At 64.6% G+C, this 115,343-nt stretch carries 91 protein-coding genes, 1 pseudogene and 1 riboswitch (1 of these 93 running past the window's edge); of the genes and pseudogenes, 36 read left to right on the top strand and 56 right to left on the bottom strand.

Translation table 11 applies throughout. The annotated features are described in order from the left end of the window. On the bottom strand, positions 1-2,886 hold the 5' portion of the coding sequence (locus NTCA1_RS07170) for an efflux RND transporter permease subunit (protein WP_159829657.1). 312 nt of this gene lie to the left of the window's left edge; the window shows 2,886 of its 3,198 coding nt (coding positions 1-2,886); the start codon lies at positions 2,884-2,886; its stop codon lies beyond the left edge, outside the window. 261 nt (positions 2,887-3,147) lie between these two features. Next, positions 3,148-3,930, bottom strand: a complete 783-nt coding sequence (locus tag NTCA1_RS07165) for a helix-turn-helix domain-containing protein (protein ID WP_159829655.1) — start codon at positions 3,928-3,930, stop codon at positions 3,148-3,150. A gap of 81 nt (positions 3,931-4,011) precedes the next feature. On the opposite strand from NTCA1_RS07165, the gene NTCA1_RS07160 reads away from it, so the two are divergent. Beyond that, the gene (locus NTCA1_RS07160; protein ID WP_159829653.1) at positions 4,012-4,800 is read left to right on the top strand and encodes a class I SAM-dependent methyltransferase; all 789 of its coding nucleotides are present in this window, start codon (positions 4,012-4,014) and stop codon (positions 4,798-4,800) included. Between the two features lie 3 nt (positions 4,801-4,803). On the opposite strand, the gene NTCA1_RS07155 is transcribed toward NTCA1_RS07160, so the two are convergent. After that, positions 4,804-5,886 carry an endo-1,4-beta-xylanase gene (locus tag NTCA1_RS07155; RefSeq protein WP_236549150.1) on the bottom strand — a complete coding sequence of 361 codons (1,083 nt, stop codon included), beginning with the start codon at positions 5,884-5,886 and terminating at the stop codon, positions 4,804-4,806. A gap of 232 nt (positions 5,887-6,118) precedes the next feature. On the opposite strand from NTCA1_RS07155, the gene NTCA1_RS07150 reads away from it, so the two are divergent. Continuing rightward, entirely contained in the window at positions 6,119-6,748 is a 630-nt protein-coding gene (locus NTCA1_RS07150; protein WP_086493188.1) for a LysE family translocator, read from the top strand. 6 nt (positions 6,749-6,754) lie between these two features. Here the strand turns inward: NTCA1_RS07150 and NTCA1_RS07145 are convergent, their stop codons facing one another. The 4 genes from NTCA1_RS07145 to metA form a co-directional block, all read right to left on the bottom strand. Continuing rightward, the gene (locus NTCA1_RS07145) at positions 6,755-7,642 is read right to left on the bottom strand and encodes an ROK family protein (RefSeq protein WP_159829649.1); all 888 of its coding nucleotides are present in this window, start codon (positions 7,640-7,642) and stop codon (positions 6,755-6,757) included. A 167-nt stretch (positions 7,643-7,809) separates the two neighbouring features. Then, the gene (locus NTCA1_RS07140; RefSeq protein WP_159829647.1) at positions 7,810-9,957 is read right to left on the bottom strand and encodes a methyl-accepting chemotaxis protein; all 2,148 of its coding nucleotides are present in this window, start codon (positions 9,955-9,957) and stop codon (positions 7,810-7,812) included. 22 nt (positions 9,958-9,979) lie between these two features. Further along, positions 9,980-10,684: a TorF family putative porin gene (locus tag NTCA1_RS07135; protein WP_159829645.1), complete on the bottom strand. Its 705-nt coding sequence runs from the start codon at positions 10,682-10,684 to the stop codon at positions 9,980-9,982. 151 nt (positions 10,685-10,835) lie between these two features. Beyond that, complete coding sequence (metA, locus tag NTCA1_RS07130; RefSeq protein ID WP_086493184.1) at positions 10,836-11,777, bottom strand: homoserine O-succinyltransferase; 942 nt, start codon at positions 11,775-11,777, stop codon at positions 10,836-10,838. 49 nt (positions 11,778-11,826) lie between these two features. Continuing rightward, a riboswitch (SAM-I-IV-variant riboswitch) is annotated at positions 11,827-11,934 on the bottom strand. A 341-nt stretch (positions 11,935-12,275) separates the two neighbouring features. Between metA and NTCA1_RS07125 the strand changes: the two genes are divergently transcribed. The 3 genes from NTCA1_RS07125 to NTCA1_RS07115 all read left to right on the top strand — a co-directional run bounded on the left by NTCA1_RS07125 (position 12,276) and on the right by NTCA1_RS07115 (position 15,504). Further along, positions 12,276-13,319, top strand: coding sequence for a VacJ family lipoprotein (locus NTCA1_RS07125; protein ID WP_374705167.1), 1,044 nt, complete (start codon positions 12,276-12,278; stop codon positions 13,317-13,319). 144 nt (positions 13,320-13,463) lie between these two features. Beyond that, the gene (gene nhaA, locus NTCA1_RS07120) at positions 13,464-14,669 is read left to right on the top strand and encodes a Na+/H+ antiporter NhaA (protein WP_086493182.1); all 1,206 of its coding nucleotides are present in this window, start codon (positions 13,464-13,466) and stop codon (positions 14,667-14,669) included. Between the two features lie 19 nt (positions 14,670-14,688). After that, a complete protein-coding gene (locus tag NTCA1_RS07115; protein WP_159829641.1) occupies positions 14,689-15,504 on the top strand; it encodes a universal stress protein in 816 nt (271 codons plus the stop codon). Between the two features lie 15 nt (positions 15,505-15,519). Here the strand turns inward: NTCA1_RS07115 and NTCA1_RS07110 are convergent, their stop codons facing one another. Beyond that, positions 15,520-16,824 (bottom strand): N-succinylarginine dihydrolase, encoded by a 1,305-nt coding sequence (locus NTCA1_RS07110; RefSeq protein WP_159829639.1) that lies wholly within the window; start codon positions 16,822-16,824, stop codon positions 15,520-15,522. A 145-nt stretch (positions 16,825-16,969) separates the two neighbouring features. Between NTCA1_RS07110 and msrB the strand changes: the two genes are divergently transcribed. Next, the gene (gene msrB, locus NTCA1_RS07105; protein ID WP_159829637.1) at positions 16,970-17,419 is read left to right on the top strand and encodes a peptide-methionine (R)-S-oxide reductase MsrB; all 450 of its coding nucleotides are present in this window, start codon (positions 16,970-16,972) and stop codon (positions 17,417-17,419) included. Positions 17,420-17,438: 19 nt separating this feature from the next. Here the strand turns inward: msrB and NTCA1_RS07100 are convergent, their stop codons facing one another. Then, positions 17,439-17,912 carry an Lrp/AsnC family transcriptional regulator gene (locus NTCA1_RS07100; protein ID WP_159829635.1) on the bottom strand — a complete coding sequence of 158 codons (474 nt, stop codon included), beginning with the start codon at positions 17,910-17,912 and terminating at the stop codon, positions 17,439-17,441. 146 nt (positions 17,913-18,058) lie between these two features. On the opposite strand from NTCA1_RS07100, the gene NTCA1_RS07095 reads away from it, so the two are divergent. From NTCA1_RS07095 to NTCA1_RS07080, 4 genes are all read left to right on the top strand, one after another. Then, complete coding sequence (locus NTCA1_RS07095; protein WP_159829633.1) at positions 18,059-18,805, top strand: tryptophan 2,3-dioxygenase family protein; 747 nt, start codon at positions 18,059-18,061, stop codon at positions 18,803-18,805. 3 nt (positions 18,806-18,808) lie between these two features. Continuing rightward, on the top strand, positions 18,809-19,948 hold the full coding sequence (locus NTCA1_RS07090; RefSeq protein WP_159829631.1) for an aminotransferase class V-fold PLP-dependent enzyme: 1,140 nt from the start codon (positions 18,809-18,811) through the stop codon (positions 19,946-19,948). Positions 19,949-20,087: 139 nt separating this feature from the next. Then, on the top strand, positions 20,088-21,773 hold the full coding sequence (locus tag NTCA1_RS07085; protein ID WP_159829629.1) for a M28 family metallopeptidase: 1,686 nt from the start codon (positions 20,088-20,090) through the stop codon (positions 21,771-21,773). A gap of 641 nt (positions 21,774-22,414) precedes the next feature. After that, positions 22,415-23,068, top strand: a complete 654-nt coding sequence (locus NTCA1_RS07080) for a Crp/Fnr family transcriptional regulator (RefSeq protein ID WP_086493176.1) — start codon at positions 22,415-22,417, stop codon at positions 23,066-23,068. A gap of 4 nt (positions 23,069-23,072) precedes the next feature. On the opposite strand, the gene NTCA1_RS07075 is transcribed toward NTCA1_RS07080, so the two are convergent. Genes NTCA1_RS07075 through NTCA1_RS07065 form a run of 3 tightly spaced genes read right to left on the bottom strand, consistent with a single transcriptional unit; the run spans position 23,073 to position 26,672 of the window. Continuing rightward, entirely contained in the window at positions 23,073-24,545 is a 1,473-nt protein-coding gene (locus tag NTCA1_RS07075) for a TRAFs-binding domain-containing protein (RefSeq protein WP_159829627.1), read from the bottom strand. Positions 24,546-24,572: 27 nt separating this feature from the next. Beyond that, the gene (locus tag NTCA1_RS07070) at positions 24,573-25,052 is read right to left on the bottom strand and encodes a nucleotide synthetase (RefSeq protein WP_086493174.1); all 480 of its coding nucleotides are present in this window, start codon (positions 25,050-25,052) and stop codon (positions 24,573-24,575) included. 9 nt (positions 25,053-25,061) lie between these two features. Further along, positions 25,062-26,672, bottom strand: coding sequence for a toll/interleukin-1 receptor domain-containing protein (locus tag NTCA1_RS07065; protein ID WP_236549149.1), 1,611 nt, complete (start codon positions 26,670-26,672; stop codon positions 25,062-25,064). Between the two features lie 223 nt (positions 26,673-26,895). Between NTCA1_RS07065 and NTCA1_RS07060 the strand changes: the two genes are divergently transcribed. From NTCA1_RS07060 to NTCA1_RS07045, 4 genes are all read left to right on the top strand, one after another. After that, positions 26,896-27,867, top strand: a complete 972-nt coding sequence (locus NTCA1_RS07060) for a GAF domain-containing protein (RefSeq protein WP_159829625.1) — start codon at positions 26,896-26,898, stop codon at positions 27,865-27,867. 149 nt (positions 27,868-28,016) lie between these two features. Beyond that, the gene (adh, locus tag NTCA1_RS07055) at positions 28,017-29,537 is read left to right on the top strand and encodes an aldehyde dehydrogenase (RefSeq protein ID WP_159829623.1); all 1,521 of its coding nucleotides are present in this window, start codon (positions 28,017-28,019) and stop codon (positions 29,535-29,537) included. A 95-nt stretch (positions 29,538-29,632) separates the two neighbouring features. Further along, a complete protein-coding gene (gene adhP / locus NTCA1_RS07050; RefSeq protein ID WP_159829621.1) occupies positions 29,633-30,664 on the top strand; it encodes an alcohol dehydrogenase AdhP in 1,032 nt (343 codons plus the stop codon). A gap of 78 nt (positions 30,665-30,742) precedes the next feature. Then, on the top strand, positions 30,743-31,123 hold the full coding sequence (locus NTCA1_RS07045; RefSeq protein WP_159829619.1) for a DUF779 domain-containing protein: 381 nt from the start codon (positions 30,743-30,745) through the stop codon (positions 31,121-31,123). A gap of 223 nt (positions 31,124-31,346) precedes the next feature. Here NTCA1_RS07045 and NTCA1_RS07040 read toward each other — a convergent pair whose 3' ends face one another. The 13 genes from NTCA1_RS07040 to NTCA1_RS06980 form a co-directional block, all read right to left on the bottom strand. Next, positions 31,347-34,508, bottom strand: coding sequence for a glycoside hydrolase family 2 TIM barrel-domain containing protein (locus tag NTCA1_RS07040; protein ID WP_236549148.1), 3,162 nt, complete (start codon positions 34,506-34,508; stop codon positions 31,347-31,349). A gap of 106 nt (positions 34,509-34,614) precedes the next feature. Continuing rightward, on the bottom strand, positions 34,615-35,334 hold the full coding sequence (locus tag NTCA1_RS07035; protein WP_159829615.1) for a FadR/GntR family transcriptional regulator: 720 nt from the start codon (positions 35,332-35,334) through the stop codon (positions 34,615-34,617). Then, positions 35,331-36,137 (bottom strand): AraC family transcriptional regulator, encoded by an 807-nt coding sequence (locus tag NTCA1_RS07030; RefSeq protein WP_236549147.1) that lies wholly within the window; start codon positions 36,135-36,137, stop codon positions 35,331-35,333. Before NTCA1_RS07030 ends, NTCA1_RS07035 begins: the two co-directional genes overlap by 4 nt. 56 nt (positions 36,138-36,193) lie before the next feature. Then, positions 36,194-37,504 carry an MFS transporter gene (locus NTCA1_RS07025; protein WP_159829613.1) on the bottom strand — a complete coding sequence of 437 codons (1,311 nt, stop codon included), beginning with the start codon at positions 37,502-37,504 and terminating at the stop codon, positions 36,194-36,196. 100 nt (positions 37,505-37,604) lie between these two features. Further along, positions 37,605-39,014: an FAD-binding oxidoreductase gene (locus NTCA1_RS07020; protein WP_159829611.1), complete on the bottom strand. Its 1,410-nt coding sequence runs from the start codon at positions 39,012-39,014 to the stop codon at positions 37,605-37,607. 4 nt (positions 39,015-39,018) lie between these two features. Further along, positions 39,019-41,148, bottom strand: a complete 2,130-nt coding sequence (locus NTCA1_RS07015; protein ID WP_086493165.1) for a TonB-dependent receptor — start codon at positions 41,146-41,148, stop codon at positions 39,019-39,021. Positions 41,149-41,360: 212 nt separating this feature from the next. Next, on the bottom strand, positions 41,361-42,122 hold the full coding sequence (locus tag NTCA1_RS07010; protein ID WP_086493164.1) for an SDR family NAD(P)-dependent oxidoreductase: 762 nt from the start codon (positions 42,120-42,122) through the stop codon (positions 41,361-41,363). A 10-nt stretch (positions 42,123-42,132) separates the two neighbouring features. Continuing rightward, positions 42,133-43,620, bottom strand: a complete 1,488-nt coding sequence (locus tag NTCA1_RS07005; protein ID WP_236549146.1) for a carboxylesterase/lipase family protein — start codon at positions 43,618-43,620, stop codon at positions 42,133-42,135. 149 nt (positions 43,621-43,769) lie between these two features. Continuing rightward, complete coding sequence (locus NTCA1_RS07000; RefSeq protein WP_159829607.1) at positions 43,770-44,480, bottom strand: SDR family NAD(P)-dependent oxidoreductase; 711 nt, start codon at positions 44,478-44,480, stop codon at positions 43,770-43,772. Then, positions 44,477-45,229, bottom strand: coding sequence for a peroxide stress protein YaaA (gene yaaA, locus NTCA1_RS06995; RefSeq protein ID WP_159829851.1), 753 nt, complete (start codon positions 45,227-45,229; stop codon positions 44,477-44,479). The genes NTCA1_RS07000 and yaaA overlap by 4 nt, the downstream gene beginning before the upstream one ends. A gap of 82 nt (positions 45,230-45,311) precedes the next feature. Beyond that, complete coding sequence (locus tag NTCA1_RS06990; protein ID WP_159829605.1) at positions 45,312-45,704, bottom strand: hypothetical protein; 393 nt, start codon at positions 45,702-45,704, stop codon at positions 45,312-45,314. 128 nt (positions 45,705-45,832) lie between these two features. After that, a complete protein-coding gene (map, locus tag NTCA1_RS06985) occupies positions 45,833-46,606 on the bottom strand; it encodes a type I methionyl aminopeptidase (protein WP_159829603.1) in 774 nt (257 codons plus the stop codon). Continuing rightward, entirely contained in the window at positions 46,590-46,808 is a 219-nt protein-coding gene (locus NTCA1_RS06980) for a ParD-like family protein (protein ID WP_159829601.1), read from the bottom strand. Before NTCA1_RS06980 ends, map begins: the two co-directional genes overlap by 17 nt. 189 nt (positions 46,809-46,997) lie before the next feature. On the opposite strand from NTCA1_RS06980, the gene NTCA1_RS06975 reads away from it, so the two are divergent. Next, complete coding sequence (locus NTCA1_RS06975; RefSeq protein WP_159829599.1) at positions 46,998-49,556, top strand: TonB-dependent receptor; 2,559 nt, start codon at positions 46,998-47,000, stop codon at positions 49,554-49,556. A gap of 21 nt (positions 49,557-49,577) precedes the next feature. Here NTCA1_RS06975 and NTCA1_RS06970 read toward each other — a convergent pair whose 3' ends face one another. Then, a complete protein-coding gene (locus tag NTCA1_RS06970; protein WP_086493156.1) occupies positions 49,578-50,642 on the bottom strand; it encodes a FecR domain-containing protein in 1,065 nt (354 codons plus the stop codon). After that, complete coding sequence (locus tag NTCA1_RS06965) at positions 50,639-51,085, bottom strand: RNA polymerase sigma factor (protein WP_236549145.1); 447 nt, start codon at positions 51,083-51,085, stop codon at positions 50,639-50,641. The genes NTCA1_RS06970 and NTCA1_RS06965 overlap by 4 nt, the downstream gene beginning before the upstream one ends. 251 nt (positions 51,086-51,336) lie before the next feature. On the opposite strand from NTCA1_RS06965, the gene NTCA1_RS06960 reads away from it, so the two are divergent. The 3 genes from NTCA1_RS06960 (at position 51,337) to NTCA1_RS06950 (ending at position 56,572) form a co-directional block, all read left to right on the top strand. Continuing rightward, positions 51,337-53,670 (top strand): TonB-dependent receptor, encoded by a 2,334-nt coding sequence (locus tag NTCA1_RS06960; protein ID WP_086493154.1) that lies wholly within the window; start codon positions 51,337-51,339, stop codon positions 53,668-53,670. Between the two features lie 73 nt (positions 53,671-53,743). Then, positions 53,744-55,213, top strand: coding sequence for an amidohydrolase (locus NTCA1_RS06955; RefSeq protein ID WP_159829597.1), 1,470 nt, complete (start codon positions 53,744-53,746; stop codon positions 55,211-55,213). An 84-nt stretch (positions 55,214-55,297) separates the two neighbouring features. Continuing rightward, positions 55,298-56,572 carry a dicarboxylate/amino acid:cation symporter gene (locus NTCA1_RS06950; RefSeq protein WP_159829595.1) on the top strand — a complete coding sequence of 425 codons (1,275 nt, stop codon included), beginning with the start codon at positions 55,298-55,300 and terminating at the stop codon, positions 56,570-56,572. Here the strand turns inward: NTCA1_RS06950 and NTCA1_RS06945 are convergent. After that, entirely contained in the window at positions 56,559-57,278 is a 720-nt protein-coding gene (locus NTCA1_RS06945; RefSeq protein WP_159829593.1) for a DUF899 family protein, read from the bottom strand. The genes NTCA1_RS06950 and NTCA1_RS06945 overlap by 14 nt on opposite strands. 184 nt (positions 57,279-57,462) lie before the next feature. Between NTCA1_RS06945 and NTCA1_RS06940 the strand changes: the two genes are divergently transcribed. After that, entirely contained in the window at positions 57,463-58,626 is a 1,164-nt protein-coding gene (locus NTCA1_RS06940; protein ID WP_159829591.1) for a glycerophosphodiester phosphodiesterase, read from the top strand. Between the two features lie 69 nt (positions 58,627-58,695). On the opposite strand, the gene NTCA1_RS28645 is transcribed toward NTCA1_RS06940, so the two are convergent. Continuing rightward, positions 58,696-59,007, bottom strand: coding sequence for a hypothetical protein (locus NTCA1_RS28645; RefSeq protein ID WP_236549144.1), 312 nt, complete (start codon positions 59,005-59,007; stop codon positions 58,696-58,698). Between the two features lie 181 nt (positions 59,008-59,188). Between NTCA1_RS28645 and NTCA1_RS06930 the strand changes: the two genes are divergently transcribed. Next, positions 59,189-59,590 carry a hypothetical protein gene (locus NTCA1_RS06930; RefSeq protein ID WP_159829589.1) on the top strand — a complete coding sequence of 134 codons (402 nt, stop codon included), beginning with the start codon at positions 59,189-59,191 and terminating at the stop codon, positions 59,588-59,590. On the opposite strand, the gene NTCA1_RS06925 is transcribed toward NTCA1_RS06930, so the two are convergent. From NTCA1_RS06925 to NTCA1_RS06895, 7 genes are all read right to left on the bottom strand, one after another. Beyond that, positions 59,587-60,303, bottom strand: coding sequence for a molecular chaperone (locus NTCA1_RS06925; protein ID WP_159829587.1), 717 nt, complete (start codon positions 60,301-60,303; stop codon positions 59,587-59,589). The genes NTCA1_RS06930 and NTCA1_RS06925 overlap by 4 nt on opposite strands. Continuing rightward, positions 60,300-62,780, bottom strand: coding sequence for a TcfC E-set like domain-containing protein (locus tag NTCA1_RS06920; RefSeq protein ID WP_159829585.1), 2,481 nt, complete (start codon positions 62,778-62,780; stop codon positions 60,300-60,302). The genes NTCA1_RS06925 and NTCA1_RS06920 overlap by 4 nt, the downstream gene beginning before the upstream one ends. Before the next feature lie 45 nt (positions 62,781-62,825). Further along, a complete protein-coding gene (locus tag NTCA1_RS06915; RefSeq protein WP_159829583.1) occupies positions 62,826-63,320 on the bottom strand; it encodes a hypothetical protein in 495 nt (164 codons plus the stop codon). Positions 63,321-63,408: 88 nt separating this feature from the next. Beyond that, the gene (locus NTCA1_RS06910; RefSeq protein WP_133084103.1) at positions 63,409-63,951 is read right to left on the bottom strand and encodes a hypothetical protein; all 543 of its coding nucleotides are present in this window, start codon (positions 63,949-63,951) and stop codon (positions 63,409-63,411) included. Between the two features lie 274 nt (positions 63,952-64,225). Continuing rightward, a complete protein-coding gene (locus tag NTCA1_RS06905; RefSeq protein ID WP_159829581.1) occupies positions 64,226-65,296 on the bottom strand; it encodes a phosphotransferase in 1,071 nt (356 codons plus the stop codon). Between the two features lie 178 nt (positions 65,297-65,474). Continuing rightward, a complete protein-coding gene (locus tag NTCA1_RS06900) occupies positions 65,475-68,228 on the bottom strand; it encodes a TonB-dependent receptor (RefSeq protein WP_159829579.1) in 2,754 nt (917 codons plus the stop codon). A 221-nt stretch (positions 68,229-68,449) separates the two neighbouring features. After that, positions 68,450-69,961, bottom strand: a complete 1,512-nt coding sequence (locus NTCA1_RS06895) for a family 43 glycosylhydrolase (RefSeq protein WP_236549143.1) — start codon at positions 69,959-69,961, stop codon at positions 68,450-68,452. Positions 69,962-70,397: 436 nt separating this feature from the next. Here NTCA1_RS06895 and NTCA1_RS06890 point away from each other — a divergent pair, with 436 nt between their 5' ends. From NTCA1_RS06890 to NTCA1_RS06880, 3 genes are read left to right on the top strand one after another with little or no spacing between them, the layout of a single operon-like run. Further along, on the top strand, positions 70,398-72,683 hold the full coding sequence (locus NTCA1_RS06890; protein ID WP_159829575.1) for a DPP IV N-terminal domain-containing protein: 2,286 nt from the start codon (positions 70,398-70,400) through the stop codon (positions 72,681-72,683). A 34-nt stretch (positions 72,684-72,717) separates the two neighbouring features. Next, positions 72,718-75,477 (top strand): DUF5695 domain-containing protein, encoded by a 2,760-nt coding sequence (locus NTCA1_RS06885; protein ID WP_159829573.1) that lies wholly within the window; start codon positions 72,718-72,720, stop codon positions 75,475-75,477. Between the two features lie 2 nt (positions 75,478-75,479). After that, positions 75,480-77,345: an Svx/AvrXca family virulence/avirulence protein gene (locus NTCA1_RS06880; protein WP_159829571.1), complete on the top strand. Its 1,866-nt coding sequence runs from the start codon at positions 75,480-75,482 to the stop codon at positions 77,343-77,345. Between the two features lie 48 nt (positions 77,346-77,393). Here the strand turns inward: NTCA1_RS06880 and NTCA1_RS06875 are convergent, their stop codons facing one another. Continuing rightward, on the bottom strand, positions 77,394-78,251 hold the full coding sequence (locus tag NTCA1_RS06875) for a fumarylacetoacetate hydrolase family protein (RefSeq protein WP_159829569.1): 858 nt from the start codon (positions 78,249-78,251) through the stop codon (positions 77,394-77,396). 137 nt (positions 78,252-78,388) lie between these two features. Then, positions 78,389-78,841 carry a tRNA (cytidine(34)-2'-O)-methyltransferase gene (locus NTCA1_RS06870; protein ID WP_086494021.1) on the bottom strand — a complete coding sequence of 151 codons (453 nt, stop codon included), beginning with the start codon at positions 78,839-78,841 and terminating at the stop codon, positions 78,389-78,391. A gap of 204 nt (positions 78,842-79,045) precedes the next feature. Between NTCA1_RS06870 and NTCA1_RS06865 the strand changes: the two genes are divergently transcribed. From NTCA1_RS06865 to NTCA1_RS06855, 3 genes are all read left to right on the top strand, one after another. Then, the gene (locus NTCA1_RS06865) at positions 79,046-80,104 is read left to right on the top strand and encodes an acyltransferase (RefSeq protein ID WP_159829567.1); all 1,059 of its coding nucleotides are present in this window, start codon (positions 79,046-79,048) and stop codon (positions 80,102-80,104) included. Between the two features lie 107 nt (positions 80,105-80,211). Then, positions 80,212-81,273, top strand: a complete 1,062-nt coding sequence (locus NTCA1_RS06860; protein ID WP_159829565.1) for an alpha/beta fold hydrolase — start codon at positions 80,212-80,214, stop codon at positions 81,271-81,273. Further along, a complete protein-coding gene (locus NTCA1_RS06855; protein WP_159829563.1) occupies positions 81,270-81,773 on the top strand; it encodes a cytochrome P460 family protein in 504 nt (167 codons plus the stop codon). The genes NTCA1_RS06860 and NTCA1_RS06855 overlap by 4 nt, the downstream gene beginning before the upstream one ends. A 179-nt stretch (positions 81,774-81,952) precedes the next feature. Here NTCA1_RS06855 and NTCA1_RS06850 read toward each other — a convergent pair whose 3' ends face one another. Next, the gene (locus tag NTCA1_RS06850; RefSeq protein ID WP_133084107.1) at positions 81,953-82,228 is read right to left on the bottom strand and encodes a hypothetical protein; all 276 of its coding nucleotides are present in this window, start codon (positions 82,226-82,228) and stop codon (positions 81,953-81,955) included. 140 nt (positions 82,229-82,368) lie between these two features. Between NTCA1_RS06850 and NTCA1_RS06845 the strand changes: the two genes are divergently transcribed. Next, positions 82,369-82,707: a hypothetical protein gene (locus NTCA1_RS06845; protein ID WP_159829561.1), complete on the top strand. Its 339-nt coding sequence runs from the start codon at positions 82,369-82,371 to the stop codon at positions 82,705-82,707. 64 nt (positions 82,708-82,771) lie between these two features. On the opposite strand, the gene pyrC is transcribed toward NTCA1_RS06845, so the two are convergent. Both pyrC and NTCA1_RS06835 read right to left on the bottom strand, forming a co-directional pair. Further along, a complete protein-coding gene (pyrC, locus tag NTCA1_RS06840) occupies positions 82,772-83,809 on the bottom strand; it encodes a dihydroorotase (protein WP_159829559.1) in 1,038 nt (345 codons plus the stop codon). A gap of 77 nt (positions 83,810-83,886) precedes the next feature. After that, positions 83,887-84,726, bottom strand: coding sequence for a hypothetical protein (locus tag NTCA1_RS06835; protein WP_159829557.1), 840 nt, complete (start codon positions 84,724-84,726; stop codon positions 83,887-83,889). A gap of 287 nt (positions 84,727-85,013) precedes the next feature. Between NTCA1_RS06835 and NTCA1_RS06830 the strand changes: the two genes are divergently transcribed. Then, complete coding sequence (locus NTCA1_RS06830) at positions 85,014-85,520, top strand: hypothetical protein (RefSeq protein ID WP_159829555.1); 507 nt, start codon at positions 85,014-85,016, stop codon at positions 85,518-85,520. A gap of 57 nt (positions 85,521-85,577) precedes the next feature. Here NTCA1_RS06830 and bdcA read toward each other — a convergent pair whose 3' ends face one another. Further along, positions 85,578-86,291, bottom strand: coding sequence for an SDR family oxidoreductase (gene bdcA / locus NTCA1_RS06825; RefSeq protein WP_086494012.1), 714 nt, complete (start codon positions 86,289-86,291; stop codon positions 85,578-85,580). Positions 86,292-86,411: 120 nt separating this feature from the next. Between bdcA and NTCA1_RS06820 the strand changes: the two genes are divergently transcribed. From NTCA1_RS06820 to NTCA1_RS06810, 3 genes are all read left to right on the top strand, one after another. After that, positions 86,412-87,341 (top strand): LysR family transcriptional regulator, encoded by a 930-nt coding sequence (locus NTCA1_RS06820; RefSeq protein WP_159829553.1) that lies wholly within the window; start codon positions 86,412-86,414, stop codon positions 87,339-87,341. 33 nt (positions 87,342-87,374) lie between these two features. Beyond that, positions 87,375-88,640, top strand: coding sequence for an RES family NAD+ phosphorylase (locus NTCA1_RS06815; RefSeq protein ID WP_159829551.1), 1,266 nt, complete (start codon positions 87,375-87,377; stop codon positions 88,638-88,640). 147 nt (positions 88,641-88,787) lie between these two features. Then, a complete protein-coding gene (locus NTCA1_RS06810; protein WP_159829549.1) occupies positions 88,788-90,128 on the top strand; it encodes an MFS transporter in 1,341 nt (446 codons plus the stop codon). 8 nt (positions 90,129-90,136) lie between these two features. Here the strand turns inward: NTCA1_RS06810 and NTCA1_RS06805 are convergent, their stop codons facing one another. From NTCA1_RS06805 to NTCA1_RS06795, 3 genes are all read right to left on the bottom strand, one after another. Next, complete coding sequence (locus tag NTCA1_RS06805; RefSeq protein ID WP_159829547.1) at positions 90,137-91,924, bottom strand: M14 family metallopeptidase; 1,788 nt, start codon at positions 91,922-91,924, stop codon at positions 90,137-90,139. Between the two features lie 18 nt (positions 91,925-91,942). Then, positions 91,943-94,111, bottom strand: coding sequence for a TonB-dependent siderophore receptor (locus NTCA1_RS06800; RefSeq protein WP_159829545.1), 2,169 nt, complete (start codon positions 94,109-94,111; stop codon positions 91,943-91,945). Positions 94,112-94,293: 182 nt separating this feature from the next. Beyond that, on the bottom strand, positions 94,294-95,034 hold the full coding sequence (locus tag NTCA1_RS06795) for an energy transducer TonB (protein ID WP_159829543.1): 741 nt from the start codon (positions 95,032-95,034) through the stop codon (positions 94,294-94,296). 55 nt (positions 95,035-95,089) lie between these two features. Between NTCA1_RS06795 and NTCA1_RS06790 the strand changes: the two genes are divergently transcribed. After that, entirely contained in the window at positions 95,090-95,452 is a 363-nt protein-coding gene (locus NTCA1_RS06790; protein ID WP_159829541.1) for a hypothetical protein, read from the top strand. Here NTCA1_RS06790 and NTCA1_RS06785 read toward each other — a convergent pair. Then, positions 95,439-96,539: a cytochrome-c peroxidase gene (locus NTCA1_RS06785; RefSeq protein WP_159829539.1), complete on the bottom strand. Its 1,101-nt coding sequence runs from the start codon at positions 96,537-96,539 to the stop codon at positions 95,439-95,441. The genes NTCA1_RS06790 and NTCA1_RS06785 overlap by 14 nt on opposite strands. A 7-nt stretch (positions 96,540-96,546) precedes the next feature. Further along, the gene (locus NTCA1_RS06780; RefSeq protein WP_159829537.1) at positions 96,547-99,027 is read right to left on the bottom strand and encodes a TonB-dependent siderophore receptor; all 2,481 of its coding nucleotides are present in this window, start codon (positions 99,025-99,027) and stop codon (positions 96,547-96,549) included. A 209-nt stretch (positions 99,028-99,236) separates the two neighbouring features. Between NTCA1_RS06780 and NTCA1_RS06775 the strand changes: the two genes are divergently transcribed. Further along, positions 99,237-101,084, top strand: coding sequence for a DUF885 family protein (locus NTCA1_RS06775; RefSeq protein ID WP_159829535.1), 1,848 nt, complete (start codon positions 99,237-99,239; stop codon positions 101,082-101,084). 81 nt (positions 101,085-101,165) lie between these two features. Here NTCA1_RS06775 and NTCA1_RS06770 read toward each other — a convergent pair whose 3' ends face one another. Continuing rightward, a complete protein-coding gene (locus tag NTCA1_RS06770) occupies positions 101,166-101,891 on the bottom strand; it encodes an SDR family oxidoreductase (protein ID WP_159829533.1) in 726 nt (241 codons plus the stop codon). A gap of 146 nt (positions 101,892-102,037) precedes the next feature. Here NTCA1_RS06770 and NTCA1_RS06765 point away from each other — a divergent pair, with 146 nt between their 5' ends. Continuing rightward, a complete protein-coding gene (locus NTCA1_RS06765) occupies positions 102,038-102,934 on the top strand; it encodes an AraC family transcriptional regulator (RefSeq protein WP_159829531.1) in 897 nt (298 codons plus the stop codon). A gap of 15 nt (positions 102,935-102,949) precedes the next feature. On the opposite strand, the gene NTCA1_RS06760 is transcribed toward NTCA1_RS06765, so the two are convergent. The 7 genes from NTCA1_RS06760 to NTCA1_RS06730 form a co-directional block, all read right to left on the bottom strand. Beyond that, positions 102,950-103,747, bottom strand: a complete 798-nt coding sequence (locus tag NTCA1_RS06760; RefSeq protein ID WP_236549142.1) for a hypothetical protein — start codon at positions 103,745-103,747, stop codon at positions 102,950-102,952. A gap of 194 nt (positions 103,748-103,941) precedes the next feature. Next, positions 103,942-105,495, bottom strand: a complete 1,554-nt coding sequence (locus NTCA1_RS06755) for an alkaline phosphatase (RefSeq protein WP_159829529.1) — start codon at positions 105,493-105,495, stop codon at positions 103,942-103,944. Between the two features lie 46 nt (positions 105,496-105,541). Then, positions 105,542-106,612 carry an alkaline phosphatase gene (locus NTCA1_RS06750; protein WP_159829527.1) on the bottom strand — a complete coding sequence of 357 codons (1,071 nt, stop codon included), beginning with the start codon at positions 106,610-106,612 and terminating at the stop codon, positions 105,542-105,544. 23 nt (positions 106,613-106,635) lie between these two features. Continuing rightward, positions 106,636-107,634, bottom strand: coding sequence for a nuclease (locus tag NTCA1_RS06745; RefSeq protein ID WP_086493998.1), 999 nt, complete (start codon positions 107,632-107,634; stop codon positions 106,636-106,638). A gap of 73 nt (positions 107,635-107,707) precedes the next feature. Then, positions 107,708-110,887, bottom strand: coding sequence for a TonB-dependent receptor (locus NTCA1_RS06740; protein WP_236549141.1), 3,180 nt, complete (start codon positions 110,885-110,887; stop codon positions 107,708-107,710). A gap of 92 nt (positions 110,888-110,979) precedes the next feature. Beyond that, positions 110,980-111,909 (bottom strand): FecR domain-containing protein, encoded by a 930-nt coding sequence (locus NTCA1_RS06735; protein ID WP_159829525.1) that lies wholly within the window; start codon positions 111,907-111,909, stop codon positions 110,980-110,982. A gap of 88 nt (positions 111,910-111,997) precedes the next feature. Continuing rightward, positions 111,998-112,585 (bottom strand): RNA polymerase sigma factor, encoded by a 588-nt coding sequence (locus NTCA1_RS06730; protein WP_159829523.1) that lies wholly within the window; start codon positions 112,583-112,585, stop codon positions 111,998-112,000. Positions 112,586-112,719: 134 nt separating this feature from the next. On the opposite strand from NTCA1_RS06730, the gene NTCA1_RS06725 reads away from it, so the two are divergent. Both NTCA1_RS06725 and NTCA1_RS06720 read left to right on the top strand, forming a co-directional pair. Continuing rightward, a complete protein-coding gene (locus NTCA1_RS06725) occupies positions 112,720-113,184 on the top strand; it encodes an Rrf2 family transcriptional regulator (RefSeq protein WP_159829521.1) in 465 nt (154 codons plus the stop codon). Next, a complete protein-coding gene (locus NTCA1_RS06720; RefSeq protein WP_159829519.1) occupies positions 113,174-114,067 on the top strand; it encodes an NAD(P)/FAD-dependent oxidoreductase in 894 nt (297 codons plus the stop codon). Before NTCA1_RS06725 ends, NTCA1_RS06720 begins: the two co-directional genes overlap by 11 nt. A gap of 60 nt (positions 114,068-114,127) precedes the next feature. On the opposite strand, the pseudogene NTCA1_RS06715 reads toward NTCA1_RS06720, so the two are convergent. Next, positions 114,128-115,249: pseudogene (locus NTCA1_RS06715) on the bottom strand (TonB-dependent receptor); the annotation flags it as partial. Between the last annotated feature and the right edge of the window lie 94 nt (positions 115,250-115,343).

The raw sequence follows: 115,343 nt of genomic DNA, 5'->3' as shown, positions 1-115,343 counted from the left end.
GATCGAGTTGGCGGTAGCCACGCCCATGCACATGATCGCGCCGGTCAGGGCCGGGACCGACAGTGTCGTTCCCGTCGCGAAGAGCATCCAGACGATGCCCGCCAGCGCCGCCGGCAGCGCGGTGATGATGACGAAGGGATCGAGCCAGGACTGGAAGTTGACCACGATCAGCAGGTAGATCAGCACGACCGCCGCAAGCAGGCCCCAGCCGAGGCCGGAGAAGGCGGTGTTCATCGTCTGATACTGGCCGCGAATGGTGATCGTCGAACCCTTGGGCGCTTCGGCCTTGAGTTCGTCGATCGCCTTCTGCACGTCACCCGCCACGGCGCCGAGATCGCGGCCCTGCGGGGTGCCGTAGATGTCGATGACCGGGGCGATGTTGTAGTGCGAAACGACCGGCGCGGTGGTCGAGCGGTTCAGCGTCGCCAGTGCGCCCAGCGGCTGCGGACGGGTTCCCGCGGCAGCGCCCGAGACCGGCAGGTTCGACAGCTTGCTCATGGAATCCACGGCATATTCCGGCGCCTGCGCGACCACTGCATATTGCACGCCGTTGTCGGGGTTCACGAAGAATACCGGCGCGGTCTGCGACGTGCCCGCCAGCGAGTTGCCGAGGCTGGTCGTCACGTCGCGCTCGGTCAGGCCGTACTGGCCTGCACGGGCGCGATCCACGTCGACGTCGATCTGCGGCGAATTGGCCGGCTGCTGGAGACGCATGTCGGCCAGGCCGGGGATACGGGCCATCTTGGCCATCAGCTTCTGCGCATAGACGCGCGAGGCCGCCAGGTCCTTGCCCGCGATCTGGACGTCGATCGGCGAAGGCGAACCGAAGTTCAGGATCTGGCTGGTGATGTCAGCGGGCAGGAACGAGAACTGGGTGCCGGGGAACAGGCGCGGCAATTCGCGGCGCAGCTTCTCGACATAGCCGTCGGTCGGGGCATGGCCCTTGTTCAGCGTGATCAGCATGTCGCCGTCCTGCGGACCGATAGTGCCGCTGTTGTTGTAGACGGTGTTGATCGAGCTGACCGGCAGGCCGATGTTGTCCGTGATCGAGGCCAGTTCGGACTTCGGGACGACCTTGCGCACTTCTTCGGAAATCTTCTGGAAGCGCAGCGCGGTCTCGTCGATGCGCGTACCCACCGGCACGCGAACGTGCATGGCGATCTGGCCGGAATCGACCGTCGGGAAGAAGTTGCTGCCAAGGAACGGCATCAGCCCGAACGAGACGATCACGATCGCCAGGAAGCCGAGCATGAAGCCTTTCTGCCCCTGAAGCGCGCGGCGCAGGATACCGAGGTAGCCGTCGCGCAGCTTTTCGAAACGGTTCTCGAAGCCGCGCTGGAAACGCACCAGCGGATTGCGCGATTCCGGCGTTCCCGCGTTGTGGTGGTTCTCGCCATGCGGACTGTGCGGCTTCAACAGGTACATCGCCAGCGTCGGCACCAGCGTACGCGACAGGATGAACGAGGCGATCATCGCGAAGACCACCGAAAGCGCCATTGGCACGAAGAGGTAGCCTGCAACGCCCGGCAGGAAGAACATCGGCACGAAGACGATGCAGATGCACAGCAGCGACACGAAAGCCGGGGTGACGATCTGAGCGGCGCCGTCGAGGATCGCCTCCATCACGCCCTTGCCCTGTTCGAGGTGCCAGTTGATGTTCTCGATAGTGACGGTCGCGTCGTCGACGAGGATGCCGACTGCAAGAGCAAGGCCGCCCAGCGTCATCACGTTCAGCGTCTGTCCGAACATCGCCAGCATGGCGATGGCGGCGAGCACCGCAAGCGGGATCGACAGCGCGATGATCACGGTCGAGCGCCAGGAGCCGAGGAACAGCAGGATCATCAGCGAGGTGAGCGCAGCGGCAATGGCGCCTTCGTGGATGACGCCGTTGACGGCCGCCTTCACGAAGAGCGACTGGTCGCCGACCGGCAGGATCTTGAGGCTGTCCGGCAGGGTTTCGGCGATCTTGGGCAGGGCCGACTTCACGCCGTCCACGATCGAAAGCGTTGAAGTCGCGCCGTTCTTGAGCACCGTCAGCAGGGCCGAGCGGCGGCCTTCCACGTGGACGACGTTCTGTTGCTGGGCACTGCCGTCGCGCACGAAGGCCACGTCGCGCATGTAGATCGTCGCGCCATTGACCACCCGGACCGGAAGGTTGTTCAGCGCCTCGATCGAAGCCGGGGTGTTGTTAAGACGCACCGAATACTGCGTCTCGCCGATCTTTACGAAGCCGGCCGGGTTGATCTGGTTCTGTGCCGCGATGGCATTGCCGACATCGACGGCAGAAAGGCCCTTCGACTGGAGCGCCTGCGGATCGAGGTCGATCTGCACCTGGCGCTGACGGCCGCCCGAAGGGAAGGGCATGGCCAGGCCGGGAATGGTGACCAGGCCGGTGCGGATCTGGTTCTGGCCGATATCGAAGAGCTGCTGCTCGGTCATGCCTTCGCCGGAGAGCGCGAGCTGAAGGATCGGCACCGTCGAGGCGCTGTAGTTCAGGATCAGCGGCGGCGTGATACCGGGCGGCATCTGGCGCAGCACCGTCTGCGATACCGACGTGACCTGCGCGGTGGCGGTACGGATGTCGGCGCCGGGCTGGAAATAGATCTTGACGATCCCCATGCCCTGAAACGACTGGCTCTCGATGTGCTCGATATCGTTGACGGTCGTGGTCAGCACGCGCTCGTAAGGCGTGATGATGCGATCCGTCATGTCCTGCGGGGCAAGACCCGAATAGGTCCAGGCCACGGCGATGACCGGCACCTTGATTTCGGGAAAGATGTCGACCGGCGTGCGGAAAGCCGCCAGCAAGCCGCCGATGGCGATGATGATGGCCATGACGATGAATGTCAGAGGGCGGTGCAGCGCGGTCTTGACGATACCTAGCATCGAGAACTCCATGGGCCGCCCCGCACGCAGACACGCGTACGGGACAGGCGAATTCCTCTCCGGCTCATGTTTTGGTTGGGTTTCCGCCGCTGCTACCCTCCGCTGCTTGCACAGCGGAAACGGACGGGAAATCCTGCTGGAATAGTTAAGCCCCTAACGACCCGATCCACGTTAGAAAAATGCGCTGAATGGAATACTCTCATGAATGAATTTCATGATTGTTTCTCGACGGTGACCGGCTAGCGAGCCGGATACGACGGTTCAGGCCGGTTTTTCCGGCTCCAGGAACACGACGCGGAAGTCTCCCCGCTCCACATCCGCCAGCGTGTGCTGCGTGAAATGAAGCGGTCCATCGTCCGGGTGACGGAACGAGCGGCTGCCGCCTTCGCGCGCGAGCACCGTCTGCGCATCCCACGATTCGCGAAAGTCGCGGCTCTGCGCCTGAAGCCGTTCGACTACGGCCCGCACCCGTGGGTCGGCCAGACCATGACTGTAATCACGGCGAAACTCGGCAAGCAAGCGCCCGGCCCGTTCGGCCCAGTCGGGCAGAAGCTGGCGTGCGGCAGGATGCATGAAGACATAGCGAAGCAGGTTGGGCACCGGATCGCTTTCGAACAGGCCCACGAACAACCGCCGCGCGGCCGGATTGGCGGCGCAGACCGACCAACCCGGATCGAGCGCATAGCAAGGCCAGGACATCTGCCCCACCAGAGCCGCTATCGCTGCGGGCGCGGCCTGTCCGGCACCGGCGAAAGGGTCTGCCGGGTCGTGACGCCCGGCCAGCGAGAACAGATAATCCCGTTCCGCAGTAGAAAGGCTGAGACCATCGGCCAGTCGCGCCAGCGTTTCCGCCGAGGGACGCACATTGCGCCCCTGTTCGATCCAGGACACCCAGGTCGTGCCGATAGCGGCCCGCGCAGCAAGTTCCTCCCGCCGCAGACCCGGCGTGCGGCGGCGGCGGCGATCGTGCCCTTCCGGCGTCATGCTTTCCCGCCGGGTGCGGACGAAAGCGCCCAGCAGTTTTCTCTGCTCATCGGTTTGCATGGTGTCACTTATAACAGGATAATAATGTTTATTGTAACAGGTTAATTTTTCATCGAACGGCGTTTCGCAAGGAGAAACCCCATGACTGAAGACAAGACGCCCGACGACAAGACCCAGCCAAGCCGCCACGCCCTGGCGGACGAGCAGTTCGGCTCGACAGCCGCCGCCTATGTGACCAGCACGGTCCATGCCTCGGGCGCGGACCTCGACCATATCGCCGAGCGCGCCCGCGACGCGAAGCCGCGCCATGCACTGGATCTCGGCACGGGCGGCGGCCATGCCGCCTACGCCGCCGCGCCCCGTGCCACCAGAGTGACCGCCTGCGACCTCTCCCCGCGCATGCTGGACGTGGTTGCCGCCGAGGCCGCACGGCGGGGCATCGCCAATATCGCCGTCGAGGCCGCGCCCGCCGAAGCCCTGCCCTTTGCCGACGGCAGCTTCGATTTCCTGACATGCCGTTTCTCGACCCATCACTGGCGCGCCGCCGAGGTGGGGCTGCGGGAAGCACGCCGCGTCCTGGCCGCAGGCAGCCCGGCCCTGTTCATCGACGTGATCGCTCCGGCCGATCCCGCTGCCGACACGCATCTCCAGGCTGTGGAACTGCTGCGCGACCTTTCGCATGTGCGGGACTATTCCGCCCGGCAGTGGCTGGCGATGCTGGGCGGCGCGGGGTTTTCCGTGACCCGGATGACGGCGGCCCGCCTGCGCATGGACTTTGCCGACTGGACCGGCCGGATGCGCACCTCGCCCGATCGGGCTGCGGCCATACGCGCGCTTCAGTCGGCTGCAAGCAGCGATGTGGCGGCCCATTTCGAGATCGAACCGGACGGCTCGTTCACGATCGACACCGTCCTGATCGAAGCGATCTGAACCTCAGACCCTGCGCTGAGGGGCGGCGGCGAGCGCCGAAGCGATGGCGGCGTACATCGGCTTCGGCTGCAAGCTGTCGTCGAAGGGATCGCCGCGCATGGAAAGGCCGTCCGGGCGGCGGCGCTTTTCCGGGTAACTCTTGCGGTTGAGGTTCGAATGCTTGTCCGTCAGCCCCCAGGACACGACTTGCGCGACATTGGTGAAGCTGAGGGTCAGGTCGAGGTAGCCTTTCACGAAAGCCGCCACTTCCGCGTCGCGCCGGGCGAAATCCCTTTCCTTGAGGTTGCGGTCGGCGCAGTCGAGTTCGGTGACGATGACCTGAAGGCCCATGCCTTGCACGTCCTCCAGGAACCGGCGCCAGCCCTTCTCGTCCCGCTTGCGGCCGAGCGTATTGCCAAGGTGGCTCTGCACGCCCAGCGCCTCCAGGCGAACGCCGCGCTTCAGCGACCGTTCGAGCAGCCTCAGGACGCCGTTTCGGTGCGCTGGATTGGCTTCCCAGCACATGTTGCCGTTGTAGACGCCCTGCGCATTGGGGGCATGTTCACGCATCAGCTCGAAAGCCAGATCGAAGAAATCCTCACCCAGCACGCGGGTATAGAGCGAGTTCTTCATATGGCCGTCGCGTACCTGAAGCGCCTCGTTCACGCAGTCCCACGAGCGGATGTTCGGGAAAGTGTTCGCCAGGAACGTCGCGTGCCGGTTCATCAGCGTGATGAGTTTCGCGCCGCCGTTGGCCTTGAGTTCGCTCTCCCGGTCCAGCAGCCATGCGGGCAGGCGGTCGTCCTGGTTCCAGGCAAACGTATGCCCGCGCATGAAGAACCCGTGCTCATCCGCAAAGCGGGAAATGCGAAGCGCCTTGGAGGGATCGAACTGATCGGGCTTGCGCTCCAGGTACTTCCACTTGAACTCGTTCTCGCCAGTGATGACGGAGCATTCCTCCCGCAGGAGACGCACGAGTTCGGGATCGTCGAGCTGGCTGGCCGAAACCGCCGTTCCGTAACGCAGCCCCCGGCTTCGGGCGATCGTGTCGAGCTTCATCGTCGCCGCTCCGAAAGCAACATCGGGCAGAAATGCGGAGACGGCCATGCCGGACGCCAGCGCCAACAGGCGCCTTCGCGGTATCGACCGACCGTCGCGAGGAGGAAGTTCGCCCGGCATGCCTGGCAATCTGGGACCGGGCGCCGCAGCACGCAACCCTGGATTATCCCGTGCCCTCCCCTGCTCACGGCCACGTCCACATCCACGGCCCACGACAAGACCGTTGCGGTCATGGGTACTCCGGCCTAATCGACCACCACACTTTTGCCCGAGACGACAGATGACACTCCAGACCTGGTGGCTCTACGCCTTCGCCGTATTCCTGCTTTCGGGTACGCCCGGCCCCAACATGCTGCACGTCATGGCGCGCGGCGTGGAGTTCGGGTTTCGGCGCAGCATTCCCGCCATGGCCGGTTGCATGCTTGCCATCACGCTGGTGCTGGCGGCTTCGGCAGCCGGATTGACGGCCCTGCTCAAGGCGATCCCCGGCGCTTTCGAGGTGCTGCGCTATCTCGGCGTGGCCTATCTCGTCTATCTCGGCATCAAGTCGTGGCGGGCGGAAGTCTCGCCGGTCGAGACGGCCGACGACCACCTGCCCCATCGCAGTTCCCCGGCCGCGCTGTTTCGCGGCGGGTTCACGATCGCCATCAGCAACCCGAAGCTGCTGCTCTTCGCGGCGGCCTTCTTCCCGCAGTTCATCAACCCCGGCGCGCCCAAGGTGCCGCAGTTCGGCATTCTCGTGGGCACTTTCGCCGTGATCGAGATGCTCTGGTACTGTACTTATGCGCTGGCAGGCGGCTGGCTTTCCGCCCATTTGCGTCGTCCTTCGGTGAAGCGCCTTTTCAACCGGGTCACCGGGTCGATCTTCGTCGGGTTCGGCGCGGCCCTGCTGACCTCGCGAAGCGCCTGAACCGGATCAGCCGACCGCCTGCCGCGCCAGAAGAAATGCGCCGACCAGCCCGGACGGCTCGCGGCAGGCCGGCGGAACGATCAGGCGCTCCATCGCCGCCGCGTCCCGCGCGCCCTGAATGTAGCCGCCCAGCAGGTCCGCCGTGCGGTTACGGATCAGCGGGAACAGCCGTTCCTGCTTCATCACCCCGCCGCCCAGCACGATCCGCTGCGGCGCCATCGTCAGCAGCAACGTCATGCAGAGCTGCGAGAGATAATCCACCTCGACGGCCCAGAACGGATGATCCGCAGCCAGTTCGGAGGCCGGTGCCCCCCAGGCTGCGCTGACGGCCGGTCCCGCCGCCAGCCCTTCCAGGCAATCGCCGTGGAACGGGCAAGTCCCGGCGAAACCTTCGTGCGCGGGATGGCGGCGGACGAGAATGTGCCCTGCCTCGGGATGGCCGATGCCGTGGACCGGCCTGGCCTCGCTCACCAGTCCGACGCCGATGCCGGTGCCTACGGTGACATAGGCCAGTTGCCGCATATCCGCGCCTGCCGCTTCCACTTCCGCGAGGGCGGCCGCGTTGACGTCGGTATCGATGGCCAGCGGTACGTCCAGAAAGGCGCGCACCCGGCCAAGCAGGTCCGTGCCTGCCCAGCCCGGCTTCGGCGTTGCCAGGATCCTGCCATAGTCGGGCGAGGCCGGATCGACGCCGACCGGGCCGAAGCTGGCGATGCCGATGCCGGTTATCTCGCCGAGATCACTCGCCTGCGTGAAGAATTCGGCGACCTCGGCAAACGTGCTGTCGGGATCGCGCGTAGGGATCGTCGCCGTGCGCTGCGAGCCGGTTGCGGCATCGCCCACGGCGCAAACGAACTTGGTGCCGCCGGCTTCAATCGCCCCGTGGATCGTCATGCGCTGCCCTGTCCTGCCTGCTTTCGATGCGGCGGGAAGACCGCTCCCGTGCCGCTTCATCGTCGCTTACGCCTCTGCCACCTCGCGCATGGCCCTACAAGCGATTGCGCCCGCGGATCTTGCCGATCCGCGGGCGCATCACGTAAAAGCGAACAGGAAGGGCGCGGTTACGCGACCGACGAAAGCCGGAGAGCCCGCGCCTGCCCGCCAGTATCGAAGCGCGCAGCCTGGTCGTTGAGCGAGCCTGCCTCGGTCGTCAGGTTGCGGGCGGCGGCGGACGTTTCCTCCACCATCGCCGCGTTCTGCTGGGTCGAATGGTCCATCGTCGAGACCGCCACGCTGATCTGGGTGATCGCGGTGGACTGGGCCTGATTGTCCTCGGCCATGCGCCCCAGCAGGGAATGGACTTCACCGACGCCTTCCGAAATGCTCTCGAAAGCACCGTCCACCCGCTGGACCGCATCGACGGCCGTGACGATGTCGGTCTGCGTCACCGTAAGCTGGTCGCGGGCGCGCTTGGCTTCCTCCTCGGCCCGCATCGCCAGCGCCGAAACCAGATCGGCCACGACTGCGAAGCCGCGCCCGGCGTCACCTGCCCTGCCCGCCTCGACGGCGGCATTCATGGCGAGAACCCGGGTCTGGAAGGCGATCTTGTCTACGCCCTCGATCACCTGATCGATGCCCCGCGCGCTCTGGCTCACGCGGTCCATCGCGGCGACGGCTTCTCCAGCAACGGCGCGGCCGCCCGAGACGGTCGAGAGCGCCTCGTCCGCCCGGCGCACGGTCTGGGTCGAGGCCGTGGCCGAAGCCTTGAGGCGCTGGTCGATCTGGACGAGCGCCGCTGACGTCTCTTCGAGGCTGGCAGCATTGGCTTCGGTGCGGCGGGCGAGGTCCTCGGAAGCCTGGGCGATTTCCGCAGAACCGGTCTGGATGCCGCCGGCGCTGCTGGCGACGGCGCCGATCATGCGGCGCAGCTCGGCCAGCGCGGCGTTGAAGTTGTCCTTGAGCGCAGCGTAACCGGCCGGGAAGGCGACGGTGATCTCGCGGGTGAGGTCGCCCTGGCGCAGGGCATCCAGCCCTTCGCCTACCGCGCTGGTGACGACTTTCTGCTCCTCTGCGGCGCGGTGGTCAGCCTCGGCGCGGTCGGCCGCAGCCTTGCGGAACACATCCGCGGCGCGGGCCAGGGTGCCGATCTCATCCTCGCGGTGCAGTTCGGGGATGGTGCAATCGTCACCCTTGGCGAGGCGATCGACCGCGCTGCTCAGCTTCGCCATCGGCCTGCCGATGATGCCGCCCGCAGCATAGAACAGCGTGGCGAGAACGGCGGCAACGATCACCAGACCGCCGAGCACCAGCTGCCAGGCGATGCTGCGCGAGGGTTCTGCGATGGTCGCTTCGGGAACGTCGAGCACGAGTGCCCAAGTGGTATTCAGACCCTGAAGCGCGATGGGGCGAATGACACGGCGCGTGGCCACGCCGTCGACGTCGAGATCGGACAGCACGCGGGTCTGGCCGCTCGTAAGCGCTGCCTTCACCTCATCGAGGCCGGGATCGTCGTAAGTCTTGCCAAGCTGCGCCGGATCGGGATTGGCCACCCAGGTCGCAGCGGAAGAGAGCAGCATGACGCGGCCTGTGCCGAAGGGCTTCAGCTTCGACAGGCGCTCGGACAGGCTGCCGAGTTCCATGTCGACACCCGCAACGCCGATCACGCGGCCGCCGGAGCGCACCGGCTGGGTGATCGAGGTCATCAGCACGGTCGTCCCGTTCACATCGTAGGCATAAGGATCGACGATCGCGCCTTCGCCGCTGTCGAACGCCCTGCGATAATAGGGCTGTTCGTAAGCACTGCTTTCGTTGTTGGGCGACTGGGTCAGCACGCCGTTGCTTTTGACCCAGTAGGGGCTGAAATTGCCGTTGCCGCTGGAGCCGGGCTGACCGCCCTTGCCTGCATCGGTGCCGTCCCACTGGTTCGGCGCGATCATGGTCCAGGCGCCGAGCGCGACCTTGGACTTGAGCAGGTCGGTCTTAAGCACATTCGTCGCCAGGCCGCGATCGCGCGTGCCGCCGGAATGCATGTTGCCCAGCGTCGAGGCCAGCGTGGTGGCCGTCGCCTCGAACGTGGCGATGTCCATCTTCACCTGATTGCCCTCGGCATCGGCCTGGGCAATTGCCGACTGGTCGGACAGTTCGCCCACCGCCGATCCGGTTTCAAGGACAACGGCGGTGAAGCCCAGCAGGAGCAGCAGCGCGATCGCCAGGCCGGCAACCGTCATCAGCTTGCCCGCTATGTGCATGCGACTGAACAAGTCTCTCATTTTCCAGCTCCAGGAGGTATTTTCAGAAGGCCGCGGTCAGCGAGAACAGCGCGGCGGCATCGGCATTGGAGGTGCCGAGATCGGTATCGACATAGGAAAGCCCGAGCGTGATCGGGCCAAGCGCGGCATCGGCGCCCACCGACCAGTCGTAGTAGCCGCCGGGCCGGGGGCTGATCGCGCCCTTGCTGCGGCCGCCATGCGCCCGCAGGATCAGCGGCGTGCCCGGAACCGGGGCTGCCGTCTCGCCGAAGAGGTAGAGGTGGTCGCCGCCGAGCGCGGCCTGGCTCCAGCTGTAGCCGGAACCCACCGTGGCGCTGAAAGGGCCGAAATCGCGGGTCAGCCGCGAGGTGGTCTCGAAATATTCGATCTTCCCCGAACCTTCGCCGCCGGGATAGCTATAGTAGGCCAGGGCGACGTCGAGCCGCGTCCGGGCCGCGAGCGCGCCGCTCCAGCCACTGTAGAAATCAACTTCGGTGGGGCCGTAACGGTCGCCCATGTCGAGCGAAGAGGTCCAGGTCCCGACGTAGATCCCGCTCTTGTGCGAGAGATTGACGGTCGCCTGGACTGCCGGATCCTTGCCGGTCAGCGAGATGCCGCGAAAACGGTAGTCGCTGATGAGGGTTGCCGCACCGGAAACGGTGAAGTCCGGGGCATTTTCGGCTGCATGGACGGAAACGGGCAGGAGAAACAGCGCCAGGGCCAGCCCGGCGGACGAAGCGAAATACATGGAAGTCCTGTTATGGGACGATAGGGGGCAGTGCCATTATAGGACGGTGCCACCCGCAACGGCCGGAGCGCATGCCGCTCCGCCGTCGATCCGCTTACAGAAACTTACAAATCTTTCATATCAATGGGAAATAATTCGGCCCCTGATCAAATCAGGCAGGTTCCAGATCGGTTGGATCGGCTTCATGCGGGATGGCGCCGATCTCGGCCGGATCGAAGGGAACGGTCTGATAGATCTCGTTGATCCAGTTCGAGAAGAACAGGTGTCCATGGCTGCGCCAGGAATTGACCGGCACCTCGGCAGGATCGTCGTTGGGGTAGTAGTTTGCCGGGACCAGGCCGCGATCACGATGATACTCGTTGGCCAGCGTGTCCCCGTCATATTCCAGGTGATTGAACATGAGCACGGCCCGGTCGGCCGGGTCATGCAGCAGGCAGAGACCGGTCTCCTCGCTGTCCGCCAGGACGCGCAACCCGTGGCCCTCGGGCAGGTCGGCCTCGCGCACTTGCGTCCAGCGCGAGACGGGAACCGCGAAGCGATCGGATATGCCGCGCAGGAACGGAGAGTTCGGCGCGCGGTTGCGGTGGGGGAAGACGCCGAAAGCCTTGGCGGGCAGTTCGTGCTTGGGAACGCCGTGGAAATGATGGAGGAAGGCCTGCGCCGCCCAGCAGATCGTCAGGCAACTGTGAACGTGCGTGCGGGTCCAGTCGAAGATCCGGCGCAGTTCGGGCCAGTAGCGCACGTCCTCGAAAGCGAGCCGCTCGACCGGGGCGCCGGTGACGATGAAGCCGTCGAAACGCTCGTGCTCGACATCCCGCCAGGGGCGATAGAAAGCCTCGAGGTGCTCGGCCGAAGTGTTGCGCGCCACATGGTCGCTGATCCGCACCAGGGTAAGCTCGATCTGGAGCGGCGTAGCACCCAGCAGCCGGGCCAGCTGCGTTTCCGTGCTCACCTTGTCCGGCATGAGATTGAGCAGGCCGATCCGCAAGGGCCTGATATCCTGCCGCACGGCATCGCTTTCGCGCATGACGGCCACGCCTTCGGTTTCCAGGATGGAACGGGCGGGAAGGTCGTCAGGGATCTTGATCGGCACGTTACGTCGGTCCTCAATTCCGGGCCTGAATTCCGGGACGACGCTGGTGGCTTGATCCGTTGGTTGCCGGGTCGGCCACATCCTCCCTGATGGGAGTGCCACCTTGCCCGGATCGGCAGGTTGGCGTTGGGCGTCGCCCCAACTCTTGATGCTGGAAAGGTGCATAGACGCTTCGGCCCGATCTTGCAACGGCTTGTCCCGACCTTGGCTGTAAAGGCCATCCATCGCGGCAGCCAAAGCCGCCGGTGCGATTGACGAATGGGGAAATCGCGCCTAGCGCCCTAAGAGAATTGCGGAAATTGCGTCCATGCGTAACCATCTTCGCGCCTGCTGCGGCAATATGCTAAGGATCACCGAATGAGTTTGCCGGCCGCTGCCGTGGCGTTGTTGATGACGGGTCCCGCGCTGCCCGAAGGCGCGGGTTACGCGGTGGAAGGCCAGATCGTCGCGACTGATGCCGATCTCCAGCCCGGCACGTTCATTCCCGTAATCATTCCCATGGCTGCGCAAGTTTCGGCGCAGTCCGGCCTTCCTGCGGGCCCGGAAGCGCCCGGAGGCGGCGTGGAACTGCCGCAAGCAGCCAATCCTGCCGATCCCGTACCGGCACAGCCCCCGGCGACACAATTGCCGGACGGCACCGCTGTCGCTCCGCCTTCGGCTCCGGCTCCGGCACCGGGCCAGCCCGAATCGGAAATCGTCGTCACCGCCCCGCAGCCGCCGCCGCCCGGCGATCCGCTGGAGCGGATCAACGTGGAATCGTTCAAGGCGGTGCAGGCGGTCGACAAGGCCGTGCTGGAACCTGTGGCGAAGGCCTATAACAAGGGCCTGCCGCGTCCGGTGCGCCAGGGGCTTCGCAATTTCTTCACGAACCTCAGCGAACCGGTGGTTTTCGTGGCCTACCTGCTTCAGCTCAAGCCGGGCAAGGCCGCCGAAACCGCAGGCCGCTTCGCGATCAACACGACGCTGGGCGTGGCCGGGCTCGTGGACGTTGCCAAGAAGAAGCCGTTCAACCTTCCCTATCGCCCCAACGGCCTTGCCAATACGCTGGGCTATTACGGCGTCGGCCCCGGTCCCTTCATGTACCTGCCGATCGTGGGACCGACGACCCTCCGCGACATCATCGGCGATTCGATCGACAGGCTTCTGCTGCCAGCCGCCGTCGGCAAGCCCTTCACCAATCCCGAAGTCGTCCTGCCGATGACGATCGTCGACCAGCTTGGCGAGCGTGCGGCCTTCGACGAGCGGATCAACAAGATCCGCGAGGAAGACCGGCCCTATGCCGCCTATCGCGAACTCTACCTGAAGCAGAGGCAGGCGGAAATCGACGCGCTGCACGGCCGTATCACGCCGGACGTCGTGCCGGTCTACGGCCCCAGCATGAAGACTTTCGACAAGAACGACCAGACCAAGTCGCCTGAAGACGGTGCGGCTCCGACCGGAAGCGATGCGCCTGTCGAAAGCCAGCCCGCTCCGGTTCAGCCTGAACCTGCGCCGACGCCGGAGCCTGTTCAGATTCAGCCGGAGCCCGTTCCGGCCAACTGAGCGTTTTTTCGAGACTTGGGTCCTGATGAAGTGGAATTATCCGGCTTGTCCGGTTAGGCTGCCCGCGATCCCACGGTGAGATACGGGCCGGGAAGGCGCGTCCCGCCCTTTCTCCTTCCGCATAAGAAAGCCTCTCTCGCAGCGATGATCCTGAAACGCCCCCGCTCCGCACTGCGTGCCTTCCTGCACAGCGAGGCGTCCGGCGGTATCCTGCTGATGATCGCGGCGGCGCTGGCGCTGATCGTTGCGAACAGCCCGCTTGCCGAGGGCTATTTCCACGCCCTTCACGTCATGATCGGTCCGATGTCGCTGGCGCATTGGATCAACGACGGGTTGATGGCGCTGTTCTTCCTGCTGGTCGGTCTGGAGATCAAGCGCGAGTTCGTGGACGGGCACTTGTCCAACTGGTCCGACCGCGCCCTTCCCGCGATCGCCGCTGCCGCGGGCATGGTCTTCCCCGCGCTGATCTACCTCGCAATCGCGGGTTCCACGCCGGGACTGGCGCGCGGCTGGGCCATCCCCGCCGCTACCGACATCGCCTTTGCCATCGGCGTCATGGCCATTCTAGGCAAGCGCGTGCCCGCCTCGCTCAAGCTGTTCCTCACGACCGTCGCCATCGTCGACGACATGGGCGCGGTTGCGGTGATCGCCCTGGCCTATACCAGCCAGATCCACGGCGCGGCCCTGCTTGCGGCGGGCGTGATCATGGGCGTGATGTTCGTGCTCAACCGTGTCGGCGTGAAACGCCTGTGGCCCTACCTCGTGCTGGCGGCAATGCTGTGGCTGGCCGTACTGCTGTCCGGCGTCCATGCGACGATCGCGGGCGTTCTTGCGGCGAGCCTGATCCCCATCCGCGTCACGCCCGGCGCGCCCGACAGCGAGGAATCGCCGCTGCACCGGCTGGAGCACGGCCTCCACGGCTGGGTCGCCTATGGCATCGTTCCCCTGTTCGGCTTCGCCAATGCCGGCGTCTCGCTGGCGGGTATCGGTATCGAGCACTTGCTGGCCCCGCTCCCCATGGGTGTTGCGGGAGGCCTGTTCCTCGGCAAGCAGGTGGGCGTCTTCCTGGCGCTCTGGCTCTGCGCGCGCCTGGGGATCGCCAAGCGGCCAAGCGGCGCGACATGGCTTCAGACTTACGGCATGTGCCTGCTCTGCGGCATCGGCTTTACCATGAGCCTGTTCGTGGGCGGCCTTGCCTTCAGCGACCCGCTCCTGATCGACGAAGTGAAGATCGGCGTGCTGGGCGGCTCGATCGTCTCCGCGCTCACGGGCTTCGCCGTGTTGCGACTGAGCGCGCAGCGCCGACCCGCAAGGCCTCCCATTATCAAGGCCGCCACTATCAAGGACTGAACCCGAAAGGAGCGTGGGCATGGCAGGACAACGCGGACCGGTACTGGTGGCCACGGATCTCAGCGCAAGAAGCGACCGCGCCGTGGACCGCGCGCTGATGCTGGGCCGGCAATGGCAGGTCGAAACATGCGTGGTCCATGCCATGCGCCCCGGCGAAACCGTTACCGACAGCGATGTGCGGGCCACCCTTTCCGGCACCCAGGACAAAGTCACCGTCCTGCTCCCGCTCGGCCCCGCCCCGGATACGATCGCGGACGTCGCGCGGGACATCGCGCCCGCACTGATCGTTACCGGCATCGCCCGCTTCAACCATGTGGGCGACTATTTCCTCGGCACGGCGGTGGACCACATCATCCGCAATGCCGCCGCGCCGGTATTGATCGTCAAACAGCGACCGCACCAACCTTACAGGCGCATGCTGGTTTCCGTGGATCTATCGGCCGACGCGCTGCGCACCCTGCGCCTGGCCGCAGAACTGTTCCCAGAAATCCCGATCGACGTGGTTCACGCCTATCATGTGCCGTTTCGCGGATGGATCGATTCCGACGGCATGCGCGAAGAACTGCGCCGCGAGGCCGAAACGAAACTGGCCAGCTTCCTCGACGACGGCGAACTGCCCGCCGAGCTTGCGGCACGAATCGTTCCACGCCTCGAACTCGGCGCACCGGACGAGGTCCTGGCCCGCAGCATCGCCGCGTTCACGCCCGATCTCGCCGTGCTGGGCAGCCGCGACCGCAGCGGTCTTGCCCAGGCCGCGTTGGGCAGCAATACCTCGGCGCTGCTGGCATGGATCGCTGCGGATACGCTCGTGATCAAGAAAGCGCGCGAGGACTGAAAGGTCGCTCCGCGCTTACAATTCGCCCGCCGCGAAACCCAATGCATCCAGCAGGGCGCCACGCGCGATCCGGCACCGCTGCCAAAGCTCGGGCTCGCCCAGATCGCCGGGCGCGATGCGCTCTGGCCATTCCCGGTCCACCACCGCCTCGATCCGGTCGCAGATCCGCTCGTCGAGCAGGAAGCGCGGATCGATAGCGCCATGGGCCTCGTCCGATACGGCGACGCGCAGGCGCAGGCAGGCAGGACCGCCGCCGTTGCGCATGGATTCGCGAACATCCACCACTTCGAGATGGCGGATCGGATTGTCTGCCGCGAGAACGTCCTGAAGCCAGCCCCAGACCGCAGGCGCCTCTCGCGCTTCCTGCGGCAGGATCAGCGCCATGTCCCCGCCCGGCAGCGTCACCAGTTGCGAGTTGAACAAGTAAGTGCGGATGGCCAGATCGAGATCGATGCGATCGGCAGGCGCCTCGACAATGGCGGCACCGGGAACGCGCTCCCGCACCAGGCCGAACACCGCCTCGCGGTCCGCGAAGGCCTGTTCGTGCGTGAACAGCACGTTTTCGTTGGCAACCGCAACGACGTCGTTGTGGAATGCGCCTGCCGCGATCGCGATCTCGCTCTGCCGGACAAGCGCATGATCCCCGCTCCCCAGCCCGTGCAGACGCGCCACTGCCGCGCTTGCCGCGCGGTGCTGCCGGGCCGGAAACGTGCCGGCGCCGCCGCCCTGCGCCGTACGCTCGCCATAGACGAAAAGCTCGAGACTGCGCTGCGCATGGCTTTGGCCGAGACGCATGAAGTTGGCCGCGCCCTCATCGCCAAGGCCGGACGGCAGCGCCGGATGGACGGCGAAATGGCGTTTGTCCGCGAAGGCAAGGCGAAGCTGGCGGAAGGTCTGGTCGTGCTCGATACTGCGATGGAGCATCGTGGAAAGATTGGCGACGGTGAAATGGCAGCGTCCGTCCGCCGTGTCTGGTCCCGGGGATACGGTCGCGGCATTGGCAGTCCACATCGAGGAAGCGGAAAAGGCATTGCGCAGCAGCGCCGGTTCCTGCTCCCAGGCGCTGCGCAGCACGGCCTGGTCTTTTCCGGCGAAACCCAGCTTGCGCAGCCAGTCCGCATTGGGCCGGTCATGCGGGAGGAACAGGCCTTGCGGCAGGCCGAGAGCCAGCATTCGCCGCATCTTGCCGATACCCTGCAAGGCCGCCGTTCGCGGCGCGGATTCGGCACCGGCATTCGATGCCGAGGCGATATTGCCCAGCGAAAGACCCGCATAGTTGTGGCTGGGACCGACCAGCCCATCGAAATTGATCTCGCGCATTGCCGCTCTGCTATCCTTCGAAGGTTTGCTGCGCAGCCATTGCTGGCCTATCCGCGGGACCGCCGCAAGCCCTCGGGGTTCGAACGCGCACCCCCTTTCAACCAGATCACGCCATCCCCATCTTCGCGCCCAAGGAGAACCACGCATGCCCAGTTACGAAAAGACCGAAGAGGCCATCGCCCGCCTGACGCCCGAGCAGTTCCACGTCACCCAGCGCAGCGGCACCGAGCGTCCGGGCAGCGGTGAGTACCTCTACAACAAGAAGCCGGGCATCTATGTCGACATCGTTTCGGGCGAGCCGCTCTTCGCTTCTTCCGACAAGTACGAATCCGGTTGCGGCTGGCCCAGCTTCACCAAGCCGATCGAAGCGGCCAATGTGAACAACCTGGTCGACCGTACCCACGGCATGATCCGCACCGAAGTGCGTTCCGCCCACGGCGACAGCCATCTCGGCCACGTCTTCGAGGACGGACCGCTCGATCGCGGCGGCCTGCGCTACTGCATCAACTCCGCCTCGCTGCGCTTCGTCGCGCGTGAGGACATGGAGGAAGAAGGCTACGGAGACTACCTCGACCAGGTCGAGGAAATCGACTGACCTAGGCCACGCCTGCACCTCATCGACCGTCCCGCTCCCGGGCCGCGTCGGTGAGGTAGGCGCGCGGCTTCACGTCGCGCATCGCCAGGGTCGTGTTGAAATGGCGCACCCCGGGCAGGCGGCGCAGACGGTTGCGCAGGAAGTCGTCGAGATCGGTCATCTCACCGGTCATGACGTGCAGCATGTAATCGAAATCGCCGACCACAGCGTGACAGGTCAGCACGGCGGCTTCCTCGGCCACCGCTTGTTCGAAGGATTCGTGACGATCGAACTCGATCGAGACATGAACAAAAGCGCTCGTCCCCAGGCCGATTGCCGCAGGTTCGATCACAGCGCGGTAGCCGGTGATGACCCCCGCTTTCTCCATGGCCTGAACCCGTTTCCAGCTCGGCGTCTTGGACAGACCCGCCATGTCGCCCAGCCCCGCGAAGCTGAGCCGCGCATCGCGCTCCAGCGCCGCGAGAATGCGCCTGTCGGCCGCGTCGAGTGCCATGCCCTTCCTCATCGAAACGTTCGTTCCCTGATTTAGCATATCAAGCACCAAACGTTCTGCACATGGCGCCACAACTCCCGACATTGGGACCAATGTCCCGAACGCAGAGTGCTATTGTCCTCCCACAAGTTCCCCGGGGAGACAACATGGAACGCCGCAAGGTCTACGAACTGCTCGAAGCGCCCGCTGCGCTCGACTACGAAATCTACCTCCAGACTGAACGCCTGCTGACCTGCCAGAAACCGTTCGACGATCTGGCCAATGCCGACGAACTCCAGTTCCAGATCGTCCATCAGGTCGAGGAACTCTGGATGAAGCTGATGGCCTATTCGATCGTGGCGGTGGACGAACACCTTCGCGACAAGCAGGCCTTCCGGGTCATCACCCTGCTGACGCGCTGCCACCGGATCCTGCGCATGATGATCGACCAGCTCGATCTGCTGGAAACGATGTCACCCAAGGAATACCAGCAGATCCGGCTGCAACTCGGCAACGGCAGCGGCCAGGAATCGCCCGGATTCCGCGTACTTCTCCGCATCATTCCCGATCTCTGGCAGACCTTCGACGCGGCCTACGTCACCGGCGCCGGACGCACCGTGCGCGATATCTACGACCATGACTATGCCCACGACGAAGCCTATGCCGTGGCCGAAGCCCTGATCGAGCTGGACGAACTCTTCGGCAAGTTCCGCTGGCATCACCTGTTCCTGATCCACCGCTCGATCGGCATGGGTTCGGCTTCGCTCAAGGGGCGTTCGGTCGATCTGCTGCAAGCCGGCGCCAAGCATCGCTTTTTCCCGGCGCTTTGGGATGTGCGCGTGGAAATGACCGACGAATGGGGCCATGACTATGGCCGAGTCCGCGACAGCATTGCGGAAAAGGCGAGCCACTGACCGATGATCGACTTGTTCCACGTTCCCGAAAGCGGCCCCTATCTCCTGAGCCATTCGGTGGGATGCCTCCCCCGCTCGGCGCGCGCTGCGCTGGAGGAAGGCTATCTGGCGCCATGGCAGGACACCGGCGGTGCCGCCTGGGGACCGTGGCTCGACACGATCGAGCGTTTCCGCAGCGCAGTCAGCGGACTGATCGGCGCGGAGATATCGGAAATCGCACCGCAGCAGAGCGTCTCCGCCGCCCTGTTCTCGCTGCTTTCCGGCCTGCGCCCTGCAAAAGGACGCAACCGGATAGTGATGTCGGAGCAGGCCTTTCCCACCGTCGGCTATGTCGCGCAGGGTCTGGAGCGGCTGGGCTTCGAGACCGTGCTGATGCCCGCCGCGCAGTCCCCCGGCGATGCAGCCACCTGGGAACGCCACATCGATGACAGGGTAGCGGCCGTCGTCGCCATGCACGTCCATTCCAACACCGGCATCACCTCCCCCATCGCGGAAATCGCCGCCCTCGCCCGGCATCACAGCGCGCTTTCCATCGTCGATGTCGCGCAATCGGTGGGCATCCTGCCGGTCTTGCCCCGAGATTGGGGCGTGGACGCCGTGATCGGATCGAGCGTGAAATGGCTCTGCGGCGGTCCGGGCGCCGCATGGCTCTGGCTGCGCAGCGAAGTGACGGCGGCGATCGAGCCGCTCGACCTCGGCTGGTTCGGCCACGAGGATCCTTTCGAGTTCGATATCCGCAGCTTCCGCCACGCCGCCGACGCCAGCCGTTTCCAGGGCGGCAGCCCATCCATCGCCCCCTTCGCGCTGGCTGCTGCAGGGATAGAGACCCTGCGCGCGATCGGACAGGACACGGTGCTGCGTCATAACCGCACCTGCATCGCCGCCTTCGAGGAGGCGGTGAACCGCCCGATCGACATGCACGGCCGAGGCGGCACGCTCTGCCTGCTGTTCGACGATGTCGAAACGCTGCGGCAGACGCTTGCACCCGGCGATTTCCGATACGACGTGCGCGGACAATGCCTGCGCGCCTCCTTCCATGCCTGGAACACCGTGGAGGAAGCGCGGCAACTTGGGCAGGCGATCGCCGAAGCCCAATTGGACTTTCGTCTCGCGGAACAACGGGTAGTTGCCCGATCGGTTTAAAACGATTTCATATCCGCGCCTGTCGAAATCATGCAGTACACGTATCGACAAGCGAGCGGGGATCGTGATCATCGGCGCCAGCGGATCGACCGATTCAGCGCGCCTCGCAACATCCGGCCTCAGGGGCCAAGGAGTACCGATGACTTCCCCGATCACCCGTTTCCCGCGCAAATCGCTGCGCGTGCTCACCTTTGGCGCGCTGATCTCCGCATCGGCGATGGCCCTTGCCGCCGCGCCTGCACCGAAGTTCGATGTCGCCCGCGTCTCGAACGACATCAAGACGCTATCCAGCGATGCTTTCGAAGGTCGCGGCCCAGCAACGCCCGGCGAGAAGAAGACCATCGACTATATCGCCGCGCAGATGAAGGCCGCCGGTCTCCAGCCCGCCGGTGAGAAGGGCTCCTGGTTCCAGAACGTGCCGCTGCGCATGTCCAGCATCGTCGGCACCCCCACCGTGGCCATGACCATCGGCGGCACCGCGACGCCGCTTTCGCAGGGTGAGCAGATCGCGGTTCGCGCCGCGGAAACCGGCCAGTCCTCCGTCGATTTCAAGGACCTGCCGCTGGTCTTCGTCGGCTACGGCGTCAAGGCACCGGAACGCGGTTGGGACGATTTCAAGGGCGTCGATCTCAAGGGCAAGATCATGGTCGTGCTCGTCAACGATCCCGATTTCGAGGGTGGCGGCGTTGAAAACGGCGGCGGCGATTTCGGCGGCAAGCTCATGACCTATTACGGCCGCTGGACCTACAAGTACGAAGAAGCCGCGCGCCAGGGTGCTGCCGGCGTGCTGGTAGTCCACGAGAGCGAACCGGCCTCCTACGGCTGGGCGACCGTCAAGAACTCGAACACCAACACGATGTTCGACATCGTGCGCGCCGATCCCAAGGCGGCCCACACGCAGATGGAAGGCTGGATCCAGAAGGACCTTGCCGCCCAGCTGCTCAAGGCCTCGGGCGTGGATTTCGAAACCGCCAAGGCGGCTGCGCGCAAGAAGGATTTCCAGCCCATCCCGCTCAAGGCGACGATGAGCGCGAACTACGCCGTGAAGTCGGACATCATCACCTCGTACAATGTCGCAGGCCTCGTGCGCGGCTCGAAGTACCCGGACGAAACGGTGATCTATTCGGCACACTGGGATCACCTCGGCGTCGGCCTGCCCGATGCCAAGGGCGATCGCATCTACAACGGCGCGCGCGACAATGCTTCCGGGACTGCCGCCCTGCTCGAACTGGCACGCGCCTTCGCCAAGACGAAGCCCGAGCGTTCGGTGCTGTTCCTGGCGGTGACGGCCGAGGAAAAGGGCCTGCTCGGCTCCGAATACTACGCCGACAATCCGCTGCGCCCGCTGGCGACCACCGCCGGTGTCATCAACATGGATGGTCCGCTCTCGATCGAGAAGACCACCAACTTCAGCATTTCCGGCGCGGCCAAGCTGGACCTGCTGACGATGCTGACCGAGGAAGGCGGAAAGCTCGGTCGCCACTTCACGCCGGACGCGCGGCCGGAAGCGGGCAGCTTCTACCGATCGGACCATTTCCCCATGGCCAAGCGCGGCGTTCCGGCGATCTCGTTCAACCCCGGCCGCGAGCTGGTGAACGGCGGCGATGCGCGCGGCAAGGAACTGTCCGACGCCTATACGCGCGACAAGTACCACCAGCCTGCGGATGAATACGATCCCAACTGGAATACCTCCGGCTGGGACAGCGACTTCACGCTGCTCTACAGCGTCGGCAATCGCCTTGCGAACGGCCGCGATTGGCCCAACTGGTCGCAGGACAGCGAATTCCGCGCCGCTCGCGACGCCAGCGCGGCTTCACGCAAGTAAACGATCGCGGGATGCCCCGGCACCGATGCTCAGGTGCCGGGGCATCCCGTTTTCGGAGATCGGTCGACACCGTCCGAAATCGGGAAAAAGGACCAAACCGGTCGTCTTGGCAAACTGCGAAGCACAATGACGACCCGGCCCGTTTTCTTCGAAAAGAATGAATAACTTCGCGCAGGAATCCCACATTCCTGGCGAAATAAGGCCGCTGCCTTCAGCAATCGATGTCTTTCGAAATGCGGCATGTTTAACACCGCAATGACTTTATTTTCACTTGTCCCGAACCGTCCTCTACGGCAGCAAATAGTGGCGACGAAAAAAGAACCTCGCGCACTTCGACACCCGCCCTCGGGTCGCACTTCGTACGGGAGCCTGAAACGCCACACCCCCGGCATGAAGCTCCGAAAAAATGGCCCGAAGGCCAAAAAGACCTTCGGGCCAAGTAATGGGGCTGCTCTGTTACGAGCCGCCTTCGGGTCGCGCAATTTATGTACGCCACAAGAAGTCGAAGACGTGTGATTGGGATCACACCTGACAGGAATTGGCGACAGGATTTGGCACTGGCTTCTTCCCCTACCCGGCAAGAATCGGCTAAGCGGGGCTCAGTCGTGCGGTGAAGGACCGTTTCGGCTGAGGGGCAGCCATTGGATTTCGAAGCTCAGATCGAGGCAATAAGAGCGATCTTTCGATGCGATCGGCCTGCTGCCGAGGCGCTTGCGCGCGTGCTCATCCCCCAGCGCCTCTCATCGAAGGACATTCTGGCCCGGCAGGGAGAGCCTTCGCACAATTGCTGGCTCGTTATCGACGGCGCCCTCAGGGTCGAGACATATGGCCTGGAAGGGCAGCGCCAGCAGGTGGCGCAACATGGGCCGGGCGAGTTCTTCGGCGCCTATCCCGCTGCCAGCGTCCATCGCGCCGAGATCAGCGCCCTGCTAGACTGTCAGTTGCTCTGCGCCGAAGCCACGAAAATCGCCGAACTCGTCGCCGGAAATGTCCAGATCGCCGCCGGAATGGCGCGCTTGCTGGCGAGGCAGCTCGACCGCGCGCTCGATCGCATGGTAACGCGCATGACCTATAGCGCTGCCGGGCGCGTCTATGCCGAACTGATCGCGCTTGCCGACGGCCGCGACACCATTGCCCCGCCGCCGCGCGTGACCACCCTGGCCCTGGGCGCGAACACGACGCGCGAAACCGCGTCGCGCGCGATTGCCGCGCTGATCCGGCGGGGAATCATCAGCCGCGACGACGATCGCCTGACCATCCACGCGCCGCGCATGCTTGCCGAAATGATCTGCTGACAGTTCAGACTGCGGACGACGGGCAGAACAGGCCGATAGGGACATCCCCCAGGGCCGTCACGATCTCTCCCGCCGACTCGAAACGATATTCCGGGGCCAGAAGATCGAGCGCCGCGATCTGCGGCCAGGTCGCGCAGATACTGCCCTGCGGGGCCGCGCGCGCCAGAAGGATCGCCAGTTCGCCCGTCACTTCGAGGCTTTCGCCATTCGGCACGGCGCGCTGGTCGAGACCCAATTGCAATTCGGGCGAGCCGCGCAGCAAGGCAAGCGCGCAGTCCATCGCCGTCACGAGGTCGGCAAAGGCCAGAACTGTCGCGCCTTCCAGATGGCTTTCCTCCACTGCGCCGTGGTCGTAGTTCGCGGGAAGCGGACCGCAGGATGCCACGATGGCCAAGTTGGAGGCCGGGTCCAGTCCCGCCCCCCTTGCCGGAAGCGAATGGTCGAGCACCACTTCATGAACCGGCAGATGCTGCGCGCGCCATTCCTGTTCAGCCGGCCCCGGCTCGTCGATGCCCCGTGACACATGGAGAGCCGTGGCCCGTGTCGCGAGACTGCGCGCATGCCGCAAGGCCAGCCCCATGGCGACGCGCGATCCGTTCAGGATGGCAGCTTGCGAAAGGCCCGCATTGCCCTCCAGCGCTTCGACGAAATCCGCCTCGTCGAGCAGGCGGTCGAACCGCGCGCACCAACCCTCGCCATAAGGCGCAACTGATACTTCCCGGAAGCGCGAGATCGAGGTCGGCAGGACAATATGAAGCCGCATGCCCCGTGCCAGAGCCATTTCGGCCACGACGATATCGGCGCCGGCCGCCAGAGCGCCGAATACCGCTCCGGGCAGGATTTCCCCGAAGGCACTCTCGAGCCTGGCCCGCACTTCGGCCTCGTCTTCGGGAATTCCGATAATACCCTGAAAATAGAGGCTCTGCGGTGGTTGCAAGTGATCGAACAGGTCTGGCGAACGGCCCAACCGTTCCAGTATCCGACGGAACTGCCGCAGCGTTACCGCATGGTCCTCCCAAGCCTCGGGCGCGGCGCGCATCGCCTTTTCCAGCGCCTCACGGCTCTCATCCGTTTCATCGAGCAGGAGCAGCGCTTCGGCCTCGGTCGCGCCAAGCCAGTAGGCCGTTTCCTGCTCATGCTCACCGCTGCGCAAGATAGCCAGGATCCCCCGGGCGATGGCCTGCGCCTCGTCCGGCCGGTAGTTGAGAAATGCGATGGTGGCGGCATTTATCAGCGGATAGGTCGCAGGGCGGTCGCCCGCCGCCGTAAGATAGGCCGCCTGCGCCTGCTCCAGCAGTTCCGTTCGCTCTGTCCCTTCGCTGCGCAGCCCGCGATCCTTGAGCAGCCTGCCCTTGAGGCAGAGCGCTTCCGGGGCCGTGGAATCCGGCAGCCCGGACGTCTCGAACATGCGCCAGGCCCGCAGGGTGTCGCCCGCGCGCGCAATCTGCCTAATTCTGGCAAGAGCAGGAAGAGTCACGCAGGCACCCTTTGGAGAAGTTCAGCTTCAGAAACGACCTGGAGGCGGGTTCTTGATATCGGGATCGATGGTGATGCCGATCCATTTCGGTGCGCGGCGGGTGCCCTGGAGCAGATCGACATTGATATTGAACGGATGCCGGGTTCCCAGTTTGCCACCGTAATTGAACCGCGCCTGGAAACGAACAACCTTGTAGCGATCGAGTTCCTTGTCGTATTTGTCGTATTCAAGGCCGCCATAGTAGGACGAGAGCGCTTCCTTGGTGGTGATGGCGTCCCATTCCTTCGAGAAATAGAGCTGATCGCCGACCAGTTCGATCTCCACCTTGCTGTTGCAAGTGATGGGAATGTACTGCAAACTAGGATCTCCCACCACCTCGTAGCGGAGCGAGATCTTGCGCTTGACGACCTCCAGGGTAACCTGGAACTTCACGATCTCGGCATCGTCCGAAAGACCGAGATCGAATGACGGCGAGAGGCCGTACTGGGTATAGTTGAGCGTGGACATAAGTTCCCCTTAATTCTCGAACGGCGCGGCCAACCGGGTCTCCCACAGCCGCCAGTCATTGTTCTGCGGATCGGATGCGATGAGACGCGCGACATCCTGCCGCGCCTCTTCCCGCAACTGCTCCGCACGCCCCTTCTCTCCGAGACTATAGAGCAATTCCGCATTCGAATAGCGTGCCAGCATCCAGTCCTGCTGGTACGTGGCGTTCTTGGGATCCTGATTGACCAGGCGCTGGACGATCGCCGCCTGCCGGGTCCGCTCCTGAAGCGCCTCGACGTCGCGGCCCTGCACGAGCAGGGCATCGGCCATCCAGGCATGGCGGTTGGCGATGTCGGAATCCAGGCTCCGGTCATCGGGCTCCATCCCGGCGACTTTCTCCATGGTCTTCAGCGCATTGCCGCATTCGGCGAGCTGATCCACCGGGCCTTTCCGCTCGACCGCGATCGTACAGATATTGCCCTGCGCATAGCCGAGTTCCCGCCAGTAAGCCTGGTTTCCGGGGACGAGGCGGACGAGATGCTCCGCCAGCGCGCGATAGGCAATGAAACGGGGCAGCGCCTTGTCATAGCGCTTCTCCCTGAAATCGACGTAGCCAAGCCAGAATTCGCTCTGGGCATGCGCGAAAATGCGTGAGGGATCGCGCGGATCGGCGGCCAGCAGAGTGCCGGTCACGCGGTGGGCCTCGGCAAACTTGGCCACGGCGCCCTCATAGTCGCCGCGCTTGTGATCGTCCTCGCCCATGGCATGAAGGATACGGGCGCGGCGCTCCAGCGAGTCGGCGGGAAGTTCCTTCAGGTCGGGCTGATCGGCGTAGTAGTCCAGCGCCCGCTCATTGACCGATTGCAGCACATCGAGGCGACCGACGCCTTCCAGCCTCTGTCTGAGGTCCGTCAACATGAACTCGATCAATCCTTCGGCCTGCCGTCTCTGGTGCTCAGCTTCCATCTGCGCGCGCAGCGCAAAGATCAGCATCAGGGCCATGGATAGCGTAAGCAGGACCGTAAGGAGCGTGATGGCAATCACACGGCGCAACTGGCGCTGCGCATCGCGCTGGATGATCTGGTCGAGCGCGATGCCGGTCAGCCCGGCTACGATCTTCAGGCGGGCGAGCTTCGGGCCGTCGTGGTCGGCGCGAAAATCGGCAGCGATCGGTTCGTGAAGCACCCCGTTCGCATCGGGTCCGACCAGCGACACCGGAAAGCTCTCCTCCGGCTCGCCCTCCAGCAAGGCGGCGATGACCGGCCGGTCGGGATGGAAGCTGCGGAACAGCTCGATCTCGGCATCCACCCAGCGCGAGTTCCTGGCCGCCGGCGAACACAGCACCAGCAGGACATCCGACCGGGACAGCGCCTGCCGCACTTCCTGGTCGAGACTGGAGGCAGCGGCAAGTTCGGCGCGGTCCCGGAAGATCGGCGTCAGGCGGCGTGGCACGGCACCTAGCCGCGTGGTGGTGCCGACGAGGCGCGCGGGAATGCGATAGGCTTCGAGCCAGCGGTGCAGCTTGCCGGCAAAACGCTCGTCGGCATGGCTATAGCTGAGGAACGCGCGGTAGCTGCGCGTTTCCCCGATATCCTCGATGTCCTGTTCCGCCGTCATCGGCGACAAACGACCATCTGCCACGCCCCTGAACGCCTCGTCTCGACTGTGATAGCGGCGCGCGCCCGTTCCGTCGCCCCCGCAAGCCCCACCGTATTTTCCCTAACAGATGCGCTATCCAGCGCAACCTGCGAAAAGAACAGCGAATTCCGGCGCGATGCCCGCAAATTTCCCCGAGGCACACCCCTGGTCAGAGAGCGGTTTGACTTCGAAGGCCCAAGCAGTGATCCTGCATAGAGGAGATGCGATGAGTCGGAACGGCACCAGCCCAGAGCTGCGCCACATCGATGTGGTTCTCGACGCGGTACGCTCGCCCAGCAGTGCGGGCGTTTCGGCGGTGACGGCCTCGTGGTGCCGGTCGCTGCTGCACCACGGCCTGGATCCCGGAACCGGATCGAAGCGCGCCCGCGTGGATCTCACCACTCTCGGCCATCGGCGCAGCGAGCATGCCGCCCTCCTCGCCGTCGCCGGGCCGGTCATGGACCAGATGTTCCGCTCGGTCGGGAAATCGGGCTGCGGCGTGGTGCTCAGCGATCCTACCGGCATCGTGCTGGACCGGAGAGTGGGAGACGGCGACACCGCTGAATTCGACGCGGTCGGCCTTGTCGAAGGCGGTCGCTGGGGAGAGGCGGAGGAAGGCACCAACGGCATCGGTACCTGCCTTTTCGAGGATCAGCCGGTCGTCATCCACCGCGACCAGCACTTCGCCAGCCGCAATGTCGGCATCAGTTGCATGGATGCCCCGCTTCACGATCCCTTCGGGCGGCTGGCGGGCGCTCTCGACGTATCGAGCTACCGGCAGGATCACGGCGCGGCGATGGCGGAACTGGTCTCGGCCCTCGTCCGCGATGCGGCGCGGCGGATCGAGCGCGACTATTTCTGCCAGCACTTCGCCGGATCGCGCATCGTCTTCCTTGCCGACGATCCGGTCCACGGCACCGCTCTGCTCGCGACCGACCGCGACGATCTCGTCATCGGCGCCAGCCGGGGCGCGCGCACGCGCCTGCGGCTTACCGATGCCCTGCTCGCCCGGCCCCGCCCGCTCGATCAGGTGCTGGGCGCGGACTCTCCCGGCCCCTCTTTCGAGGACAGCGACCGCAGCGTGCTGCGCCAGGCGCTGGCGCAAGCGGGCGGCAATGCCAGCGAGGCCGCGCGCATTCTCGGCGTCGGCCGCGCAACGCTCTACCGCCGCATGACCAAGGCAGGGCTTTCGCGTTAGTCCTCCCCCGCCGGGGGAGGAAAACTGTCTCGCCGGTGAGACAGCAGGGTACAACCAGTCCTTGCCCCCGGCTTTCGCAATCCATTCCATTGCGCAACACTCATCCTCGACGAGACGCCATGAGGCGCCGCAAGAGAGGATAGACTTCCGTGGACGCACCTGTTCAGGACCGGGCCGCACTTAAGGCCCCCTTCGCCGCCCGCTACGACAATTTCATCGGCGGCCGCTGGGCCGCGCCGAAGGCCGGGCGCTATTTCGACAACATCTCACCGATCACCGGACAAGTGGTCGGCCAGATCGCCCGCTCGGATGCTTCCGACATCGAAGCCGCGCTGGACGCCGCCCATGCCGCCAAGGATGGCTGGGGCAAGACTCCGGTAGCCGAGCGCGCCCGCGTGCTGAACCTCATTGCCGATCGCATGGAGGAAAACCTAGAACGCCTTGCCACGGCCGAAACCTGGGACAACGGCAAGCCGATCCGCGAGACTATGGCCGCCGACGTGCCGCTCGCGATCGATCACTTCCGCTACTATGCGGGCGTGATCCGGGGCCAGGAAGGCTCGATCAGCGAGATCGACAACGATACCGTCGCCTATCACTTCCACGAACCGCTCGGGGTCGTCGGACAGATCATTCCCTGGAACTTCCCGCTGCTGATGGCGGCCTGGAAGCTCGCCCCGGCGCTGGCGGCAGGCAACTGCGTGGTGCTCAAGCCCGCCGAGCAGACCCCGGCCTCGATCATGGTCTGGGCCGAGATCGTCGGCGACCTGCTGCCCGCAGGCGTGCTCAACATCGTCAACGGCTTCGGCCTGGAAGCGGGCAAGCCGCTCGCCTCGTCCAGCCGCATCGCCAAGATCGCCTTTACCGGCGAGACGACGACCGGGCGCCTCATCATGCAATATGCCAGCGAGAACCTGATCCCGGTCACGCTGGAGCTTGGCGGCAAGTCGCCCAACATCTTCTTCGCGGACGTGGCCGAAAAGGACGATGAATTCTTCGACAAGGCGATCGAGGGCTTCGTGATGTTCGCGCTCAACCAGGGCGAAGTCTGTACTTGCCCCAGCCGCGCGCTGATCCAGGAAAGCATCTACGATCGCTTCATGGAACGCGCGCTCCAGCGCGTCGCTGCCATCGTGCAGGGCAATCCGCTCGATCCGGCCACGATGATCGGCGCGCAGGCCTCATCCGAACAGCGCGAGAAGATCCTTTCCTACTTCGACATCGGCCGCCAGGAAGGTGCCGAGATCCTGATCGGCGGCGAAGCGGCGGAACTCGAAGGCGAACTCTCGGGTGGCTATTATGTCAAGCCGACGGTGTTCAAGGGCCATAACAGGATGCGGATCTTCCAGGAGGAGATCTTCGGCCCGGTCGTTTCCGTCACCACCTTCAAGGATGCCGAAGAGGCCCTCGAAATCGCCAACGACACGCTTTACGGTCTCGGTGCCGGGGTGTGGAGCCGCGATGCCAATACCTGCTACCGCTTCGGCCGCGAGATCAAGGCCGGGCGCGTCTGGACCAATTGCTACCATGCCTATCCGGCCCATGCGGCTTTCGGCGGATACAAACAGTCCGGCATCGGGCGCGAAACCCACAAGATGATGCTCGATCATTATCAGCAAACAAAGAATATGCTCGTAAGTTACAGCCCCCGCAAGCTCGGTTTCTTCTGAGCTTGATCCCCCGGCGCGCTCCGCTACGCTCTCTCCCGAAAGCGGAGCGCGCCCCCTATTCTTGACGAATACCATTTTCCCACAGGAGTGTTGTAATGGCCAAGACCATGAAGGCTGCCGTCGTGCGTGAATTCGGAAAGCCCCTGACCATCGACGAAGTCCCGGTTCCCGAAGTGGGGCCCGGCCAGATCCAGGTGGCGATCCAGGCCTCCGGCGTCTGCCACACCGACCTTCACGCGGCGGAAGGCGACTGGCCGGTCAAGCCCAACCCGCCTTTCATTCCGGGCCATGAGGGCGTCGGCTTCGTCAGCCAGGTCGGCGCGGGCGTCAAGCATGTGAAGGAAGGCGACCGGGTGGGCGTGCCGTGGCTCTACACCGCCTGCGGCCACTGCGTGCATTGCCTGGGCGGCTGGGAAACGCTGTGCGAGGAGCAGCTAAACACCGGCTATTCGATCAACGGCGGCTTTGCGGACTATGTGATTGCCGACCCGAACTACGTCGGCCATCTCCCCGGCAATATCAGCTTCACGGAGATCGCGCCCGTGCTCTGCGCCGGGGTGACGGTCTACAAGGGGCTGAAGATGACCGACACCAAGCCCGGTGACTATGTGGCGATCAGCGGCATCGGCGGCCTCGGCCACATGGCGGTGCAATATGCCGTGGCCATGGGCCTCAACGTTGCGGCCATCGACATCGACGACACCAAGCTCGACCTCGCCCGCAGGCTGGGCGCGACGATCACCGTCAATGCCCGCAACGAGGATCCGGCCACGATCATCAAGCGCGAGACCGGCGGCGGCGTGAACGGCGTGCTGGTGACGGCGGTGAGCGAAAAGGCCTTCGAACAGGCCATCGGCGTTACCGCGCGCGGCGGCACCGTGGCGCTCAACGGCCTGCCTCCGGGCGACTTTCCGCTCAACATCTTCGGCATGGTACTGAACGGCATCACCGTGCGCGGCTCCATCGTCGGCACCAGGCTGGACTTGCAGGAATCGATCGATTTCGCAGCGCAAGGCAAGGTCAAGGCGACCGTGGAGACGGCAAGGATCGAGGATATCAACACGATCTTCGACCGCATGCACAAGGGCCAGATCGAAGGCCGCGTCGTCCTCGACATGGCAAGCTAAGAAGGGTCAACGACGTGGCACCGGTCCCCATCCTCCAGCACGAAGCCGGTGCCACGCATTTGCAGGGAGACCGCCGGGGTGTCGCATGAGGTAGAACGGGTCGCCGCCACCCCGGCGGCACTTGCCCTGATCGCGGAGCTGACCGCCGAATATGGCCCGGTCCTGTTCCATCAGTCCGGCGGCTGCTGCGACGGCTCCTCACCGATGTGCTATCCGCGCGGCGAGTTTCGCATCGGCGATGGCGATATCCTGCTCGGCGAAGTGGGCGGTGCGCCGGTTTATATCGGCCGCGCCCAGGGTGAAGCCTGGGCCCATACCCAGCTTATCCTCGACGTCGTTCCCGGCCGGGGCGGCATGTTCAGCCTCGACAACGGCCGCGAACGCCGGTTCCTGACACGCGGCCGTGTCTTCAGCGAGGACGAATTGCGGCACTTGGGAGACGCTTCGGGGATGCCCTGAAGCCCCTCTATCTGCCGCGAGGTCCCGTCGGGCCAAAACAACGTCATCCTGAACTCGTTTCAGGATCCATTGCTGGGCCTTCTCCCACGGTAGCGGAGGGGCGCGGCAATGGCGGCTTGCCAATCGGACGGCGGGGCAGGCGGCGTGATGGATCCTGAAACGAGTTCAGGATGACGAGCCTTGTAACCGGAAGGTTTGCGTTTCACCTCGCCCTTGTAAACCCTCAGCGAGCGCTCGCTGCCCCGATCGTGAAGGAATAGGTCAGCGGCTTCAATTCGATGCGATAGGGCATGTGCGCCCGGCCATCGAGGTTCCAGCCGGTATCGCCGCCCACGCCTGCCTGCGCGGCATCGATCAGCAAAGTACCCATGCCATGCGGGCGAATATCCGAACTGTGCGCCTGCGACGCCGGTTTGGTGGCGAGGTCGGCATAAGGAAAGGCCAGAGCGTTGACCGAGAGCGGCTGGGTGCCGGTCAAGCGAATGCCCGCCTTCGCCCCTGCCTTCGCGCCGGTCAGTTCGATCCAGCGCACGTCGGTCTTGTTGCCGGACTCCTGCGGGCGCGCATAGTCGTGGAACTGGTCCGCCAGCGCGCCCTGCCACTGGGCGATCAGGCCGCCGGTCTTGCGATCGGCATAAGTCTCCTGCGGCCCGCGCCCGAACCAGCGGACCTGATCGAGCATGGCGGGCGTCTCGAAGGCCAGGCCCACACGCAAGGGATCGGGCAAAGTATCGCGCAGCGGCTCGAAGCGCACCGTCACGCCCACGGTGCCGTCCGCCGCCATCGTCCAGCGGGTTTCGGTCTTCACCGAACCCACGCCCATGTCGTGGCGTACGACAATCGCATTGCCCTCGCGCGCGATGGCCTCGACCCGGCGATGTTCCGAAAAATACTGCCACATGGCATGGCTTTTCGGGATGCCCGAGCCAAGATCGTTATCCGTCGGCGAGCGCCAGAAGTTGGGCGCGCCGCCCGTCAGCAGCAGCTTGCCGCCGCGTTCGTAGCGGGTGACGAGCCCGGTCGCCTTGTCGATCTCAAGCGCCGCGTCGCCCGAAGCGAGGCGCAAGGCCGAAGCCGTTTCGCTCGGCGTCACGACGCCTGCGGGCACGGCAGCAACGACAGGCGCGGTGAGTGCGAACTGTTCCCAGCCCACGATGTGCCCGGCAGGCTGCGTCGGCACCGCGCCCGCCTTGGCGCGGGCACGCAGCACCAGGATGCGCTCTGCCGTGCCATCCTTGGCAGCCGGAACCGGCACCGAAATCGCGGCAGAAGCCCCCGCCGCCACATCCGGCACTGTCAGCGCGCCATGGGCCACATCCTTGCCGTTTTCCATCACAGTCCAGTCGAGCGTGAAGCGCGAGAGGTCGATATGGTCATGGCGATTGAGCACCCGGTATCCGCCCGCTTCATGCGTGAAGGCGATCGGGGACTGGACTTTGGCGAGTTCGTAGTATTCCGGGTCGGGCGTGCGGTCGGACTGGATCACACCGTCTCCCACTGGGCTCTCGTCGCCATGGACGCCCGGCCCCTTCGGATCGGGATCATAGTCCAGCCCCTGCCCCCAGTAGGTACGGCCGTCCCTGTCCTTCAGCAGCGTGGTCTGGTCCACCCAGTCCCAGATGAAGCCGCCCTGCAGCTTGGGGTAGCTGCGCATGGTATCCCAATAGCCCTGAAGGTCGCCAAGGCTGTTGCCCATGGCGTGGGCATATTCGCAAAGGATCAGCGGCTGCGTGAAGGCGGGATCCTTCGCGTAGTCGATCATCTTCGGCACATCGTCGTACATCGGCGCGAAGATATCGACGTAGCTGTTGGTCGGATGGCGCCAGTTGCTCATGCTCCAGCCGAGGAAATTGATCAGGCGGCTGGGATCGTTCGCGCGCACCCACTTCGCGGCAGCCTCGAAACTGGTGCCGATGCCGGTCTCGTTTCCAAGCGACCAGAAGATGATGGAAGGGTGATTGCGATCGCGCTGGACCATGCGCTCCACCCGGTCGAGATGGGCGGCCTTCCACTTGGGATCGTTGCCCAGAAGGTACTTCGGATCGTTGTCGTGCTGCTGCGACAGGCTCAGATAGCCGTGGCTTTCGATATTGGCCTCATCCATGACGTAGAGGCCATATTCGTCGGCAAGATCGTACCAGCGCGGATCGTTGGGATAGTGCGAGGTGCGCACGGCATTGACGTTGGCCGCCTTCATCAGTTCGATGTCGCGGCGCATGCTCTCTTCCGACATGACGTGGAAGGTCTTCGGATCGTGCTCGTGGCGATTGACGCCGCGGATCATGATCCGCTTGCCGTTGACGCGCACTTCGCCGCCCGCGATCTCCACCGTGCGGAAGCCGATGCGGCGGCTGGTCGCTTCCACCAGCTTGCCCTGGGCATCGAGCAGTTCGACAAGCAGGGTATAGAGCTGCGGATCTTCGGCAGACCAGGTCCGCACGGCGGGAATGCTGGCCGCCAGCGAAATCGCGCCGCCCTGCCCGCTGCTTTCTTCGCGCGTCAGGACCTCGCGCTTGCCGTCGAGCAGGGTCGCGCGCACGCGCATCGCCGCCTGCTCGCCCGCCAGATCGACCTTGAGCGCGAGCTTGCCGTCGCGATAGCCGTTTTCCAGCCCCGCATCGATCGCAAGATCGCGCATGCGCGTTGCCGGGGCCGCATAGAGCGTGATGCTGCGCTCGATGCCATTGACGCGCCAGAAATCCTGATCTTCCAGATAGCTGCCGTCCGCGAAACGATAGAGCTCGATGGCGACGCTATTGGTGCCGGCATGGGCATAGGCCGTAACGTCGAACTCGGCGGGAAGCTTGGAGTCCTCGGAATAGCCCACCCGCTGGCCATTGACCCAGATGTAATAGGCCGCCCCGGCCGCTCCCACGGTCAGGAGCAGGCGGCGGCCCGACCAGTTCGCGGGAACGGTGAAGTCCCGGCGATAGGAGCCGACTTCGTTGAGGCTGTGGTCGATCCAGGGCTGGTTGCGCGGAAACGGATAGCCGCTGCCCACGAAGACCGGGCGGCCGTGGCCTTCCGCCTGGAGGATGCCGGGCACTTTCATCGTACCCCAGCCGCTCACGTCGAAATCTGGGTTGAAGAATTCGGCCGGGCGGCTCTCGGGCGTGGGCGAAAGGTGGAATTTCCAGTCGCCATCCAGCGAGACATGATAGCGCGATTTCGTCCGATCACGGGAAAGCGCGGCGGCGCGCGTTTCGAACCCGTCGAACGTGGTATGCATCGGCTCTGCACCCTGGCGTATGACTTCAGGCTGTTCCCATTCGGCGACCGGGGCCTGGGACGGCGATTGCGACGTGGATTGCGCCTGTGCAGAACCCGTAACCAGGAAAGCCGCAGCGATCGCGCCGATCGCGCAGCTGTTCAGGAATTCTCGCAACTGTCCGCCCCTTGTAAGCTTATCCGCCATGATCGACCAAATTCAGGTCAATTTTCATATATCGTATACTTATTGAGCGGGATTGCAAGGATGGCGGACGCGGCCTTCAATCGTTGAGGAGCAAGTCTCCGATGGAAGCGTCGAAATGGGCGGTCATGGCTGCTGCCGCCGCATCGGGATCACGGTCGGCAATGGCCTTGGCAATACGGCGGTGAAGATCGAGGATCGAGGCTTTCTCCTCTTCAGTCCGGCGCGTCTCCCAAGCGCGCGGGACGGCAAACTCCATCTGCGGCTCGAAAGAGCGGACGATCTGCATGAACAGGAAATTGCCCGATGCGGCTGCGATGATCTGATGAAAGGCGGTGTCGAACGCCGTTATCCGTTCCATGTCGCCGTCCGCGCGGGCCATGGACTCCGCCAGCGCCAGGATCTGTTCGGCCTGAAGGTCGCTGCGCTTTTCGGCGGCGAGCGCGGCGATACGCACTTCCACGGTGCGGCGAACGTCCCAGACTTCCGCCACGCTGATCTGCGATGTCGCCACGGCATGATCCAGCGACGTTCCGATTACCGAGCCGTCGATGGCCCCGACACGGGGGCGGCGGCCGTTGCCCACATCGATCAGACGCAAGGCCGCAAGCGCCCCGAAAGCCTCGCGCATGACCGCGCGGCTGACACCGAGATCGGCGGCGAACTGCCCCTCTCCCGGAAGCGTGTCGCCCACCTTCAGATCGTTGGAACGGATATGGCCGCGCACCGCCTGCACCGCTTGTTCTACCAGGGAACCGCCGCTTTCCGGCGTTCTACCCTCGGGCGCGCGTATCGTCATGCTGCCATTCTTCCTGCGCGATAATGCGTCGGTGCCTGCCCGAACTTGCGGGCGAAGGCACGGGTGAAACTGGCGTTGTTGAGATAGCCGCAGCGATAGCCGATCGACGAAACCGGAAGGTCGGTCGAAAGCAGCATTTGCCCTGCCTTCCCCAAACGCTGCTCGGCAATGGCGTCCGCCACGCTACAATCGAACATTTCGCGAAAGCCGCGAGTGAGCTTGGCGCGGTTGAGCCCGGCGGCGCGTGCAATCATGTCGAGAGTGAGCTTTTCCGCCCAGCGATCCTCGATGATCCTGCGCGCCGCAAGCAGGCGGCGGGTATCCGCGCAAGACAGGACCCGCTCCGCCACGACGGGCACGAGGTCGCCGCGACCGTGCAAGCGAAGAATTTCGCAAAGAAGCTCGATGCTCTTGGCCAGGCGATACGGCGTGCGTGCCATTTCCGGCAAGTCGCAATCGCGGATGGACAGCGCGATCGTACGCAGCGCGCCGGGAAGGTGGTGCAGCGCGCCATCGTCCGGCAGCCGCGCCGCACCCAGGATGCGTTCGCAAGCCATGCGCGAAACCAGCAGCATCACGCGCTCTTCCTGTTGGTCCTCGATCGCCGCATCCAGCATCTGCCGGTCAGGCAAAGCGAGATAGCGCAGCGTAGCGGGAATGCCCGGCGCCCCGAAAGCAATCACGAAAGCGGCAGCATCCGGCGGTACTTGTAGCGTTTCGAACAACGGCAACGGCCCGCGGCCGACAAGGCTGAGCATTTCCGGCGAGACTTCTATCGCCGCCATCGGGGATTCGTTTTCCATGATCCCTCCTCTCCTGGCAGGCAGGATAACCTATCTGACAGGTCTTGCAAGAGCTGTCAGATAGGTTCCTGCATCGCGGAAAGCGGCGCCCGGCGCATTGCCTGGGCAAAGGCGATTACCGAAATCACGCCCACCCCTGTTCCGACGATCGCCAGCCCTTCGCCAAGATGCGCTTCGCCGCCCAGCAGATCGCTGACCCATGCCACGAGCGAGGGGGACACGCCGAAGCCGACCAGACCGGCCAGAGCGATGAATGCGCCAATGCACAGGCCGCGCAGTTCGTTGGGTATCAGCACGGTGAGAGCGACCGAGGTTATCAGACCGGTGATCGTTCCGCACAACATCAGAAGGCCCACGGCCGCTGCAAACAACGGGACATTCGGAGCGATCGGGAACAGCGCAGCGGGAACCCCAGCCACGGCGGCCAGGACGGCCCCGGCCAGCAATCCGCCGCGTCGTCCGGTCCGCTGCCCCAGATCTGCCGCGAATCCTCCGAGGATCGAGCCCGCCAGTCCGGCGGAAAAGATCAACGCGCCCATCCATCCCGCAAATACTTCCGGCGCCAGTCCATAACTGCGCGAAAGCACCGGAGATGCCCAGATACTGGCCGCTGCATCGGCCATGACCACACTAACCTGACCTATGAACAGAGGTATGAGAAAGCCGCGGCGGGCCCAGAGCTCTCCCACGACGATCGCGAAGGGCGCATGGATGCCTGCTTCCACTTCGCGGCGCGCGGGCTCTCGCAAGGTCAGCAGCGGCAGTATCAGGCAAAGGCTTATCACGGCGAGCAGAACATGGGTGCCGCGCCAGGGAGCCAGTCCATGCGTGAATGCCGGAGGCGCCTGGAGCAAGACGCCCAACAACCAGCCCGCCACGGCAAAGGCACCTGCCTGCCCGAGGCACTTGCCCAGCGTAACGACCAGCATCGCCCTTCCGCGCTGCTCGGGCGCACAGAGGTCGGCGGTCAGGGAAAGCGCTGCGGTAAGCGCACCCGTCGTGCCGATGCCGGCCATCATCCGCGCCAGGAACAGTACCTGCAGGCTCTGCGCGAAAGCGGTCAGCAGGGTTCCGACCGTCCATATCAGCCCCAACAGGAAGAGCAGCCGCACCCGGTTGCGGCGGTCCACCAAGATACCGATCGGTACGGAGAAAACCACCAGCGGCACGGCGGCGGACACGCCCTGAACCAGGCTAAGGGCATAATCGCTAAGGCCCATTTCCGCCTTGGCGCCTTCCTGCACCATGCTGAACGAGCCCATCATCGTGAAGCCGCTCGCCATGGCGAGCGCCAGGATGAAAAGCGCCAAGATCCGATGACGGAACGGCGCAACCGAGCGCGGTGCCGGGAGAGTAATGCTTGTCATCCATGCGATCCCGATCTGACGCCCGGTCGCTGTCCGGGTAGGGTCCCAAACGGCGGCCGGGCGGTTCCGCCCCACCCGGCGGAACGTGACAGGTGCGATCTCAGGCCGAGAACGCGAATATCTTGCCCGGATTGAAAAGGTCCTGCGGATCGAGCGCCCTCTTGATCTGACGCATCATGTCCACGGCCTCACCCAGTTCAGCCACGAGCCAGTCCTGCTTGCCCAGCCCGATGCCATGCTCGCCGGTACAGGTGCCGTCCATTGCCAGCGCTCGCTCGACCAGCCGAGCATTGATCGCCTCGACTTCCTCGATCTCCGCCGGGGCATCGGGGTCGATCGAAAAGACGACATGGAAATTGCCGTCTCCCACATGCCCGAGGATCGTGCCCGGAACACTTGCCTTCTCAAGGTCTTGCTTGGTTTCGGTGATGCACTCGGCCAGCCGACTGATCGGTACGCAGACGTCCGTAGCCCACCCGACCGCGCCCGGCCGCAGGTTGACCGCCGCATAGTAGGCTTCATGCCTGGCCTTCCAGAGCCTGGAGCGCTCCTCGGGCAGGTTGGACCAGCGAAAAGTGCTGCCACCGTTCATGTCGGCGATTTCCCGCACCGTCTCCACTTGCTCCTCGACGTAGCGGCTGGAGCCGTGGAATTCGAAGAACAGCGTGGTCTGTTCGGGATAGTCGAGTTTCGACCAGCGATTGACCGCCCGCATCTGCACGTCGTCGAGTATCTCCACCCGTGCCAGAGGTACGCCCAGCTGGATCGACTGCACCACGGTATCGACCGCGCCCTCCAGAGTTTCGAAGCTGCACACGGCCGACGAGATCGCCTCTGGAATGGCGTGAAGGCGCAAGGTAACTTCGGTGATGATACCAAGCGTGCCTTCGCTGCCGATCATGAGGCGCGTGAGATCGTATCCCGCTGCCGACTTTCGCGCTCGGCGGGAGGTACGGATCTCGCGGCCATCCGGGGTGACCACCCGCAGAGACAGGATTGCCTCGCGCATCGTGCCGTAGCGAACGGCATTGGTGCCGGATGCCCGTGTGGCTGCCATGCCGCCGATCGTCGCATTGGCGCCGGGATCTATCGGGAAAAACAGTCCCTGATCGCGCAGATGCTCGTTGAGCTGCTCGCGCCGCACGCCGGCCTGCACGGTACAGTCGAAATCCTCCGCATTCACTTCGAGGATCGCGTCCATCTGGCCGAGATCGACGGTAACGCCGCCGCGAACCGGCAGGGCGTTGCCCTCGATCGACGTTCCAGCGCCATAGGCGACGATCGGGACCCCGTCAGCGACACAGAGCTCCACCAGTTCGACGACATCCTCCGTGGAGCGGGCGAAAACCACGGCATCGGGCAGGACGGGTTCGAAATGGGATTCGCTCTGGCCATGCTGGCTGCGGATCGCTTCGCCCGTCGCCACGCGCTCGCCGAAGATTGCGCGCAGCTTTTCGAGGAAGCCCTCCGGCAGGGGCTTGCGAACGGGGTGGGAAGAAGACGCGCCCATCGGATCAGAACCGGAAGCTCGCGCGCACGCCGTAGCGCCGCAAGTCGCCGATGATGCCGAGGTCCGAGGCGGGAAGGCCTGCCAAGGCAAGGGTCGTCTGCTCGATATAGGAATCGAAGTACTTCTTGTTGAAGAGATTGTTGCCGAAGACCGCAAGCTCGATCCCATTCTCCATGCGATACGTGATCGAGCCGTTGAACAGCACGTAGCTCTTGAGGATCGTCGCGGTCGTCTGGTTCAGACTGGCTGCGGAACGGCTGCCCTTGCCGTTGACGCTGGCATTGAAGGTCAGGCTGTCTGCACCGAGCGGCACGACATAGTCGCTGGAGAGATTGAACATCCAGTCGGGCTGGAAAGTCAGCCGATCGGTCGCCAGCGTTCGGCCGGTCACCGCCGTGTACTGTGAAGAGTCGGTCAGGCGCGCATGCATATAAGTAGCGCCCCCGGAGAGCGTCCATTGCTCGACCGGCCTGTAGCTGAACTCCAGCTCTGCACCGTAGCTTTCGACATCTCCCGAATTGAGATCGACGGTAACGAGACCGCCGGTCGATGACGGGGCGATGGAGTTCAGGCCGATGTAGTCGCTGTAATCATTGTAGAAGATGTCACCCGATAGTGTGAAGCTGCGATCGGCCGAAACGTACTTGGTGCCCAGTTCATAGGTCCAGGCACTGTCGCCCTTGTACTTGCGAACGGGTGCCGTCACCGCATTGAAGCCGCCGCCGCGATAGCCCCGTGCGACCGAAGCGTAAGTCATCAATTCCGGCGTCCAATGGCGGGTTACCGAAATACGCGGCTCCACCTGGTCCGATTTCAGGCCGACACTACCAGCACCGCCTGCATTGATGGCACCACTGGCCGAGCGGTCCTCGTGGTCGTAGCGCAAGCCAAGTGCCACTTCCCAGTCCGGGTTCGGTTTCCAGAACACCGTGCCGAAGGCCGCGTACGTGTCGGCCTTTGTCCGGTTGCTGGCATTGTTGGTCAGATTGAACGGAACGATCAGCGTGGCCTGGTTGGAGCGTGTCTCCTCGCGGCTATAGAACAGGCCGAAAAGGGTGGAGAGCTGATCGCTCAAACGGGTGTCGAAACGCAGTTCCACCGTCTTGGTGCGGAGACTGTCGCTGGACGACTGGCGAACGATATTGAGCGGCCCGAAATCGCCGTCGGTATCGGGTGCGCTGCTGTTGCGGGCATCATAGGCGGCCTGAAGCGTCACGGTGGTGTCGATAGCCTCTACCGGCGTCTCCACCTTGGCATTTACGCCGCGATACTTGTAGGTCGTTGTGCCCAGCGTATTGAACTGGTTGCTGCGTGAATAATCGGTGGGCCCGGTAACGCGGGCGTAAGGGACATTCGTGCCCTTTACCCAGTCGTAATAGCCATTGACCACCAGCGTCAGGTTCTCGGACGGCGTGGCGCGGATCGTGGCGCTGACGGAGTCCGTATTGAACCTGTTCGACTTGCCGCCGATCGTCGTGTTGTTGATGAAACCGTCCTGCTGGCGGTGCGAGGCACCGACGCGAACCGCCAGCTTGTCGGTGACGATCGGGGCGGAAACCGAACCCGATACCAGCCAGGAATCGTCCGGTCCGGCATAGCTTGCCTGCCCGCGCGCTTCGAATTCGTTGCCGGGCTGACGTGTAATGACGTTGATCGCGCCGCCCAGCGTGTTCTTGCCATAGAGCGTGCCTTGCGGTCCGCGTAGCACTTCGATCCGCTCGACATCCAGCAAGGGGTTGTTGAGATAGGCCGTATTGGGACGATAGATGCCGTCCACGAAAAGCCCCACGCCGGGCTGAACCGACTGCACCAGCGTAACCCCGACGCCGCGGATCGAAACGAAGGCGCGTCCGGCGCCGTCGCTGCTGATGTTGAGCCCCGGCGTAAGCACGGCCGCCTCGCGGACCGAATTGATGTTGCGCTTTGCCAGGGTATCACCGGAAACGGCTGTCACCGCCACCGGGACATCGAGCAGGGTTTCAGTGCGCTTGCGGGCGGTGACCACGATTTCCGATGCTCCGGTGTCGGCTGCAGCGATCGGGCCTTTCGGCGTTTCGCTATCCTGCGCCAATGCCGGAGATGCGGCGAGAGCCAGCCAGGACGCTCCGACGGACAGGCAAATCCCAAGGTTCATAGATCCTCCCTCCAGCCGCCCGCCCAGGTCAGTGCCTGGCAAGTCAGCTTCAACCTATAAGACAGGTCTAACCTATCTGAAAGGTCTTTGAACAGCCGCTTCGAGTTTGCCGATCGGCGCAAAGACTTGGCCGATCGGCATGACAGGCTTTGGGCACAGGCAGTACGAAAGCGCGGCAGAACCTATAAACCGCCGTGAACAGGCAGGTCGTTTTACCAGCAGGTGTAGCCGCCGTCGGCAAGGACGATGCTTCCCGTCATCAGACTGGCGGCATCCGAGGCAAGGAAGGCCACGACCGAAGCGACTTCCTCCACTTCGCCCAGCCGGGCCATCGGCGTGGAATCGATCCAGCGCCGGTACATCGCCCCCTGCTTGTCGGCGAATTCGTTGAGCGGGGTACGAATATAGGTCGGAGCAACCGCGTTCACCCGCACGCCCCGGCTCGCCCATTCGGCGGCAAGGCTGCGGGTAAGCTGGTGAACCGCGGCCTTTGAGGCATTGTAGTAGCTCTGCGGCTGAGGCCGATTGACGATGAAGCCGCTCATCGATCCCACATTGACGATGCTGCCTCGCCCCGCATCCAGCATGTGCCGGCCGAACGCGCGGGCACACCAGAACGTGCCGTTGAGATTGACGTCGAGAACGCTGCGCCAGTGCTCGTCCGCGACCTCTTCGGCGGGCGTGTCGCTGCGGGCGATCCCGGCATTGTTCACCAGCACATCGATCGCGCCGAGTTCGTCTGCCACCTGGGATACGCGCGCGGGATCGGTGACGTCCATGATCCGGCCTTCGCAATCATGGCCCTTCTCTCGCAGCGCCGCACCGGCTGTTGCAATCGCAACCTCTGTCAGGTCGGCAATGATCACGCGCGCGCCGAACTCGGCCAGAGCCTCGGCGCAGGCCAGTCCGATGCCGCTCGCCCCGCCGGTAACGAGCGCGCGGCGACCGTGCAGTTTCAGTCGATCCAGGTACATGAAAGATCCTTCAGGGCAGGAAAGGTGCGATCGGGAAAGGCGGCTCCTGAATCGCTTCGCCTTGTTCAAGCTGAAACACGGTGCGTCGTTCGCGCGTGAACTCACCCCAAGGCAGGCTGCCGTCACGGGCGAAATCCACCCAGATGCGATGGACCCGGTCGGCCAGCGCCTGAGGCGGCGCGTCACCGCAGAGCCCCTCGGGACCGGTCACTACGTCCAGCGTGTCGAAAACGAAGGGTAGTTCCATCGCATGGGCCGCGCCGAGCCCGCCGAAAAGCGGAGAACGCCACGCGAACTCATAGACATGGGTGCGCCCGCGATGTTCCTCGGCAAAGCGGCGGGCAGGCCAGCGGAACACCAGGTCATGCGCGGCAGCCGTAAAGGCATGCCCCGGCTTCACGCCCCTCTTGCCCATGCCATACGCCTTGAGCAGCCTGCGGGCTTGCGGATGCACGCGGTGGAACACGTAGGTTGCCAGAAGCCGCCCGATCTTTTCCTTGAGCCCTGTAGGCACGAAATAGAGGTTCATCTCTTCGGCATTCGTACCGATCAGAAGGTCCACTTCGGAACCCGCACCGGTCTTGAGCGCCTCCAGCGGCTTAAGCGGCAGCACGTCATCGCCATGAACCGGCACGAAACGGCTGATCCCGAAGACCGGCTCATGCCCCTCGGCATCGCGCAGATCGAGACGCGCAGATGGCCGGCTGACATTCTCGACGCCGTCCAGCAGGGCATCTCCCGGATCGAGGCTGCGAAAGCCGGCTTCGTCGGGTGTAATCCGCAGTACCTTTGCCAGCTTGCGGACGAGCCTCTGCGCCACGTCCATGTCCCGCGTCATGGCGCCATGACCGCTCTGGACAATGGCTCGCCGGAACTTTCCTTTGGCGAGCGGGGAGGCAATCAGGTTGGCGATGGCCATGGCCCCGGCGGATTCGCCAATGACCGTGACGTTCCCGGCATCGCCGCCGAAGGCCGCGGCGTTGCAGCGCACCCATTCAAGCGCGAAGATCATGTCCCGCAGCCCGAGGTTGGTGGGAATGCCGGGGATCGGCAGGAATCCGTCCACGCCCAGCCGATAGTTGATCGCGATGAAGACCACGCCGTCGCGAGCAAAGCTGCTGCCGTCCTGCACCGGGGCATCCTTGCTGCCGACCACGAAGCCACCGCCGTGGATGAACACCATGACTGGCCGCCGCGCGCCGTCTCCGGGCGAGGCATCTGCAGGCATCACGACGTCGAGCGTCAGGTAGTCGTCGCCCCGCCGCCAGCCCCTGCCCACCAGAGCCGCCGCGTCCAGACCGGGAATGGCCCTTACCCGCTGCGGTGCGTTCGGACCGGGCTCGAGAGCATCGCGCACACCCGCCCAGGGGGCAGGATCTCGCGGTTCGGCAAATCGGGCCATGCCGACCGGTGCGGCGGCATAAGGAATGCCGCTGAACCGCACGACGTGGCCCTCCACGGCGCCCCTTATCGCTCCCGCAGTCGTTCGGACGATCACCCTCGCATCTCCACCCGTGCATCTCCCTGCCGGTTCTCGGCTTTTCAACGCAAGGATAGCCGCGCAGGGTTCACGGCCCAGCAACTAATGCTGTGCAGATCGGCGCATTTAGATTGCAGTTTGGCCTGCGCCGAAGTTCGCCGATGCGATCAGAACGGGATTTCCGTGCCTTCGTAGTCGAACAGCTTGCCGCTGTCGGTCACCTTGAGCTCTTCGATGACGTCGAGCAATTGCAGCGCCGCGCGTTCGGCATCGAACAGGCGACCGGGCTGGACATTGCCCTGAAACGGACGCGACAGTGCGGTATCGACGGTGCCCGGATGAAGCGCGACGACGATCGCACGGTCGTTGCGGCGGCGCTCCTCTATGGCAAGGTTGCGCACGAGCATATTGAGCGCCGCTTTCGAGGCGCGGTAGCCGTGCCAGCCGCCCAGCCGGTTGTCCGAGATGGACCCGACCCTTGCGGAGAGAGCCGCGAATACCGGGCTTCCCGTGCGGGGCATGAGCGGAAGGAAGTGCTTCGCCACCAGCGCCGGGCCGATCGCGTTGACCGCGTAGAGCCGGGAAAGCCAGGCCGGATCGAGATCGCGCAGCGCCTTTTCCGGGCCGAGATCCCCTTCATGGAGAAGCCCCGTGGCAACGATCACCAGTGCAGGCGCGGGGCCTTGCGCCACATGCGCCGCCGCTGCGGCGATGCTGGCCTCGTCCAGGAGGTCGAGCCGGTACGGCCCGCTGCGCGAGCGCGCGAAGCCGTGGACGATGTCGAACGCCCCTTCCTCCACCAGCGCCGCCTCGAAGGCGCCGCCGATCCCGCCCGATGCGCCGATGACGACGGCAGACGTCTTCCCCGCGCCGCTCAAGACCGTGTGAACCGCCAGCGATCGGTGTCGCTTTCCGCGGCATCGAAACGATAGCCGTCACTGTCGAAACCACGCATGGCATCGGCATCGGTGACGTGGTGCTCGCAGAGCCAGCGCGCCATCATCCCCCGCGCGCGCTTGGCATTGAAGCTCACGAACCGGGGGCCGTTCGGGCCGGGTTCGCGAAACTCCACCTCGATCACCCGCACGCCCGGCAATTTGCCCGATACGGCCGCGAAGTATTCCTGGCTGGCAAGGTTGAGCACGGTGCCCGATCCCTCTTCCTCAAGCTGGGCCAGCAGGAACTGCGCAATGCGATCGCCCCACCAGTCCGTCAGGCACTTGTGGCGCGGTGCCCAGCGCGTGCCCATCTCCAGACGATAGGGACGGATCTCGTCGAGCGGGCGAAGCAGGCCGTAGAGCCCCGAAAGCATGCGGACGTGGTCCTGCGCGAAGGCAATGCCTGCCTCGTCCATCGTATGCGCCTCGAAACCGGTATAGACGTCGCCTGCGAAGGCGAAAAGCGCCTGGCGCTGCGGAAGCGCGTCGAAATCGCGGAAACGGTCGGCATTGAGCTTCGCCAGCTTGGGCGAGATGTGCATAAGCTCCGAAAGCCGCTTCTGGGTGAGATTGGCAGCGGATCGGGCGAGGCTATGCGCTTCCTCCGCGAAATGCGGCATCGTCACGGCGAGAGGGGGCAATGCGCGCTCGAAATCGAGCGTCTTGGCGGGAGAGAGAAGAGCGATCATCACCCGCGCGGTAGCCGGGGCAGACGGGCGCGTCAAACGCCCGCCTGCCGGTGTTCATCAGCCGGCTTTAGTCAGCCTTGTGTCAACGCGGACATTTCACCGGATCGTTGCGCTTGCAGGCCGGGTTGGCGCTTTCCCATTTCGCGCGGGCTGCCTCGTAATCGCGGACCACGGTGTCATGCTGGCGCACGGCCTCATCATAGGTGGCCTGTTCGCGCTGCTGGCGCGCGGCCTCGGTGGCAACTGCCGCCTCGCGGGCGCGCAGACGGTCCTCGTTGTCCTGGACCTGTGCGCGGGCGGACTGCGCCTGCGCCTCGTTCAGGGCCTTGCGCTTCGCTTCGGCATCAGCGGCTCCCTTATCGCCCGCTTCGGCACCGCTGGGCAGCCCCATGTCGGCCACGCTCTGCGCCAGCACAGGCAGCGGCGCCAGGACCGCGGCCGTGGCGAACAGGGCAAGAGTGCGAAAGCGGTTCATCTATGGTTTCCTTCGATGGTCGTCGGGATCGCTTACCAATGGCACCGGCACATGAACCGCGCCTGCACCAAGATTGGGGAAACGGGCCAGTGCCTTCCCGGTTCCAGCAGCGCGCGCCGCAGGAAACCTCAACCCCGTGCCGCCGCCTTTTCCTCGGGCCGCAAGGTCAGCACGCGGACGCCGTTTGCGGTTACCGCCACGGTATGTTCGAACTGCGCGGAGAGCTTGCCATCAACCGTCACCACCGTCCAGCCATCGTCCTCCGTCCGCACTATTCTGCGACCCTGGTTGAGCATCGGCTCGATCGTGAAGACCATGCCCTCCTCCAGCCGCAGGCCGGTGCCGGGGCGGCCGAAGTGCAGGACTTCGGGCTTTTCGTGCATTTCACGGCCGATCCCGTGGCCACAATAGTCGCGCACCACCGAATATCCGGCACGCTTGGCATGGCGCTCGATCGCATGCCCGACATCGCCCAGCCGCGCGCCGGGACGGACGGCCTGGATGCCCTTCCACATCGCCTCGTAGGTCGTGCGGACCAGCCGCCGCGCCACCGGCGAGACTTCGCCTATCTCGTAAGTCTTGCTGGAATCGGCGATATAGCCGTTCTTCTCCAGCGTGATGTCGAAGTTGACGATATCACCGTCACCCAGCACTTCGGTGGTGGAAGGCACCCCGTGGCACACGACCTCGTTGCGTGAGCAATTGAGGACATAGCCATAACCGTACTGCCCCTTGCTGGCGGGCCGGGACTGCAATTGCTCGACGATCAGGGCCTCGACCGCGTCGTTGATCTCCATGGTCGTCCGCCCGGCAAGCGGCTGTCCGTCCAGCCAGGTGAACACCGAAGCCAGCAGACGACCGGATTCGGCCATCAGCGCGATTTCCTCAGGCGACTTGATCATGGGCACCCAGATCCTCCGGGTCGACGCCCGCCTCCTTCAACTCGCGCGCCACGATCTCTTGGAAGGTGAGCTGCGGGTTCAGTTCGCAGAGCATCCCGATCCTGATCCAGAATGCGGCCTGCGCGTTGATCGAGCGATAGGATGCCTTGCTTGCCCGCCGAAGCTGGTCGTGCAGCGCATCCTCGATGTTGACGATACCCATCAGTGCGGCCTCAATATACGAATCATATATGATCCATATTATTCCCGCACACCCACCGCAAGTGGTCAGCCCAGCGCTTTATGACATTTCGCTTTGTGACATTTCGTTGACTCCGCGCCCGTTCAGGATAGCCACGTCACGTCCATGGGCTTCGCAAGGGGGGAGCCCGGATCAACGGGAACAAGCGGGTTGCGTCGTCGCGTCGTCAGGATCATCGCTGCCACAGCCGTGCTGGCGGGCTCGGCGGTCGATGCGCGCGCGCAAGGTGTCGACGTCGCGGCCCAGCCGCTCTCGCGCGCGATCGCTGACCTGGGCAGGCAGTCCGGCGTGGAAATCCTCCTGAACGCTCCGGGATCGGAAAGCCGCAAGGCGCGCCACGTTCAGGGAGACTTCCCTCCCCGCGAGGCGCTGAGGCGGCTGGTACGCGGCATGGGCCTGACCGTCAGGCAGGTCGCTCCGCACGTCTTCGTGATCGCAGCCGCCCCCCGGCAGCCCGTAAAGCCGTTGGAGAAAGCTGCGCCGCCCCCTGCCCCGGCCCCGGACATCCTGGTGTCCGCCCGGCGCCGCCCCGAACGCGAGGAAGACGTGCCGCTCTCCGTAACCCGGCGCGACGCGGAAATGCTGGAAATAGCCGCCGTGCGCACGCTGGCCGATCTTGCCCGCGTGACGCCGGGGTTCGTGGCCACCGGTCAAACCACCAATGCCACGCCCTTGCTGGTGATGCGCGGCCAGAGACGCTCGATCAGCGACGAGAACCGCCTGCCGCTGGTGGTCTATCAGGATGAGGTGCCGCTTCCCAATCAGGCCGGGCTTGCCCCGCTCTACGACATTGCCTCGGTGGAAGTCCTGCGCGGCCCGCAAGGCACCCTGTCCGGCCGTAACACCACCAGCGGCGCCGTGCTGATCCGCACCGCCCAGCCCGCTTCGGGGGTGCCTTCCTATCTGGAGAGCGAGGTCGGCAACTACGGGCTGCTGCGCCTTGAAGGCGCGCTGGAGCTTCCGCGCCAGGGTCCGTTTTCGCTGCGGATCGCCGGTCAGCGCCTGCGCCGCGACGGCTATACGCGGATCGTCACGCGGATCGCCTCTGGCGAACGCGCCGAAAACGCCCATAGCGACGCCCTGCGCGCCGCCCTCCGGCTCGAGCCGGACGACATGCTGCGCTCGACCTTCTCGTTCGACATGCTCGATGCGGATGAGATGGGCGCCGTCTCGATCCTTTCCGGCGTCTACCCGGACGGCAGCGCCCATAGCCCGGAAAACGCGCCCTACTACGATTGCGGGGCGGCTGAGAACGGGGGCGCCTGCGACATCGACAGCTACTACGAGCTTCAGCAAAGCCTCGGCAGAAGAACCTCGCAAAGCGGCGTATTGCCCCGGTTCCAACGCCGTTTCCGCGCCTTCGGCAACCTGACCGAGTATGGCGGGGACGACCTGCTTTTCCGCAATATCCTGGGCTGGCGATCGACCGAGATTTCCTATGCGCTGGACGGCGACGGAACCCCGCTGGCGATCAACGATTCCGAGACGCGCTCCCACTTGCGGCAATGGAGCGAGGAATTTCAGGTCCAGGGCCGATCCGGCGACTTGCGCTATATCGGCGGGCTTTTCTATCTGGACAGCGCCCCGGCAGGGCCGGTCACGCAGACGGTGTCGCGCTATGTCCGGCCGGACAATCCGCCCTACCATATCGCCATGTACCAGAACTTTCGCAGCACCGCGATTTTCGGACAAGTGACGGCGCCGCTGGCCGAAAGCCTCGTCGCGGATGTCGGGCTGCGCTACACGGCGGAATGGATCGGCGGCTGCTCGCTGCGCTCGGCCTTGGTTGAACCTCTCTCCCGGCAGCAATGCGAGACGGAAGGCGGCTCCTCGGCAAAGGCGCGCTCGGGACGATTGACCTGGACGCTGGCGCTTACCCGGAAGCTCGGGGCGCACAGCCTCTATCTCACCAGTCGCCGCGCGTTCCGATCGGGCGGATACAATACCCCCACCCTCAGCGGCACGCTCAAGGCCTATCAGACCTTCCAGCCCGAGACGCTGACCGACCTCGAAATCGGTGCCAAGGGCCGCTGGGACCTGAGCACCGGGGTGGGACCGCTCACCGGATCCTACAGCGCGGCGGCCTATGTCGGGATCTACGACAAGGTGCAACGCGCCCTGTTCCCCGACGACGATTTCGACGGTGACGGCGATCGCACCACCGATCCGATCACGCTCTATGTCAACAGCGCCAGAGCACGCGTGGCCGGGTTCGACGGCGAGTTCTCGCTCGATTTCGGTCGGCGCACCCATGTCACTGCCAGCGCCTCGTGGATCGATGCGCGCTATACCCGCGTGATCGCCCCGGCCGCGCTGTCGTCGCTATTGGGCGCCGATCCGCTCAACAACCGCTTCACCTATATGCCGGGCTTCAGCGGATCGCTGTCCCTGCTGCACGAGATCGATCTTTCCGAAAGCCTCGGCAGGCTCGATCTCGCGGCGGACTACAGCCATGTCAGCAGCATGCGCTTCACCGAAAGAACGGCGGAAGCTTTCGCCCGGCAAGCGGGTTACGGCCTGCTGGGCGCCGCCGTCACCTGGCATGGCCCCGGCGCCCTGCCGATCGACATCGCGCTCTGGGGGCGCAACCTGACCGACCGCTATTACGTCAGCGGCGGCGGCACGCTCAATCCGGCCTATGGCGCCGCGACCGTGATAGCAGGCCCGCCGCGCACTTTCGGCCTTCGCCTGCGCTACAGCTTCGAATAGACCGCCCGTTAGCTCGTCCGTTCAGGGCGCGACCAGTTCGGCGCGGGTGGCGCTTTCGTTCTCGATCCGGGCGATGCCCGCCAGTTCCAGGCTCTGGAGGAAACCGCGCGTCACGCCGATGCGGAACGTGCCGCTGATCGGATGGCGGGCCAGCGACGGGCTGGCGATGACGATTTCCTGCTGGCTGTAGCGGTTGATTTCCGCCACCGCGTCTTCCAACGGGACGCGGTCGAAGCTGATCACGCCGTCGCGCCAAGCCAGCCGGCGATCGACATCGACCTTGCCGGTACGATAGGCGCCCGCTTTCCAGACGAGTTGCTGGCCCGGTTCAAGAACCGTGGACCGCGCCGGATTCCCGCCCGCTGCAGGCATGTCCACGCGGACTTGCCCGTGCGCCAGAACCACGCTGACGCTGTCGTCCGTGTCGCGCACCGCAAAGGCCGTGCCCAGCGCGGTTACCCTGACCCCGCCCGCTTCCACCACGAAAGGCTTGCGCGGGTTCTTGGCCACCTCGAAGAAGGCCTCGCCGCTGCGGATCGCGGTCCTGCGCAAGGATCCGGTCTCATCGACGGCAAGGGTCGACGCAGTGTTCGCCGTCACCGTGGAACCGTCGGTCATGCGGAACGTGACCTGCTGGCCGATCCCGGTGGAAATCACCCGGCCCTGCACTGCCGCAAGGGAAGGCCCGCCTTCTCCCCTGCCCTCTGGCCCGCTTTCATGACGCTGATAGACCACGGCCGCCGACAGTACGGCCACGGCCGCAATCGCGGCGGCCAGCGGTCGTTTCCAGCGGCCCTGGGGGCGGCGATTGGCCAGCGCACGCTCGCGGATCGCCAGGATACGCGCATCGGTGCGCATGGCGCCTGCCGCCTGCCATTCATGCTCCACCCGCGCCCAGGCCAGGCGATTGGCCTCATCGCGCGCGTGCCAACGCTCGAAATCGTCATAGTCCTGCGCGGTTGCGCGGGGCGAGCGGAACAGGCTGAAATAGGCCGCCGCCGTCGCCTCTGGAGAATCGATCTGCTCCAGCGCGCGGGCATCGAAAGGCCTGGGTTCGATAGACCGGGGTTCGATGGATCTGTTCACGGCAGGTCCCTCGCCGCCAGAAAGCGTACCGCCTTCATCAGGTGCCGTCCCACCGCGCTGGTCGAGATGCCGAGATGCCCTGCGATCGCGTCATAGGACATTTCCTCGAAGCGGTGCAGCACGAAGGCATCGCGGGTCGCTTCGGGCATTTCCTCCAGGGCGGCGACCAGCCGGTCCACGTCTTCCCGACCGCGCAGCACGCGTTCCGGCGTCAGTTCCTCCACCGGGTGGAAAGTCTCGGTCAGTTCGAGATGGGCGCCACGATGGCGCACGGAATCGCGGCGCGCGCGATCCGTAAGGACGCTGGAGGCGACCTGAAACAGATAGCCTTCGATATTGGCGATCGGATCGCTCTGCCCCCGCACATGCATGCGCACCAGCACGTCCTGCACCAGATCGTCAACATCGCCGGGCGCCGCGCGCTTCGCGATATAGCGGCGCAAGGCGGGGACATGAACCGATAGATCGGGTCCTTCCGTCCGTGGCTGGGGCGATGTCCTGCGCAGCGAGAAAATGATCCGGGTCCTTATCGTCGGATGGCGTTGTCGGGATTGCCCTCTTCTTAGCCGCCAAGGCCGGGAAACGTCACCCGGAATATTTTTTCATCGAAAGCGAATGATCCGCGATGCGCTGCGTCTTACGACTGTCGGCCTGCGATCAGGGACAGGCCGGTCAGATAAGGAAATAGAACAATATGTCCTGTCGTAGCCTTTCCGCACTGCTTCTTGCCTCTTCCTTCCTCGCCATCTCCGCGCCGGTCGCCCAAGCTCAGGAAGGCGCTGCCCGCGTTTCCGAAGATCCCGGCAGCGATATCGTCGTCACCGCCCGCCGCCGCGAGGAAAGCGCCCAGACCGTTCCCGTGTCCGTCACCGCCTTCAACGAGGAAATGCTGCGCGAGAAGGCCGTCGTCAGCACCCAGGACCTTACCTATACCACGCCGGGCCTGAACGTGGCCCCGCAAACTTCGCGCGATACGCCCAGCATCGTCATTCGCGGCCAGCGCCGCGCGACGGCGGGCGCTTCGGCGCCTTCGGTCGTCACCTACTTCGCCGACGTGCCGCTGCCCAACGAAGGCTCGATCGTACCGACTTTCGACGTCGGCTCGATCCAGGTGCTCAAGGGGCCGCAGGGCACCCTGTTCGGCCGCAACACCACCGGCGGCGCGCTGCTGCTCTACCCGACCGCGCCGGGGTACGACCTCGAAGGCTACGGCCAGATCACGCTGGGTTCTTATAACGAGACCACGTTCGAAGGCGCCGTCAACGTGCCGATCGTCAGCGAGCACATCGCCCTGCGCCTTGCCGGTCAGATCGCGCGCCGGGACGGCTATACCAAGAACCACGGCATCGGCGGCGACCTGGACGACCGCAACAACAATGCCTTCCGCGCCTCGCTGCTGATAGAGCCGGTCGAAGGCCTCAAGAACGTGACCGTGCTGGACTGGTATCGCGCCCGCGAAAACGGCACCGGCACCGTGCTCAACGGCGTCTATCCGAACCCGGCCGTTCCGGGTGGCGGCACCGCCCGCACCGCCGCCAATCGCCCCTACTTCGACTGCGGCGTCGCCGGGTGCGATATCGACATCGCCCTGTCCGAACAGCAGGCGGCAGGCGTGCGCGATATCTCGACCAGCATCGATCCCTATTCCAACCGCACCTTCTGGGGGGTGGCGAATACCACGACGCTGGACGTCGGCACCGTCACCTTCAAGAACATCTTCGGCTACCGCAGCAGCAAGGTCGACGCCGCCCGCGACATGGACGGCACGTACCTTGCCCTCTACGACGGCGTGTCCAACACCAATGTCCAGCAGTACTCGAACGAGTTCCAGGTCATGGGCAAGCTGTTTGGTGACAGGCTGGACTGGATCGTCGGCGCCTTCTACCTCAAGAGCGACCCCAGCGGCGTGAACGGTAGCGTCACCTATTCGGCGGTGACGCCGGGCAAGACCTTCACCTACAACGAGAACTACAACACTTCGACCAGCAAGGCGCTGTTCGGCCAGATCGGCTATGCCTTCGGCGGTTTCGCGGAAGGACTGCGCTTCAACGGCGGCTTCCGTTATACCTGGGACAAGTCCTCGGGCTGCTCGGTGGCGACGCTGGACAGCGCCGCGCACATCGGCCCGGACGACTGTGCGACTTCGGGCGGCAAGACCGGATCCGAAAAATCGAGCGCGCCCACCTGGACGCTTGGCCTCGACTACAAGGTGAACGAGGACGTGTTCCTCTACGTCACCAACCGCCGCGGCTACCGCTCGGCAGGCTTCAACCAGAGCGGCATGTCCCCCTATTTCGACGGGTTCGAGACGTTCAAGCCCGAGAAGGTCACCGACTATGAAGCAGGCGTGAAGTCCAGCTGGCAGGTCGGCGGCGTGAAGGGCCGCTTCAACATCGCCGCCTACACCAGCAAGTACAACAACATCCAGCGCTCGATCTTCCCCGGCGCGGACTTCGATGGCGACGGCAATTCGGCGAACGATCCCAGCAGCCTGATCATCAATGCCGCCAAGGCGACGATCAAGGGCAGCGAGTTCGACTTCTCGATCACGCCTGCCTACGGCTTCACGCTCTCGGGCTTCGGGGCCTATACGGACGCCAAGTACGACGAATACGATGCGCCGCCGGCCTTCATCCCGCTGCTCGGCAACAACCCGGTGAACAACAAGTTCTCCTACACGCCGAAGTGGACCATCGGCGGCGGCGCCCGCTATGCGCACAACCTGGGCGACTTCGCGGAACTGGTGTTCAACGCCAACTGGTTCCACAGCACCAAGGTCTGGTACGTCGAGCGTCCGCTGGACACCAACGGCATCCAGAAGGCCTACGATACCGTCAACCTCAAGCTGGACCTCAACAACATCGAAGGACGCGGCATTGACCTCGGCTTCTTCGTCCGCAACCTGTTCGACGTGACATATGCGGCGGCAGGCGGCGTGGTGACGCCTTCGGTCACGTCGACCACGCTGGTCTACAACGAGCCGCGCGTGTTCGGCGCGCAGCTGCGCGTCTCGTTCGGGAAGCGCTGAGCGGATCTCCGGCCCGCGCGGAAATACCGCCGCGCGGGCCTTTTTCGATGCGACTTTTGATGAGGATAACCTGATGAAATCCCTCGTTCGTACCGCCCTATTCCTTCTCGCCGCCAATGCCAGCGCGCCTGCTCTCGCCGGACCGCTGGCAGAAGCAGACCGTACCGCGATCATGGCCGACGTCGATCGCGGCGCCGCCGCCATGTCGCGCAATGCCCTGCAGATCTGGTCCTGGGCGGAAGTCGGCTTCCAGGAGACCAAAAGCTCCGGCCTGCTCCAGAAGGAACTCAAGTCCGCAGGCTTCCAGGTGACGCCGGGCGTCGCCGGAATGCCCACGGCCTTCGTCGCCAGTTTCAAGACCGGGGAAGGCCCGGTGATCGGCATCCTCGCCGAATTCGACGCCCTGCCCGGCCTTGCCCAGGCTGCCGAACCGGAACGCCATGCGCTGGACGGCATCGCCGGTCATGCCTGCGGCCACAACCTGTTCGGCGCTGCCTCCATCGCCGCCGCCATCGCCGCCAAGAACTGGATGGTCGCCCACGGCATCAAGGGCGAACTGCGCGTCTACGGCGCCCCTGCCGAAGAAGGCGGCTCCGGCAAGGTCTTCCTCGTCCGCTCGGGCCTGACCAAGGACGTCTCGGCCATGCTGCACTGGCACGCGGGCGACGGCTACAGCGCCATGCAGGGCCATGCCCTTGCCAATGTCAGCGCCAAGTTCCGTTTCCACGGCCTTGCCTCGCACGCGGCCGCCGCGCCCGAACGGGGCCGCTCGGCACTCGACGCGGTGGAGGCCATGGACGCCATGGTCAACATGATGCGCGAGCACGTTCCGCAGGAAACCCGCATCCACTACGTCATCACCGACGGCGGCAAGGCGCCCAATGTCGTGCCCGACACGGCCGAGGTCTACTACTACGTCCGCCACCCCGACCAGCAGCAGGTGGCCGACATCATGGAGCGCGTGAAGAAGGCCGCCGAAGGTGCCGCGCTCGGCACCGGCACCACGGTCGAGTACAACCAGATCGGCGGCACGTTCGACCTGCTGCCGAACGATACGCTGGGCCATGTCATGTACGAGAACCTCAAGCAGGTGCCGCTGCCCAGCTACACGCCGCAGGAACAGGCCTTCATCGACAAGATCAGCGCTACCCTGCCCAAGGGCGGCCGCAAGCGCGCCACGGGCGTGGAGCCCTACAGCAGCGGCGAGATCATGTCCGCCTCCACCGACGTGGGCGACGTCAGCTATACGACGCCTACCGCCGGTCTCTCGGCGGGCACCTGGGCGCCGGGAACGCCGCCGCACAGCTGGCAGGCCGTCGCCGCCAGCGGCAACAGCGTGGGCACCAAGGGCGCCGAAGTCGCCGCCAAGGCCCTGGCCCTGACCGCCGCGCAGCTGTTCCAGAGCCCCGACACCCTGGCCGCCGCCAAGGCGGAACTCGACGAACGCCGCGGCCCGGACTTCGTCTACCGTTCGCTGCTCGGCGACAAGGCCCCCTCGCTCGATTACCGCAAGCCCGCGAACGGCGCCGGCGCCAAGGACTGATACCGAACCACCCTCTGCCCGGCCCGGCGAAGCCCTGCTCCGCCGGGCCGGGTCTTTTTCGATACCCGCAAAAGTGAGAAACCTATGTCACGTCGCCTGACGACCACGATCGTCGCCGGGATGATAACCGGCGTCTGCGCCGGTTTCGCCGCCAATCGCATGGCCGGATCGGCGGAAGCGGCAAAGGAAGTGGCCGGCTACTTCCACCTGCTTGCCGACGTCTTCCTCCACCTCATCAAGATGATCATCGCGCCGCTGGTGTTTTCGACGCTCGTGGCGGGCATCGCGCATATGGGCGACAGCAAGGCGCTGGGCCGGATCGGCGGGCGTGCGATGGCATGGTTCGTGATCGCCAGCCTGATCTCGCTGACGCTGGGCCTCGTCTTCGTGAACCTCTTCGCGCCGGGCGAGGGGCTGAACCTGGTACGCTCCGGTGCGAGTGCCGGGATCGATGCCCAGGCGCTTAACTTGCGCGACTTCGTGCTGCATGTCTTCCCCACCTCGATGGTGGGGGCGATGGCGGACAATTCGGTGCTCCAGATCGTGGTGTTCTCGATCTTCATCGGCGTGGGCCTGACCGCGCTGGGCGAAGCGGGAAAGCCGGTGGTCGTGCTGGTCGAAACCATGGTCGAGCTGATGCTGAAAGTGACGGGCTACGTTATGCGCATGGCGCCGCTGGCCGTGTTCGGAGCGCTGGCCGCCGCGGTGACGACCGAGGGCCTCGGCGTGCTAAGGACCTTCGGCGCGCTGGTCGGAGAATTCTATCTGGCCCTGATCGCGTTGTGGATCCTGCTATTGGCGGCAGGCGCGCTGTTTCTGGGCAGGCGCATCTTCGCGCTGATCCGCCATGTGCGTGAGCCGGTGCTGCTGGCCTTCTCCACCGCCTCGTCCGAGGCCGCTTACCCCCGCATGCTGGAGCAGCTCGACCGCTTCGGCGTGCCGCGCCGGATCAGCAGCTTCGTCCTGCCGCTGGGCTACAGCTTCAACCTCGACGGTTCGATGATGTATGCCACTTTCGCGACGATGTTCATCGCGCAGGCCTATGGCATCGACCTGCCGCTCGGCACGCAGATCACCATCCTCCTCGTGCTCATGGTGACCAGCAAGGGCATTGCCGCGGTGCCCCGCGCCTCGCTGGTGGTGGTCGCCGCCACGCTGGCACAGTTCGACCTGCCGGTGGAAGGCGTGGCATTCGTGCTGGCCGTCGACCATTTCATGGACATGGGCCGCACCGCCACCAACGTGCTGGGCAATGCCATCGCCACCTCGGTCATTGCCCGGTGGGAGGAAAAGCGCGGCGTGCCTCGGGGCCTGCCCTGGTCAGCCCGCGACGCCACACCAGCTTTCAGCGATAGCTGAGCTTCGGGAAGAATTCCCCGCGCCCTTCGGGCAGGAGGTCAAGCATTCCCCAGACCGGGTCCAGCACATCGAGCGCGCGGTGGTGCTGGCCCGGCTCTTCGGGGGCATAGACCAGTTCGCCGCCCCAGAAATGCCGCACCCCGTCGCCATCGCGGCGAAAGACGTTGATCATCGGCTCGTCCCAGTTCTTGCCGGGTTCATAGCCCCGCTCCTCGCGCATGGCGGCCGTGACGCCGGCGGTATTGCCGAAATAGTCGCTGGTGTACGTGTTGCCCTCTGCCGAAAGGAAGCGCAGATGCGGCCAGCGCCGCTCCCGCGCCCAGGCCACGAGGCGCGATAGCGGCGAACGCGCCACGACGTAGAACGGCACGACCTGCGAGACATGCCGCGCGGCGCCGTCCAGCCCGTCAAGCAGATGCGTGCACCCCACGCAGGGTTCGTCACGCTCCGGCCCGAACATGTAGCTGTAGAGGATCAGGCTGGGCCTGCCCTCGAACAATTCCGAAAGGCGGACCTCCTCCTCGCGCTGATAGGCTCCCACGCGCCGGAACAGATAGTCTTCCTTCAGCAAGCCGCCCGGCGGCAGGGCGCGGCGCAGGGCAGCGACTTCCTCGGTCTGACGCCTGAGCGCCATTTCCGCGTCCAGCAAGGCATTGCGCGCGGCGCGATATTCGGCACTTTCATTGGGAAAACCGAGATGTTCCATGGCTTGCTCTCCTGCCCCGCAAAAGTGAACGCGCGGATCGCGAACGGGTTCTCGGGCGGAGCGGAGATCTCGGCTCGGTCTAGGCAAGTCGATGGTTTTGCGTGAGGATTGTGACCCCGTCCTGTCATGAATTGCGACTAGCCGCGCTGCGAACGATCGTCATTTCCAGTTTCCAGGAGGGATCATGACCAACCCCACCATCGCCCCCTTCCTCTCGCGGCGCGGACTGATCCGTGCCGGAGCCGGTATCGCCGCTTCCGGGGCCATGCTCGGCAATGGGCGGCCCGCGCTTTCGGCGACGAACGGCAACGAACCGCGCAAGAAGCCGCTGGTCATCGCTCACAGGGGCTGCTCGGCACTTCGCCCGGAACATACCTTGGCCGCCTATGCCAAGGCGATCGAACAAGGCGCCGACTTCATCGAGCCAGACCTCGTATCGACCAAGGACGGCGTGCTCATCGCCAGGCATGAAAACAACATCGCCGATACCACCGACGTCGCTGCCCACCCGGAGTTTGCCGATCGCCGCACGACCAAGGTGATCGACGGCGAAAAGATCACCGGCTGGTTCACCGAGGACTTCACCCTGGCCGAGATCAAGACCCTGCGCGCCGCCGAAAGGCTCGGCGCCATGCGGCCCGAAAGCAAGCGCTACGACGGGCAGTTCCAACTGCTCACGCTGGAAGAGATCGCCGACTTCGCGGCCGCCGAATCCGCCGCGCGCGGGCGCACGATCGGCCTGATCCCGGAAATCAAGCATTCCACCTACTTCGCGGGCATAGGCCTGCCGCTGGAGCAGCGGTTTCTGGACCGGGTCGCGGCCAGCCACTATCTCGCCACCGCGCCGGTGATCGTCCAGAGCTTCGAAGTCGCCAATCTCAAGTGGCTGCGCCCCCGCATCGGCGCCTATCCCCGGCTCCAGCTGCTGCAACTGACCGTGCCGATGGACATGCGCCCCGCCGACGTCGTTGCCAGCGGCGGATCGCTGACCTTCAGCCAGATGCTCACGCCTGCCGGTCTCGCGGATATGAAAGCCTATGCCGATTGGGTGGCGCCGGTGCTTCAGGCGATCATTCCCTTCGGCGATGCCACCGGCAAGTCCGGCCCGCTCGGCAAGCCCACGTCGCTGGTGCGCGACGCCCACGCGGCGGGACTGCTGGTATCGGCCTGGACGGTGCGGCCGGAGAACTATTTCCTTCCCACCGATTTTCGCGGACCGGGCGGCGATGCCGCGCGGCAGGACAAGGCCTGCATCGCATATATGCGCCGCCTGATCGCGGCGGGTGTCGATTCCTTCTTCACCGACGATCCCGGCCTCGGCCGCAGCGCGGTGGACGGCATGGCCTGAGGGCCACCGCTGGCATTCCCTGTGGACCGCTCAGAGTAGACCTCTCGGGGCGGTCCACTGGAAAGACCTTCAGTTCACGACACGGCCGTTGGATAGGGAACCCGTACCGTTCGCGGCGGGCGTCACGATCAGGGTCGGCTCCCTGCCCGGCTCCTCGTCGATCCGGCGTCCTGCCGCCGAGGCCATGATGGCGTCATGCTCGGCGAAGACCCGCTCGATCTCTGCCCGCTTGTCGAAAATCATCCTGGCGACACCGGCGGTCATGCCGCCCTCGTCCCCCACACGTCCCAGCACGGCCGCGAGATCTTCAAGCGTGGCTTTCTCCGCCGAACCGTGCAGTCCCCCCTTGGAATCGCGATACGCTATACATTCGTTTGCCAAAGCCGGTCTCCTCCGCTTCTCCATAAGAATGCGGGCCTCTCGGCAAGGTTGCAATTGGGCTATTGGAGTAAGGGAGGAGCCGATTGGAACCTTGGGGGCTGTCCGGGTTCCGATTGCGACCGCTGGGCGACCCCAAAAGGTGCGCCTTGATTTTCGGGCCGTCCCGGTGCCAAGTAGAGGCATGTTTGCTCATACGCGCGCCGTGGTGGCTGCTGCCGCCCATGCCCTCATCACCGGCAGGAAAGTGGCCGGAATCTTCGACCATTCCATCCGGCGTGACTTACGGATCGCTGCGGAAAGCCGGGGCGAGCAGTTGCAGGGATACGACGGAGAGCGTGCGGTGAAGTTCGCGGGCACGCTTCCCGAAATCTACGATGCGGGAAACCAGGCCTTCATCTCGATGCAGATCGACGGCACCAAGGCCCATGGTCACGACCGGAGCACCGCCAGCGCCTACAACCTCCAGGTGACCGACCATATCGTGCAATTGTACGATCATGCCGAAAACGCCTGGTTCACCTACGACGTCAGAGACGCGGAATCGGGCCAAGGCTACCATCGCGGCGCTGAGACGAGCGCCTAGAAGGCCTCGTTCCGCGACGCTTTTCCGGTCTGCACCTTGTATTGCACCGGCGTGGCGTATTTGATCGGGACCTTCCAGTCCGCCCCCGCATAGAGCCGCGTGGCGGGAAGTGACTGGCACCCCTTCCGGTTGGCATCGCACTGGCGCCCATCCGACATCTCGACGCTGGTGTTCGAGCCGTTGTGGAAAGTGATCGCGCCGCCGCTGCGGGTAGCCGTCACTTTCCCGGTGACGGCCGCAGGACGGGCGATGACGAGCACGTCATAGCCGATGAACACTTTCAGCGCCGTCTGCTCGGCCGACAGCGAGCCTGCCACCGGCTTTATCGCGAGCCGGTAGACCCGCTCGTCGCTCCCGCGCGGGGCGATCAGGGCCACGCGCACCAGCTTGCGCTCGCCCGGCTCCAGCACCATTTTCTGCGGGGTGACGAGCAGGCCCGTCACCGCAGGGTCCGACGAATCGACGCGGGCCTCCTGCGGCGTGCCCGGCGCCCTGATCATGGCCGGTTCCGCGACCACATATTGCCGCTCCTGCGTATCGTTGCTGACTTCGATGTCGTCGCGCGGGGGCGCATCGGCGGGCATGTCGACGATGACCTTGCTGAGGGCGATCCCGGCCCGTGCCGGAGACGCTCCCGAAACAGCGAACGCGCCGCAGATCGCGGCCACGCGCAGCACGCCGGATCGCGACCGGATGGAAGCAGGCATCTTCATGGATTCACCTCGGTTTGCGGTTGCTGGGAAGGATCGTCGGCCGATGCGATCGTCGGCTGGCACAGGAGGTCGCCCACGGCGGCATAGCCGTCGATGGGCTGGATCGCGTCGAGACCGACCTTGCAGACCGATCCGCCGCGCATCCTCACGACGAGCGTGGCGCCCCGGCTGGTCTGGATCAGGAAATTGCCCCGTTCGTCGCTCTGGGCCAGATCGCCGCCCGCGCTGATGTCCGCTTTCGCGATCGGCGCACCGCCCGGTTGCACGAGGCGGCCAAACACCGCCGTCACCGGCCGCGCATTCCAGGCTAGGCGCACGACGCTTCCGGGATAGAGTGTGACCTGCCGCGACTTCGCGTCGTAGTCGCTGAGCGAGCCGCCCCTGGCGCGGACGCGCACGTCATAGGCCCGGTAGGACGGCAGGGTCACCGTCAGATCCTCGCCGCCATTGGCCATGCCCATCGGCCGGTTGTCCACCAGCACCTCGAACGCCGCGTCGGGGATAGCGGAATCGACGTGGACAACGATCATGGCGTCGCCGTTGCGCCCCTCGTTGAAACGCAGCCCGCCCTGCCCGACCACCAGCGCCGTGTTCAGGGAGGCGCCGTACTGGAAATCGCGGCTATCGAATGGCTGCACGAAGTTGACATTGCCGCCGCCGATATCGCTGCGCGCCTGAAGCTGCGCCTGGGCGTAAGTGATGCCGTTGGCGTGCTGTACGCCGACATCGGCCTGCACTTGCGCGCCCGAAACGTCGTCGAACCGGCGCGAGACGTTGATGCCGCCCTGAAGACCGTCCTCGAAGCCCCGGCCGGGACCGAACTGCCCGGCACCGGTCGCGGTGTATGTCGTGCGGGGCCGGGTGACGATAAGGCTCAGGCCCACATAAGCCTGCGTTCCGAGGCTGGTCTTCGTGTACGTCGCGTTGAGGTCCAGCATGGCCCTGCGCCAGCGCACCACCGGCATGTAGAGCGCAGGCCCCACGGAATAGTCGCGGCTGCCTTCCTGCCGCCGATAGGTCCCCACCAGCGACAGGCGCCCCTCGCCGATGCGATAGCCGATCGCGCCGCTAAGCTGGGTATAGGCCCCCGAATAGGGCCGATATTCCAGACCGCCAGAAGCGGGAAGCACGATCTCGGTCGTCGCGAACAAGGGACCGCCGCCCGGGTTCGAAACGCGCCGCCCGTCGAGGTCGAAAGTCAGGCGCCCGGTGCCCGAGCGGGACAGGTGACCGTAAATGCCAAGGCCGCCCTTGTTCGAGACGTGGACCGAGCCATCCAGCTGCCAATCTCCCTTGAGCACAGTCGCACCGGCAGAGGCCCATTGCCGGGTATCCGTGCCGATCAGGCCCAGATTGACGGCAAGCCCCGTGCTGATCCGCCGCGCCCAGCTTCCCTGGAACAGCGGCGTGTTCGTCACGTCGCCGATGAGCCCCTGGTTGTTGCGCACGAGCGCCCCGGCATAGAGGAAGAAGCTGTCATGCCCCGCCATCGGCAGGGTGGCGCTGCGCGAAAAGAAGCGCTGTTCCTCGCGTGCGGCCCCGGCAGCGGGGATGATGCGCAGGATCACTGTGTAGGACCCATCCGGCAGCGCGGACGTATCCAATGCCTGATTGCCCGCCTCGTACATCAGCGAGGACATGATATTGCCGTTTACCAGAATATCGACCCGCGCCCTCTGTTCGAGAAAGACGATCAGCGGGCTGCCGGTAAGCTGATCCCGGTCGAGCCGGGTGCTGAACTGCGTGGAAAGGCCCATGCCCACCATCTTCACCCGGTCCAGCAGGACATTGCCCGGAATCCAGAACGCCCCGGCCCGGTAACGCAGGCCCGGCCGGTCGAGTTCTCCGGCAAGGGTGTCGGTCTGGAAGCCGGAATAACTCGCCTGCTGGAACGTGCCCCGGATCCGGCCAGTGCCGATCCCGATCAGCGCCGTATCCTGCACGAAGTATTGGGTCGGTTCACCGCGCGAGCCAGATATCGTTCCGGTCAGGAAATTGATCAGCGCCGGTGTCTCGGCAGGCGGCGGCAGGTTCTGCATGCGCACCGCCGCCTTGAGCGTGAGAAATCGCGGCGCGACGAGAATATCGACGCGGTAGCGCGCCGGATCGTACACGATCGCCACGACGTCCGGTTTGGGCCGGGGGCAGGAATCCTGCCCCTCGCCCAGACAGACCGCTTCCGGGTGGGGATCGAGATCGGGCGCCCCTAGTGCGGCCGTCAGCCGGGGCCGGTCGCTGATGTCTGGCAGGCTTTCCACCAATGCCTGCGCATCGACGAAGCGGAAATGCCCCGGTCGCACCACGGCCGCCGCCTCGCCGATACGGACGCCGCCCATGTAGACGTCCAGCACCACCTGCTGCGGCCCGGTGAGATCCTCGAAACCGGGCGGGGCGGAAACCTTGATTGGCGGCGGCGCTCCGGCCCGTCGCGGCGCCTCGGCTTTCGCCGGTTCCGCGACGCCTCCCGCCATCGCCATGCTGCCCACCGCAACGAGTAAGTATGCCCGCACCATGCCTGCCGATCAGATCGGCGCCACCATGAGCGTGAGAATTCCGGTATAGCTTCCCGCTTGCGCGGCGCTCAGATTGGCGGAAGGCAAAGTGACGATCAGGCTGGCGCTGCTGGCCAGCAATCCGCCCAGCGAACAGAGGATATTGATCGAGTTCGGGGAACTCAGCGCCTGTCCCGCCGTCAACTGCGTGCCCGTCGTCTGGTTGCCGGTGAAAGCCCATTGCACCGTATAGGCAAGCTGCTGGGCGCTATTGGCGGTATTGCCGAGCGTGAAAGCATTGCTTGCGCCCGATCCGCGTGCGGTGATCGAATATCGCCCCAGGCTGGCGTAGACACAAACGGTCTGCGAGGCGCTGCGGTTGGTCGCTACCGAGGAAATGGTGCCGAAAGAAACATCGGTAAGCTGGGTGATCTGAAACTGCTGTGCGCTTGCCGGGGCAGCCGGCAAGAGCAGGCCGGCTATCGCCAGGGCCCAGCCCGTTACCTGCCCCTTCCACGGCACCATGCATAGGTCCTTAGCTTGGTGGGCGGACCGGCCATCCGCCCCCGGAAACCCTCCGGGCTCCCGGAACGGCAGCCCCTAGAAAACGGACTTACTGCGGCGTGACCAGCAGGGTCAGAACGCCGGTATAGGCCGCATTGGCGATCATCGTGTTCTGATCGGCGGCAAGGATCGTCACGAACAGCTTGGCGGACGGGTTCGCGCCCGCCGCGCAGAGCGGTGTGACCGCGGCGCTGGTGAAGGCCGCCGAGGCGACGTTCGTGGTCAAGCCCGTACCGGTCGTGGCGGCGGTGGAATTGGCCCAGGCCACCGTATAGGGCACGGGCGCATTGGTGCCGCTGGCCAGCGTGAAGGCGCTGGCGGTGCCGCTGCCCGTTGCCCTGATCGTATAGCTCTTGCTGGAGGTATTGCTCCAGACGCAGACGTTTTCGGTCTGCTGCGCATCGGCTGAGCCCGTCAGCGCGCTGAACGTCAGGTCGGTCAGGTTGGATATCTGGACCAGCCCGGCAATGGTGGCGTTGATCGTTATCGTGCCCGTGGACGTGGCGCCCACGGAGCCCTGCGTGGCGGCCTGGGCAGGCGATACGGGAAGTACCGCAGCCAGCATGGCCATCGCCGCGAAAGAACGAAACACGCGATTTGTGTTAATCAAATTCATAGCCATCAATCCCCTCAGTGCTGATCAGTATCTGCACTTTCGCTCATGACTTCGATGCGGCCATTGAAGATTGGATTATCTGCAATAAATGCCTTCTAGGCCATAGGGATCCCGGATATATTGCATGTCAGAATGGTTCTAATTTTGCACCGATTCAGTTCCATTATCGGTTCATCATTCCCGGACCCGCGAATATCCTTATTTCAGGCCCGGAAAGGATTGCAGCCAACATGCCCGTTATGGGCAATTCCTAGCGGCAAAGCTCCATGCTCTCGACGGCTAGCGCGATCAGGCGCGGAAGGCTTGCCGCCCGCTCCCTGGCATGTGCGGAGGCCGCATTGCCCCGGATCACGCGCCCCTTGATGCCGTGGAAGATCGCTGCCAGCCGGAAGAAATTGAAGGCGATGCAGAAAGCATAATCGGCCTCCGAAATGGGCGGACGTCCGGCATGGCGGCAATAGGCGTCGCGATAGGCATACTCGTCCGGGATGCCCAGAGCCTGCAGATCCGCCCCGCCGAGTCCCGCCACGATATCGGGCGGCATGCGGAACATCATCGCGTGATAGGCGAAGTCGGCCAGCGGATGGCCCAAAGTGGACAGTTCCCAGTCCAGCACCGCCAGGATGCGCGGTTCGTGCGGGTGGAAGATCATATTGTCGCACCGGAAATCGCCATGGACGAGCCGGGTCTCGTCCCCCGCCGGGATGGCGGTGGGAAGCCATTCGATCAACCGGTCCATGCCGGGATCCCGCCCTGCGGCCTCGTCCTCCAGATATTGCTTCGACCAGCGCGCGATCTGCCGCTCGAAGTAGTTGCCGGGGCGGCCATAGTCACCGAGACCGAGCGCCTCTGGCTGAAACCTGTGGAGCGCGGCAATGGTGCGGTTCATCGCATCGAAATACGTCGCGCGCTCGTCCAGCCCGACATCGGGAAAGGTCGCATCCCAGAATATCCGCCCATCGACCATGTCCATGACATAGAACCAGCTGCCGATGACGCTTTCATCGGTGCAAAGGCCATGGACCCGGGCGACGGGAAAGTTTGCCTTGCCGAGCGCGCCCAGCACCCGTGCTTCGCGCTCCACGGCATGGGCGCCCTTCAGCACCGGTCCCGGTGGCTTGCGGCGCAGCACGTAGGAGCGCCCCGGCGTATCCAGCCGGTAGGTCGGGTTGGACTGCCCGCCCTTGAACTGCGCGACCCTGATCGGCCCTGCAAAGTCCGCGACATGGCCTTCCATCCACGCCGCCAGCCGCGCCTCGTCGAAACGATAGCCCTCGCGAACGGGGGTCGTGCCCGCGTTGGCGGATAAGTCGACGCTCATGCCTGCTCCTTCTCCCCGCGCGCCTGCAACACGGCGCGCGATCCGGGTAGTGAAGCTATCGTCCGGCACGGTCGCCGCAACTATCCCGAAACCTAGGTGGCAAGGCTCCGACTGGTAAGAAAAAGGGCGTAGCGACCGGCAGTCGCTACGCCCTCACATTTCCGAAACGGCGCGCGGATCAGAAGCGGAAGCGGACGCTTCCCTGAACCGTCCGCGCCAGGGTGCGGACACCCAGTGGCAGCAGGTTCTGGCTGCCGTGGTAGCGGAACACGTCGCTGCCCAGGATGTTCGACGCTTCCAGCGAGAGTGTCATGAACGATACCGGGGTGTAGTTGACGGCGGCATCGAGACGGTCGGTAGCGCCGTAATAGGGCGAATAGAGGGCGCGATCGTCACCCTGTCCGTCCAGCCAGAAGCCCGAGCGGTAGGACGAACGGTAGTTGTAGGCCACACGGGCGCTGAAGCTCGGCGTATCGTAGAACAGCGTTGCGTTGGCGGTCCACTTCGAGGTGTTGGGCGAGTCGAATTCGCCGGGGAAGCTTTCCTCGTCGTCATACTCCACGCGCGCCTTCAGGATGTGCGAGGCGTTGAGGCTGACGCCGAAGTTGCTGAGGACGCCCGGCAGGAAGTCGAAGAACGTCTGCACGGTACCTTCCAGGCCGATGAAGGTGCCATCGCCGGCGTTTCTTTCCTGCTCGATGTAGCCGAACGCAGCGCCGTAATCGGCAACGTTGATGCCATACGCGGCCATCTGCGCAGCAGATGCTTGTTCGCGGCTGTAGAGCAGGAAGCCGGTGGCCTTTTTATAGTAACCCGCAAAGGAGATCTGACCACCGCGTCCGAAGTAATACTCGGCGCTGACGTCAAATGCGCGCTCACGCTGCGCCTTCAGCTCCGGGTTACCGGCATAGACGATGGGCGGGTTTGCCGTAGTATTGAGCGAGAAGAATGGCCGCGTGGAGTTGAAGCTCGGGCGCTGGACGTTTGTCGTATACGAAAGTCGCAGCTGGGCCTTCGGCGTGAAGTGGATGATGGCCGATGCGCTCGGCAGGATGTCGGCGTAGTTGCCCGATCCTTCCGCTTCCTCGATGATCTGTTGGTTGCCGTTGGCCGGTGTTCCAGGGCGGTAGCCGAAACTGTGAGACGTTCCCCAAGTATTGGTGTAGCGAACGCCCACCAAACCATCGACCGGGATGGTGCCCATGTCAAAGCCGTAAGCCAATTGAGCGTAAGCGGCGAAGTTCTTCTCGTTCGAACGGAATGTCGAACCTTGATCGCTCGGCGGATCAATGCTGGCGAAGCGCTCGGCGCTGTTCGGATCGTATTGCTGGATGAAGGCCCGCACGTCGTCGATATGACTGAGAACGACCGATCCCGGGATGCGATACCACTGCGCGGACGAACCGCCGATGTCCGGCCCCACTAGCGATGCCGTGTCGTAGCCGGGGAACAAGCTGAGTGACGCGCGTTGACCGTTGATTCGGGGCAATCCGTCCCGATAGCCGTAGTAATTGCTGGTACGGCGCTGGTTGTAACGACCGCCGACCTGAAGGCTGCGGAGCAGCGAGGTGTCGCTGAGCTGAAGGGTCAGGTCCGTCTGCGCCGCGAATTCCTTGTTCTTGGAGCCGCCGAGATTGTCCTGGAAACGGTCCACGCCATAACTGGAAAGGTCGTTCACATCGACACCATTGAAGGTGATCAGGGGAGCGCCCTTGCTGTAAATGTCGGAGGCGAAGTCTACCGAGGCGGAGGTCAGTCCCTGGGGCCTCAGAATGCTTTCAACGAAGTAGTATCCTTCATTCGACCAGTTATACTGGATACCCGTATTGATCTGGAGCTTTTCGGAGTGCCAATGCGCTTCGAAGTTTGTCGTGTAGAGGTTGGTGTGGAGTGAACGGTAAAGCGAATCTATACCGGCATTGATGCCATTGGGATTGCTGATCGTCAGTGAACGGACGGTCCTGCCATCCGGCTGGAGAACGATATCGCTGTAATTGCCCGTGCCGATATAGGGCATATCCTGAACGTAGAGGCGTTCCACCGAACGCTTCTCGCGCGATCCGATGTAACCGCCTTCCAGCACGAAATCGAGCTTGTCGCTAGGCTTCCACTGGAGCACGGCATTGAGTGACGGCCGCTTCACGTTACCCTGCTCGATGCCGTATTGGGCGCGGTAGGGAATGACGATGGTATTGCCGTCCACCACAGTCTTGGTGGGCGACTCGCTGTCGATGTAGTTCTCGCGGTAGTTGGTCTTTGTCCACGACCCGTTGAGCAGGAAGCCGATCTCGCCGATACCGGTTTCGAAGCGGTCCGCGATCAGAAGGCTGCCGTAAGGACTGACTTTTTCCGACTGGTCGTCATAGGAACCGCGAAGACTGCCTGCGACGGTAAGGCCCTTCTTGAGGTCGAACGGGCGGCGCAGTTCGACGTTGACCGTGCCGGCGATGCCGCCTTCCACCTGGTCGGCCGAGCGCGTCTTGTAGACGTCCACCTGCTTCAGCAGTTCCGCAGGGATGTCCGCGAGACTCATGGATCGGCCGGAGCCGAGATTGGTGTTGTTGCCGTTGAGCGTAGTCTGCACCTGGTCCAGGCCGCGAATGGTCACGTTCTGCCCTTGGCCACGCTCGCGGTCGATTTGCACGCCGGTCACGCGGGACAGCGCCTCGGGGACATTGTTGTCGGGCAGCTTGCCGACGTCTTCCGAAACCACGGAATCGACGATCTGCTTGGAATTCTTCTTCTTGGTGGCCGCCGCTTCCACGCTGCCGCGAACGCCGGTCACGACGATGTCGACCTTGGGAGCATCGCTCTGGTCGGACAATTCAGCCGGTGCATCGCTTGCGGATTGGGCCCAGGCGGGTGCGGCAACACCGATGGCAACGATCGAAGTCAGAGCAGTCGAAAGCTTGAGGACTCTTAACGATGTCATAGAAAAAACCCCCTGTTGATCCCGCGGCGTGCCTTAATCTGCCGCCCTTACTTATATCGTATACGTCCTACGATATCGGATTCGAGTCAAGGCGATTGTGACGGTTTGGAAACATTTTTGTCTGACTAATGGCTTGCCGCGAAATTTCCGCAAAGCGCATGGGAAAAGAGCGCAGGGTTATGCCCCGCGCTCTTTTGGTTCCTTTTGGAGAAAGTCGGCGGCTAGCGGCAGGCCTCGGGTGCGGCGCCATCGCTTCGCACCGCGATCGGCGCAGCCGCGGGGACCAGCACTTCCCATTCCTGCACGGCCAGTGCGGCATGAGTCTTGCCGTCGGTCGATGCATCCAGAACAGCACGCAGACAACGGGTCGTAACCTTGCGAAACGACACGTCCTGGAAGCTATCGCTCTGCGTGCCATAGGCGCTTGCGCCCGGAACGGCCTTCCAGCCCTGCTTGCTCCAGTATTCCAGATGCCATTTCGCAGGCGGCGCCACGCCCACGCCCGCCCCGGCAGGCTGGTCGTTCCAGAACCAGATGCGCGAACCGTTGATCGTCACGGGCTTGTCCCAGCGATACTCGATCCACTGGCGCGGCGGATTGTCGGGGGACCAGCTGCCCCACATGTCCGGCGGCAGCGGCGCCTCCTTGACCACGCCGTTGTTGAGCGCCTTGATCCAGAACTGCACCGGCACTGGATCGTTGGAGGCTGTTGCCCAGGCCGAACGCGCAATATTGCGGCTGGGGGCGAGAGGCGGCTGCGGGCGCAGCGTCGGAATTACCGTGAGAATCCGGGCGGGAGAGACGCTGTCGTCCCACTCCAGCTTGTCCAGCGCCACGCTGCGGCGGAAATGCCCGCCGTCTTTCGCATCGGCGGTGTGATAGGCCAGATACCACTGCCCGTTGAACACGACGGCGCCGGGATGTGAGGTGGTGGAAGAAACCGGCTTCAGCGCCACGCCCCGGTAAGTCCACGGCCCCATCGGCGCGGGCGCCGTGCCGTAAGCGATGCAGGCATGATAGACGGCCGGCGTGCAATCCGACGTCGGCCCCGCCTTGTTGCCCGCATAGAGCATATAGTAAGTGCCCTTGCGCTTCATGATCCAGGGCGCCTCGAAGAAGCCGGTCAGCCCGGTGATCGTCCTTTCCGGCCCCTTGGGCGTGATCATGTCGCGCTCAAGCTCCATGCCGCGAAGCTGCCCGAACGTGCCCCAGTAGATATAGACCCGGCCATCCTCGTCGATCATGACGGTGGGATCGATGTTCTGGATCTTGTTGGCTTCCGGCACTTTCTGCGAGATGATCGGCCCGGCAGGATGGGCATCGCGCCAGGGGCCCAGCGGGCTGTCGGCCACGGCGACGCCGATCGCGAAGCGGTCTTCCGCGTCGCTGTTCTTCTCCAGCACCGGGGCATAGAGATAATAACGCCTCTTCCCCGAACCGTCTGCCGGTCCTTCCACGATCTGCCCGGCATAGGCACGCGCCTGCTCCGCCCATGCGAAGACGTTTTCCGGCTTGATGATCGAAGGATAGTGCGTCCACTTGCCGGACGCCGGATCGGCCGTCTTCAGCAGCTGCCATTCCGGCATGATGAAGTCGTTGACGTCGCTGGCCGCTTCATCGCGCCCGGCCAGGATCCAGAGCTGCCCATCGGCCACGAACGGGGCGGGATCGGTGGAGTAGTAGTCTCCGTCCGCCAGGATCGGGTTGCCCGGAACGGTCAGTTCGCGCGACACGGGAGCGCCGCCTTGTTGCGCCGAGGCACTTCCAGCCAAAGCGAGCGCGGCGAGTACTCCCGCATGACCGCTTCGGCCTGCCCACCATCCGCGCCTTCTGACCTGCATCTCAAAACCCCTACAGAATATCGTATACTATACTCTCTGACTTTCCCTTTCAAAGTCAATCCCCGCGCAGATCTTTTCGCGCCTCCGACAAGGTAGAGGCGCGATTGCCATGTGTTGAAAGATGATTGCGCTAACGTGCCCGGAACTCTGCCCCTCGGAAAACAGAACTGATCATATATCGTATAATTTTCTTGACCAGTAGATCACAGAGCGCCATGACAACCCGGCTTTTCCTGAAATAAACGAATAGGCTGCAGCCGTGCGTGTTTCGTTTTCTCACCTGTCGAGATCCCTCAGCCTGGCCGCACTCGCCTGGGCCTGCGCGACCATGCCAACCGCAGAGGCCCGCGACGCCAACGTGCGCGCATCGGCCGTCACGCCGAGCATCGACCAGCGCTATTCCGAAGCCGACAAATTTCTCGGCAACGGCCTGGGCGACCTGATCGACAATGCCGACATCGCGCCGCGTTTCGTGGAAGGCGGGTTGTTCTATCGTACCGGCAATCGCCTCGACCAGCGCTACCGGTTCCTCGACCTCTCTACCCGCGATACACGGCAGGTTGCCGCTACAGCAGATCTTCTCGCCTCGCTCTCGGCTGCAAAGGGATCGCCGGTCACGATCGACGAGGCCCGGATCGCCGATGTCGATTACGATCCCGCGAAAAACGAGATCCGCCTGCGCGCCTTCGACGGCGCCTTGTGGAGCATCGACGCGGCCGGCAAGGCGGTGGAAGTCGAGAAAGCCGATCACCGCGAATTCGACCTGCTGTCCCCGGACGGCAAGACGAAGATCGTGGCGCGGGCATGGAACCTCTATGCCGTGGACCTGACCTCGGGCCGAGAAGTGGCGCTGACCACCGACGGCACGCGGGAACAGCCCTATGGCCGCTCGATCCCGGAACTCTCCGACATCCTGCGCGAAGGCACCGAGGAACCGGCCATGCCGGTCTCCGGCCAATGGTCGCCCGACGGTCGCTATCTGCTCAGCTGGCGGCTCGACACGCGCGGGGTGAAGAAACTCTCGATCACCCAGCAGAACCCGGCGGACAGCCTCTATCCGCGCAGCTTCACATATACCTATCCGCTGGCGGGGGCCGAGAAGCTGCCGCAGGCAAGCCGCTTCGTGGTGGACGTGAAGGCGGCGATGAAAAGCGGCAAGCCGCGCATCGTGCCGATCCAGATGCCGTCTGAATCGATCCTCTATCCCTCGCCGCCGGACATGGGCTGGATAGACGGCAAGCCGCGCATGCTCTGGACCGAGCGTGGCTACAGGCAGCAGGCCGTCTACGTTGCCGATCCCGATACCGGCGCAGCGAAGATCGTCGCGCATGAGGCGGTGAAGCCCGTGGTGACGGTCACCTCCTCGATGATCTTCTCCTCGCCCGAACTGGGCGGCGAACTGGCGATCTCGGAACGCAGCGGCTGGGCGCAGCTCTATCTCGTCACTCCCGATGCCCCCGACGGCGGCAAGGCGCTGACCAGCGGCGCGTGGGAAGTGCTGACCGTGGACAACGTGGCGGAAGACAAGTCTTCCCTCATCGTCACCGGCGTCGGCCACGAACCGGCGCGCAATCCTTACTGGCGCGCGCTCTACCGTGTGTCCTTGAAGGGCGGTGAGCCGACCGAACTCACGCCGGAACCGCTCGACCACGATGCCAGGGTCTCGCCCGACGGCAAATGGATCGTCGACCAGATGTCCAGCCCGACGTCGCCCAACCGCGCCGTGCTGCGCGACGGACAGACCGGGCGCATCGTGATGGAACTGGCACAAGGCGACGACAGCCGCCTGATCGCCGCAGGCTATACCGCGCCCGAACCGTTCAAGGGCGTGGCGGCGGACGGCACGACGCCGATCTACGGCATGATCTACCGCCCGGCGCATTTCGATCCGAAGCGCAGCTACCCGGTGATCGACAATGTCTATACCGGCCCTACCACCACCGACGTGCCCTCCACCTGGAGCATGACCCGCCGCGTGCCGGGCAACAGCGTGGCGCAGATCGGCGCGATCGTGGTGATGATCGACGGCACCGGCACCTCGCGGCGCGGCCAGAAGTTCCGCCTGCCCGCCTTCCAGAACCTGGGCGAAGTGGGATTGGACGATCATATCGCGATGATCCGCCAGATGGCCGCCAAGTACCCCTACATGGACGTGAACCGCGTGGGCGTGTTCGGCGGATCGGCGGGCGGCTACGACACCGCGCGCTTCCTGCTGCGCCGCCCGGACTTCTTCAAGGTGGGGGTCTCCGCCTCAGGCAACCACGACCTCCGGCTCGACAAGACGTGGTGGCCCGAAGTCTCGATGGGCTATGCCGACGAGGCGACCTGGGAGCGCAATTCCAACATGTCGGTCGCGGGCCAGCTCAAGGGGCACCTGTTGCTCGTCCATGGCGACATCGACGACAACGTGCCGGTCACCGAAAGCTACCGCCTGGCCAAGGCGCTGATGGACGCGGGCCGTGATGTCGACCTCGTCATCGTGCCCAACGCCACGCACAACGTCTATCGCCCCTTCTTCTGGAAGAAGCTGCGCGACTATTTCACCCAGTATCTGCTCGGCGAGACCCCGCCGCCGCTCGGCCCGGTCAAGACGGCCGCGTCGGCAGCTAAGTAATCCTTTGTCCAGTAATCCATCGGGAGGCCCCGAAATGAAGCATATCCTGAAGCCCCTGCCGCTGGTCGTCCTGATGCTGGCCGCCCTTCCCGCCGCGCTGCCCACCGCTGCGGCTTATGCCGAGGAAGGCGAAGCCAAGAAGCCCAAGCCGGTCTATCCGCCGATCCAGAAGACCGAGATGCAGACCCCGGCCTTCGACCTGGCGCTGCGCGCGGACACGCAGACGCTCGCGCATCTTTCCCCCAAGGGCGAGACCGCCTTCGACTTCGTGCCCGCGGGACGCGAGGCGGAACGGGCAGGCGACGGCTATGTCCACATCGGCGACATTCATCTCCGCCTGAAGACCGCCGGTTCGGACTGGCAGGACTTCTCCTCGGCCCGCGCCCGCAAGCAGATCGCCGCGCTTGCCGGCGCGCCCGGCGTGCTGGCGGCGGCCGACATCACCGCGTCCATGGGTGCGGGCATGCCGCTGCGCGTCGAGCGCCGCTGGGTGAACGAGGCGGGCGTGCTCGCGCTGCGCTTCACGCTGGTCAACACCGGCAGCGCGCCGGTGGAAATCGGCGGCCTCGGCATGCCGATGGTGTTCGACAACATCATCCTCGACCGTGAACTCGATTCCGCCCATGCCGAGGCGAGCTTCGTCGATCCCTATATCGGCCGCGACGCCGGCTATCTTCAGGTCACCCGCCTCAACGGACGCGGTCCCGCGCTGCTGGTGCTCCCCGAAAAGGGCACGCCGCTGGAGGCCTATCGCCCGATCATCGAAGCCCGCGCCGCGAAGGACGGCGACATCTTCACCGATCGCAGCCCGCGCAGCCAGGTCTCGGAAGGGTTCTACGACTGGACCGTCGCCAGCAAGGGCTTCGCCGAGAAGGAATGGGCCAAGGCCGGTCAGCAGTGGAACGCACCGACCAGCATCGCGCTGGCACCCGGCGAGAGCCGCACTTTCGGCCTGCGCTTCGTGACCGCACCCAGCATCCGCGCGATCGAGGACACCCTCGTCGCCAACAAGCGACCGGTGGCCGTGGGCATCCCCGGCTATGTCGTGCCGACCGACCAGACCGCCAGCCTCTTCCTGAAGTCGGCCAGCAAGGTCGCGAAGATCGAATCCTTCCCCGCAGGGGCCTTGACCGCAACCCCCGAGAAGGCCGGAAAAGGCTGGGCACGCTACCAGGTCAAGGCCTCGGGCTGGGGGCAGGCGCGCCTCACCGTCACTTATGCGGACGGCGAAGAGCAGACCGTCAGCTATTACATCACCAAGCCGCTTGAGCAGGTCATGGCCGATATCGGCCATTTCACCACGACCGAGCAGTGGTTCGAGGGCAAGGGCGATCCGTTCCGCCGCAGCCCGGCGATCCTCTCCTACGACCGCGAGGACAACAAGATTCTCACGCAGGACGGCCGCGTCTGGGTGTCCGGCATGAGCGACGAAGGCGGTGCCGGTTCCTGGGTTGCCGCAATGATGAAGCAGCTCGACAACCCGAACCCCGAGGAAGTCGCCAAGCTGGAACGCCTCGTCAACGAGACGGTGCTCGGCACGCTCCAGGTGAAGGACGGACCGCAAGCCGGTGCCGTGAAGAAGAGCATCTTCTACTACGAGCCCAAGGAATTCCCGAACTACTACGACCCCAAGATCAACTGGAAGAACTGGACTGCCTGGTCGAAGAAGGATTCCGACGATCTCGGCCGCTCGTACAACTATCCCCACGTCGCCATCGGCCACTGGGTGCTCTACCGTCTAGCGCGCGACAACCAGGGGCTGGTCAAGCAGCACAACTGGAAGTTCTACCTCGACTGGGCCTATCGCACCACCGTGGCGATGATGCGCGACGCGCCTTACTATGCCCAGTTCGGGCAGATGGAAGGCGACGTCTTCGTCGACATTCTCAAGGACTTGAAGCGGGAAGGGATGACCGCCGAGGCGAGCGAGATGGAAGGCCTGATGAAGGCACGCGCCGATCATTGGCGCACGCTCAAGTATCCGTTCGGCAGCGAGATGGCCTGGGATTCCACCGGCCAGCCGGAAGTCTACGCCTGGATGCGCTACTTCGGCTTCCAGCCCCAGGCCGACGAGACCCGCGAGGTCATCCTCGGCTATGACCCGACGATCCCCAGCTGGGGCTACAACGGCAATGCCCGCCGCTACTGGGACTTCCTCTATGGCGGCAAAGTCTCGCGCATCGAGCGCCAGATCCACCACTACGGCTCGGCACTCAACGCAGTGCCGCTGTTCGATGCCTATCGCCAGAACCCCACCGATCTGCACCTGCTGCGCGTGGCCTATGGCGGCATGATGGGCGGCGTGACCAACATCGACCAGAAGGGCTTCGGCTCGGCCGCCTTCCACTCCTGGCCCGACATGATGAAGTGGGACGCCATCACCGGCGACTACGGCATGGGCTTCTACGGCCATGCGATCACTTCGGCCACTTACATGGTCGAGGATCCGCAGCTCGGCTGGCTGGGCTTCGGCGGCGACCTGACCACCAAGGGCGCCAAGGTCAGCATCGCACCGAAGGACGGCGCTCGCCGCCGCCTGTTCGTGGCACCCGCCGGCCTGTGGATCACGCTGGAAGCGGGGCGCATCCAGAGCGCGGACTATGACGCGAAGACCGGCAAGGTCGTGCTGACGCTCGATGCCGCCAGCGCCGCTACGCCCACCGCGCGCCTGCTCTTCGAAACCACGACGGCAGGCGGTAAGGCCTATGCCGCCGATACCGGCACGCCCGATCGCGGCGGCTATGCCGTCGCGCTGGGCAGCGCACCCACTACCGTCACGCTGAGCCCGCGCTGAGCATGAGGCACCTTCTGCAGGCATCGGTGCTGGCATTAGCCATTCCGTCGGCACCGGCGCTTGCCTCCCCGGCCACCGGCGCCACGCCGAGTGCCGCCTGCGTGGCCGGGGACTCGCCAAACGCCTGGAAAGTTGCGGCGACCGACCCGTCGGACGCCGCCAATTCCGCCCTGCCGCTGCAGATGGAAAGCGCGCATTTCGCGCTGCACTGGAAGCCGGGCACGGTCGATGCCGAAGTCGCCAGGGTAGCCTCGGCGCATCTCGAATATGTCTGGAACTATTTCCTCGGCACCTTGCGCTTTCCCGAACCGCACTGCGGATCGGCCGAGAAGTTCAAGGTCAACGCCTATGTGGGCGTGGGCTATGGCCTGACCGGCGGCACGGACCAGCTTGGCCACATGGGCATGTGGATCGATCCGGGCGCGCTCAAGGATCGCTTCGGGCTGGCCCACGAACTGACCCATGCCCTCCAGGCTGCGACCGGGCGCCTGATGGATTCGCCCTACACCGGCTGGCTGTTCGAGAGCCATGCCAACTGGATGACGGTGCAACTGCCCGAATTCCGGCAGAACACGCATTGCTCGGTCCTGCTCAAGCAGTACCCGCACCTCTATTACGGCTCCACCCGCACGCGCTATTGCAACTGGCAGTTCCTCGAATATCTCAAGGATACCCAGGGCTTCGAGGCGGTGAACGCAATCTGGCGTACCGCGCCGGGCAAGGACGATCCCGCACGCCTGACCGCCGATCCCTTCAGCGTGCTCCAGCGCAACATGGGATGGACGCAGGACCAGCTCAACGACACCTTCGGCGACTGGGCGCTGCACAATGCGAACTGGGACTACACCAACCCGGACGGCAGCGATCAGGGGGCCGTGTTCCGCAGGAACTACGGCACTTACGAACAGACCACCGACGCGAACATCCTCTCGGCCACCGTGCTCGATCCCGTGGACCTGAAGCGCCGCCGCTTTGCCGTGCCGGAGATGTGGGCGCCGCAGCGCTGGGGCTACAATGTGGTCAAGCTGCACGCCGATGCCGGGCGCAGCGAAGTGACCGTGACGTTCCGCGGCGTAGTGCAACAGGCCGCCGCCGTATCCTCGCTGCCGGGCCTTGCCGACGAGCCCGAGACGATCCCCTCCCCCGCTTCAGACTGGCGCTGGGGCGTGGTGGCCGTGGGCGCGGACGGCAGGAGCCGCTACACGCCGCTCCAGCGCGGCGCGAAAGGTGCGGCCACGATCGCGGTGCGGGCGGACGATACCGGGCTCTATCTCGTGGTCATGGCCACGCCCTCGCAGATGCAGAAGATCCGCTGGGACCAGCCCTACTATTCGATCTATCGCTACCCCTGGATGGTCCAGTTCGATGGCGCTCTGCCCGACCGCTGGCAACCGGGCGCACCGGATCCGATCCCCGGCGGGCATCGCCATGCCAACGGCGGCGGCTGGGTGGGACCGCAAGCCGATGTCGCGCCGACTGCCTGGGTCGGCCCCTACGCCCGCGTGATCTCCGGCACCGTTTCGGACAAAGCCCGGATCGAGGATCACGCCGTGGTAATGGACCGGGCGCAAGTGCGCGGCGAAGCAGTCGTTTCCGGCCTCTCCGTGCTGCGCGGCGACACCGTGCTCAAGGACAAGGCCCGCGCCGCCACCGCCATGCTCGGTATCGGCGAGTACGAGAAAGGCATCGTCCTTTCGGGAACGGCGCAAAACATCGGCGATGTGGAGCAACGCGGCGGCTCGGCCTCGCGCGGGGTATTCTACGGCTTCGTCGATCCCGGCACGGTCAAGGGTGCCGCCCACGGCGCAGACCTCGCCGCGCCGGTGCCGGAAGTCACCGCCAAAGTGCGCTACAGGTGGATCCGGTAGACCCGAAAGCGTCCGGGGAGGGCGTGAACCTTCCCCGGGTCACCTGAATTATCGCTTCAAGTCGAAGGCCACGACCTTCTGGCGCTGTTCACCCAGCCCGGTAATGCCAAGACGCATTTCGTCTCCGGGCTTGAGATAAATCGCCTGCGGCTTCTGTCCTTCGCCCACACCCGGCGGCGTGCCGGTCGTGAGGATGTCGCCCGGCTCCAGCGTGATGAAACGGCTCATGTAGGCGATGCATTCGGCAACCGGGAAAATCATCGTGCGCGTATTGCCGGTCTGCATGCGCTTGCCGTTGACGTCCAGGAACATGTCCAGCGTCTGCGGATCGGCAATCTCGTCGCGCGTCACGATCCAGGGGCCGACGGGACCGAAAGTATCGCAGCCCTTGCCCTTGTCCCACTGGCTGCCCCGTTCCTTCTGGAAAGCGCGCTCCGAAACGTCGTTGACCAGTACATAGCCGGCGACATGTCCCAGGGCCTCTTCCTGCGAAACGTAGCGGCAGGTCTTGCCGATCACCACGCCCAGTTCGACTTCCCAGTCGGCCTTGGTGGCTTCGAGCGGCAGCATGACGTCATCGTCGGGCCCATTGAGGCAGGAGATCGCCTTGGTGAAGAAGATCGGTTCCGGCGGAATGGGCAGGTTCGATTCCGCCGCGTGATCGGCATAGTTCAGCCCGATCGCCAAAAACTTGCGGGCGCCCGCGACGGGCACGCCGAAACGCTGCGGACCTTCGACAGCCGGAAGCGCGGCCACGTCGAGTGCAGCGATCCTGGCCAGTCCTTCGTCGCCGAGCTGACCGGGCGTGATGTCGTCCAGATGACCGGAAAGGTCGCGCAATGTTCCATCGGAATCGATCAGGCCGGGTTTTTCAGCTCCCACCGGGCCAAAGCGCACAAGTTTCATAATTCTCCCTTCTTTTCAAAGTCGGAAACGTCGCGGAACGGTTCGTTGCAGGCCGCGCCTGTCTTACCGTGCAGTATGGCTGCCTTGTGCCCGCGAACAAGCGCTATTGCCTGGCCCTGGGCGTGCGCCCCGGCAAGTCAGCCCGGCAGAGTGCCTGTCTGGCGCAAGGCTTCTCCCAGAGCGAGCGCCGCAGAAGTCGCGAGGTTCATCGAGCGCACGTGCGGCCGCATCGGTATGCGCACCCGCGCATCGCAGATCTCGGCCACTTCGGCGGGAACGCCCGCACTCTCCTTGCCGAACAGCAGGACATCGTCCGCCCGGTACTGGAAATCGTAAGCGGAGCCGCTGCTCTTGGTCGTGAAGAGGATCAGCCTTCGCGAACCGATCGCCGCCCGGAACGCGCCGAAATCGGCGTGGCGCTCCACGGTGACGTGATCGATGTAGTCCATCGCGGTCCGGCGCACCCTGCGGTCGTCCCATTCGAACCCCATGGGTTCGATAAGGTCCACCGTGGCCCCGAAACAGGCACCAAGACGCAAGACGGCGCCGACATTTCCAGCAATTTCCGGTTCGAATAAAGCAATACGCATAGGCCTAATTGCCGCCGGCGAACGAACCTTGCAAGCCTCCCATCCCCATGCACGAGCCGATCCTTGCTGTCTCTAACGGGGGATCATTCCGCCATTTGGAGGAGCGCGCCCTCTCCTTTGGCCGATTTCGCTCCTGCAGCAAGACACGTAAGCATGTGCAACGGATGGGCTAGCGCCTGTCCGCGATGGCAGCGCGAGGAACCGATGAAGCATTACCTGGGCTTGGACGGCTTACGCGGCGTGGCGGCCGTAGCAGTCGTCCTGTTCCATCGGCGATGGCTCGGTCCCGGAGGGCATTTCTTCGATCAGGCCCATCTTGCGGTGAACTTCTTCTTCATCCTCTCTGGCTTCGTCATCGACCATGCCTATGCCGATCGCCTGAAACAGGGCGGCATTTCCCTCGGCAGGTTCGTGACGAGCCGGATAATCCGGCTCTATCCGCTCATCATCCTTGGAACCGCGCTGGGCTTCACTTACTGGGCCGGGGAAAGCCTGCGGACGGGACAACCCGCCATGGGGACACTTTTCCTGGCGACGCTGCTTTCGGCCCTCTGCCTGCCGGCGCCTTCCTCGCTGATGGGAGAGATGTTCGCCATCGACCGTCCGCTATGGTCGCTGTTCTACGAGATCGTGGCCAACCTGATATTCGTGCTGATCCTGTTCAGGCTGCCCAGCAAAGCCGTCGCCATGCTGGCCGCCATCGGCGTAGCGGCATCGCTCATTCTGGCGCTGCGCTTCAACGTGCTCAATGTCGGTTACAAGAACGGCGATATCGGCTGGGGCATGCTCAACGTCCTGCCCTCCTTCGTGATGGGCATGGCACTCAACCGCATGCGAGGGATGTGGAACTTCAGCATGCCCTTCTGGCTGTCGTCGGTCCTTCTGGCCGCAACCTTCCTGCCGCACTCACTGGGAGCGTGGCAGGGCGTCTACGGCCTTGTGATGGTCACGACATTCTATCCGGCGCTGATCCTCTCATCGCTCGATTTCGAGGAAGGCGCGCGCAGCGCCGCGGCGGCCCGGTTCAGTGCCTTCATTTCCTACCCCCTCTACGCCCTGCATTATCCCTTGCTGTTCTGGGTGTCGAAAGTAGCGGACAAGTTCGACCTGCCCGGAAAGGTGGAGCTTCTGGCAGGGCTGCTCATCTCCGTTGCCGTGGCATGGATCGCCGGAAAGTATTACGACGAGCCTGTCCGGGAATTCCTGTCGAAAGCCTTGCGAAAGAGACCGAAGCTGAACCCCACGGTTTCCGAAGCGTCCTGAAACCATGACACGCTAGCAGCTCCTCACACCACATAACGGGCGTCGACCGTCCCTTCCGCCTAGATTGCCGGCATCACGGCACTCGAATGCGAAAAGGACGACAGCACATGGATCTTGGACAGCTTCTCGGCGACACCCGCTCGCAGCGACGCGGGTTTCTCGGCCTCGCGGCCGGGGCCGTCACCGCCGCCGCATTCTCGGCCGTGCCTTCGTTCGCGGCCTCCGGTCCGGCGAAGGGCAGCACTATCGCTGTTCCTGCCGTGTTCGGTCCCGTCAGGCAGATAGAGGCTGGTCCGCTGAACATCGGCTATGTCGAAACCGGCCCCGCCTCGGGGCCCGCCGTCATGCTGTTCCATGGCTGGCCTTACGACATCCATGCCTTCGCCCAGTCCGCCGGTATTCTTGCCGCCCAGGGCTACCGGGTCATCGTGCCGCATTTGCGCGGCCACGGAATCACGCGGTTCCGTTCCGCCGACAGCCCGCGCAACGGACAACAGGCCGCTCTGGCGGCGGACGGCATTGCGCTGATGGATGCCCTCGGCATCAAGCGAGCGGTGGTTGCAGGTTTCGACTGGGGCGCGCGTACCGTCAACATCATGGCCGCACTCTACCCGGAACGTTGCAAGGCGATGGTGTCCGTCAGCGGTTACCTGATCGGCAGCCCTGCCGCGAATGCGAAGCCCCTGCCCCCTAAGGCCGAACTCCAGTGGTGGTATCAGTTCTACTTCGCCACGGAGCGGGGCCGCGCGGGTTACGCCGCCTATACCGCCGATTTCGCGCGACAGATCTGGGAACTCGCCTCGCCGCAATGGCGCTTTGACGATGCGACGTTCCGCCGCACCGCCGCCTCGTTCGACAATCCCGACCATGTGGACATCGTCATCCACAACTATCGCTGGCGTCTGGGCCTTGCGGATGGCGAGCGCCGCTACGACGCCGACGAAGCCCGACTGGCCGCCGGTCCCGTGATAACCGTACCTACGATAACCATGGAAGGCGACGCCAACGGCGCCCCCCACCCCGACCCCGCCGCTTATGCCGCAAAGTTCAAGGGAGCCTACGCCTTTCGCCTGATCTCCGGCGGTATCGGCCATAACCTGCCGCAGGAGGCGCCCGAAGCCTTCGCGCAGGCCGTTATCGATGCTGACCGCATGGGAGCGCGCGCATGAACGCGGCCCGCCTTGCCCTGTTCGGCTGCGGCGCCGTGCTCATGGGCGCACTCGCCGCCAAGGCCAATGCCGGAAACGCGCTCCTGGCATCGCCGATCTATGGCGTAACCATTCCTGAAGGCTATCGAAGCTGGCAACTGATCGCTCCGGCCCAGGAAGCGCCGCCGCTCGACGAACTGCGCGCTACCCTGGGAAACCGTATCGCGATCCGGGCCTACGAAAAAGGAAAGCTGCCGTTTCCTGACGGTACGGTTCTGGTGAAGCTGGCGTGGAAACACACCCCTTCACCCGAGTTCGCCCCAGCCTCCATCCCGGGCGCTGCGACGACCGTGCAAGTCATGGTCAAGGATTCCAAGCGCTATGCCGCGACCGGCGGCTGGGGCTTCGGCCGGTTCGTCAACGGCAAGCCGGTTGACGAAGCCCAGCACCAGACATGCTGGTCGTGCCACCAGTCCCGTGCATCGGCGCACGATTTCGTCTTCACCCGCTACGCACCTTAGAATCTGTTTGAAAATTCGCGGAATGCGAATTTTTTGCGGCACCGGCCCACGCCCCCACCCTACCACCCAACGGTAGTATCCTGCGGGTGGTAGGGTGGGGGCGTGGGCCGGTGCCGCACAAAAATGCCCTTGTGGGCATTTTTCAAACGGGCTCTTAGCTCTTCCGGCTGCCGCTGCGGTCAGGCCTTGCCCGCAGCGTGCGCCCCTACCGCCGCGTCTATCATGACCTGCCAGGCATCATGCGCGTCGCTTGCGCCGACGACATGGCCGCGTTCGGTTTCGAGCAGTTCGTGCCCTGCCTGGCACATGACCGGCGTGGGAACGCGCAGCGCCTTGATCACCGCCAGCGCGGTCTGTTTCAGCTTTTCCCGTTGGTCGGCATCGATATGACCCCAATCGTCGCGCCCGGTTTCCGCCATGGCCAGCGCCCGGGCAGCTCTCTCGATCAGCGGCATCGCGTTCTCCCTCGCGTTTATCCGGGGGGAGCGTAACACGATGTCGGGCAGTCAAGAAGCCGGTAATGAGGATTTCGGCCGCAGTGGCAATGCGCGCTGCCTTCGTTATAGGTGCGCCGTCACTCTCTTCAGGCAGACCCATGGCCCGCAAGCATTCGAAACACGCATTCCACGACGACGAACTGCAGGACGAGGACGCCCCCGCTCCCGCCGTACCCTGCTGGCTCTGCGGGAGGCCGACCGGCAAGACCATCGTCTGGCACCATCCCGTACCCAAGAGCCGGGGCGGGCGCGATGTCGTGCCGATGCATGCGATCTGCCAGCAGACGCTGATCGTGAACTTCACGAATTCAGAGTTGCAACGCCACGGCATGGATGTGGAAGCGCTGCTCGCCAACCCCACCGTCCGCAAGTTCGTGGACTGGGTGGCAAACAAGGATCCGGATTTCACCGCGACGATCGCGAAGAAACGCCGCTGATCTTCCGGGCGATCAGGCCGGGCGCCGCGCTGTTCTAGCGCGCGGCGCCCGGCCTGATCGATTTTCAATCCGCCAGTCGCCAGCGGATCGTTTCTCCGGCGTGGAACGGCACGATATTGATCGCTCCGTCGGTGATCACTTCCGGCACCTGCACGTCTTCGCGCTTCAGGGTGACCGTGCCCTCGTTCAGGGGCAGGCCGTAGAACCGGGGGCCGTGTTCGGACGCAAAGCCTTCCAGCCGGTCCAGGACGCCTTCCTCATCGAAGACCTGGGCATAGCTTTCCAGGGCGTAAGGGGCATTGAAGATTCCCGCGCAGCCGCAGGAAGACTCCTTGCGGCCCACTTCATGCGGCGCGCTGTCGGTGCCGAGGAAGAACTTGGGCGAGCCCGAGACGGCCGCCTTGCGGACGGCAAGGCGATGCCGCTCGCGCTTGGCGACGGGCAGGCAATAGGCATGCGGGCGGATGCCGCCGTCGAAGATCGCATTGCGGTTGATGATCAGGTGCTGCGGCGTGATCGTCGCGCCGATCTGAGGGCCGCTATCCGCGACGAATTCGGCGGCATCGGCGGTGGTGATATGTTCGAGCACGATCTTGAGCGCCGGGAAATCGCGAACCAGCGGGTTCAGGATGCGCTCGATGAACACGGCCTCGCGGTCGAAGATGTCGACATCGCGGTCGGTCACTTCGCCGTGGATCAGCAGCGGCATGCCGATTCGCTGCATGGTTTCCAGCAAGCCGGTAAGCTTGCGGATATCGGTGACGCCGTGCGCGGAGTTCGTCGTCGCATGCGCGGGATAGAGCTTGCAGGCCGCGAACACGCCCTGTTCGTAGCCGCGCTCGATTTCTGCGGGATCGGCGCCGTCGGTGAGGTAGCATGTCATCAGCGGCGTGAAATCGGCGCCGGTCGGCAGGGCTGCCGAGATCCGGTCCCGGTATGCTTCCGCCGCCGCGACGGTGACGACCGGCGGCGTCAGGTTCGGCATGACGATGGCGCGCGCGAACTGACGGGCGGTATAACCGACGACCGCTTTCAGCATGTCGCCGTCGCGCAAATGCAAATGCCAGTCGTCAGGGCGGCGGATCGTGATCTGTGCTGTCATGCCCGCCGCTCTAGCCGCCTTGGAGCGAGCCGTCGAGCGTCCACTTTCGCACCCGCCGCCCCGCCGGGAAACCGCCCTCAGCCGTCCATTCGGGCGGCGAGTTCGTTGCGGACGGCCTTGGCCGCGTGCGTCTCCTCATCGCTGAGGACGAGCCGGTCGAAATTTTCGTCCAGCATGATCGGCAGCCTGGCCCGGGGATGCGCGGCGGCCAGCACGAAAGTCTCGTCCTGCACCGGATCGTAGTGCATCCAGGGGGTTTCGGACTTCTTGAAGATCGTGGTGATGCCCATCCCCTTGCGCAGGCCGGTCACCGGGAAATAGACGATGCGGTTCCCGCCGAGCTTCTTGCTGCGCATCGTGATACGCGCCCAGACCGGCTGAAGCACGGCGGGTTCGCGGAACGCCTTCAGCGTCGCGGAAAGGTGGATGAACCGCCTGCCCATCAGGATCGAAACCCAGCCGAGCAGAACGACGATCGCCAGCGAGCCGATGAAACGGTTCCAGAATTTATCGATCGCCAGCGACAGGGTGATGTTGTCGGGGTTGCCTCGTTCTGCGACCACCGTCGTTTCGTAGTCCCCTTTGTCGAGGCCGAAGAACGAGAAGTCCACGGTGCGGATCTTCGTTTCGCCATCACGCGGATAGGCGATGCCTGCCTCGCAATTCACACTCATTTTCTTCGTCTTGCACTCGGCGCTGACGAGCGATGCTTCGGGAACTTCCACCGGCGCCTGCTTGATGCGGTAGTCCGCATAGAGTCCGGGCCATACGACGACGGCCGTGCCGATCGACACCAGCCCCAGGACCACGCTGATAAACAGCATGCGGAAACGATCGGCAAATCCATGCCGCCTTACCGCGATCGCCCGGTTCGGAAGGAGTTGGCCCGGATCGGGGAGCCGAAAATCAGACTTCATCGTGATAACCTGTACTTCGATTTGGTGGGATATGAGGGTCGGCAGGCCAAAAACGTTAGCTAACCCATTGTGAGAGAAGATATTTTAACGAGAAAACGCGAGGCGAGAACATATTGCCGGTAGATGTCTGCGTCGGAACGACCCAATTGATGCACAATTGATCGCAGCAAGCCCTTGGCGTTGAAATCAAAGAAAATAATGCGCGATCGGCAAGGCGATGCGAGGCGTATCGTTTACAGGAAAAGTTTGCTGTCCCGATGGCGCAGCACCGTGATGAGGTTACGAGAATGATACGAAGCCGATCCCTTCTTTCGAAGTCGATCGCAGCGGCAGTCGCCCTGGCGGGCCTTTCCGCTCAGGCCCATGCCGCCGGCGGCGCTGCATTGGCGCAGCCCGACCAGGCCCAGGTTCAGGGCGTGGAAAAGGCGCTGGCCTCCGCGCCGACCGCCCTGAAATCGGACGTCGCCGCCGCAGCCGCGACGCTGCGTCCGTATATGATCACGCTGATGTGCGTGCAGGACGACCGGGCCACGCAGGGGCTGGTGCAGAAATTCGTCGGATCGCGCGGCACCGCCATGTTCAACGGCTGGGCCGGGGCGATGTCTCCCGGCAAGCGCATGCGCCATCACGACATGTCCGGCTGCATTTCCGTCACCCGGATCCAGAACTGGAAGCGCGTGGCGGCCAACGAATTCTCGTTCGACATCCTCTTTTCCGCCGATGACAGCGGCGAGAGCTATCTCTGGAACACCGTGGTCCACAAGGAGCCGGACGGCACCTGGCTGATCGCCTGACAGAGCTGAAAATGACGAAAGCGGCGCAGTTCACGAAGAACTGCGCCGCTTTCGCGTTCAGGCGCCGAAACCGCCGTCGATCGTCTGCATCGAACCGGTGATCATGCCCGCATGAGGCCCGGCGATATAGGCGGCATATTCCGCGATCTCCTCGGCTCTGGCATGGCGCTTGATGGCCATGAAACTGTGCATCGTCGCCGCCATCGGCCCTTCGGCGGGGTTCATGTCGCTGTCGGTCGGCCCCGGCTGTATGCTGTTGACGGTAATGCCCCGGTCGCCGAAGTCGCGGGCCAGTCCGCGCACCATGCCCTGCATGGCCGCCTTGGTGAGCGCATAGGCGGCACCGCCCGCGAAAGGCATGCGATCGGCGTTCACCGAGCCGATCACGATGATCCGGCCGTTATCGTTCATCTGCCGCGCGGCTTCGACGGCGGCGTGATAAGGCGCGCGGACATTGACGTCGATCATGCGGTCCACCTGATCGGGATCCAGCGTCAGCGGATCGCCCAGCACAAGCGTACCGGCGTTGATCACGAGGATATCGAGCTTGCCCCGCGCCGCGACGGTGGCGGTCAGCGCATCGCGGTCGGCACTGTCGGCCTGGATCGCTTCCGCGCCGGTTTCCGTCGCCAGCGCGCCGGCGCTCTCGCGCGATCCGGCGAAGGTAAAGGCCAGGTTTGCGCCCTCGGACGCAAAGCGACGGACGATCGCGGCGCCGATGCCGCGGCTGCCGCCAAGGACCAGAATATTCTTGCCAGAGAAGTCATTCATGATGTGTCTCCTGTTCTATCGGATCGGGCCGCATCGTGCCCTCTGGACTTGAAGATGCCGTGCAGGCATCGTTCGGACTAGCCGGCTTGTTCTGAACCTTGATGACGGGATATCCGAACGATGATCAAACTCGACGGGATCGTCGCTTTCGCCGCCACGGTGGACGCGGGCTCGATCAGCGCCGCCGCGCGGCGGCTCGGCCTTGCCAAGTCGGTCGTGAGCGAGCGGCTTGCCGAGTTGGAACGCGCTCTGGGCGCAACCCTGATCCAGCGTTCGACCCGCAAGCTCTCCCTCACCAACAGCGGCGAGACTTTCCTGCCGCGCGCCCAACGCATCCTGCGCGAAACGGAGGAAGCCTCCGCCGAACTGGCGGCGCAGAGCGGCAAGCTGGCGGGGCCGCTGCGCCTTTCCGCCCCGGTCGGCTTCGGCATCCTGCACCTTGGCCCGGCGCTTGCGACGTTCCTGCGCGACTACCCGCAGATCGAAGTCTCGCTGGAACTGGACGATCGCTTCGTCGATGCCGCAACCGGCGGTTTCGATGCGGTCTTGCGCCATGGTTCGATCGGCGACGGGCGCCTCATCGCCCGCCAACTGGCCAGGAGCAGGCGCCTGCTCGTCGCTTCGCCGGACTATCTGGCGCGGATGGGCACGCCCTCCTCGCTGGCACAGTTGGAAGGGCACAAGGGCATTCTCTACGCGAACCGTACCGGGGACTGGCGCTTCGTCACGCCGACCGGCTGGTCCGTGATCCGCCCCAAGGCGGCGCTGCGGGTCAACAACGGCCTGGTAATGCGCGATGCCGTGGCGGCGGGCCTCGGTATCGCCATGCTGCCCAGTTTCTTCGTGCATGAGGCGCTCACCGAGGGATCGCTGGTGGAAGTGGACATCGGCCTGGAGGCGGAAGGCGCCGAACTGTTCCTGGCCTATCCCCGCGATCACGGCGCCGCCACCAAGATCCGCGCCCTCGCTGACAGCCTGCGCAGGAGCTTCGGGGATCCACCCTATTGGGAAAACCGCCCCGCACTTCCGGCGCGCGGCGATGCGGTCTAATTACGTGCGATCACACGACCGGAAGGCCCGAACTTGAACGTCTGCCCCGACTGTTTCGCGAACAATGGCCTCAAGAGGAAGATCGTCTCGATCCGGCGGGCGGCCTCCACGGGGCCGTGCCGGTTCCATCCTTCAAAGAAGGGCGTGCCGATCGGTGCCGTCGCGCAAATCGTCGATCCCGTCTTGCGGGGCCTCTACCGAGTGGCGAGCCATGACGACACCCGTTCACTGGATGACGGAAGCCCTCTCGCCCCTGTCCTGGGCGATCTGACGCAAGCCGAAGATGACAGGATCATCGAGGCATTGGCCGGTGCTCTTGAAAGCGCAAATGACCGTGAGGCCTTCTACGGTGCAGACCGGCTTTACGCCCTCCAGCCAGACAGCTCGGGCGAGCATCTTCCCAACTGGCAGGCGTTCCAGCGCAGCCTGATGTTCACAAGCCGCTTCTTCAACCCGGATGCCGAGCAAGTCCTCAACGAGATCTTCCGGGGTGTGCAGCAGTTGCGGGACGCCGACAGGCGGGGTCCGGTCTACATGATCGAACCGGGCATGGACGATGCCCTCATCCACCGCGCACGGATCGCCAACGCACCGGAAGAGGCGCAAAGGATCAGGGCTAATCCCGCGCAGGAACTCGGCCCGCCGCCGGAGCACCTTCGCAAGGCAGGCCGTCTCAACCCCTCGGGCATTCAGGCCTTCTACGGCGCGTTCGACCTGCCGACCTGCATCGCGGAGCTTCGCCCCTCGGTGGGCGGGCGGGTCATGTCCGCGCAGTTCGCCCTGACGCGCCCGATCTGCGTGCTGGACACCACGCGTTTCGCCAACAATCCGCGCGGCGTGAACTACTTCGCGCCGGGCGCTCTGGCACGTGCCCGCCAGTGGCATTTCATGAAGACTTTCATGGCGGAGATCGCCCGGCCCGTATTCCCCGGCGACGAACATCTCCACTACCTGCCGACGCAGGCCGTTGCGGAATTCCTGAACCGCCGCTTCCAGATCTCCTTCGCGGGTGCGAAACGCGGCATTGACGCGGTGATATTCCGCTCCGCCCAGCGCCCCGAAGGCAGGAACATCGTCATCCTTGGCGATGCGGCGATCGTCGGAATGCCCGGCGGCGCGAAACCGCGCGTACCGGAAGCGGGGCATGGGCAGGACTGGCTCGATCAGGCAGCGCAGCAAGTCAGGGCGGAAAAACCGGCAGGGTTGATCGCAGTTCCCGAAACCCTGCGCTGGACCCTGATCACCGGCGCGCAATTCACCTCCGAAGAGGTTCTAGCGGACGCCCCCGACACAAACTGACGCCGCCGCCCTTTACACCCAAAACAACGCGAGTGAGAATCACTTGCAACAGACAAGGCTTGCCGCAATGGTGCTGCAACCGATTTCAGGGGGAAGTCGGACGTTCGAACATCAGGGCCGTGATGTTCTTCAGGCAGGAGCCATGCGATGGCAGTTGCAGGTGCGCAGGTGTCGACTGCAGGCGGCTTGTCCTCGCCCTCCGAATGGTCCGCCCGCGCGCTGTTCACCGTCGGCTTCCTCGGCCTGACTGCCGGTGTGCAGATGAGCGACCGCGGCCTTCAGGCGATAGTCCTTTCCGCGATCCAGGACAGCTTTGCCGTCAGCGACGCAACGGTCGGCGCCCTTCAGGGGCTGGCGGGCGTGCTCGTAGGCAGCGCGGTTGCCGTGCCGGTGGCGCGTCTGGCCGATCGCCATTCGCGCAAGCGCGTATTGCTCGGGCTCATCATGGCCTGGATCCTGCTGATGATCCTGAGCGCGCTTGCCCCGGACTTTCCGCTGTTCTTCATCGGCCGTGCGGCATCGGGCGTTACCGAGTTCGCAATGATCCCGATCGTCTATTCGCTGATCCCGGACCTCGCGCCGGAGCGCCATCGCGTTGCCGCCAATCTCGTATTCGCGGCATTGATGGCGGCAGGTTCGAGTGCCGGATACTATTTCGGCGATTCCCTCGTCACTGCTGCGCAGAGCGTCATTCCCGGCACCCTCGAACCCTGGCGGAAAGCCATGACGCTCTTGGCCTTCGCTGGCCTGCCTCTGCTCGCCCTCGGTTTTCTGGCATCCGATCCGCCGCGGCACATCGCCGCCATGAATGTCGAGACGAACGTATCCCTGGGCGCTTTCCTGCGTGAGCGCTGGCAGGCGGTAGGCCTGTTCGTCGGCGTGGCCGGAAGCCTGATGATCGCGGTCCAGGCGCTCAATCCGCTGATCGCCATGGCCCTGCAACGCCGCTTCGGCACCGGCCTGGCCGAGATCGGTCATGCGCTGGGGCTGGTCACGCTGGCCACCAGCATCGGCTGCCTGCCGGTCGCCGGGATGCTTGACCGGTTGCTCCGGCGGCGAATGGGGCTTGCCGCCCGTCCACTGATCATGGGTCTGGGCGCGGCGGCGGCCATCCCCTGCACGCTTCTGCTCATGTCCTCGGCCACGCTCGATCGCGCGCTGTCCGCCGTTGTGCTCTTCCTCTTTCTCACGTGCACGGCCAATGCGCTGGTGCCCACCATGCTTCAGGACCTGACCCCCGCGTCACTGCGCGCGCGAAGTTTTGCGATATGGAGCTTCGTGGTTTCCGTGTTCTGCGCCATCGGGCCGCTGATCGCTGGCCTGCTCTCCGACCTGATGCTGGGCGGCGCGCTGCTCAAGGCCATATCGGTCACGGCAATTCCCGCGCTGACCCTGTCGGCAGCCTGCGCGCTCCGATCCGTCCTGCGGCAGACCTCGGCTGCAGACGGCACTCCCGGCGTTCATGAGGCCGCCCACAACAGAGGCTGAGGCCCGCTTCAGAGTTCCCGCTTCACCGGATAGAGGCCGCTGAAGGGATCGCGGTAGGGCAAGCGAGCGGACAGCCAGGCAATGCGCGCCTTCGGGTCTGCGGCGAATTCCGGTTCTGCGGCAAGTTTCGCCTGGAACTCCGCGCGCAGTTCCGCGTCGTCGGTCAGCCGGGCATCGAGGATCGGCGCGATCACGAAATCCTCGGTCCCGGCCGGTGCCGACAGGACTTCGGGAAACAGACCCCAGGCGAGGAAGCTGTCCTGGCTCTCGGGCTCCAGCAAGGCTGCGGCAAGCAGGCCGAGCGGCTGATCGGAAGGGACGCGGATCGTGCCCGCGGGGATCTCCCGTTCCGCACGGACGTGCTCGAAGCGGGCCTCCAGCGGGATGCGGCCGTCATGCGCTTTCGCCAGCTTCACATCGTGCAGGCGTACTTCGTCTACCGTCAGGGTACGTGCGGCTGAAACCGTCTCGAATGCGATCCCGTGCAGGCGCAGCTTCTCGACCGCTTCGGCTTGTGCGGCCGGGATCAGCCAGGCCTTGGGCAGAGCGACCGTCTCGACCGCGTCCTGCCCGACGATCGGCATGCGCAGCGAGACCCGCCGCCCGGTCCAGCGCTGCTCCATGCGGCCGGTCGCGGCGGAGCGATAGGTATCGAAGGCGACGCCCTTGAATTTTTCCACCCAGCCGATCGGTGCCTCGGCAGGCTTCCAGCGCGTCAGCAGGCCTTGCGGGCGCGTGGCGCGGTCTGCCGCCTTGGCCTGCGCGATCTTCCCGGCATCCTGCGCGGCCAGCTTGAGCGCCGCTTCAAGCAGGACATATGTGCCCAGCACGCGCTGGCGATAGGGCTTGAGCATGTGGTTCTCGACCAGCACCGTCGGCACGGAGATGAAATCGCCATAGCCGGTCGAGTAACGTGGCCCTTCCGGGCTGTAGCGTATACCCTTTTCCGGTGCCCGCGTATCGACGGGGCTGGGATAGATCGTCGGGATGTGCCCGGCACTTTCCAGCGCTGACTGTACGGTGGGCCCGAAGCGCTGCTCCAGCCAGTCCGCCGTGGCGCGGTGGCGCGCATACTTGCCCCACCCTGCGTAAGTGTAGGTCACGTCATACTGCATGTCGAAGCCGCCGCTGACGTGGCAGTCGATGTAGAGCACCGGGTCTAGGCGGCGCAGCAGCGCCACCATCGCGCGGATTTCCGGCGTGTCCAGCTTGGAATAATCGCGGTTGAGGTTGACGTCGCGCGCATTGCCCTCGATTCCCCTGGACGCGGGGCCGCGCACGTGAAGGAAGTTCCAGGGGCTGGAATGCTCGTGCCCATCGATGTTGAGTATCGGCACGAAGACGAAATCGACCTTGTCCAGCAGGCCGTCCTTACCGCGAAGCGCGATGTCCCGCAGCAGCATGAGCCCGGCATCCTTGCCGTCTATCTCGCCGGAATGGATGCCCGCCTGAACCAGCACCACCGGCTTGTTCGCGCCGCCCTTGCTCGCCCGCACCATGAGCAGATCGCGGCCTTCGGCGGTCTTGCCGAAAGTCTCGACCGTGACCAGCGGCGAGACCTTGTCGAGCCGATCAAGCCAGGCCCGCACTTCCTCATAGCGCGGGCTCGTCTCGAAATCGGCTGCCTCGGCGGGCGTGATCCATGGATCGCCTGCCGCTGCGATCAGCTTCTCGCTCTTGCCCGACCAAGGCAAGACAGGCGGCAGCACCGCAGGCGGCGGCGGCACTGCCGCAAAGGCGGCCTTGGCAAGCAGGACCGATGCGAGAGCGGCGGCGGTCGAACCGGATTTCAGCATGAACAATTCCCGTGATCGTCAGAACTTGGCGCGCAGGCCGATCGTGCCGGTGCGCGGCGCGCCCGGCGTGACCCAGAGCGGCGAATAGCTGTTGGCGTACCAGTGCTTGTCGAACAGATTGGTGATCGATCCGAAGAGTTCCACGTTCTCGATCAGGTCCACCTTGCCGAACACCCGGAACAGCGTGTGCGCAGGCAGCATGAAATCGCTGCCGGTTTCGCCCCGGCGCTTGCCCAGGTATTGCACGCCTGCACCGATCTGTGCCTCGCGCTCGCCGAATGCAAAAGTCCTGGCGACCTGCATGTTGAGGTTGTGCTTGGGAATGTTCACCAGCGCATCGCCGGGCCGCAGCGCGAACGAGGTGTTGGGGTCCACCATCTCCGAACGCGATTCCGCATCGACATAGGCATAGCTCACCAGCACCTCGACACGGCCGGGCAGCGTCCCCGCGAGATCGAGTTCGGCGCCGCGGCTGCGCGCCTTGCCGATCGCCAGCGAGAAGCCGGGCGCATCGGGATCGGTGGCAAGAACGTTGTTCTTGGTGAGCTGGAAGGCGGACAAGGTGCCCGTGATCGCCCCGCCGAGCAGGCTCAGCTTGACGCCGGCCTCAAGGGACTCGCTCTGCTCGGGATCGAAGATATTGCCGCTGACATCCGTGCCGACATTGGCCCGGAAGCCCTGGCCATAGGCGGCATAGAGCGTCACCGGATCGCTCAGTTCATAGACTATGCCGGCCTGCGGGCTGAAGCGGCTGCGCGTGCGGCGGCTGTTCTGGCTGGTCAGGCGATTGTCGGTTTCCAGCGTCAGGTGATCGAAGCGACCGCCGATGCGCACCTGAAGCCGGTCGGTGATCTCGATCTGATCCTGCACATAGGCGCCGATGGAACGCTGGCGGTCGGTACGGTCCATCATCGCCGGGCCGATCGGCAGCGGGAAGCGGCCATAGACCGGATTGTTGATATCGATGACGTAGCCCTGCTGCTCCGAGGGGTTGGTGCTGAGGGCAGGCGGACGGAAGCGCAGGAACAGCTGCTTGTAGTCGAAGTTGTCGTAGTCCGCGCCGATCAGCACCCTGTGCCTGAAGGCGCCGGTCTCGAACTCGCCCGCAAGTTCCGCGCGGATGGCATAGTGCCGCGCATCGTAACGGCGCGAACGGCGCTGGCGCGAAAGCGAGCGGCCATCGGTATAGAGCGCCTGACGCGAGGCCACCGTCTCGGCGTCGGACGAGAATCCGGTCAGCAGGGTGTCGCGGATGCTGCCGCCCACCAGCAGGCTCCAGCGGTCGCTGAACTGATGGTCGAGGCGCAGCTGGTGCCCTTCGGCGCGGGCGACGGTATCGCCGTCCCCCGGCTCGCCCAGGAAGCGCGAGCGTGGCACGGTGTCGAAATTGCCGTCCAGCACCACGATGCCGCGATCGAACGGCACCGAGACGCGGGTCTTTTCCAGATCGTAAGTCAGGCGCGTGTCAGGCCCGAGGGCAAGACCGATCGAAGGCAGGAAACCCCAGCGGGTCTGGTGGACGTGATCGCGGAAGGTATCGCCATCCTCGGCATAGCCGATCAGGCGCACGGTCAGGCCGCCGGTCACGGCCAGATTGACGTCGGCCTCGCCGCGCACGCGGTCCCAGCTGCCGTACTGGATCGCCGCCGTGCCGAAAGTGCGGCCGAGTTCAGCCTGCTTGGTGACGAGGTTGATCGTGCCGCCCGGCTCACCGCGCCCGATCAGCGCCGCCGCGGGGCCTTTCAGCACTTCGACCCGCTCGATCCCCGCCGTATCGCGCTGCCCTCCGAAACCGCGCCCACCGTTGAAGCCGTTGACGAGATAGCCGCTCGGCATGTTCTCGTCGCCCGTAAAGCCACGGATCGCGAAAGCATCCCACAGGCCGCCCAGCGTGTTCTGCCGGACGACCGAGGCATTGAGGTCCAGCGCGTCGGCCAGGCGCTGAATGCCGTTCTGTTCGAGAACTTTCGCATCGATCTCGCTGATCGACTGCGGAATTTCCGAAACCGCGAAGTTGCCGCGATAGGCCTGGCGCACCCCGGTTACGGTGATCGCTTCGCCGCGCTCCTCTGCCGCGCCTTCCTCGCTTTCGCCAAGTGCCTCCGCGCTCGCGGGAAACGGTGCCGTTGCCAGGGCGAAAGGCAAGGTTCCGGCCAACAGCCGGCCGTTCTTGAAGATATGAAGCATGGCGACCCCCGGAAGCATCTGGACTTGTCCGGGCACCCTTACCCTTGACGGGGCGGACCTCTGTCAGGGCAATTCGGGCGAGTCAATGATATGTTGCAACATCACAATAGTTGATCGCCAAGTTCCCGGTATAGCAAATGTGATCGCGAGATCGGGCAACGTACCAGAAATATATCTGGCGATCAGCCGTTCAGCCGGTAGCTCATCGGCACCAGGAACTGGCGCTTGCCCATCGACGCCCCCCGCGGTGGCCTTGGGTAGGGAATGGCCTCGCGGATCTGCTCCAACGCCAGCCGGTCCAGCGCGATATGGCCGCTGCTGCGCACCAGTTCCGCCAGTTCGAGGCGGCCCCTTTCGTCGATCAGCAACCGCACCAGCGCCGTGCCTTCTTTTCCCTCGCGGGCAAGGCGGGCCGGATAGCCCTTGTGGCGGGCGATCCATGCAAAGACCCGGCGGGCGTAGACGTCCTCCCCTTGGGCAGTCGCAGCGGCGGAGGCGGCGCGAGGCGGAGCGGCGGTGTGTCCGTCTTGCGTACTCTCACCGATAGCACTGCCTGCCGCAGGTTCGGAGAGCGACCTGCCCGGCGCCAAGGCGACAGGCGTGACCGGGACGGGCAGGGCATTGTCGGACAGGCGCAGCAAGGTTGGCGGCGCCGGGGATAGCGGCATCTGCGGCCGGACGACCGGTGCGGCCATGGCAGCCGATGCCGAAGCCGCGACCTGTTCGCGTTTCTCGTCCCGAACCGGCTGCGTTTCCCGTGCCTGCGGTGGCGCCGAAAGATCCACCGCGCGGAATGCCACCACGGTCTCAGCCCCCGGCGTCCCGGCCGAGCGACCGGCATCGAAAACCGCCCAGGCCAGCGCCAGAACCGCCGCATGAACCGCACCAGTCAGTAGGAAAGAGAGGGAGCGAGACGAAACCATTGCGGCGCGCCTAGCTTTATTGCTATCGTATCGCAATAGCATATAAGGAATTCGGATGAGATTGCGCTGGCCGGAAATCCTGGCCCTGTCCGTCAACGGTGCCTATGCGCTGTTCAGCCTCGCAGGGGTCAGCAACCTGATCCGGCTGCATCTTTACCAGGGAAATGCGCCGGAGCCGGTACTGGTTTCCCTCTTCGCGCTCCTGACGATTTTGTGGATCGCCAATATAGCCCGCGTGCTGTGCCCGATGCGAACGAATTCGCTCCTGCAAGCCATGCTCAACGGTCTGGCGATCATTCCCGGCCTGTTCGGCCTGCTGTTCGGCTTCATCGACCCGGCCGGATGGTTCGCCGCCATCGCGATCCTGCCGCCTCCCCTCGTCTATCTCCTGGCTAGACGCCGCCTCAAAGAGTCCTGAGGAACGCCGCCAAGGCCGCCTGCTCCTCGCGCGTCAGGCCCAGCCTGGACACCAGCGGATCGGGCACGGGCGGCGGCACATCGCCCGGTCGCTTCGTCCGATCCCGTCCGCCGCCGCCATTATAGAGGGCAACGACGTTTTCCAGCGTCGGGAAGAGACCGTTGTGCATGTAAGGCGCGGTACGGCCTACGCCGAGCAGCGACGGCGTGCGAAACCTGCCGACGTCAGCGGCATCATGCGTCACTTCATAGCGCCCGAGGTCCTCGCGCGACCGGCCGTAGAAACTGATGCCGATATTGTGAAACTGCCCGTCACTCAGCAAAGGACCGTTATGACAGGCTGCACAGCCCGCCTTGGTGCGGAAGAGGTGCAGGCCTTGCAGTTCCTGGTCACTGAGAACCGAGACGCCCTGCTCCATGACCCTGCTCCAGCGCGAGCGGGGCGGGCGCAGCGTCCGTTCGAAAGCGGCAATCGCCTCGGCCGCATCGCCCTGGGTCAGGCGGCGATGCAGGCCCAATGCGCGGAAGGCGCTGCGATAGTTTTCGTCACGATTGAGCCGCCGCTCCACCAGCCGCGCCGTGCCTGCCATTTCCTTCTCGTCGAGCATGGGATGAATGGCCTGCTCTTCCAGACTGGCGGCACGACCGTCCCAGAACAGCGGCGTGATCCAGGCCGTAGTATAGAGCGACTGCGCATTGCGCCGCCCGCGCTGCCGGTCGTGGCCAAAGGCCGTGCGCAGCCCGTCCGCCATGCCCAGTTCGGGGCTGTGGCATGAAGCGCAGGCGATCTGCCCGGAACGGGAAAGCGCCGGATCATCGAACATCCGCTTGCCGATGGCGGCCAGAGCTTTCTCCCGCGCATTCGCCTCGGGGAGCCGGGGGAGCGGGCCGAACTCGGTGAAGCGAGCCCCCTCCCCCAGCCGCGGTCGCGGCCAGGATTCCGGCCCTCCCGCGTAGAGCGCCCGCAGTGCCCCTGCCTGCGTATCGCCTCCACCCCCTGCCTGCTGCGCGCGCCCGACGACACTGCCCCCGATCGCGATGATCGCCAGGGTCGTAACAAGGCGCGGCAACAGGCGATAACGCGACATCTAACGATCAGAACCGGTAGTTCAGGCCGACCCAGAAAGAGCGCCCGAACTGATAGGGATTGCTCGTAGCCGTGCTGTTCGGCGAAGGCAGGCGGTCGAACAGGTTCGCCACCCGCACGTCGGCGGTCAGCACGCCATATTGCGACCGGATCACTTCGGCCTGGGCATTGAGGTTCACATCCAGCGAACGCGGATAGTTCACATAGTCCCAGACGTCGTAGGTCGCGCCGTCGATCGTCGTCCTGGCGCCGGTTTCCTCGATGCGCCGGACCTTGTCGGTATAGCGCAAGTTGACGTTGGTGGTAATGCGGTCGCTCAGCCAGAGCGCGGTCCAGGTCATGTTCGCCATGAAGGGCACCGCCATGTCGTCGCGCTGGGTCATCGCGATGATGTCGGTATAGCTCACGACGCGGCCCTGGAAGGCGACCAGCGGATTGTCGATCACCTCTTCCACCGGCACGAAGTAATCGTCATTGGTGGTCGTGGTCTTCGAGAAGTTGGTGCTGAACGCGAAGGAGTGCTTGCCGAAACTGCGGGTCCATTCCAGCGAAAGCCCGCGATACTTGCTGTAGCCGTCATTGTTGATGACATAATTGAGGTAGGAAACCGTCCTGCCGTTCTCCAGCGTCTTGGTCAGGGTTTCCCCGGCGGAGCGAACGAATTCATCCTTGCCCTCGCGGTAGATGCCCTTGATGCGCAAGTTGCCGCCGAGGATGCCGGCAGAAAGCGCCGCGGAGAGTTCGTCCGAATAGGGCGTCTTCTTTTTCCCGTCGGAATAAGTGGCAGTCCGGCTGGTCCGGGACATGGCCCAGTCCGCTTCGGAATAGAGGCCGCCCTGATCGGCGGCACCGCGCGAGTATGTGAAGTTGTCCGGGTATTGCTCGCGCAAGGCATAGGCCAGCATGGAGCGCCCGTAATAGCGGTTCGCGCCCAGCGTCACGCTCCAGCCGTCCCACGGCAGCGCGTAAGTGGCGGAAAGACGCGGCGAGATGTTGTGATTGCCGAGGAAGCTCTCGTAATCGTAGCGCAGGCCCGCGCGCAGCGACAGGTCGCCGAGATCGGCCGTGTACTCGGCCCAGGCCGCCACGCTATCCAGGTTCACGCGGGCGCGGTAGGCCTGGTAGTATTGGTAGGTCGTCAGGGCATATTGCCCGGTCATGCAGGCCAGACCGTCCGGTTCGGCGCAGACGATGGTGGCCGCCAGATCGCGGTCGGTCGGCTGGAGGTAGGCATAGCCGTCCTCCGCGCGCCGGCGCATCGCCTCGATGCCCTGATAGTCCAGGCCCATCGCCAGTCGGCCCGGCCCCAGCGGCGCGGACCAGCGGCCGTTCAGGATGTAGTTGTTCTGCCACTGATCGAGCTTGCCGAACCCGCCGATCGTGCAGTTGGGACTGGAGCAGACATTGCCCGCTTCCGTCCAGGACGGGATGGAGTAATTGATCGGTGGAGCATCGCGCCCCGTATCGCTATGGGTGAAAGCGGCGGAGATCGACCAGTTAGTCGTCCCCGATTTCGCCAGTTCCAGCTTGCTGCTGATGCCCCCGCCATGCGTGACGATCAGGTTCTGCGTGCCGTTGGCATTGGAGGCTTCGCTGTCATAGGGCGTATAGGAAAACTGCCCGGTCAGCCGCAGATCAGCCGACAGGTCCGCCTCGGCCTTGGCGAGGAAATTGTCGCTGACGCTCGACTGGCCGTACCGGGTCGAACCATAGGCCCTGCCGCGCGTATAGACGACATCGGCGCGCGAGCGATTGTAGCCCAGCAGAAGCCCGAAATCCTGGCTGATCGGCAAGTCCACCGTCGCCCCGTAACGCCATTTCTCGAACGACGGCTTCTTCGGCATCTCGTCCTCACCGATGGCCTCGCGCGCGCCTTTCGCCATCCTGAAATGGGTCAGCGCGTCGGAGCTGTAGGATACCGTCGTCGTGAAGCCGAACTCCCGTTTCGGGGAGCGGGTCTTGATATCCAGCGCACCGCCGGTGAAGCGACCGAACTCCGCCGAGACGTTCGAATCCCGCAGCGTCACTTCACCTATCAGGTTGGTATCGAACCAGGCCGTCTGCGGGCTCGCGCCCGATAGCTCCATGGCATGAGTCGGCGCCTCGCCCTCCACGTCCACGCGGGTATTGGCGTCCACGCCGTCGATCGTGATCAGGTTCTCGTAATAGCGCCCGCCGGAGATCGAGATGTCGGCAGGGCTGATGTCCTGGATATCCTCCTCGTTCGTGGTGGTCTGGCGGCGGAACTGGACGGTGGGCATGGCCTTCAGCAGCTGGTTGGCGTCGCCCGATCCCGGCGCGCGGGCACGGATTTCCTTTTCGGTGATGCGCGTGGTGCCGCTATCCGCGCCCGTGCCCATCACATAGCTGTCATCGGCGCGCTCTCCATCGGCGACCACTTCCGGGAGTTGCTGCTCCTGGGCATGAGCCTGAACGGCAGGCACGACCATGGCCGTCGCGAAAAGCGCTCGCGCGAGTGTAATCTGCATTGTGCGACCCCTGTTTTCTTTCGGGGGCGGCCTCTAGCCATATGACCGGATTATTGCAATAGATTCGCAATAGCATTAAATTCAATCGCGCGGACATGAGCGGCAAGTCAGGCGATGGGCAACCGGGCAAAATCGTTCAAAGCGCACGCGTTGCATTTACCGGCGACCATGGCGTAGGCTCCGCCCAGCAATTCATCGCCGGAGCCTCCATGATCGACCGTCGCCGCTTCTTATCGTCCGCATCCGCAGGCGTTGCCGCCGTTTCCGCAGGCCCCGCACTGGCACGCGTCTCAGCGCCGAATGCCGGAAACGGTGCGGGCGACCCTGCCCTTGCCGCCTTCATGGACAAGTACTTCGAAAGCCAGGTTGATGCTTCGCCCGAAACCGCGACGCAACTCGGCCTGGACAAGGGCGCGCGCGCGGCCCTCAAGTCCCGCCTGACCATCCCCACGCGGGAGCAGGAAGAAAAGGACCGCGCCCGCGTACGCGCCGCGCGTGCCGAGCTAGGCGGCCTGAACCGCGCCGCGATGAACGCCCAGGACGCCATCCATTACGACACCATCGCCGCCAATCTCGATGCCGTCATCAAGACTTACGCCATTCCCTATGGCCAGGGCGGATGGCCGCAGGTCTATCGCGTCAGCCAGGGCGGCGGCGCCTATCTGAACACGGGGGACTTCCTCGACAACCAGCACACCATCGCGACGCAGGCCGATGCCGAGGCCTATGTCTCGCGCGTCAACGACTTCGCGGATGTCCTGGCGGCCGAAACCGACCGTGTGCTTGAGGATTTCGCGCTTGGCGTGATCCCGCCGGACTTCATCCTCAAGAAGACGATCGGCCTCCAGGCGGGAATGCTGGGCACTGCGGCGGGCGAATCCACGCTCGTCCAGTCGATCGTCCGACGCACCCGCGAGAAGTCGATCCCCGGCGACTGGGGCGCCCGCGTCGAGAAGCTGGTGTCTTCGCGGGTCTATCCGGCTCTGCAGCGCCAGAACGATGCCCTGAAGGCGGCACTGCCCAAGGCCGGTCACGAGGCCTCCGTCGCGCGCCTGCCGCAAGGGGCGCAGTACTACGCCAACAGCCTGAACTACATCACTACCACCCGCATGACCGCCGAGGAAATCCACCGTGTCGGACTGGAGCAGGTCGCCGACCTGACCGCGCGTTCCGATGCCCTGTTGAAATCGCAGGGCTACTCGCAAGGCACCGTGGGCGAGCGCATGGCGGCGCTGGTCGCCAACCCGGCGAACGTCTATCCCAATACGGACGAAGCCAAAGTCGAGCTGATCGCGCATCTCAACGAGCAGATGGCGGCCATGCAGGCTCTGCTGCCCAAGGCCTTCGGCCGGCTTCCGAAGTCCAGCGTGGAAATCAAGCGCGTGCCCCCGGAGATCCAGGAAGGCGCCTCGCAGGGCTACTACAACTCGCCCAGCCTCGACGGTTCGCGTCCGGGGATCTACTGGATCAACCTGACCGATACTGCCAACTGGCCGAAGTTCGGCCTGCCGACACTGACCTATCATGAGGCGATCCCGGGCCATCACCTGCAGATCGCCCTCCAGCAGGAAAGCGCCGCCGCGCCCAAGCTGATGAACCTGATATTCTTCTCCAGCTATGGCGAAGGCTGGGGCCTCTACGCCGAGCAACTGGCCGACGAGCTGGGCGCCTACGACAACGATCCGCTGGGGCGCGTCGGCTTCTACCAGAGCCTGCTCTTCCGCGCGGTGCGCCTCGTGGTAGACACCGGCATCCACTTCAAGGGCTGGAGCCGCGAGCAGGCGATCCGCTACTTCATCCAGAACACCGGCCGGGCCGAAGGCGGCGCGACCTCGGAAGTGGAACGCTATTGCAGCTGGCCGGGCCAGGCCTGCGCCTACAAGGTCGGCCACAACGAATGGGTGCGCCTGCGTGAAAAGGCCCGCAAGACGCTGGGACCCCGCTTCGACCTCCGCGGCTTCCACGACATGGCCCTTGCCGGAGGCGGCATGCCGCTGACCGTGCTCGAACGCGTCGTCGACAACTGGATTCTTGCGCACAAGGCCTCCGCGGCCTGACACGGATCGCGCCGGAGGGCGGGATGCGATCCCCTCCTCCGGCGCCCTCCTCCGGCACAATGCCGATATGCTCCTCGCAGCTTACATGTTGGCTGCGGTCGGCCGAACGATCACTTCGTTGATATCGACGCCTTCGGGCTGTTCCAGCGCATAACGGATCGCGCGGGCAATCGCGTCCGGCGTGAGCGCCTTCTGCCGCCATTCCTTGAGCGCCGTCGCCACTTGCGGATCGCTGATGTCATCGCCGAGTTCGGTTGCCGTCACACCGGGCGAAATGATGGTGGAGCGGATCTCGTCATGCTCCTGACGGAGCCCTTCGGTAATCGCCCATACCGCATATTTCGTGCCGCAGTAGACGGCGGCCGTCGGCAATACGAGATGGGCGCCCACCGAGGCGACATTGACGACATGGCCGCTTTTGCGCGCCAGGAAGCCCGGCAGCACGGCGGCGATGCCGTTGAGCACGCCGTGGATGTTCACGTCGATCATCCGCTTCCATTCGTCCCGCTTCAAGGCCGCCAGCGGCGACAAAGGCATGACCCCGGCATTGTTGACCAGCACGTCGACCCGCCCGAAGCGAGCTTCCGCAGCGGCTGCGAAAGCGTCGAAGTCCGCAGCGTCCGTCACATCCAGTTCACGCCAGGCGACATTGTCTCCCAGCTCCTCCGCCAAGGCCTTCAGGCGCTCACCCCGGCGCGCGCCGATGAACAGTCTGGCGCCCGCGCCCGCCAGTTCGCGGACGGCAGCCTCGCCGATACCGCTCGACGCACCGGTGATCAGCACGACCTTGTTTTCCATTCCCGACATGACATTTCCTTTCTTCCGATTGCCCGGTCAGAATGGCGGCAGAAGCGGCACATGCGGTAGAGCGATCGGACGAAGACTTTGCACGATCCTCCAAAACACGCGGACCTGACTTGCGTGAAAGCCCCTCGTGGTGGATGCAGGACTGCATGAGCGACATTACCGACCTCGCCAGTGCGATCGCCCGTCACGCCCCGCTATCGGGGATGATGCAGACTTCGGTGCCGCGCCTCACACTCATAAGGGCAGAGCAGCCGAGTGAGCCCTTGCCTGCGGTTTACGAAGCATCGCTTTGCCTGATCGCCCAAGGATCGAAGCGGGTTTCACTCGAAGAGCACAGCATCCTTTACGATCCTGCGCGCTACCTGCTGGTCTCGGTGGACCTCCCGCTGGTCGGGCATGTGCTGGAAGCCAGCCCGGACGCGCCTTACCTCTGCTGCAAGATCGACCTGGACCAGGCGGCCCTCGCCGATCTTGTCGCGGAACGACATGACGAAATTCCCCAGGGCGAACTGCCTGTCCTCGCCGTCTATCCCGCGGATTCGGATCTCGTCGATGCCGCGTGCAGGCTGGTGAAACTGCTGGACCGCCCCGAGAGCATCGCCACTCTGGCCCCTCTCATCGAACGCGAAATCCTCTATCGCCTGCTGACCGGCCCGCACGGCGCGCTGCTGCGGAAGATGTCCTCCTCCGACAGCCACCTGAGTCAAGTGAGCCGCGCCATCGCGGCGATCCGAAAGGGTTTTCATACCCGGTTGCGGATCGACGACATCGCGAGCGCGGCAGGCATGAGCCCGTCATCGCTCCATGCCCACTTCAAGGCGATCACGCGGATGACCCCGCTCGACTACCAGAAACAGCTCCGGTTGCAGGAAGCGCGCAGGCTGATGATGACTGCCGGAGCCAGCGCCGGAGCGGCGGGCTTCGCGGTGGGATACGACAGCCCATCGCAGTTCAGCCGCGAATATCGCCGCCTGTTCGGCGCACCGCCACGGCAGGATATCGCACGCCATAGCGCCGCGCCGGATCGCGCCATGGCGCTTTGACGCCCATCCCTTCCGTCAGCGGCACTTCGGCGAGGAACCGATATCGGCGATGTTGGCCACTCTGCCGTCGGCTACCCCCATCTGCAGGCATTGCCGGGTCTGGCGGTTGTACCAGATCGTGTAGGCGGTGTTGCCGCTCTTCAACCCGTCGACATTGGCGAAGCCCCGGCGCTGCATCTCATCGTCGGCCGACGAACCGCGCGCGCCCTCCAGGTCGCTGACATTGACCGAGGGGCTGTATCCGGCGCCCCTGCGATCATGATCGCGGTAGCTGGTTTCCCGCCCGCGCTGGCGGACGCCGGCCTCGTAACCTTGCGAATAGGCGTCGGACTTGTCGTAATTATGGTAGCTCTGCGCATAGAGCCCGTCCCGATATCCGCGCTCGTAGACGCCGTCCCGGTCATCGTCGTAATGCTTGCCGTCGTCGTGATCGTGGGACTTGTGGCTGAGCGCCAGCGCGCCCAGCAGCGCCACGGCGGCGGCGCCTGCCACGATCGCTCCGGTATTGCTTCCGCCCGAGGCTTTCTGGTTGCAGTCGGCCGGAAGCGTGCTGGTTATCGCATTGAACCGCCCGTCCATCGTCGCCACCGTGACGCAGCGTTTCGACGAACTCTTCCACCAGTTGCTCCAGGTACGATCGTCGCCCTTGGTGGAATTGATATGAACGTAGCCCCTACTCTCAAGCGCCTGCTCGCCACCGGCAGCGCGACTACCCACCAGATCGGCGAGATCCGAGGGCGCCTGTGCCATGGCCTCATGTGGCAAGGCCAGAGCGGTCGCAAGGCATAGTGCCAGAAATCCCGAGCCCTTCATCCATTACCCTCCGTCGGAAAACCGCCGCGTCGCACCCGGCATGAAAATCGAGGCTATAGAGGCCGAAATTCTGCGACATCGCCATAATGCGCAAGATCTCCGCCCGCTTACAGGAAAGTAAATTCAAGAACTTGATTGCGGGAAGCTTCTCACCTTTTCGGCATCGTGCCAAGTCTCTTCTGGACGCCCTCCATCTATACGCGGTGCAGTTCGGCACGGTCCGGCGTGACCTGATAGCGCACGAGCGTACGAATGGCGCCGCCCGGCTTTTCGATCTCGTCCATGACCTTCACGTCCGTGGTCCAGCTTTCGGCCGTAATGTCGAATATCTGGTAGCCCCGGCGGTCGGTATAGAGATCAAAGTTCGGGTTATTCTCCAGGATATGCGCGAAGCCGTCATCGCCGCGCCCGTTTCCGCCCGACGAGATCGAGGTCGCCAGGAACTCCACGGCCACACCCTTTCCGTCCGGCGCCTCGTCGCGCTCGGGCACCACGCCGGCGGCATGCTTGTGGTGGTCGCCCGTGGCGATGACGACATTGGTGAGGCCGTGGCGCCTGATGCTTTCGCGAAGGCGCGCCTTGGCGGGGCGGTAGCCGTCCCACAGGTCGGTCTCGAACACCGGGCGGCTCGCGCCGGGTGCGCGCACGTCGAAGGGCATGACGATGACCTGCTGGGCAAGCAAGTTCCAGGTGGCGCCATTGCCCAGCCCCTCGTCCAGCCATGCCTCCTGCGCGTGGCCGAGCATCTCGGGGCTGGCGTGGGCCTCTGGCGTGCAGGTCTCGGCGCGGGCTACGTCGTTGCACGACTGGTCGGTGCGGTAGCTGCGCGTGTCGAGGACGTGGGTTCTCAGGAGATCGCCGTAGTCGAGGCGGCGATAGGCGGTGATACCAGCAGTGCTCGGCATCTGCGCACGGCGCACCGGCATGTTCTCGTACCACGCCTGATAGCCTGCCATGCGGCGCAGCAGGAAGACCTCGGGCGGGGTGCCGTCCTGGTCGTAGTCGCCCGCCCAGTTGTTGTCGACTTCGTGATCGTCGAACGAGGCGGCGAAGGCCGATGCCGCGTGGGCAGCCTGCAGGTGCGGGTCCGACTTGTACTGCGCATAGCGGCGGCGATAGTCGTCGAGGCTGTAGATTTCGTCGCCGTGATGGCTGCGCACCGCGCCTTGCCCGACCGGCCGCCCGGCGCCTTCGTAGATGTAGTCGCCGTAGTGAAACACGAGGTCGAGGTCCTTCTCGCGCGCAAGGGCGCCCCAGACATCGTAGAAACCCGCTTCCCAGTGCTGGCATCCAGCAACGCCGATGCGCAGCCGGTCCAGCGCCGCCCCGGCGACTGGCGCGGTGCGGGCACGGCCGATGGGGCTGACATCGCTGCCCATGACCGAGAAGCGATACCAGTAGTGGCGGTGCGGCAGCAGACCGCTCACTTCGACATGGACCGCATGGCCAAGCTCGGGCCGCGCCAGCGCCTCGCCCTTGCGCACCACGCGGGAGAAGCGCTCATCCTCGGAAACTTCCCAGGATACCGGCACCACCATCTGCGGCATGCCCCCGTGCTCGTCGAGCGGGCGGGTCGCAAGGCGGGTCCAGATCACGAAGCCGTCCGCCCAGGGATCGCCCGCGGCAACGCCGAGCGTGAAGGGATTGGCGCCGAGCGGGCGGCTCAGCACCGCTGCGTGAGCAGGCAGGCGCGAGAGCAGCAGCAGGCCAGCGCCCGATTTCAGCAGCGAGCGGCGGTCGATGGTCATGGCAAAAGGCATCCGGTTTCGAAGGAAAGGAAGAAGAGGCGCGGGATCATTCGTCCCGCTTCCACCCCAAAGCTGACAGCATGATGTCGAACAGGCGCGTATTGGGCATGAAGCCGCGCACCTTGTCCGCGCCGGGGCCGGATGCGGCGACGATCACTTCCTCGCCGGTATGGTTGCGCTCCACGGTGATGACGGACTTGTCCGAGGGTTCGTACTGCTGCGCGAGCGGCGTCGCACGGCTGCCGCCCACCATCCGCAAGCCGAAGCTGTGGTCGGCGGTGAAGAGGATCAGCGTGTCCTTGCCCGCCAGTTCGTGGGCGCGGCGGACCATGGCGTCCATCTCGCCGACATGGCGCAGCCCCGCGCGCGGATCGTCGGTATGCATGTCCCATTCGACGACGAGCACGTATCCCTTGGGGTTCTTCGCCAGACGCGCCAGCGTGGCTTCCAGCGCGGGCATCGGCGCGAAGTCCGCATCGCGCAGCACGGCGGCGCGCTTCGGCTTGGCCACGAGCGAGAGGTCGTCGCCAAGGCTGTAGTCGGCAGCGGCGAAGGCCTTGCGCGCATCGCCCCCCATCACCGCATCGGCATCGGCACGGCCCTTGCCGATCAGCACGTCCACCCCGTCACCATAGCGGGGTTTCAGCATCTGGCGGAAAATCTCGGTCTTGTCGGACCGCCGCGCGACATGGGCATAGTTCGCGGCAGGGGTCGCATCCCAGATCGGCATGTTGGTCACGATGCCGGTGGCAAGGCCGCGCTGCTCGGCATATTCCATGAGGCTCTTGACCGGCACCGCCTGTCCGCCCGCTCCCGGCAGCGCCGAGACCATGGCGTTGTTGGTCTTGCGGCCGGTGACGATGGCAGTCATTCCCGCCGCCGAGTCCGTCACCCATTCATCGAGCGCCGAGGTATCCGACAGCGCGATGTTCGGCATCGACTGGATGAACAGCGAAAGCGGCCGGTCGTTTTCGAGGATGCCCGCAGCGCTCAGCGTCGAGACCCCGCCCGCATCGCCAAGGAAGAGGATGACGTTCTTCGCCTCCTCGGCCCGGCCCGGAGCAGCGGAAAGGCCGAGCGCTGCAACGCAGGCCGTGAGGGCGAGGGTTCGGATCATCGAGCGGGGTTCCTCTTTCAGGTTCAGCGAACGGGAGCAGGCGCGGGGGCCGAGCCCGTCTCGGGGTCGTAGTTGGGGTTGGCCGGGTCCTGCGGGCGCGGATCGCCCTCGCCCGGCTTCGCGCTTTCGGTCCATGCGCGCACGAGCAGGTCGCGCAGCATGGCCGCGCCTGCCGCGCTGCGGCGGTAGACGAAATCGCGCCCCTCGCGGCTCTTCGGATCGGCAAGGACCTTGCGCTTGTCGAGGTCGAAGATCGTTTCGACATCGGCATTGCTCTCGTTCAGGAACGTGAGGACATGCTCGAAGAGATCGCCCTCCTGACGCGCAGGGGCGCCGATGCGCTTGGCGAAGTTCTCGGGCTGGAGGTCGATCGCATCGGCATAGCCAATCTCGAAGGCGCCGTGGATGCCGCCGCCGGTCGCGTAGCCCTTGGGATTGGGGCCGACCCAGCCCTCGCAGTGGATGCTGACGTGGTGGGGCTGCGTGCCATCGCCGATGTAGTGCGACATCCACGCGGTGTAGAAGGCCAGCGTCTGTTCGATGTTCGCGGTCGGCTCTCCCCGCATGCGCTTCCAGCGCAGGCTGCGCATGCCCGCGACGATGCGCCCGTAGCCTTCCATGATCGCGTAAGGCATCGTGCCGGTCCAGCGCACGTTGAGGCGTTCCGCAGCCTTGGGGTCGATTTTCCGCACGCGTTCATGCTCGCGATAGAGGGCCAGTACGAAGGCATAGCGCGAGCGTGGGACAGGTTTAAGAAACTGGAGCCGTTCCACGAACCAGGTGTGGTTGGGGTCCTCGTCGATCTTGGAGAACGGCTCGGAGGATGAGCGCCAACTATCGGGCGCGCCCGCTTCCTCGCCGATGAACTCGGCATATTTGCGCAGGAACACCGGCCCGTCCTCAGGGAGTGCATCGAGCGCGGCATGGTCGATCACGGCATGGCCGCGTCCGCCCCAGGCAAGCGCGGGGGCGGCGTGGATGCTCGCCGCAAGCGTGAGGGCGAGAAGCAGATTTCTGCGCATTGGAAAGACTTTCATGAAACGAGAAAAGGGCCGGCCGAACGCAGCAGCGTCCAACCGGCCCCTCGGGTCAGGATCAGAAGTTGTAAGAGATGCCCACGTAGGCACGGCGGCCCGAGTAGATCGAGCTGGTCAGGCGGTCCTTGGTGTCATTGCCGAGGTACTGCCACTCGTGCGACTTCGTCAGGTTGATGATCGAGGCAGTGAGCATCAGCCCGTCGCGGATCTCGTAGGAGGCGTTGAGATCCACCTGCTCGTATGGCGCGGTGTAGGTGTTGAGGCCCGAGGACAGGCCGCCCACCACCGTGCCGCGGCGGTTGTACGAGGCGCGCAGCAGCAGGCGGCGGGTCTCGTAGAAGACCGAGGCGTTCCACTGCGTCTTCGCGCTGCCGACCAGCGGCGAGGTGCCGACCTTCTGCCCGTCCAGCGTGACGTCCGCCGTCGAGGTGTCGTTATAGGTGAAGTTCACCTGTGCGCCGAGGCCGAAGGGCAGCGTGTGCTGCGCGTAGATTTCCACGCCCTGCGACACCGCGTCCGAGCCGTTGGCAACGGTCGAGTAGGATTCGATCAGCACCTGCTCGCCCGCCACATCGCGCGTCACGTCCATGACGAGCGGGACGATGAAGTTCGACACGTCCTTGCGGAAGGCGGTGGCGCCGACCACCGAGCCGGGGCGGAAGTACCATTCCACGCCCACGTCGTACTGCCATGCCTTGAAGGCATTGAGCTGCGAGTTGCCACCGCTGCCCGACCAGCCCGCGAATTCCCCGAACTGGTCGCGGTCAAAGGCATAGGCGTCCGACTTGTAGGTGAGCGAGCGCGCACCAGCGAGGTCGGAGATCGAGGGACGCGACACCACCTTGGCCACCGCGCCGCGCACCAGCAGCGTGGGCGTCACGTCATAGGAAAGATTGAGGCTGGGCAGCACGTCGGTATAGCTCTTGCGCTCGTTGAGGCGCACGTTCTCGATCACTTCGCGCTGGTCGAGCGGCAGGACCTGGCAGTTGCCGTCCGCGCCGAGCGGGCGGTTCGGATCGAAGGGGCCGTTCGGGCCGTCCACGCAGTAATCGACGAGGTACTGCAGGCGGTCAGAGGTCTGGTCGCGCTGGATGGTCTTGACCACGCGCACGCCCAAGTTGCCGCGCAGGCCGCCGCTCGCGAAGTTCGCCTGCGCATAGCCGCCCAGCGTCTCTTCCGAGAGGTCGTAGACGTTGTTCGGTTCGGGCTCGCGCACCGAGGGGCCGTAGCGCTCGTTGATGATCTCGAGATAGCGCTGGAAGTTCAGGCCCGGGAAGAGGTTGGCGCTGAAGCCGCCGTTGATGTTGCCTATCGGCTTGTCATAGTAATATTCGGGCAGCGCGATCGCGCCTTCCGGCGTGTTCTGGTAGCGCACCTTGTTCGCGGCATCGGCATACCATTCGTTGCGCCCGGTCTCCCGGTGCACTTCCAGCTTGCGCCACTTGCCGCCGAGCTGGATCGAACGCAGGAACCCGCCATCGAACTGCCGCGTCAGGTCCAGCTGGACATAGGGCTGGTCGATCGCGCTGTTGGTGAAGCTGGAATTGGTGCCGCCGATGTCGATCTGGGCCACGCCGTTCATCAGGTTCTGTTGCAGCTCGGGCGAGAATTCCATCGCCACGCCCTTGCTGGACAGGTCCCAGGCGCTGAGGAAGTTGCCGTTCTGCTCCTGCCCCGTCACCGTGATGCGCGGCTTTGAGGCGACCTGGAAGCGCATCGAGGGACCGCCGCGCGAGGCGGTCTTGCCCACCTTCAGCACTGCATCGAAGCGGTCGAGCTTGTAGTGCGCCTCGCCCTCGAAAGTCTGCGAGTGCTGCTTTTCCTTCGAATAGTACCCTGTGATGCGCGGCGTCTCCATGGTACACATGGGGGTGGCATTGAGGCAGGCCGCGCCCGGAACCGCGAAAGTGGCGGACTTCATGACCGTGCCGCTCTTGTCGAACACGGCATCGCTGAAGAACTTGCCGTATCCCCATTCGGGAATGGTCGACTGGTTCATGATGTAGTCGCTGGAGTATTCGAAGCGGAAGTAGTTCGCGGTCAGCGTCAGCGTGTCGGTGGGCCGGAACTGGGCGGTCGCCTGGATGCCGAAGCGTTCGCGGTCCTGGTCGAAGACTTCGGCGCGGACCGACTGCGGGGCCCAGTAGCCGGTATAGTGATCGCCGCCGGTCGTGCTCTGGCCTCCGCCGGTCCAGTAGGACACCGCCGCATCGTTGGCGATGGCATTGCCGTTGACGTCGGTGGCGCGCTCCAGCACCTGCCCGTCGGCGCCCCGGTCGCTCCACCAGCGCCAGGTGCCTGCGGTGGAGCGCATCTCGCGGTTGGTGCGCTTCTGGTAGACGCCGCCGATCAGGAAGCCGATCGTCTCGTCCTCGTTCTTCCACGAATATTGCGCGCCGATCTGCGGCTCGAACTTGTCGCTATTGTCGGAATAAGTACCCTCCGCCGAGACGAAGCCCGAGCCCGAAGGGACGTCGAAGGGACGGCGGGTGTTGAGGATGATGGTGCCGCCGATGCCGCCTTCTTCCAGCCGTGCTTCGGAGGACTTGTAGACCTCGGTGCTGGCGATGAAGTTGGCGGGCAGCATCACGTAGTTGAACGAGCGCTGCGGGTCGCCGCTGTCGGCACCGGCCAGGAAGTTGCCGTTGAGCAGGGTCTGGGTAAGGCCGGGCTGCAACCCGCGGATGCTGACGCGCGACCCTTCGCCGCCATCGCGGGTGATGACCACGCCCGGCATGCGCTGAAGCGCGTCAGCCACGTTCTTGTCGGGGAACTTGCCGATGTCTTCCGCCGTGATCACTTCGACGAAGGCGTTGGCCTCGCGCTTCTGCTGGAGCGCTTCCTCGATGGATTCGCGGTAGCCGGTGACGACGATGTCGGGATCGGCTTCGACCTCACGCGCCGCCGCAGCAGCGGGCGCGTTTCCCACCGTGTCCTGCGCCAGTGCAACAACCTGTCCGTCATCCCCGACGACGCGCAGGCCCGAACCTGCGATCAGGCGGCCGAGGGCTTCCTGGCGAGACATCGTGCCGCGCACCGAAGGCGCAGCCATGCCGCGGATCTCGGCGGCCGGATAGACGATCTTGACTTTGGCCTGCTTGGAAAACGCGATCAGCGCCTGACCGAGCGACTGTGCCGGAACATCGAAATAGATCACTGCGGCCTGGACCGGGCTGGCCACCATCGCGGTCGATGCCGCAAGGGCTGCGACAAGCAAATTCACTGTGCGGACGGACATGAAATCTAACCCCCGAGATGGCGCACCGTTTGCACCATTCGGGGGGATGACGGGCTGGAAGCGACTTGCCTCCAAGTCGGCCGAAAAAAATTTTAGCGGGTCAGTTCATAGCCATCGGCTGTCGCCACCACGCGGGCATCGAGTGTAAGCGACACGGCCTTCAGGAACTGGTCGGGCCGGTCGAGATCGAAGCGCCCGCCGATCTTCTCCCGCGCAAGATCGGCATTACCCACTGTGATCTTGCGGCTGAGATGGCGGTTGAAATCGGCCACGGCCTCGGCAACCGACTGGCCGAGGAAAACGATCTCACCGGCCCGCCATGCCATGAGCGAGGCGACCTGCTCCTGGCTATGCTCCTGCAGCCGGGGCGTTCCGGTGCCGTCGACGACGATCGACTGGTTGGGGCGCAGCGTCAGTCCGCTGCTATCCCGTGTCAGCGGCATGGCCGCGCCGCCCAGCATGGTCAGTTCCGCGCGCGTGCCGAGCAGTCTCGCATCGAAATGCCCCGGCGCAAGCGGCAGAGTCGTCTCTTTCACCCGCAAGGCGCCGGAAGCCCCGCGTCGCAAGTCCAGCGCCACTTCCCCGCGATCCAGCCGCACTATCCGCTGCTCGCGATCGAAGCGCCAGGAAATCGAGCTGTCGGTATTGAGAAAGGCCGTGCTGCCGTCGGGCAGGCCGATGCGCCGGGTTTCACCCACTCCGGTGGCCGCGCTGTCCCAGGCATAGGCCCGCTGCGCCAGGAAGCCGGATCCCAGTAAAGCCACCGGCAGACCTACAGCGGCGGCGGAAAGCCACTGGCGGCGGCTGGCGCGCATCGGCGCCGCCTGCACGGCCGGAGCGGCAAGGGGCGCGGAACCGGCCTGCTCCCAGTTCGCGGCGATCCGGGCATAGGCGACTGCATGGGCGGGATTGCTCCGCCGCCACGCCTCGAACTCTTCCGGCTGCGCGGTTCCCGCATCCAGAGCCGCGAACCAGCGCGATGCTTCGGCAAGGAGGGTGTCCTGTCCCAGGGGGTCCGTCATCTTCGTCATTTCGCGCGGGGTCTGTAGATATGCCTGGAGCCAGCCGGGTTATGGGCCGTGTCATCCGCATCTATCAAGCTGTGGTGGATCAGAGAAGCACCTTCTCGCGCATCCCGGTTTCTGCAGGCATATCGGACGCTTCCTCGCCGCCGCGTTCGTGCGGCGTCAAGGCGTGGGTCAGAAGCTCGACCGCGCGCGCCAGCCGCTTTTCGAAAGTGGACACGCTGATGCCCAGATCGCTGGCGATCTGCCTCGGGGTTTCCTCGGCCAGGCGGCGGCGCACCAGCGCGATCCTGCACCGGTCTGGCAGGTTCGAGATCGCGGTCTGCACCCGCTCCATCTGCACGCGCGCAGCGACGATGCGGAAGCTGTCCGGCGTATCGTCGGCAATTTCCAGATGCGCAGGCGCCGGCATCGGCTGCATGGTCACGACCCGCGCCTGCCGGATCCGTTCGATCGCCTGGTTATGGATCATGCGCATGACATAGCCCGGCGGATTGAGAATCGCGCTCCAGCCGTCGAGCGTGAACAGCTTGGCATAGACTTCCTGCACGATGTCCCCCGCCTCCTCGTCATTGCGCACCGTTCGGCGCGCATAATCGAGATAGGCGCGCTCGTGCGGCAGGACTTCGTCGATAAACCAGCGATCTATGGGGCGGACATGAGGGGCGGTCACGAAGCACTCTGAACGAAAGTGTGAACGCGCCCGCACCTAGGTGGGAAAAATGTACCTTTGGCTACAGCTGTTTCGATTGCTGAATCTTCCAGAGGCACTTGACCTCACGGCCATCACGCAACATGTATTGTTACATGAAACGCGATAGCCGTCTTTCCGGTGTTCTCCATGTCCTCCTGCACATGGCGGAGCAGCCCGGCCCACACACTTCCGAAACGCTTGCCTTGGCGATGAACACCAACCCCGTCGTGGTCCGCCGCATTATGGCCGGGCTTCGCGAGCAGGGCTTTTTGCGATCGCAGAAAGGACACGGCGGCGGCTGGACGATCGCCTGCGACTTTTCCCGCACCACGCTGCGCGACATCTATGAGGCGCTTGGAGAACCGGAAATCCTTGCCATGGGCAACCGTACCGAAGCGCCCGGCTGCCTTGTCGAGCAGGCGGTGAATGCCGCCTTGGGCAGTGCCTTCGATGCAGCCGAAGCGATGCTGCTCACGCGCTTCGGCGAAGTGACGCTTGCCGACCTCAGTGCGGATTTTCATGTCCGCATGGCCGGCCGCACCACACCCCCAACCCTGGAGAATGAACATGGAGCATGACGCTCTCGTCATCGGCGGCGGCTTCGCCGGTCTGGCTGCCGCGACCTATCTCGCCCGTGCGCGCCGCAAGGTCTGCGTCGTGGACAACCGCCTGCCCCGCAACCGTTTCGCAAAGGCATCGCACGGGTTTCTCGGCCAGGACGGAAGCAATCCGCTGGCCATCCTTGCCGAGGCCCGCGAACAATTGAGCGTCTATCCGACCGCCGCTCTCCTGCAGGACGAAGCCGTTTCAGCCCGGAAGGATCGGGACGGCTTCACGGTGTCCATGGCAAGCGGACAGACGCTGAAAGCGGACAAGCTGATACTGGCGTTCGGCCTGCGCGACGAGTTGCCGCCCATTCCGGGCCTCCGAGAGCGCTGGGGCCAGTCGGTCCTGCATTGTCCATACTGCCATGGCATCGAGTTCAGCGATCGCCGGCTCGGCGTGCTCTACCGCACGGAAATGTCCGTTCACCAGGCCCTGATCGTCGCGGAGTGGGGACCGGTAACGCTCTATCTCGACGGCGCTCGGCTCGAACCGGATGCCGCACGGAAACTGGCTGAGCGCGGCATTGCCGTGGTGGACGGTCCCGTCTCGGCACTGGAAGGCGACGGCCCTGCCCTGTCCGCCATTCGCCTCGAAAGTGGAGAACGGATAGCCATCGACGCACTCTATCTGGCGCCGCGCCCATGCCTCTCCAGCCCGCTGGCGGAACAACTCGGCGTCGACGTCGAGGAAGGTGCGATGGGGCCGGTAATCCGCACCGATGCGGACAAGTTGACGAGCGTTCCCGGAGTCTATGCCGCAGGCGACATCGCCCGCGCCCCGCACAGCGTCAGTTGGGCCGTTGCCGATGGAGTCACGGCCGGAACCTCGGCACACCGCGCCATGGTTTTCGGCTGAGAGCGCCTTCGGCCGAGAGACCGGACGTCCAGAGGACGGCCGGTCCAAGCCTTGAAAAGCTCAAAACTCGATCGAGGCAGAAGCCTTGAAGGTGCGCGGGGTCCCCTGGAGCAGCTGCGTGCCGAAGACCGCGAAAGACGAAGCCCAATACCGCTTGTTGGCCACGTTATCGACGTTGAAGCGCAGCGTCAGCGGCGTATCGCCGCCCAGCAACGCGACGTAACGCGCGCCTAGATCGAACCGGGTCCAGTCGTTCAGTTCAAGCGTATTGGCCTGATCGACCGCCTGCTTGCCGGTGTATACCACACGCCCGGTAAGGGTCAGCGCGGGCAGGAAAGGCATGTCCCATTCCACGTTCGCATTGGCCAGGATATCGGGGACGCCGACCGCATCGTTGCCCTGGTTCACGCCGCCGTCGGTGCGGCGCAACTTGGCATCGTTGTAGGTCACGCCGCCGATGACGCGCAGGCCCTTGGTCGGCTCGCCATCGACAGTGAATTCGATACCCCGGTTCCGCTGGGTGCCGAAGTTGCCGTATTCATAGAAGCCGGCATTGTCGGCATCGGGACGGTAGAAAGTGTTCGGTTTGTCGATCTGGAACAGCGCGAGCCCGGCGTTGAAACGGCCCATGTTCAGCTTGCCGCCCACTTCGTACTGCACCGACTTGACCGGCGGCAGCACTTCACCGCCATTGGTTACCTGGAAAGGCGTACCACCGATTTCCACGGTCGCGCCCGCCGTGGAGCCCTGCACCAGCCCCTCGATGCGGTTACCGTAGAGCGACAGACCTTCGACCGGCTTGATCACCACGCCAACGACCGGCGTGATGGCATCCTTGTTGTAGCCGCCGGATTTCGAACCGTCGGTATAGGCATAGGAAGTCGTCTTGATCTGCTGGAGACGCAGACCGCCGGTGATCAAAATGCGGTCATCCCAGAAACCGGCCGTGTCCGACGCGAAGATGCTGGCCACACGGGTCCGGCTGATCGGGAAAGGATCGTCCAGATCGCCGCCCAGAAGCGTCGAGGGCGGAACCGCCACAGTAGGCGTATCGTAGAGGTTGGTGTCGTAGCTGCCGAAGAAATCGTAGGCATTGCGGTTAACCTGCCAGCTTGCGGCGACCCCGACATTGACTTCGTGGCTCATGCCCCCGCCGTTCAGCTTCACGCGCAGGCCGGTCGTAGCGGATTCGTTGTTGTCGGTACGCGGAACGTAAGAGCCCGATTCAAAAGTGTCTCAAGCGTAGCAATACCTTGCGGTTCTGCGGATGAGCATG

The sequence above is a fragment of the Novosphingobium sp. TCA1 genome (assembly GCF_009811895.1).
In the GTDB taxonomy this organism is placed as follows: Bacteria; Pseudomonadota; Alphaproteobacteria; order Sphingomonadales; family Sphingomonadaceae; genus Novosphingobium; species Novosphingobium panipatense_A.
The sequence above is the reverse complement of the archived record's forward strand: the minus strand, read 5'-3'. Positions and strand labels throughout refer to the sequence as shown.

Bases quoted from the DNA above. Each gene is read 5' to 3' on its own strand.
- NTCA1_RS06720 (WP_159829519.1), top strand. From the start codon at position 113,174: ATGGAGCATGACGCTCTCGTCATCGGCGGCGGCTTCGCCGGTCTGGCT.
- NTCA1_RS07060 (WP_159829625.1), top strand. From the start codon at position 26,896: ATGAGTCGGAACGGCACCAGCCCAGAGCTGCGCCACATCGATGTGGTT.
- NTCA1_RS07145 (WP_159829649.1), bottom strand. From the start codon at position 7,642: ATGACGATCCACGGGGCGATTGAAGCCGGCGGCACCAAGTTCGTTTGC.
- NTCA1_RS06795 (WP_159829543.1), bottom strand. From the start codon at position 95,034: ATGGTTTCGTCTCGCTCCCTCTCTTTCCTACTGACTGGTGCGGTTCAT.
- nhaA (WP_086493182.1), top strand. From the start codon at position 13,464: ATGATCCTGAAACGCCCCCGCTCCGCACTGCGTGCCTTCCTGCACAGC.
- NTCA1_RS06890 (WP_159829575.1), top strand. From the start codon at position 70,398: ATGCCAACCGCAGAGGCCCGCGACGCCAACGTGCGCGCATCGGCCGTC.
- NTCA1_RS07020 (WP_159829611.1), bottom strand. From the start codon at position 39,014: ATGGGCGCGTCTTCTTCCCACCCCGTTCGCAAGCCCCTGCCGGAGGGC.
- NTCA1_RS07035 (WP_159829615.1), bottom strand. From the start codon at position 35,334: ATGACGATACGCGCGCCCGAGGGTAGAACGCCGGAAAGCGGCGGTTCC.
- NTCA1_RS07010 (WP_086493164.1), bottom strand. From the start codon at position 42,122: ATGTACCTGGATCGACTGAAACTGCACGGTCGCCGCGCGCTCGTTACC.
- NTCA1_RS06780 (WP_159829537.1), bottom strand. From the start codon at position 99,027: ATGCAGATTACACTCGCGCGAGCGCTTTTCGCGACGGCCATGGTCGTG.
- NTCA1_RS07150 (WP_086493188.1), top strand. From the start codon at position 6,119: ATGACACTCCAGACCTGGTGGCTCTACGCCTTCGCCGTATTCCTGCTT.
- NTCA1_RS07030 (WP_236549147.1), bottom strand. From the start codon at position 36,137: ATGGAAAACGAATCCCCGATGGCGGCGATAGAAGTCTCGCCGGAAATG.
- NTCA1_RS06745 (WP_086493998.1), bottom strand. From the start codon at position 107,634: ATGCGCAGAAATCTGCTTCTCGCCCTCACGCTTGCGGCGAGCATCCAC.
- NTCA1_RS06830 (WP_159829555.1), top strand. From the start codon at position 85,014: ATGATACGAAGCCGATCCCTTCTTTCGAAGTCGATCGCAGCGGCAGTC.
- NTCA1_RS07110 (WP_159829639.1), bottom strand. From the start codon at position 16,824: ATGCGCGAGATCAATTTCGATGGGCTGGTCGGTCCCAGCCACAACTAT.
- NTCA1_RS06805 (WP_159829547.1), bottom strand. From the start codon at position 91,924: ATGCTGAAATCCGGTTCGACCGCCGCCGCTCTCGCATCGGTCCTGCTT.
- NTCA1_RS06900 (WP_159829579.1), bottom strand. From the start codon at position 68,228: ATGACATCGTTAAGAGTCCTCAAGCTTTCGACTGCTCTGACTTCGATC.
- msrB (WP_159829637.1), top strand. From the start codon at position 16,970: ATGCCCAGTTACGAAAAGACCGAAGAGGCCATCGCCCGCCTGACGCCC.
- NTCA1_RS06950 (WP_159829595.1), top strand. From the start codon at position 55,298: ATGTCACGTCGCCTGACGACCACGATCGTCGCCGGGATGATAACCGGC.
- NTCA1_RS07100 (WP_159829635.1), bottom strand. From the start codon at position 17,912: ATGGCACTCGACGCGGCCGACAGGCGCATTCTCGCGGCGCTGGAGCGC.
- NTCA1_RS06945 (WP_159829593.1), bottom strand. From the start codon at position 57,278: ATGGAACATCTCGGTTTTCCCAATGAAAGTGCCGAATATCGCGCCGCG.
- NTCA1_RS06785 (WP_159829539.1), bottom strand. From the start codon at position 96,539: ATGTCGCGTTATCGCCTGTTGCCGCGCCTTGTTACGACCCTGGCGATC.
- NTCA1_RS06880 (WP_159829571.1), top strand. From the start codon at position 75,480: ATGAGGCACCTTCTGCAGGCATCGGTGCTGGCATTAGCCATTCCGTCG.
- NTCA1_RS06810 (WP_159829549.1), top strand. From the start codon at position 88,788: ATGGCAGTTGCAGGTGCGCAGGTGTCGACTGCAGGCGGCTTGTCCTCG.
- bdcA (WP_086494012.1), bottom strand. From the start codon at position 86,291: ATGAATGACTTCTCTGGCAAGAATATTCTGGTCCTTGGCGGCAGCCGC.
- NTCA1_RS07085 (WP_159829629.1), top strand. From the start codon at position 20,088: ATGACTTCCCCGATCACCCGTTTCCCGCGCAAATCGCTGCGCGTGCTC.
- adhP (WP_159829621.1), top strand. From the start codon at position 29,633: ATGGCCAAGACCATGAAGGCTGCCGTCGTGCGTGAATTCGGAAAGCCC.
- NTCA1_RS06930 (WP_159829589.1), top strand. From the start codon at position 59,189: ATGTTTGCTCATACGCGCGCCGTGGTGGCTGCTGCCGCCCATGCCCTC.
- NTCA1_RS06765 (WP_159829531.1), top strand. From the start codon at position 102,038: ATGAGCGACATTACCGACCTCGCCAGTGCGATCGCCCGTCACGCCCCG.
- NTCA1_RS06980 (WP_159829601.1), bottom strand. From the start codon at position 46,808: ATGGGTATCGTCAACATCGAGGATGCGCTGCACGACCAGCTTCGGCGG.
- NTCA1_RS06960 (WP_086493154.1), top strand. From the start codon at position 51,337: ATGTCCTGTCGTAGCCTTTCCGCACTGCTTCTTGCCTCTTCCTTCCTC.
- NTCA1_RS06860 (WP_159829565.1), top strand. From the start codon at position 80,212: ATGGATCTTGGACAGCTTCTCGGCGACACCCGCTCGCAGCGACGCGGG.
- NTCA1_RS06870 (WP_086494021.1), bottom strand. From the start codon at position 78,841: ATGCGTATTGCTTTATTCGAACCGGAAATTGCTGGAAATGTCGGCGCC.
- NTCA1_RS06905 (WP_159829581.1), bottom strand. From the start codon at position 65,296: ATGAGCGTCGACTTATCCGCCAACGCGGGCACGACCCCCGTTCGCGAG.
- NTCA1_RS06990 (WP_159829605.1), bottom strand. From the start codon at position 45,704: ATGAACCGCTTTCGCACTCTTGCCCTGTTCGCCACGGCCGCGGTCCTG.
- NTCA1_RS06790 (WP_159829541.1), top strand. From the start codon at position 95,090: ATGAGATTGCGCTGGCCGGAAATCCTGGCCCTGTCCGTCAACGGTGCC.
- NTCA1_RS06755 (WP_159829529.1), bottom strand. From the start codon at position 105,495: ATGACCATCGACCGCCGCTCGCTGCTGAAATCGGGCGCTGGCCTGCTG.
- NTCA1_RS06955 (WP_159829597.1), top strand. From the start codon at position 53,744: ATGAAATCCCTCGTTCGTACCGCCCTATTCCTTCTCGCCGCCAATGCC.
- NTCA1_RS06740 (WP_236549141.1), bottom strand. From the start codon at position 110,887: ATGTCCGTCCGCACAGTGAATTTGCTTGTCGCAGCCCTTGCGGCATCG.
- NTCA1_RS07140 (WP_159829647.1), bottom strand. From the start codon at position 9,957: ATGAGAGACTTGTTCAGTCGCATGCACATAGCGGGCAAGCTGATGACG.
- NTCA1_RS06885 (WP_159829573.1), top strand. From the start codon at position 72,718: ATGAAGCATATCCTGAAGCCCCTGCCGCTGGTCGTCCTGATGCTGGCC.
- NTCA1_RS07090 (WP_159829631.1), top strand. From the start codon at position 18,809: ATGATCGACTTGTTCCACGTTCCCGAAAGCGGCCCCTATCTCCTGAGC.
- NTCA1_RS07095 (WP_159829633.1), top strand. From the start codon at position 18,059: ATGGAACGCCGCAAGGTCTACGAACTGCTCGAAGCGCCCGCTGCGCTC.
- NTCA1_RS07155 (WP_236549150.1), bottom strand. From the start codon at position 5,886: ATGGCCGTCTCCGCATTTCTGCCCGATGTTGCTTTCGGAGCGGCGACG.
- NTCA1_RS07135 (WP_159829645.1), bottom strand. From the start codon at position 10,684: ATGTATTTCGCTTCGTCCGCCGGGCTGGCCCTGGCGCTGTTTCTCCTG.
- NTCA1_RS06845 (WP_159829561.1), top strand. From the start codon at position 82,369: ATGGCCCGCAAGCATTCGAAACACGCATTCCACGACGACGAACTGCAG.
- map (WP_159829603.1), bottom strand. From the start codon at position 46,606: ATGATCAAGTCGCCTGAGGAAATCGCGCTGATGGCCGAATCCGGTCGT.
- NTCA1_RS07070 (WP_086493174.1), bottom strand. From the start codon at position 25,052: ATGTCCACGCTCAACTATACCCAGTACGGCCTCTCGCCGTCATTCGAT.
- NTCA1_RS06820 (WP_159829553.1), top strand. From the start codon at position 86,412: ATGATCAAACTCGACGGGATCGTCGCTTTCGCCGCCACGGTGGACGCG.
- NTCA1_RS07165 (WP_159829655.1), bottom strand. From the start codon at position 3,930: ATGCAAACCGATGAGCAGAGAAAACTGCTGGGCGCTTTCGTCCGCACC.
- NTCA1_RS06940 (WP_159829591.1), top strand. From the start codon at position 57,463: ATGACCAACCCCACCATCGCCCCCTTCCTCTCGCGGCGCGGACTGATC.
- NTCA1_RS06760 (WP_236549142.1), bottom strand. From the start codon at position 103,747: ATGAAGGGCTCGGGATTTCTGGCACTATGCCTTGCGACCGCTCTGGCC.
- NTCA1_RS06835 (WP_159829557.1), bottom strand. From the start codon at position 84,726: ATGAAGTCTGATTTTCGGCTCCCCGATCCGGGCCAACTCCTTCCGAAC.
- pyrC (WP_159829559.1), bottom strand. From the start codon at position 83,809: ATGACAGCACAGATCACGATCCGCCGCCCTGACGACTGGCATTTGCAT.
- NTCA1_RS07025 (WP_159829613.1), bottom strand. From the start codon at position 37,504: ATGACAAGCATTACTCTCCCGGCACCGCGCTCGGTTGCGCCGTTCCGT.
- NTCA1_RS06850 (WP_133084107.1), bottom strand. From the start codon at position 82,228: ATGCCGCTGATCGAGAGAGCTGCCCGGGCGCTGGCCATGGCGGAAACC.
- NTCA1_RS06865 (WP_159829567.1), top strand. From the start codon at position 79,046: ATGAAGCATTACCTGGGCTTGGACGGCTTACGCGGCGTGGCGGCCGTA.
- NTCA1_RS06915 (WP_159829583.1), bottom strand. From the start codon at position 63,320: ATGGTGCCGTGGAAGGGGCAGGTAACGGGCTGGGCCCTGGCGATAGCC.
- yaaA (WP_159829851.1), bottom strand. From the start codon at position 45,229: ATGATCGCTCTTCTCTCTCCCGCCAAGACGCTCGATTTCGAGCGCGCA.
- NTCA1_RS06800 (WP_159829545.1), bottom strand. From the start codon at position 94,111: ATGCTTCATATCTTCAAGAACGGCCGGCTGTTGGCCGGAACCTTGCCT.
- NTCA1_RS06770 (WP_159829533.1), bottom strand. From the start codon at position 101,891: ATGTCGGGAATGGAAAACAAGGTCGTGCTGATCACCGGTGCGTCGAGC.
- NTCA1_RS07115 (WP_159829641.1), top strand. From the start codon at position 14,689: ATGGCAGGACAACGCGGACCGGTACTGGTGGCCACGGATCTCAGCGCA.
- NTCA1_RS06725 (WP_159829521.1), top strand. From the start codon at position 112,720: ATGAAACGCGATAGCCGTCTTTCCGGTGTTCTCCATGTCCTCCTGCAC.
- NTCA1_RS06875 (WP_159829569.1), bottom strand. From the start codon at position 78,251: ATGAAACTTGTGCGCTTTGGCCCGGTGGGAGCTGAAAAACCCGGCCTG.
- NTCA1_RS07125 (WP_374705167.1), top strand. From the start codon at position 12,276: ATGGCTGCGCAAGTTTCGGCGCAGTCCGGCCTTCCTGCGGGCCCGGAA.
- NTCA1_RS07015 (WP_086493165.1), bottom strand. From the start codon at position 41,148: ATGAACCTTGGGATTTGCCTGTCCGTCGGAGCGTCCTGGCTGGCTCTC.
- NTCA1_RS06855 (WP_159829563.1), top strand. From the start codon at position 81,270: ATGAACGCGGCCCGCCTTGCCCTGTTCGGCTGCGGCGCCGTGCTCATG.
- NTCA1_RS06750 (WP_159829527.1), bottom strand. From the start codon at position 106,612: ATGATCCGAACCCTCGCCCTCACGGCCTGCGTTGCAGCGCTCGGCCTT.
- NTCA1_RS07160 (WP_159829653.1), top strand. From the start codon at position 4,012: ATGACTGAAGACAAGACGCCCGACGACAAGACCCAGCCAAGCCGCCAC.
- NTCA1_RS06775 (WP_159829535.1), top strand. From the start codon at position 99,237: ATGATCGACCGTCGCCGCTTCTTATCGTCCGCATCCGCAGGCGTTGCC.
- NTCA1_RS06925 (WP_159829587.1), bottom strand. From the start codon at position 60,303: ATGAAGATGCCTGCTTCCATCCGGTCGCGATCCGGCGTGCTGCGCGTG.
- NTCA1_RS06735 (WP_159829525.1), bottom strand. From the start codon at position 111,909: ATGACGGACCCCCTGGGACAGGACACCCTCCTTGCCGAAGCATCGCGC.
- NTCA1_RS06920 (WP_159829585.1), bottom strand. From the start codon at position 62,780: ATGGCGATGGCGGGAGGCGTCGCGGAACCGGCGAAAGCCGAGGCGCCG.